At 40.4% G+C, this 115343-nt stretch carries 97 protein-coding genes and 2 tRNA genes (1 of these 99 running past the window's edge); 49 read left to right on the top strand and 50 right to left on the bottom strand.

Features of this window, described 5'->3' with window-relative positions; all coding sequences use genetic code 11:
• Window positions 1-21, top strand: partial view of a hypothetical protein gene (locus tag ACWICE_RS00495; RefSeq protein ID WP_454297400.1) — the end only. 1008 nt of this gene lie to the left of the window's left edge; the window shows 21 of its 1029 coding nt (coding positions 1009-1029); its start codon lies off the left edge, out of view; it ends in the stop codon at window positions 19-21.
• Here ACWICE_RS00495 and ACWICE_RS00490 read toward each other — a convergent pair.
• The 10 genes from ACWICE_RS00490 to nuoH all read right to left on the bottom strand — a co-directional run bounded on the left by ACWICE_RS00490 (window position 18) and on the right by nuoH (window position 10770).
• On the bottom strand, window positions 18-1133 hold the full coding sequence (locus ACWICE_RS00490; RefSeq protein ID WP_454297399.1) for a glycosyltransferase family 4 protein: 1116 nt from the start codon (window positions 1131-1133) through the stop codon (window positions 18-20). The genes ACWICE_RS00495 and ACWICE_RS00490 overlap by 4 nt on opposite strands.
• A 40-nt stretch (window positions 1134-1173) precedes the next feature.
• Window positions 1174-2190, bottom strand: a complete 1017-nt coding sequence (locus ACWICE_RS00485) for a glycosyltransferase family 9 protein (RefSeq protein ID WP_454297398.1) — start codon at window positions 2188-2190, stop codon at window positions 1174-1176.
• A gap of 9 nt (window positions 2191-2199) precedes the next feature.
• A complete protein-coding gene (locus ACWICE_RS00480; RefSeq protein ID WP_185210913.1) occupies window positions 2200-2805 on the bottom strand; it encodes a DUF4254 domain-containing protein in 606 nt (201 codons plus the stop codon).
• A gap of 390 nt (window positions 2806-3195) precedes the next feature.
• A complete protein-coding gene (locus ACWICE_RS00475; protein ID WP_454297397.1) occupies window positions 3196-4683 on the bottom strand; it encodes an NADH-quinone oxidoreductase subunit N in 1488 nt (495 codons plus the stop codon).
• 11 nt (window positions 4684-4694) lie between these two features.
• On the bottom strand, window positions 4695-6299 hold the full coding sequence (locus ACWICE_RS00470) for a complex I subunit 4 family protein (RefSeq protein ID WP_454290799.1): 1605 nt from the start codon (window positions 6297-6299) through the stop codon (window positions 4695-4697).
• Window position 6300: 1 nt separating this feature from the next.
• The gene (nuoL, locus tag ACWICE_RS00465) at window positions 6301-8304 is read right to left on the bottom strand and encodes an NADH-quinone oxidoreductase subunit L (RefSeq protein WP_454297396.1); all 2004 of its coding nucleotides are present in this window, start codon (window positions 8302-8304) and stop codon (window positions 6301-6303) included.
• Window positions 8304-8609 (bottom strand): NADH-quinone oxidoreductase subunit NuoK, encoded by a 306-nt coding sequence (gene nuoK, locus ACWICE_RS00460; RefSeq protein WP_185210909.1) that lies wholly within the window; start codon window positions 8607-8609, stop codon window positions 8304-8306. The genes nuoL and nuoK overlap by 1 nt, the downstream gene beginning before the upstream one ends.
• Window positions 8606-9148, bottom strand: a complete 543-nt coding sequence (locus ACWICE_RS00455) for an NADH-quinone oxidoreductase subunit J family protein (RefSeq protein ID WP_185210908.1) — start codon at window positions 9146-9148, stop codon at window positions 8606-8608. The genes nuoK and ACWICE_RS00455 overlap by 4 nt, the downstream gene beginning before the upstream one ends.
• Window positions 9148-9711 carry a 4Fe-4S binding protein gene (locus ACWICE_RS00450; protein ID WP_214649432.1) on the bottom strand — a complete coding sequence of 188 codons (564 nt, stop codon included), beginning with the start codon at window positions 9709-9711 and terminating at the stop codon, window positions 9148-9150. The genes ACWICE_RS00455 and ACWICE_RS00450 overlap by 1 nt, the downstream gene beginning before the upstream one ends.
• Complete coding sequence (gene nuoH / locus ACWICE_RS00445) at window positions 9712-10770, bottom strand: NADH-quinone oxidoreductase subunit NuoH (protein ID WP_454297395.1); 1059 nt, start codon at window positions 10768-10770, stop codon at window positions 9712-9714.
• 336 nt (window positions 10771-11106) lie between these two features.
• Between nuoH and ACWICE_RS00440 the strand changes: the two genes are divergently transcribed.
• Complete coding sequence (locus ACWICE_RS00440) at window positions 11107-11892, top strand: META domain-containing protein (protein ID WP_185210906.1); 786 nt, start codon at window positions 11107-11109, stop codon at window positions 11890-11892.
• 94 nt (window positions 11893-11986) lie between these two features.
• On the opposite strand, the gene ispG is transcribed toward ACWICE_RS00440, so the two are convergent.
• The gene (gene ispG, locus ACWICE_RS00435; RefSeq protein WP_454297394.1) at window positions 11987-13987 is read right to left on the bottom strand and encodes a (E)-4-hydroxy-3-methylbut-2-enyl-diphosphate synthase; all 2001 of its coding nucleotides are present in this window, start codon (window positions 13985-13987) and stop codon (window positions 11987-11989) included.
• 28 nt (window positions 13988-14015) lie between these two features.
• A complete protein-coding gene (locus tag ACWICE_RS00430) occupies window positions 14016-14933 on the bottom strand; it encodes a LiaI-LiaF-like domain-containing protein (RefSeq protein ID WP_185216044.1) in 918 nt (305 codons plus the stop codon).
• 210 nt (window positions 14934-15143) lie between these two features.
• On the opposite strand from ACWICE_RS00430, the gene ACWICE_RS00425 reads away from it, so the two are divergent.
• The 3 genes from ACWICE_RS00425 to ACWICE_RS00415 all read left to right on the top strand — a co-directional run bounded on the left by ACWICE_RS00425 (window position 15144) and on the right by ACWICE_RS00415 (window position 17654).
• Window positions 15144-15878: an MlaE family ABC transporter permease gene (locus ACWICE_RS00425; protein WP_185210901.1), complete on the top strand. Its 735-nt coding sequence runs from the start codon at window positions 15144-15146 to the stop codon at window positions 15876-15878.
• Window positions 15879-15884: 6 nt separating this feature from the next.
• The gene (locus ACWICE_RS00420) at window positions 15885-16649 is read left to right on the top strand and encodes an ABC transporter ATP-binding protein (RefSeq protein ID WP_185210899.1); all 765 of its coding nucleotides are present in this window, start codon (window positions 15885-15887) and stop codon (window positions 16647-16649) included.
• Window positions 16650-16748: 99 nt separating this feature from the next.
• Window positions 16749-17654: a class I SAM-dependent methyltransferase gene (locus ACWICE_RS00415; protein ID WP_185216128.1), complete on the top strand. Its 906-nt coding sequence runs from the start codon at window positions 16749-16751 to the stop codon at window positions 17652-17654.
• A gap of 191 nt (window positions 17655-17845) precedes the next feature.
• Here the strand turns inward: ACWICE_RS00415 and ACWICE_RS00410 are convergent, their stop codons facing one another.
• From ACWICE_RS00410 to ACWICE_RS00395, 4 genes are all read right to left on the bottom strand, one after another.
• Entirely contained in the window at window positions 17846-19627 is a 1782-nt protein-coding gene (locus ACWICE_RS00410) for a hypothetical protein (RefSeq protein ID WP_454297393.1), read from the bottom strand.
• A 246-nt stretch (window positions 19628-19873) separates the two neighbouring features.
• Complete coding sequence (gene purU, locus ACWICE_RS00405; protein ID WP_185216046.1) at window positions 19874-20716, bottom strand: formyltetrahydrofolate deformylase; 843 nt, start codon at window positions 20714-20716, stop codon at window positions 19874-19876.
• Window positions 20717-20770: 54 nt separating this feature from the next.
• Window positions 20771-22666 (bottom strand): DNA topoisomerase IV subunit B, encoded by a 1896-nt coding sequence (locus tag ACWICE_RS00400; protein WP_454297392.1) that lies wholly within the window; start codon window positions 22664-22666, stop codon window positions 20771-20773.
• 558 nt (window positions 22667-23224) lie between these two features.
• Window positions 23225-23731, bottom strand: a complete 507-nt coding sequence (locus tag ACWICE_RS00395; RefSeq protein WP_185210893.1) for a cupin domain-containing protein — start codon at window positions 23729-23731, stop codon at window positions 23225-23227.
• 109 nt (window positions 23732-23840) lie between these two features.
• On the opposite strand from ACWICE_RS00395, the gene ACWICE_RS00390 reads away from it, so the two are divergent.
• The 11 genes from ACWICE_RS00390 to ACWICE_RS00340 all read left to right on the top strand — a co-directional run bounded on the left by ACWICE_RS00390 (window position 23841) and on the right by ACWICE_RS00340 (window position 34956).
• Complete coding sequence (locus tag ACWICE_RS00390; RefSeq protein WP_454297391.1) at window positions 23841-26045, top strand: helix-turn-helix domain-containing protein; 2205 nt, start codon at window positions 23841-23843, stop codon at window positions 26043-26045.
• A 132-nt stretch (window positions 26046-26177) separates the two neighbouring features.
• Window positions 26178-26792, top strand: coding sequence for a hypothetical protein (locus ACWICE_RS00385; RefSeq protein WP_454297390.1), 615 nt, complete (start codon window positions 26178-26180; stop codon window positions 26790-26792).
• Window positions 26793-27610: 818 nt separating this feature from the next.
• A complete protein-coding gene (locus tag ACWICE_RS00380) occupies window positions 27611-27838 on the top strand; it encodes an AtpZ/AtpI family protein (protein ID WP_454297389.1) in 228 nt (75 codons plus the stop codon).
• The gene (locus ACWICE_RS00375) at window positions 27831-28235 is read left to right on the top strand and encodes a hypothetical protein (RefSeq protein ID WP_185210889.1); all 405 of its coding nucleotides are present in this window, start codon (window positions 27831-27833) and stop codon (window positions 28233-28235) included. Before ACWICE_RS00380 ends, ACWICE_RS00375 begins: the two co-directional genes overlap by 8 nt.
• Before the next feature lie 89 nt (window positions 28236-28324).
• On the top strand, window positions 28325-29410 hold the full coding sequence (gene atpB, locus ACWICE_RS00370; RefSeq protein WP_185210887.1) for a F0F1 ATP synthase subunit A: 1086 nt from the start codon (window positions 28325-28327) through the stop codon (window positions 29408-29410).
• Between the two features lie 38 nt (window positions 29411-29448).
• Window positions 29449-29640: an ATP synthase F0 subunit C gene (gene atpE, locus ACWICE_RS00365; protein WP_093098685.1), complete on the top strand. Its 192-nt coding sequence runs from the start codon at window positions 29449-29451 to the stop codon at window positions 29638-29640.
• Between the two features lie 109 nt (window positions 29641-29749).
• The gene (locus ACWICE_RS00360) at window positions 29750-30250 is read left to right on the top strand and encodes a F0F1 ATP synthase subunit B (protein WP_185210885.1); all 501 of its coding nucleotides are present in this window, start codon (window positions 29750-29752) and stop codon (window positions 30248-30250) included.
• Window positions 30251-30277: 27 nt separating this feature from the next.
• Window positions 30278-30823 (top strand): ATP synthase F1 subunit delta, encoded by a 546-nt coding sequence (atpH, locus tag ACWICE_RS00355; protein WP_185210883.1) that lies wholly within the window; start codon window positions 30278-30280, stop codon window positions 30821-30823.
• A 58-nt stretch (window positions 30824-30881) separates the two neighbouring features.
• The gene (gene atpA, locus ACWICE_RS00350; RefSeq protein ID WP_254526333.1) at window positions 30882-32456 is read left to right on the top strand and encodes a F0F1 ATP synthase subunit alpha; all 1575 of its coding nucleotides are present in this window, start codon (window positions 30882-30884) and stop codon (window positions 32454-32456) included.
• 105 nt (window positions 32457-32561) lie between these two features.
• Window positions 32562-33443, top strand: a complete 882-nt coding sequence (gene atpG, locus ACWICE_RS00345; protein ID WP_185210879.1) for an ATP synthase F1 subunit gamma — start codon at window positions 32562-32564, stop codon at window positions 33441-33443.
• Between the two features lie 823 nt (window positions 33444-34266).
• On the top strand, window positions 34267-34956 hold the full coding sequence (locus ACWICE_RS00340) for a sterol desaturase family protein (protein ID WP_237219437.1): 690 nt from the start codon (window positions 34267-34269) through the stop codon (window positions 34954-34956).
• 59 nt (window positions 34957-35015) lie between these two features.
• Here ACWICE_RS00340 and ACWICE_RS00335 read toward each other — a convergent pair whose 3' ends face one another.
• A complete protein-coding gene (locus ACWICE_RS00335; protein WP_454297388.1) occupies window positions 35016-36065 on the bottom strand; it encodes a 3-oxoacyl-ACP synthase III family protein in 1050 nt (349 codons plus the stop codon).
• A gap of 68 nt (window positions 36066-36133) precedes the next feature.
• Between ACWICE_RS00335 and ACWICE_RS00330 the strand changes: the two genes are divergently transcribed.
• The 4 genes from ACWICE_RS00330 to ACWICE_RS00315 all read left to right on the top strand — a co-directional run bounded on the left by ACWICE_RS00330 (window position 36134) and on the right by ACWICE_RS00315 (window position 40975).
• The gene (locus ACWICE_RS00330; protein ID WP_093098694.1) at window positions 36134-36415 is read left to right on the top strand and encodes an ATP-dependent Clp protease adaptor ClpS; all 282 of its coding nucleotides are present in this window, start codon (window positions 36134-36136) and stop codon (window positions 36413-36415) included.
• Between the two features lie 87 nt (window positions 36416-36502).
• Window positions 36503-38995 (top strand): TonB-dependent receptor domain-containing protein, encoded by a 2493-nt coding sequence (locus ACWICE_RS00325; protein WP_454297387.1) that lies wholly within the window; start codon window positions 36503-36505, stop codon window positions 38993-38995.
• Between the two features lie 58 nt (window positions 38996-39053).
• Window positions 39054-39872: a 3-keto-disaccharide hydrolase gene (locus ACWICE_RS00320; protein ID WP_185210874.1), complete on the top strand. Its 819-nt coding sequence runs from the start codon at window positions 39054-39056 to the stop codon at window positions 39870-39872.
• Complete coding sequence (locus tag ACWICE_RS00315) at window positions 39872-40975, top strand: SGNH/GDSL hydrolase family protein (RefSeq protein WP_454297386.1); 1104 nt, start codon at window positions 39872-39874, stop codon at window positions 40973-40975. The genes ACWICE_RS00320 and ACWICE_RS00315 overlap by 1 nt, the downstream gene beginning before the upstream one ends.
• Before the next feature lie 26 nt (window positions 40976-41001).
• On the opposite strand, the gene ACWICE_RS00310 is transcribed toward ACWICE_RS00315, so the two are convergent.
• The gene (locus ACWICE_RS00310) at window positions 41002-41703 is read right to left on the bottom strand and encodes a YjjG family noncanonical pyrimidine nucleotidase (protein ID WP_185210871.1); all 702 of its coding nucleotides are present in this window, start codon (window positions 41701-41703) and stop codon (window positions 41002-41004) included.
• A gap of 120 nt (window positions 41704-41823) precedes the next feature.
• Between ACWICE_RS00310 and ACWICE_RS00305 the strand changes: the two genes are divergently transcribed.
• From ACWICE_RS00305 to ACWICE_RS00280, 6 genes are all read left to right on the top strand, one after another.
• Window positions 41824-42699, top strand: coding sequence for a sensor histidine kinase (locus ACWICE_RS00305; RefSeq protein WP_185210870.1), 876 nt, complete (start codon window positions 41824-41826; stop codon window positions 42697-42699).
• Window positions 42689-43396, top strand: coding sequence for a response regulator transcription factor (locus ACWICE_RS00300; RefSeq protein WP_185210868.1), 708 nt, complete (start codon window positions 42689-42691; stop codon window positions 43394-43396). The genes ACWICE_RS00305 and ACWICE_RS00300 overlap by 11 nt, the downstream gene beginning before the upstream one ends.
• Before the next feature lie 8 nt (window positions 43397-43404).
• Window positions 43405-43920: a hypothetical protein gene (locus ACWICE_RS00295; protein ID WP_185210867.1), complete on the top strand. Its 516-nt coding sequence runs from the start codon at window positions 43405-43407 to the stop codon at window positions 43918-43920.
• Between the two features lie 11 nt (window positions 43921-43931).
• The gene (gene hemE / locus ACWICE_RS00290; protein ID WP_185210865.1) at window positions 43932-44957 is read left to right on the top strand and encodes a uroporphyrinogen decarboxylase; all 1026 of its coding nucleotides are present in this window, start codon (window positions 43932-43934) and stop codon (window positions 44955-44957) included.
• 129 nt (window positions 44958-45086) lie between these two features.
• Window positions 45087-45638: a protoporphyrinogen oxidase HemJ gene (gene hemJ / locus ACWICE_RS00285; RefSeq protein ID WP_185210864.1), complete on the top strand. Its 552-nt coding sequence runs from the start codon at window positions 45087-45089 to the stop codon at window positions 45636-45638.
• A gap of 10 nt (window positions 45639-45648) precedes the next feature.
• Window positions 45649-46155 carry a hypothetical protein gene (locus ACWICE_RS00280; protein WP_454297385.1) on the top strand — a complete coding sequence of 169 codons (507 nt, stop codon included), beginning with the start codon at window positions 45649-45651 and terminating at the stop codon, window positions 46153-46155.
• A gap of 12 nt (window positions 46156-46167) precedes the next feature.
• On the opposite strand, the gene ACWICE_RS00275 is transcribed toward ACWICE_RS00280, so the two are convergent.
• From ACWICE_RS00275 to ACWICE_RS00265, 3 genes are all read right to left on the bottom strand, one after another.
• Complete coding sequence (locus tag ACWICE_RS00275) at window positions 46168-47601, bottom strand: NAD-dependent succinate-semialdehyde dehydrogenase (RefSeq protein WP_454297384.1); 1434 nt, start codon at window positions 47599-47601, stop codon at window positions 46168-46170.
• Between the two features lie 105 nt (window positions 47602-47706).
• Entirely contained in the window at window positions 47707-48918 is a 1212-nt protein-coding gene (locus ACWICE_RS00270) for a bifunctional 3,4-dihydroxy-2-butanone-4-phosphate synthase/GTP cyclohydrolase II (RefSeq protein ID WP_185210858.1), read from the bottom strand.
• Window positions 48919-49014: 96 nt separating this feature from the next.
• Entirely contained in the window at window positions 49015-50013 is a 999-nt protein-coding gene (locus ACWICE_RS00265; RefSeq protein ID WP_254526324.1) for a helix-turn-helix domain-containing protein, read from the bottom strand.
• Between the two features lie 265 nt (window positions 50014-50278).
• On the opposite strand from ACWICE_RS00265, the gene ACWICE_RS00260 reads away from it, so the two are divergent.
• Window positions 50279-52693 (top strand): outer membrane beta-barrel protein, encoded by a 2415-nt coding sequence (locus ACWICE_RS00260; RefSeq protein ID WP_454297383.1) that lies wholly within the window; start codon window positions 50279-50281, stop codon window positions 52691-52693.
• A gap of 363 nt (window positions 52694-53056) precedes the next feature.
• Window positions 53057-54355, top strand: a complete 1299-nt coding sequence (locus ACWICE_RS00255) for a serine hydrolase domain-containing protein (RefSeq protein WP_254526322.1) — start codon at window positions 53057-53059, stop codon at window positions 54353-54355.
• An 11-nt stretch (window positions 54356-54366) separates the two neighbouring features.
• On the opposite strand, the gene ACWICE_RS00250 is transcribed toward ACWICE_RS00255, so the two are convergent.
• Window positions 54367-54750, bottom strand: coding sequence for a diacylglycerol kinase (locus tag ACWICE_RS00250; RefSeq protein ID WP_454297382.1), 384 nt, complete (start codon window positions 54748-54750; stop codon window positions 54367-54369).
• A gap of 242 nt (window positions 54751-54992) precedes the next feature.
• Here ACWICE_RS00250 and ACWICE_RS00245 point away from each other — a divergent pair, with 242 nt between their 5' ends.
• From ACWICE_RS00245 to ACWICE_RS00235, 3 genes are all read left to right on the top strand, one after another.
• Window positions 54993-57161 (top strand): TonB-dependent siderophore receptor, encoded by a 2169-nt coding sequence (locus tag ACWICE_RS00245; protein ID WP_454297381.1) that lies wholly within the window; start codon window positions 54993-54995, stop codon window positions 57159-57161.
• Window positions 57162-57169: 8 nt separating this feature from the next.
• Entirely contained in the window at window positions 57170-58201 is a 1032-nt protein-coding gene (locus ACWICE_RS00240) for an ABC transporter substrate-binding protein (protein ID WP_454297380.1), read from the top strand.
• Window positions 58202-58363: 162 nt separating this feature from the next.
• Window positions 58364-58768: a hypothetical protein gene (locus tag ACWICE_RS00235; protein WP_254526318.1), complete on the top strand. Its 405-nt coding sequence runs from the start codon at window positions 58364-58366 to the stop codon at window positions 58766-58768.
• 224 nt (window positions 58769-58992) lie between these two features.
• Here ACWICE_RS00235 and ACWICE_RS00230 read toward each other — a convergent pair.
• Window positions 58993-59066: transfer RNA gene (locus ACWICE_RS00230), tRNA-Met, on the bottom strand.
• 326 nt (window positions 59067-59392) lie between these two features.
• Between ACWICE_RS00230 and ACWICE_RS00225 the strand changes: the two genes are divergently transcribed.
• From ACWICE_RS00225 to ACWICE_RS00215, 3 genes are all read left to right on the top strand, one after another.
• Entirely contained in the window at window positions 59393-59770 is a 378-nt protein-coding gene (locus tag ACWICE_RS00225) for an START-like domain-containing protein (protein ID WP_093098723.1), read from the top strand.
• A gap of 207 nt (window positions 59771-59977) precedes the next feature.
• A complete protein-coding gene (locus tag ACWICE_RS00220; protein WP_185210706.1) occupies window positions 59978-61441 on the top strand; it encodes an LptF/LptG family permease in 1464 nt (487 codons plus the stop codon).
• Window positions 61442-61915: 474 nt separating this feature from the next.
• Entirely contained in the window at window positions 61916-65080 is a 3165-nt protein-coding gene (locus tag ACWICE_RS00215) for a TonB-dependent receptor (RefSeq protein ID WP_313260197.1), read from the top strand.
• A 73-nt stretch (window positions 65081-65153) separates the two neighbouring features.
• Here ACWICE_RS00215 and ACWICE_RS00210 read toward each other — a convergent pair whose 3' ends face one another.
• From ACWICE_RS00210 to rplM, 11 genes are all read right to left on the bottom strand, one after another.
• On the bottom strand, window positions 65154-65678 hold the full coding sequence (locus tag ACWICE_RS00210) for a hypothetical protein (protein WP_185210702.1): 525 nt from the start codon (window positions 65676-65678) through the stop codon (window positions 65154-65156).
• Window positions 65679-65898: 220 nt separating this feature from the next.
• Window positions 65899-66438 carry a dihydrofolate reductase family protein gene (locus tag ACWICE_RS00205; protein ID WP_454297379.1) on the bottom strand — a complete coding sequence of 180 codons (540 nt, stop codon included), beginning with the start codon at window positions 66436-66438 and terminating at the stop codon, window positions 65899-65901.
• Between the two features lie 16 nt (window positions 66439-66454).
• Window positions 66455-68044 carry an ABC-F family ATP-binding cassette domain-containing protein gene (locus tag ACWICE_RS00200; RefSeq protein ID WP_454297378.1) on the bottom strand — a complete coding sequence of 530 codons (1590 nt, stop codon included), beginning with the start codon at window positions 68042-68044 and terminating at the stop codon, window positions 66455-66457.
• A gap of 152 nt (window positions 68045-68196) precedes the next feature.
• Complete coding sequence (locus ACWICE_RS00195; protein ID WP_454297377.1) at window positions 68197-68799, bottom strand: alpha-ketoglutarate-dependent dioxygenase AlkB family protein; 603 nt, start codon at window positions 68797-68799, stop codon at window positions 68197-68199.
• A complete protein-coding gene (locus tag ACWICE_RS00190) occupies window positions 68786-69652 on the bottom strand; it encodes a bifunctional transcriptional activator/DNA repair enzyme AdaA (RefSeq protein ID WP_454290819.1) in 867 nt (288 codons plus the stop codon). The genes ACWICE_RS00195 and ACWICE_RS00190 overlap by 14 nt, the downstream gene beginning before the upstream one ends.
• 234 nt (window positions 69653-69886) lie before the next feature.
• Complete coding sequence (locus ACWICE_RS00185; RefSeq protein ID WP_185210696.1) at window positions 69887-70630, bottom strand: SDR family NAD(P)-dependent oxidoreductase; 744 nt, start codon at window positions 70628-70630, stop codon at window positions 69887-69889.
• A gap of 170 nt (window positions 70631-70800) precedes the next feature.
• Window positions 70801-71865 (bottom strand): AI-2E family transporter, encoded by a 1065-nt coding sequence (locus ACWICE_RS00180; RefSeq protein ID WP_185210694.1) that lies wholly within the window; start codon window positions 71863-71865, stop codon window positions 70801-70803.
• A gap of 316 nt (window positions 71866-72181) precedes the next feature.
• Window positions 72182-73018, bottom strand: coding sequence for a translation elongation factor Ts (gene tsf, locus ACWICE_RS00175; protein WP_093098737.1), 837 nt, complete (start codon window positions 73016-73018; stop codon window positions 72182-72184).
• 191 nt (window positions 73019-73209) lie between these two features.
• The gene (rpsB, locus tag ACWICE_RS00170; RefSeq protein ID WP_093098738.1) at window positions 73210-74016 is read right to left on the bottom strand and encodes a 30S ribosomal protein S2; all 807 of its coding nucleotides are present in this window, start codon (window positions 74014-74016) and stop codon (window positions 73210-73212) included.
• Window positions 74017-74034: 18 nt separating this feature from the next.
• Window positions 74035-74421, bottom strand: a complete 387-nt coding sequence (gene rpsI, locus ACWICE_RS00165) for a 30S ribosomal protein S9 (RefSeq protein WP_094255221.1) — start codon at window positions 74419-74421, stop codon at window positions 74035-74037.
• A gap of 11 nt (window positions 74422-74432) precedes the next feature.
• Complete coding sequence (gene rplM / locus ACWICE_RS00160) at window positions 74433-74876, bottom strand: 50S ribosomal protein L13 (protein WP_094255220.1); 444 nt, start codon at window positions 74874-74876, stop codon at window positions 74433-74435.
• A 911-nt stretch (window positions 74877-75787) separates the two neighbouring features.
• Here rplM and ACWICE_RS00155 point away from each other — a divergent pair.
• The 5 genes from ACWICE_RS00155 to ACWICE_RS00135 all read left to right on the top strand — a co-directional run bounded on the left by ACWICE_RS00155 (window position 75788) and on the right by ACWICE_RS00135 (window position 81535).
• On the top strand, window positions 75788-77494 hold the full coding sequence (locus ACWICE_RS00155; RefSeq protein WP_454297376.1) for a tetratricopeptide repeat protein: 1707 nt from the start codon (window positions 75788-75790) through the stop codon (window positions 77492-77494).
• Complete coding sequence (locus tag ACWICE_RS00150) at window positions 77472-78254, top strand: DUF4292 domain-containing protein (protein ID WP_454297375.1); 783 nt, start codon at window positions 77472-77474, stop codon at window positions 78252-78254. Before ACWICE_RS00155 ends, ACWICE_RS00150 begins: the two co-directional genes overlap by 23 nt.
• Window positions 78255-78363: 109 nt before the next feature.
• Window positions 78364-79641 (top strand): murein hydrolase activator EnvC family protein, encoded by a 1278-nt coding sequence (locus ACWICE_RS00145; protein ID WP_185216081.1) that lies wholly within the window; start codon window positions 78364-78366, stop codon window positions 79639-79641.
• 75 nt (window positions 79642-79716) lie between these two features.
• Window positions 79717-79932 (top strand): Sec-independent protein translocase subunit TatA/TatB, encoded by a 216-nt coding sequence (locus tag ACWICE_RS00140; protein WP_093098747.1) that lies wholly within the window; start codon window positions 79717-79719, stop codon window positions 79930-79932.
• Between the two features lie 151 nt (window positions 79933-80083).
• Window positions 80084-81535, top strand: coding sequence for a lytic transglycosylase domain-containing protein (locus ACWICE_RS00135; RefSeq protein WP_185216082.1), 1452 nt, complete (start codon window positions 80084-80086; stop codon window positions 81533-81535).
• A 45-nt stretch (window positions 81536-81580) separates the two neighbouring features.
• Here the strand turns inward: ACWICE_RS00135 and ACWICE_RS00130 are convergent, their stop codons facing one another.
• Both ACWICE_RS00130 and ACWICE_RS00125 read right to left on the bottom strand, forming a co-directional pair.
• The gene (locus ACWICE_RS00130; protein WP_185210686.1) at window positions 81581-82096 is read right to left on the bottom strand and encodes a phosphoribosyltransferase family protein; all 516 of its coding nucleotides are present in this window, start codon (window positions 82094-82096) and stop codon (window positions 81581-81583) included.
• Window positions 82097-82199: 103 nt separating this feature from the next.
• Complete coding sequence (locus tag ACWICE_RS00125; protein WP_185210684.1) at window positions 82200-82775, bottom strand: C40 family peptidase; 576 nt, start codon at window positions 82773-82775, stop codon at window positions 82200-82202.
• A gap of 481 nt (window positions 82776-83256) precedes the next feature.
• Between ACWICE_RS00125 and thrA the strand changes: the two genes are divergently transcribed.
• From thrA to thrC, 3 genes are read left to right on the top strand one after another with little or no spacing between them, the layout of a single operon-like run.
• A complete protein-coding gene (gene thrA, locus ACWICE_RS00120) occupies window positions 83257-85704 on the top strand; it encodes a bifunctional aspartate kinase/homoserine dehydrogenase I (RefSeq protein ID WP_454297374.1) in 2448 nt (815 codons plus the stop codon).
• Between the two features lie 19 nt (window positions 85705-85723).
• Entirely contained in the window at window positions 85724-86716 is a 993-nt protein-coding gene (locus tag ACWICE_RS00115) for a homoserine kinase (RefSeq protein WP_454297373.1), read from the top strand.
• Window positions 86717-86732: 16 nt separating this feature from the next.
• Window positions 86733-88040 (top strand): threonine synthase, encoded by a 1308-nt coding sequence (gene thrC, locus ACWICE_RS00110; protein WP_454297372.1) that lies wholly within the window; start codon window positions 86733-86735, stop codon window positions 88038-88040.
• Between the two features lie 74 nt (window positions 88041-88114).
• Here the strand turns inward: thrC and ACWICE_RS00105 are convergent, their stop codons facing one another.
• A complete protein-coding gene (locus ACWICE_RS00105; RefSeq protein WP_454297371.1) occupies window positions 88115-89260 on the bottom strand; it encodes a TlpA family protein disulfide reductase in 1146 nt (381 codons plus the stop codon).
• 172 nt (window positions 89261-89432) lie between these two features.
• On the opposite strand from ACWICE_RS00105, the gene ACWICE_RS00100 reads away from it, so the two are divergent.
• Window positions 89433-90617, top strand: a complete 1185-nt coding sequence (locus ACWICE_RS00100; RefSeq protein WP_185216088.1) for a class I SAM-dependent rRNA methyltransferase — start codon at window positions 89433-89435, stop codon at window positions 90615-90617.
• 172 nt (window positions 90618-90789) lie between these two features.
• On the opposite strand, the gene ACWICE_RS00095 is transcribed toward ACWICE_RS00100, so the two are convergent.
• The 10 genes from ACWICE_RS00095 to ACWICE_RS00050 form a co-directional block, all read right to left on the bottom strand.
• Window positions 90790-91545 (bottom strand): SGNH/GDSL hydrolase family protein, encoded by a 756-nt coding sequence (locus ACWICE_RS00095; RefSeq protein ID WP_254529689.1) that lies wholly within the window; start codon window positions 91543-91545, stop codon window positions 90790-90792.
• A gap of 45 nt (window positions 91546-91590) precedes the next feature.
• Entirely contained in the window at window positions 91591-92778 is a 1188-nt protein-coding gene (locus ACWICE_RS00090; RefSeq protein ID WP_313260174.1) for an aspartate aminotransferase family protein, read from the bottom strand.
• A gap of 118 nt (window positions 92779-92896) precedes the next feature.
• Entirely contained in the window at window positions 92897-93328 is a 432-nt protein-coding gene (locus ACWICE_RS00085) for a hypothetical protein (protein ID WP_214648388.1), read from the bottom strand.
• Complete coding sequence (locus ACWICE_RS00080) at window positions 93328-94263, bottom strand: hypothetical protein (protein ID WP_454297370.1); 936 nt, start codon at window positions 94261-94263, stop codon at window positions 93328-93330. Before ACWICE_RS00080 ends, ACWICE_RS00085 begins: the two co-directional genes overlap by 1 nt.
• Before the next feature lie 34 nt (window positions 94264-94297).
• Window positions 94298-94843, bottom strand: a complete 546-nt coding sequence (locus tag ACWICE_RS00075) for an RNA polymerase sigma factor (protein ID WP_185210669.1) — start codon at window positions 94841-94843, stop codon at window positions 94298-94300.
• A gap of 6 nt (window positions 94844-94849) precedes the next feature.
• Window positions 94850-95803 (bottom strand): transketolase family protein, encoded by a 954-nt coding sequence (locus ACWICE_RS00070; protein ID WP_185210668.1) that lies wholly within the window; start codon window positions 95801-95803, stop codon window positions 94850-94852.
• A gap of 24 nt (window positions 95804-95827) precedes the next feature.
• Complete coding sequence (locus tag ACWICE_RS00065; protein WP_185210666.1) at window positions 95828-96676, bottom strand: transketolase; 849 nt, start codon at window positions 96674-96676, stop codon at window positions 95828-95830.
• 491 nt (window positions 96677-97167) lie between these two features.
• Window positions 97168-97722, bottom strand: coding sequence for a NifU family protein (locus ACWICE_RS00060; RefSeq protein ID WP_093098771.1), 555 nt, complete (start codon window positions 97720-97722; stop codon window positions 97168-97170).
• Window positions 97723-97796: 74 nt separating this feature from the next.
• The gene (gene purB, locus ACWICE_RS00055; RefSeq protein WP_454297369.1) at window positions 97797-99146 is read right to left on the bottom strand and encodes an adenylosuccinate lyase; all 1350 of its coding nucleotides are present in this window, start codon (window positions 99144-99146) and stop codon (window positions 97797-97799) included.
• Window positions 99147-99360: 214 nt separating this feature from the next.
• On the bottom strand, window positions 99361-99579 hold the full coding sequence (locus ACWICE_RS00050; RefSeq protein ID WP_185210662.1) for a hypothetical protein: 219 nt from the start codon (window positions 99577-99579) through the stop codon (window positions 99361-99363).
• 236 nt (window positions 99580-99815) lie between these two features.
• Here ACWICE_RS00050 and ACWICE_RS00045 point away from each other — a divergent pair, with 236 nt between their 5' ends.
• Window positions 99816-101165: an acyl-CoA dehydrogenase family protein gene (locus ACWICE_RS00045; protein WP_185210660.1), complete on the top strand. Its 1350-nt coding sequence runs from the start codon at window positions 99816-99818 to the stop codon at window positions 101163-101165.
• 222 nt (window positions 101166-101387) lie between these two features.
• Here the strand turns inward: ACWICE_RS00045 and yidC are convergent, their stop codons facing one another.
• On the bottom strand, window positions 101388-103223 hold the full coding sequence (yidC, locus tag ACWICE_RS00040) for a membrane protein insertase YidC (protein WP_185210658.1): 1836 nt from the start codon (window positions 103221-103223) through the stop codon (window positions 101388-101390).
• A 38-nt stretch (window positions 103224-103261) separates the two neighbouring features.
• A complete protein-coding gene (locus tag ACWICE_RS00035; protein ID WP_185210656.1) occupies window positions 103262-104872 on the bottom strand; it encodes a CTP synthase in 1611 nt (536 codons plus the stop codon).
• 240 nt (window positions 104873-105112) lie between these two features.
• Here ACWICE_RS00035 and ACWICE_RS00030 point away from each other — a divergent pair, with 240 nt between their 5' ends.
• Complete coding sequence (locus ACWICE_RS00030) at window positions 105113-106102, top strand: potassium channel beta subunit family protein (protein WP_185210654.1); 990 nt, start codon at window positions 105113-105115, stop codon at window positions 106100-106102.
• 78 nt (window positions 106103-106180) lie between these two features.
• Here the strand turns inward: ACWICE_RS00030 and rplS are convergent, their stop codons facing one another.
• A complete protein-coding gene (rplS, locus tag ACWICE_RS00025; protein WP_093098782.1) occupies window positions 106181-106525 on the bottom strand; it encodes a 50S ribosomal protein L19 in 345 nt (114 codons plus the stop codon).
• A gap of 387 nt (window positions 106526-106912) precedes the next feature.
• Between rplS and ACWICE_RS00020 the strand changes: the two genes are divergently transcribed.
• The 4 genes from ACWICE_RS00020 to ACWICE_RS00005 all read left to right on the top strand — a co-directional run bounded on the left by ACWICE_RS00020 (window position 106913) and on the right by ACWICE_RS00005 (window position 115114).
• The gene (locus ACWICE_RS00020; protein ID WP_454297368.1) at window positions 106913-110152 is read left to right on the top strand and encodes a SusC/RagA family TonB-linked outer membrane protein; all 3240 of its coding nucleotides are present in this window, start codon (window positions 106913-106915) and stop codon (window positions 110150-110152) included.
• A 13-nt stretch (window positions 110153-110165) separates the two neighbouring features.
• Window positions 110166-111650 (top strand): SusD/RagB family nutrient-binding outer membrane lipoprotein, encoded by a 1485-nt coding sequence (locus ACWICE_RS00015; protein WP_237219441.1) that lies wholly within the window; start codon window positions 110166-110168, stop codon window positions 111648-111650.
• 209 nt (window positions 111651-111859) lie between these two features.
• Window positions 111860-114898 carry a beta-L-arabinofuranosidase domain-containing protein gene (locus ACWICE_RS00010; protein ID WP_454297367.1) on the top strand — a complete coding sequence of 1013 codons (3039 nt, stop codon included), beginning with the start codon at window positions 111860-111862 and terminating at the stop codon, window positions 114896-114898.
• A gap of 142 nt (window positions 114899-115040) precedes the next feature.
• Window positions 115041-115114: transfer RNA gene (locus ACWICE_RS00005), tRNA-Pro, on the top strand.
• Window positions 115115-115343: the final 229 nt, after the last annotated feature.

Here is a 115343-nt window from a genome sequence, read left to right as displayed (position 1 = left end):
ATCGATCTTCCGAAAAGCTAAACTAATTGATGATACAGCCCCATGATTTGCTGGGCAATGATTTCATCATTAAACCGCTGGGCATATTCTCGCCCTTTTACGGCCATGTTGTTTGCTAATTCGGGATCAGATAGGATCAATTGAATGCTTTTTCGTATTTCTGCAACATTTTCAGGATCAATATAGTTCGAGAAAGGTCCTGCTGCTTCTGGAAATACGCCTGAATTGGTCGTTATAACTGGAGTGCCTGAGTAGAGCGCCTCAATGATTGGAATGCCGAATCCTTCAAATTTGGAAGGATAGATGAAAATATTAGCCATGGTGTAAATCGTGGCCAATTCATCCATACTCAAGCCTTTCATAAAAACAACTTGCTTCTCCATCCCTTTTGAAGCGATATACTCCTTTATGCGCTGCGTGTAAGGGGTTTCTTTCCCAATTATTACCAATGGAATATCCAATCCTTCAATGGCCTTTACAATTTGAAATGCATTTTTTCTGGGTTCAATAGAACCAACATTCAATACAAAATCTCTTGGGAGGTTATATTTTAATCGAATTCTTTCTTTTTCCTCTTCAGTCTTTTCAGTTTTAAATGCAGGATGGCTCACCTGGTAGATCACCGATATTTTATCTTCGGGAACCTGGTAGTATGACATCAGGTCCTGTTTAGTCTGTTCACTGATGGCTATGATTCGGTCAGCATTTTCAACGGCATATTTCGCCTTTTTATCATAAATCCATCTATCCACTGCGCGGTATAATTCCGGAAATCGTAAAAAGATTAAATCATGAATGGTAACGACTGATTTAATTCCTGCCTTTTGCAGTCCAATGGGGATTTCACCAGATAATCCATGGTAGATTTCAACCTTATCCCGCTTTAGATCAGAAATAATGCTCCAATTTCTCCATACCATGGGAAGCATTTTCGAAATCTTGGAAGTAGGTAATTGAATTTTTTTATCAGCCAATTGGTTGGACGTTAGGTTATCCCCAAGTTTTGGCGTGTATTTAATATAATTATTCTCAGGATAGTGTTTTTCAAGTATCCTGATTAAATCCCTGCTGTAATTACCAAGGCCAGTATAGTTTAGGAAATATCTTTTGGCGTCAAATCCTATTGTCAACATTCAGAATTTCTTTTTCAGGTAATTAATTTCGTGAATTTAATTAAAATAAGTGTTTTTTTATCCTCTCGACAAGCATTTCGCTACTTACTAAATCAATTGCCTCTACGCCATCACAAAGACAGGATTTATTGCCATAAACAGAATTCGGTCTATTGGGATGTTCCACCTGAACACAATCTTCCATCGACTGACCATATCCCAAAAATCCAGCATAAGGATGAGTTGCTCCCCAAACTGATACACAAGGAATACCCATTAGGGAAGCCATGTGCATGCCTGAGCTGTCCATGCTGACCATCAGATCAAGATGGGCAATGATATCCAACTCCTGACTTAAATTATATTTTCCTACAACAGAATGCACATTGGGGAACTGTTTTTCCCAGTTCTCCGTAATCTCTTTCTCTTTTGCTCCACCTCCAAAAAGCACAACCTGAACCCCTAGATCTGATAAGTTATGGATTACCTCCGTCATTTTTTCTGTTGGAAGAACTTTATAGGGATGTTGAGCAAAAGCCGATATGCCAACTTTTTTTGCATTTGAAGCCAGAATTGGCATCATTCCCTGAGGAATCAGTCGATGTTGCTTTTCCAATTGATGGTTCAATTGTTGGCTATATCCCAATTTCCTGAAAACATCGGCGTATCGCTCTGTAGTCAGTTTCAAAGGCTTAAAAACCTTGTCCTTGGTACGTGTTAAAGCTTTCTTTTCTGGCCTGCCTTTATCTAGGATTTGAACCTGATGCCCTGCAGTCCGAAAAAGGACGTCCAAAAACCTTGACCTGATGTTATTATGCAGGTCAGCAACCTGTTTGGCCTTGTACTTTTTCAGTTCCTTGAATAGCTTTATTAAACCAGATATGCCATTATGTTTTTCCTTGGGTTCGATAGGGTGAAAGATCAAGCGCGGTATTCCATCGAAAAAAGCAGAAAAAAACGGACGTGAAACCATAATGATTTCAGTGTCCGTATGTTGTTCTTGGAATTCCCTTAAAACCGAAGCAACCATGGCGACATCACCCATTGCAGAAAATCTAGTGACCAAGATTCGCTTCATCTCAGGAAATTATTTTTGAGCCCCGTAAAGTACAGGATTTAAGTTCGGGTCGTTGTACATCTTCATTTGCTTGTACACCTTCATGAATTTTTTTCCAGCTTCAATGTCTGCAAGCAATTCATCAATACTCTGGGAAAGATCCTTGCGTTGCTCCAACAGCACAGTTAACTTTTGCTGACAAGCATCTTGATGTGCCTTTGAAACATCGGTACGTAAGGTTTCCTGTTCCATATGGTAGATCTTCAGTGCTAAGATCGATAATCTGTCAATTGCCCATGCTGGACTTTCCGAATTGATCTTCGCATCAGCTAGCGCAACCACATCCGCAAATTTCTGAAGATAATAACTATCGATAAATTCAACGGTATCCGTGCGCTCCTGATTTTGCCTGTCGATTCTTCTCTTCCAATACAGACCTTCACGCGGATCAATATTAGGATTACGGATTACATCCTCCATATGCCATTGCGCCGTATCAATCCAACATTTCAAATACAATAAATGCTCTAAAGTCTCGCGACCATAGGGATTCTCGATCGGCTGATCAATCTTATCATAAACATGGTAATCTTCAATTACCTTCTGAAAAATTTTGTTTGCTGCTGAAGATATCATGTACAAATATAGTAGTTAGTATTTAGTATTTAGTATTTAGAACCGGTTTATCGACCTTTAATTTGTAGTAGTTAGTATTTAGTATTTAGTATTTAGAACCGGTTTATCGACCTTTAATTTGTAGTAGTTAGTAATTAGTAATTAGTAATTAGTATTTAGAACTGGTATAACGGACTTTAATTCGTAGTATTTAGTAATTAGTATTTTGTGGACCCCCTAAATAGGATTTACCGTTTTTATACTTATCACATTTTCATCAAATGTCTATTACTTGAGCCGAAAAGCTAATATAATAGGAAAGGAAATTTCCCTTTTTGAAAAAAACAACTTCAGCATTTCAAGACCATTAAGGTCTAAATACTAAATACTAAATACTAAATACTAAATACTCTATCTCAAGATTACCCCTGGGAACAGCCCAAATATCACTACAAGGATGGTCAAAACAACCCCAATAACCAACATAACGGAGATGTTGTTGTCTTTAGCTGTGATTACTTCCTCTTTATTGGTTTTAAGGAAGGAATACAAAGGGATTTTGAAGTAATAAAACAGGGAGATTACGGAAGTCAGGGCGCCGATAATCAAGAGCCACAAGAAGATAAGGTCACCCCCAGATTGGTAGATTTCAAAAATACTGGTGAAGACCAATAGTTTTCCAACAAAGCCTGCCGTTGGAGGTATTCCGATCAACGATATACCTACTATGGAGAAACAGGTAAATATTAATGGTAGTTTCTTTCCTTGACCGATATAAGCCTGTAGATTGCTGCTGCCCAGCTTCTGTTCCAGGACGTCGATGAATGCAAAACTTGCCAAATTCATCAGCACATATATGAAAATATAGAAGAAAAGAATATCCTGTTGGCCATTTACATAGCCGATAATGGCCATCAAAAGGAAACCGGTATGCCCGATGGAGGAATAAGCCATCAATCGTTTCATATCGGTCTGCCTTAAGGCGATCAAGTTACCAAAGAGCATCGTGATGATTGCCACAATGGAAACAAACATAAAGGTCAGTTCACTAAAATAAAATGGGGTACTGATCCAGGCCGCTGCCAATCTGCTCATCAAGACAATGGCTGCGATCTTGGGTACTGTAGACAGAAATGCCGTTACTGGGGTAGGAGCGCCCTCATAAACATCCGGTGCCCATAAGTGAAAAGGAACAAAACTCAATTTGAAACCAATCCCTGTAAATACAAAGAGGATGGCAATGCTACTCATCACCTCAGGCGCAGCAATCAAACCTTGAATATGCCTAGGACTGGCAAAATTCAAATCCCCTGTAAAGCCATAAATCAATGAAAGCCCATATAACATCACTGCAGAACAAGCCGATCCAAATAAAGCATATTTCATTGCAGCCTCAGATTGTTTCTTGTTTTCCGAGAAATATCCAACCATGATATAGGAACTGATGGATACCATCTCAATGGCAATAAAAGCCATCAACCAATGGGTCGTCATGGAAAACAGGTTCATGCCTATCCCTGCCGCCAAAAGAATGCTGTAGATATCGCCCTTTCTTTTTTTGAATTCCTTATGTGCAAAATGCTGTTGAAGGAAAACGGCTGAGACCAATAAACCTAAGGCAATAAATGCCCTGGCATAAAAAGAAGTCTTATCGAGGGTCAACATACCATAGAACCCAAAATTCGCATAATCATATTGGGTCAAAAGAATGGCAAAAGAGGAAATGATCGTTAAGATGCTGATAAAAAACGAAGACTGCTTCCAGTATTTATCAAATACTAGCGTACAGGCTATACTGAGCAGAAATCCAATGGACATACTCAGTTCTACTTTGAACAAAGGTATCGATCGAATGATCTGATCTATATGGTCTGAAACCTGCAATGCAAACTCGTTCATCTATCTTAACCCTACAAATAAGCTGTTACCAAATCCAATAAACTCAATACAGAGTTGTTCAATACTCCAAATACTAGGGAAGGCATGACTCCCAAGATTAAAGCCAATGCCAAGGTTGGGAATAGAATGATCTGCTCCCTGTTGTTTAAATCTTTTAATTCTGCTGCCCATTCTTCACCGCCTTTCAAACGGGTCTGTCCGAAAAACATGCGCTGCAAGGTCCATAAAAAATAGACCGCACTCATGAGGATACCTAAGGACCCAAATATCGCCATCCAACGTGGAATACCTGTTTGCATGCTTTCCGCGTTGAATGTTCCGATGATCACAAAAGCCTCTCCAATAAATGCGGAAAACCCGGGAAGGCCTAATGAAGCAAAGAAAGCAATGGCAACATAGGCCGTATATTTTGGCATGATGCTCGCCAATCCTCTAAAATTATAGATATATCGATCGTGAACCCGGTCATATAGAACACCAACCAAAAAGAATAATGCTGCTGACAAGAAACCGTGGCTCAACATCTGGAACATTGCCCCTGAAACACCTTCTGCTGTCAAGGATGAAATACCCAATAGTACAAAACCCATGTGGGATACTGAAGAATAAGCAATCAATCGCTTTAGATCGGTTTGAGCCAAAGCATTCAATGCACCATAAATAATGGACACCACAGCTATCAACCCTAACCACCAGTTCGCATCGGCCATCGCATCAGGGAAGATTCCCATACAGATACGGATGATCCCATAGCCACCAATCTTTAGTAGGATACCCGCTAGAATAATAGAAACAGGGGTAGGGGCCTCTACGTGCGCATCTGGTAGCCAGGTATGTAATGGAACAATTGGAATCTTGATCGCAAATGCAATGAAAAGTACGATAAACCCTATCATTCTGGCCGGAATACCTAATATCTCATTGGCATTTCCTAAAAAGTCAAAGAATGAGCCTGGAATATAATTCTCCGGGTTCATCATATACAACATATTGAAAGTATGTGCTCCGGTTTGTGGATTTTGAACTGAAAAATAAAGTCCAACAATCACCAAAAGCATAAATACCGACCCAAATAGGGTGTATATAAAGAATTTAATAGCAGCATATTCCCTTCGTGCTCCTCCCCAAATACCGATCAAAAAGTATAAGGGTAGCAACATGACTTCATAAAATACATAGAACAGGAAGAAATCCAAAGCACAGAATATGCCCATTACTGCTGTATTCAATAGCATTAACAGCGCAAAATAACCCTTTTTACTCTTTTCCATATTCCAAGAGGCACCTACCGCCATTAACATGACAAAGGCACTCAAAAGCAATAATGGTAAGGAGAAGCCATCGACTCCAAGAAAATAATCGATCTCTAATTTACCTATGGAGCCCAGGTCCAACCTGATCCAAGGAAGCTGCTCCACATATTGATAGGAAGCAACATCATTAAATCCACCTGTCGAACCTTGAAAGTTAGCATATAAATATCCTGCCAATCCAAATTGGATCAATGTAACCACTAAGGATAGATATTTGTAGCTCTGTCCCATCCGGTTTGGAAGTAACAGAATGCCTACAACAGCAATCAAAGGCAGAAATATAAGTAAGGATAATGCACCCATCTTATTTTATTATCAAATAAATTATTCCAATTAAAAATACCGTAAAGGCAAAACCCAAATAGTTTTGAAGCCTCCCGTTTTGCACCCATCTCAATAGATGGCCAATATAATAGGTCGTTCCCCCAATGCTATTCACCAGACCATCGACCAGATATTTGTCTAACCAGGCACTGAAATTTGCCAATCCTCTTGTAACTGTGGCAAGGCTATTCACCAAACCATCCACAATATACTTGTCAAACCAATATAATCCGTTGCTCAAACGCAGGGTGCTGTTTACAAAAAGCTTTTGGTAAACCTCATTGAGATAGCCTTGGTTTAAGGAGAATGCAATCCAAGGATTGCCTGCTTGCAAAGGATATTTATTCTTTACATACCAATTCCAACCTATTGCCCAAGAAATTGCAGAACCAAGGGTCAGGACAATGGGTAATATCAAATGCAAGGAATGTATTTCAGTAAATGGATATTGCACATTAAACCCGCCTAAAATAAAGGAATGGTGATAGGCGAGCGGATTCCATGAAAAAACCACAAACAAGGAACAGATTCCTAAAAAGATCATCGGTCCGAGCATGCTATTGCTGGCTTCATGAATGTGAGTATGCTCAAGTTTGATCCTGAATTCGCCAAAGAAGACCTTAAAGATCAATCTTCCAATATAAAAAGCCGTTAAGATACTGACCAAGGTCAAACTTATGGGTATCAATAAATATAAAGCGCCATGATGGATTGCCCATTCATAGGTGGAGATCAGGATGGCATCCTTAGATAAAAATCCAGATGTCAATGGAAAGCCTGCTAATGCCAACGAGGCAATGCTCATCAGGATAAATGTTTTCGGCATCCATTTCCTCAATCCGCCCATGTTATTTATGTCCTGAGGGTCAATATCAAGATTGTTCTTTTCTTTTAGATGCGCCATTTCATGGATTACGGCTCCAGCGGAAAGGAATAGTAAACATTTGAAAAAGGCATGGGTCGCTAAATGGAACATGGCTGCATCCCATGCGCCAACTCCAACCGCCACCATCATAAAACCTAATTGAGAGATCGTGGAGAATGCCAAAATCCTCTTGATATCGCGCTGGCCTAGGGCAAAGATAGCGGCAATAAATGCCGTAATAGAGCCAATAATGGCGATAAACAGTAAGGCTGTTTCATTGAATAATGGAAATACGGTACAGATCAGGAATACCCCAGCAGCTACCATGGTCGCAGCATGGATCAGCGAAGATACTGCTGTTGGTCCTTCCATCGCATCCGGCAGCCATATATGCAAAGGGAATTGTGCAGATTTAGCCATCGCCCCTACAAAGAAACAGATCCCTGTAAAGGTCATCCAGCCTTCCGAAGCTTGTGCCGTTTCATAGAATAGCCCTTCTTTTCCAAAAAGCTCTACCAAGTTCAGGCTTCCATACATACTATAAACGGATGCTATCCCTAATAAAAAGCCCAAATCTCCAATCCGGTTGATGATAAATGCCTTTTTGTTGGCTTGAACCGCGGACTCCTTGGTAAACCAAAATCCAATCAAGAGATAGGACGCAAATCCAACCAGCTCCCAGAAGATATACATCATAAACAGGTTGTTGGAAATGCTCAAGCCTAACATCGCAAAGCAGAAAAGGCTTAGGTACATCCAATACCGATGGATTCCCGGATCGCCTTTCATATAGGCTCTCGAATAGATATGAACAGGTAATGCAATCACACAAACGATCAATTGCATCAAAACACTGAGGTTATTTAGCAATACCCCAATTTGGAAGCTGTTCTTACCGATGGTAAACCAAGCGTAATTAGCGGCTATAGGTTCGCTATTCCAGACTTCAGAAAACACGAACATTAAGCTCAAAAGGGTACTTAATATGATAGCGACCAAAGAGATGTTGCCAGATTGGTCTCTTTTGCCAAGTATTGCTTGGATCAAGAATGCAACAAAGGGGAGAAGTACAACCAGTATACTTCCTAAGACAGGTGATATGTTCAGTAAATCGCCCATCAGTCTCTTAAATCAGTTATGTTATCAGGGTTAATGCTCTTATAATTCCTATACAGGTTTAAGATAATGGCTAGTCCAACCGCCACCGCTGCTGCGGCCAGTACAATAGCAAACAGCGCAAAGATCTGCCCGCCATAGTTCACCTTATCATATCGGCCAAATGCCACCAGATTTAAGATGGCGGCGTTTATGATAAATTCAATCCCCACAAGGATCATGATGGCATTTCTCTTTGCGACAACGGCATAAAGACCTATGCAGAAAAGGCAGGCAGATACGACCAAAAAATGGGTTAATGTAATCATTTCGTATCCTCCTTTCTGGAAAGGTGTGCTGCACCGATCAAGGCTGCCAATAAGAATATGGAAATGACCTCAAATGGTAAAAGATATTGGGTCATAAATTTTAATCCCAATTGATTGATATTATTGTCGGTGGATTTGATAACATTCCCACTTCTAATGTTTTCGGTTATCCATTTCGGTGTGTTTTCTTGCCATTCTATGATCCCATAGATCATTACAGCAAGAAATCCAAGGCTTAACAGCAGGGTTTGCCAGTTCGGAAGGGAAAGGAATTTACTGGAGGTATTCTGTAAATCAGCCAATAGCTCTTTATTGGAAAGCATAAAGGCAAAGATCATCAGGATCAGGACACCACCTACATAGACCATGATTTGGGTAATGGCTACAAAGTCTGCCAATGCGAAAATAAATAATCCCGCCATCCCGAATAGCACTACAAAGAACAGGAACAATGCTCGTGCAGTATTTTTTAAACTGACTACCAACAAGGCTGAACCAATGGTCAATGCGGCAAATGCATAAAATATGGCTAACTCCATTATTTATTCTTCGCTGCCTCCTTCTCAGCTTGAAACTTGGTCCATTCCTCTTTACGTTTCTTGATTTCCTCATCCGTCATGTCCGCAAAGGAATAAGTCAAATCCGCAAGATTGGTCGTTACTCGATCGTAATTATCGGTCATGGTAATACATTCCGTCGGGCAGACTACTGTACAGAGTCCACAGTACATGCATTTTGCCATGTCAATATCAAACTCGGCAGCATAAAGCCTCTTTACAGAACCATCAGAGGTTTTCCCTATGGCTTCAGGTGATTTAATGGCTTCAATCGTAATGCAATCTACTGGGCATGCTTTTGCGCAAAGATCGCAGACGATACAATCGTCAATAACAACATCCAATTGGTACCTGGCTACTTCAGGAATAGGCATTTTTACCTTTGGATATTGAACGGTCGTTACACCGGACTGCTCTTCAAAGTAATTATCCTGTTTGATATCTAGGGAACGACGTGATTTCCGGGCACTGAACAGGTGTCTCACCGTTAGGGTAAGTCCTTTGATTGCTGTTGCCAGCCCTTGTATGGTCGTTTTTAAGATCAACTATAGCATGATTAATATTCTCCAAAGCCCTGAAATGGCCATGCATACAAAAGCTAGGGGAATAAGAATTTTCCAACATAAAGTCATCAACTGGTCAGCACGGAAACGAGGTAAGGTCCAACGGATCCAAATCTGAACAGCCACAATAAATAGCGATTTGGCTAATGTCCAAAACACACCCCAAACTGGGCCTGTAGTCCAATCAGCCAATCTGGCCGCACCAATATTCGGTAGGGGACTGTTCCAGCCTCCTAAGAATATCACAACACCCAACATGGCTACCAAAAACATCATGGCGTATTCCGCCAAGAATAAAAAAGCAAACCTGATACCACCGTATTCGGTATGGAATCCACCAATCAACTCACTCTCAGCTTCGGGAATATCAAATGGCGCCCGGTTACATTCTGCCAAGGATGCGATAAAGAATATGGCATAACTGACTATGAGATGGGGAGCCTGAAAAATATTCCAGGACAAGATTCCACCAATATCATTCACCTTCCAAAATCCAAGAAAATAAATGTCTTGATCTGCCCAGACTCCTTGATTAAGTGCGATTTCATTTAAATTTAAGGTCTGCGTAATCATCACCGCAGAGATTAAGGAAAGACCAACCGGTAATTCGTACGAAATCATCTGCGCAATCGCTCGGATAGAACCTAATAAAGAGTATTTGTTATTAGATCCCCAACCAGCCATCAAGATGCCAATGGCATCAATGGATACGACAGCCATAATAAAGAATAAACCTGTATGGGTATTGGATGGTAATAGGTCAGGTCCCCAAGGGACAACACTATAACCAATGAAAACCGCAACAAAAATAATGATCGGTGCTACAGCAAACAAAATCTTATCAGAGGCACTCGGGGAGATAAATTCCTTTTGAAGTAATTTTAGGATATCTGCAATGGTCTGCAATAAACCAAATTTACCCGTTTCCATCGGACCTAATCGATCCTGAACAAATCCTGCAATCTTACGCTCCGCATAAACTGCAAAAAGCGTAAATAAAGCAATAAACAAAAATATTGCAACAGGTGTTAGGATATTCAAGATTAAGCTGTCCAATCTTCTTTTTAGATTAATTCTTAATTAGCTACAAACATAAGGAAATAGGAGCAAATAAGCCATAACTAAAATCATTTAGAACAGCGATTTGCCTTATTTTGTAAGCTATTTTTTAAAGTTTTGACAATATTAAAAATCTTGCATGGTATTTGCCTTATGCTTTTGGAATTTGTTGTGGTACTAAATCTGTTTCCCTGATCTATCCATTTTAAAAAATGGCCAAAAAACAGAATATGATATGGAAAACAGGTAATTTTAAAAAATATTTTAAACCTTTGACAAATTTTGCGTATTTATATTAGAGTTTAAACAATGATATCTATGAAAAAATCAATTTTTAGTGTGTTAGCTGTAGTAACAATTTTATTTTCAAGTTGTGCTGGCGCTAAGAAAACGACTGAAAACCAATCCCCAGACTTTGCTGAAATCACTGGCAACAAATGGCGCTTGATCGAATTAAATGGAAAAGAAGTGCCTGAAAAACTGAATGGCAAAGAGCCTTTCTTAGTTTTTATGAGTGAAGAGTCTCGTTATTCGGCCTCAGGTGGCTGTAATACCATGTCTGGTGAATATGTATTTGCTGGAACCAATAGGATATCTTTCAAACCTGGTATTTCTACCATGATGGCATGTGAAGATATGGAAACAGATAAATTGTTGGCTGAAGTATTCAAAACGACCAATAACTATACATTAGCTGATGGTATCTTATCCTTAAATGTAGGCCGCAGGATGCCATTAGCAAAATTTGCTAAGGTTGATGCAGAAAATAGCTTGGTAGGTACTTGGGAATTGGACTATATCGCAAATTCTTCAAAACCTTTCAATGAATTGTATCCGGATAAAAAACCGACTCTTGTTTTTGATTCCTCATCAAACAAAGTGTCTGGTAATGCTGGCTGTAACACATTCAACAGTTCTGTAACAATTAATGGTAAGAACATTAAGTTCGGTCCGATGGCGACAACTAGAATGGCCTGTCCAGGCGAAGGTGAACCTCTGTTCCTTCAATCAATTGAAAAGGTAAATGTTCAAAGTGTCAATGGAGACCAACTTACCTTAATCGTTGGTGATATTGCAACCATGAGATTCAAGAAAATCAAATAAGATCATTCAATTATCTAGATAAAAAGGGAGATGTTTATAGCAAACATCTCCCTTTTGTATTTTAAAGCAAGTTCTTATTCTTATTCGTTCAGGATTATCCCTCTTCCACCCATAGCCCATCTGACTTGATAATGTCTATCAATTCATCCAAAGCTTTTGCAGAAGACACATTACGTTTTACAACTTCTTTCCCACGGTACAGGGTAATCTTATCTGGTCCTGCACCGACATAACCATAGTCAGCATCGGCCATTTCACCCGGACCATTCACAATACATCCCATGATACCGATTTTCAAACCTTTTAAATGATTGGTTCTACTGCGGATCATTTGGGTAGTTTCTTGAAGGTCAAATAGGGTTCTTCCGCAGCTAGGGCAGGAGATATATTCAGTTTTGGATATTCTGGAGCGCGTAGCCTGAAGGATACCAAATGAGATGGAGGCTATTTTATCTGTTGCGGTAGCTTCTGAGTCCAACCAGATCCCAGAACCTAAACCATCTATCAATAAGGCGCCAAAATCAGTTGCCGCATAGAGTTGGATTTTTGAAATTGGCTCTTCAGGATTCATGATGTCTCCAATGGGGCCCGAAAATTCAGCAGCAGCATAGCTTCTTTTGATGATGACCGGACAATCAATCCCGATTTCCTGCAGGTTTGCAAAGAATTGCCTTTGATCTGCCATCCCATGCAAGTGGTCTGTTTCCAGGATAAAGACAATTGTCTTGTCCATCTGCAGATTGGCAAAGGCTTCTGTTTCCAAAAGATCATTGCTGACATAGATTAAATTCATGGCAGGATCTTTCAATTCCGCTCGGTTGAATTCCTCTAAGGTATAAATGGGATGAATATTCGTTTTATTCTTAAGCTCTTTCCAAGTTTTGTAATTGTAGAGTTGCTTTAGGTTTCCCGGCATCGTAAATGATGGTAAGGAATCCCCAAAATATACAAAATCGACCGACTGATCACCCATGTGGTATTTATCCAGCAAGGCATCATACTTGTACCCTACATCAGATAGAATAAATGGATCTTTTAGGTTCTTTTGAGAAAGATCCACGACAATCCTTGGTACTAATGATCCGCCAATAAAAGCATTGATTTCCTGTGAAATATAAGGCTTAGTTTCTTGCACAGGAGTGATTTGGATGATCTCTCGCTCTTGAGTTTCAGCAAGGTCCGTTACGCGTTTACTATATCTATTTACTAGAGCAATGGCCACTGGAGCTTCCTTTTCTGGTTCCTCTGTCAAGGATACACGGACGGTATCTCCCAAGCCATCTTCCAATAAAGTACCGATGCCTACTGCCGACTTGATACGACCATCTTCTCCGTCACCTGCTTCAGTCACACCCAAATGCAATGGATAGTTCATGTTTTCGGCTACCATCTTTTCAACCAATAAACGGTAGGCCTGGACCATCACCATAGGATTGGATGATTTCATCGAAACACAAAGGTTATAGTAATTAAGATCCTCACAGATTCGGATGAATTCCAATGCTGACTCCACCATTCCTTCCGGCGTATCGCCATATCGGCTCATGATGCGGTCAGAAAGTGAACCATGGTTGGTGCCGATACGCATGGCGGTACCATATTCCTTACAGATCTTTACTAAAGGCGAAAATTTCTTATGGATTCGATCTAATTCTGCCTGATAGGCAGCATCGGTATAATCGATCTGGTCAAACTTCTTTTTGTCAGCGTAATTTCCTGGATTTACCCTTACTTTTTCTACGATCCTTGCAGCAACTTCAGCCGCATTGGGCGTAAAATGGATATCGGCAACCAAGGGAACATGGTACCCTCTTGCCCGTAATTCCTTCTTGATGTTTGCTAGGTTTTCTGCCTCTTTGATACTCGGTGCAGTAATACGAACATACTCACAACCCGCATCCACCATCTTAATGGTCTGTTCTACTGAGCCCATCGTGTCCATCGTATCGACCGTCGTCATACTTTGTATCCGAATTGGGTTATAGCCTCCCATTGGGATATCGCCAATCTGCACCTCTCGGGTATAGAATCTTGAATAGGCTGTTTTGCTGTTGCAATAACCGCCGGCTAGCGTTGTCAAAGGCTTACTTTCCATATCAAGGCAAAGTTAGCTAATTTCGGGTTTAATAGCGTAAGATAGATAATGAATTTGCAGCACCCGCAATCTTGATGTCGTACTTGTTGGATTCTTGGTCATAGTTTTTGCTCTTGCGAACATCATCCAAAACCACATCCACATCTTCGTATTTGTTGTTGGAGAATAAAGCATCCGTTTCAACACGACAGGCAGCTCCTTTTGGTAGATACAAGATCACTTTGGAAGCAGCGGTATTGATCTCAATATCACAAGTACCAGAAGCTGGTTTTGGTAAGTATAAGTTCAGTGAACTTGCACCAGAATTTACTTCCAATTTGCCAAGTTTCATTTGTTTGAAATCTCCTGTGATTGCAGCTGCTCCCACATTGAATTCCAAATCCCATACAGGCTTACTGCTAAGGCCAACCTCAATCAAGCTATTGTTGTACTTGTTGTTCTTCATTTTGCTGGTCAACTCCATTTTCACCTCTTTATCGCCCTTGGTCTGCAAGTTCAATGAGGCAGTTGGTTGTGCCGTCTTCGCACTGAGGACTAGACTTGAGTCTGTTCCCGGAGCGAAATTATACTTTGCTGCACCGCCATTGATGGTCAGTTTAGCAGATTCTGTTTCTGAGCCGATAGGATGGGAGACAACTTGGGTAAATGGTCCCTTCACGTCATCGCCAGTGGAAACATCAATATTGCCGATATGGTCATACATGCTTTCCTTGCTGGTTACCCCTTTGAAGAAAATAAAACCACATAATAGGATGTTGGTTGCAATAACGATGTATTTTCCATAAGTCCTTCCCTGCAAGAGCAAACTGACACCAATAGACACAAGGATCAATGGCCATAAACTGATTATGGAGAAGAAATTAAAATCTATTACTTTCAAGTTGTGTAGCAAGAATACCAATCCTGCGAATACCAACCATATACCTGTTGCAATTTTATTGTTCATTGTTTCTTAGCTTTGTTGACCAAAACTACTACGATATTACAAATTTAATAACGGAAAATAGGCTTGACGCTTCATTTTTTCGGTAAATCAATTAGTTTTGTCGGTGAAAAGATTCATCGAGAATTTGTATCTTGAACTTATCCAAAACATTTTTGCCGAGGATTCGTTAGAATTAGTGATTTAAAACAAAATATATAATAAAACCAACGTATGATATTTTATTATTTTGGTGAATATCTCTTGTTACTGAAGAAGGTTTTTCGAAAACCTGAGAAAATGAAGATTTACCTAAAGGAGGTCTTCCATGAAATGACAGAGATAGGAGTGGGGTCGTTGGGCTTAATTGTGATCATTTCTACCTTTATTGGTGCGGTAATGACGATGCAGATCGCCTTCCAGTTGGTTTCTGACTTGATTCCAACCTCGGTAATCGGACAGATCAACCGTGACTCCAATATCCTGGAACTTGGACCTACCATTTCTGCCCTCGTATTGATGGGTAAAGTAGGGTCTTCCATCTCTTCCCAAATTGGTTCTATGCGTGTGACCGAACAGATTGATGCCCTGGAGATCATGGGTATCAATGCCGCAGGCTATCTGATCCTCCCGAAGATTATTGCCGGAGTGATCATGGTACCGGCTCTAGTTATTGTCGCTATCGCTTGTGCCTTGGTCGGCGGTCTTCTAGGTGGTGCCCTTTCTGGTGCTGTAACGCCCGATGATTATATCGAAGGTATCCGCGGGGGATTCAATGGCTTTACCATGGTTGTCGCGATGGTGAAGGCCACAGTGTTTGGATTTATAATTACCTCTGTACCGGCCTATAAAGGTTTTTATGTGCGTGGTGGTGCTCTAGAAGTTGGACAGGCTGGAACAAGGGCCGTAGTGATTGGTTGTATTTCCATCTTGGCATGTGACTATTTGATCACTGCATTAATGTTGTAATTCTCTATGATTGAAATAACAAATATTCATAAGTCTTTTGGGGATAATGTGGTATTGGATGGAATCGATGCCATCTTCGAACCTGGAAAAGTAAGCCAGATTATCGGTGGCTCTGGATCAGGAAAAAGTACCCTGTTAAAATGTATTGTCGGATTGCACCAACCTAATCAAGGAAAGGTATTCTTTGACAAACAGGAATTTACCAAAATGGATTTCGAAGAAAAAGTACCCATCCGTAAGGAAATTGGAATGCTATTTCAGAATTCCGCCCTATTTGACTCCATGACCGTGGAACAGAATATCGTCTTCACTTTGGATATGTTTACCGAAATGAGCAAATCTGAAAAGATTGATAAGGCCAACTTCTGTCTGGAACGTGTAAATCTAGCTGGAAAAAACGGCCTATACCCATCGGAACTTTCCGGTGGTATGAAAAAAAGGGTCGGTATTGCCCGTGCAATCAGCATGAATCCCAAATATCTTTTCTGTGATGAACCGAATTCCGGACTTGACCCTGCTACATCCATCCTAATCGATGAATTGGTGCAGGACCTGACCGAAGAATATCAATGTACTACCGTCGTGGTGACACATGATATGAACTCGGTAATGGGGATTGGTGATTACATCCTGTTCCTCTATAAAGGGAAGAAATATTGGGAAGGTTCCAACCAGGATATGTTGAAATCTGACAACAAGGAATTGAATGACTTTGTGTTCGCCAGCCCTTTGATGAAAGCTGCTCGCAATACTTTGAAAAAGGAACAGTAATTCTTTTCCTTCGATTTTTCTATCTTTGCAGAAAAAACCTGCATAAAACAATGCTAACATCTTGTTTTATGATGGCTTTTATGGTCCTTTAAATATTGCATCTTGAACAACGATACCCAAATTCAACTCCTTACACCGCAACACTGGAAAGATTATGAACTGATCGACTGTGGTGATTTTGAAAAACTTGAACGTTTTGGTGAACTGATCCTCATTCGTCCTGAACCACAGGCAGTATGGCCTAAAGCATTGGGCGATGCAGAATGGAATAAACGTTATCATATCAAATTCAAAGGCCGTTCGGCAACCTCTGGAGACTGGATGAAAAAGAACCCGAAGACTCCAGACCGTTGGCATATACAATATAAAAATGAAGATGTAGCCATAAAGTTCAGACTTGGTCTTACTTCATTTAAGCATGTCGGGATATTCCCTGAACAAGCTGTCAATTGGGATTATATCTCCGATTCTGTGAAATCCTTCAAGACTCCTAAACCCAAAGTATTAAACCTTTTTGCTTATACAGGTGGAGCATCTTTGATCGCCAAAGCTGCCGGTGCTGATACCACTCACGTGGATTCCATTAAGCAGGTCGTGACTTGGGCCAATGAAAATCAGGAACTTTCTGGAATCAGCGATATCCGTTGGGTTGTTGAAGACGCTTTGAAATTCGTAAAACGTGAACTGAAACGCGGGAATACCTATAATGGAATTATCCTTGATCCACCAGCCTATGGACACGGTCCTAAAGGTGAAAAATGGAAATTGGAAGACCATATCATGGAAATGATGCGCGATGTCGTTCAACTATTGGACCCTAAAGAGCACTTCCTGATCCTCAATACATATTCCCTAGGTTTCTCTTCCGTAATCGTCGAAAACCTTATCAAAACTTCCTTCCCGAAAGTCCAAAACCTAGAGATTGGAGAGCTATACCTACAAGCAACTGCAGGTCCAAAATTACCATTAGGTGTTTTTGGGAAGTTCAGGAAAATAGCTGATTAGACAGTAGAAATAAGAGGGGTATTTGAACCAGGATGGAATGGATTCGAGGATAGACCAAGATCCTAATTCCTGTAAATACAGATAAAATTCGTAGGGGGGTGTATCGCATGCGCCCGCTCCATACAAACATTAAAAAAGAGGTTGCCATGATCGGCAACCTCTTTCGTTTTTCATAGGTAGGTTTCTTATTATTACACATTTAAGGGGCTAAGTTGGGACTCAAGTCTGTTCAACTGTTCATAAAATGCAGTTTTGGATTCTCCAAAGGCTGAGTTTACTTTCGATTGAAGGGAACGGTAATAGCTAATACCATCCAAGAGCTGAGTGTGGAATTTCTGGATGTACTTTTTCTTCTTCACATCCAGGTTTGACAGGTTTTCATTGATATATCCTGCCAAGTGTTTAACATATAGATCGAGTTCGTTTATAAAAAAAGATGGTCTATTCACGCCATTTAAGACATTGACGCGTCCATAAATATGGTCAACCATTTCCTTTAGACTATAAACTTTATTGAAATATGCGGTGTTCGGCCCAGGGCAGATGGCAACAGCATCCCTTTCCCTAGGTTTGAGGATACCATATTTCAAATATGCCGGCGTTGCCAAGCCTTCACATAGGCATTGTTTTTCAACGATCTTATTGTAAGCCAATTGATAACTCGCTTCATCGAGTTCCTGTTGCTTTAACTCATTGATCTTGTTCAATTGATATACCCGGGAAGCGGTACAAACTGGCTCGGTACTATTGCTCGTATCTGAAACCAAGTATTTCTTGGTGCAGGGGAATCCGGGTTTGCCCTGTTCAATCCTTTTCAGACGGCTCTGCTCTGCAGTGCTCTTCCTGAAGTTGTTGAATGGAACCCCTAATGGAGAAGCTTGGGAAATGTAGAAATCATCCGCTGTAGCTGTTGCTAGGTTATTGAGGGTTTCCTCATCTACCGTCGTAGCTTCCGGAACCAGCAGGAAGGGTGACCCCCAACCTACGGCATCCATGTTATAATAATCCAATAAGAAAGAATGCTCCTGCGAAGTTCCCACACCTCCTTGGACGGAAAACTTGATTGCAGGAGCGTTTTCACTATTTAGACCTAATTCTTGAAGGGCACTTTGGTAGAGCGGGAATATTTCCGCAATCAGTGCTTCCTTATTGTTCTTAAATTCTTCGAGAATCGGGCCTAAAAGAAATCCGTCGGTGGCAAACGCATGACCGCCACAGTTTAAGCCCGATTCAATCCGGTATTCGGAAATCCAAATACCTCTTTTTGCCAAATACTTGGCTTGGATAAGTGCCGACCTATAGTCTGACACCTTCAGAGTAATCTTCTTCTTGAAATTTCCATCGGCATCTGGAAAGAAGGTACCCAACTCTGATAGGTACGCATATAACCTTGGATTCATCCCTGCGGAAAGTACCAATGAGGACTGCAATTTGCTCATCGCAAAACCTCGTACCGCTGCTGATGCATCCGAAAATACCTCCGGCAGCTCATTGCCATCGGCATCTCTATTGATCTTGTCCACTTTAGACATGATGTTCACGTCGATTTCCCCTGGAACCATGGCCTCGCGGATATCATTGGCAACCAAATGCTTTTCATAGCCATGCTTCAATGATTTCCAGAGCGTATATTTTTCCTTGCTCGGATGTGCCTCCGGAAGCAGCTCAAAATAACGCTGAGCATCCTTATCCTCTTTCCAGTCCACACGTTTCAAGCGCTCCACCTGTTCAGAAACCAAATCCTGAACTAAATCCAAATATTTACAGATACGTGTTGCACGGTAATCAGCATGTTTCTTGCTGATCGCCTCGTAAGCTAGCTCATACTTCTTCGAATAATACTCGCGCATCCGCTCAATCAACTCATCATCCACGATCGAAATAACCGAAGAAATACCAAATTGAGCAACTTTAATCGGCGTATCTATCGAAAATGCAAGGCCTAAAACAGGAATATGAAATGAATGCGTCATGTATATCTTTTACTGTCCGCAAATAACAAAACAATCCCCATACAAAAAGTAACAGCTGATAAAAGGAAAATGTGATGTTGGTCACTATAAAGACATTAGACAATAGACTATTGTCCGTCCCTGATATAGGTTGACCATTCTTTACTCTTATATAGCTAACTACGCATAGTCTATTCAAATGATCTTCTTGTATAGTATATCCTTGATTTAGAAAGGTCTTGTGTCTTATGTCTTGTGTCTAATGTCTTACTTAAACACAATCGTCCTATTTCCGTGCAGCATTACGCGGTCTTCGGAGAGGAGCTGGATGGCGCGGCTCAGGACGGCTTTTTCGATTTCGGACCCTGCGGTGCGCATACCGCTGACGTCGTAGCTGTGGTCAACGGATTTGGTGTTCTGGACGATGATCGGTCCTTCGTCGAGGTCGTCGGTAACGAAGTGGGCCGTAGCGCCAATGATCTTCACGCCGCGATCATGCGCCTGCTTATAGGGATTCGCTCCGATAAAGGCTGGCAAGAAGGAATGGTGAATGTTGATGAGTTTGCCCTTAAACTTGGCAACAAAACTAGGGGAAAGGATACGCATGAATTTCGCCAAGACAATATAGTCCGCTTGATAGCTTGAAACTACCTCGGCCAGTTCATCTTCAAACTGTTCCTTGCTCTTGTTCTCATGGCTGATATAATGGAAAGGGAGGTCAAACTTCTCCGTGAATTTCTGCAGGTTGTCATAGTTCCCAACCACGGCAAGGACTTCAGCTTGGAAAGTGCCGAAATAATTGCGAACCAAGATGTCTGCCAAACAGTGATGCTCCTTGGTGACCAGGATCACCAAACGCTTCCTTTGGTCAGGATTGATCATGACCTGGCTGTTGGAAGGTAGTCTATTTGTTAAAGCTTGCTGTAGGACTTCCTTGTGGTATAGTTCGCCGGCGCATACTACCCGAACAAAGAACTTCTTGTTGGCTTCATCAACAAACTCGCGCATGCTCACGATGTTAAGCTCCTGTTCAGCCAAAACATTGGAAATGATGGCGACAAGGCCAACTGCATCCGTACACTGGATGAGAATTAAGGTTTGCGTATTCATGTTGGTTAGGTTGAAAAAGGGGGAGAAGTAAGACCTCTCCCCACAAATATTTTATTAAACGGCTTCCTGAACAGACTCTATTGCAGCCTCTTCAACGCCATCCTTTGCGGTCACCAAGTCGTCCTCAGTATCCAACTCAACGCGTAAGTTGTTGACGATATGAACTTGACGGTCCGGGGTATTTTTACCCATATAATATTCCAGCAACTGTGGAAGCTTATTGTCCTTTGATAAGATTACCGGCTCTAAACGAATGTTTTCTCCGATAAACATGCCAAATTCCGAAGGTGAGATCTCTCCCAAACCTTTGAATCGGGTGATCTCCGGTTTTGAACCCAATTTTTTGATGGCATTCACCCGCTCTTCGTCGGAGTAGCAGTAGATCGTTTCCTTTTTATTACGGACCCTAAATAATGGGGTTTGAAGGATGGATACATGTCCTGCTTTTACCAATTCAGGGAAGAACTGCAGGAAGAAGGTCATCAATAGAAGGCGGATGTGCATACCATCCACATCGGCATCCGTTGCGATCACGATATTGTTATAGCGAAGGCCTTCGATCCCATCCTCAATGTTCAGGGCATGTTGCAATAAGTTGAATTCTTCGTTTTCATAAACGATCTTTTTGGTCAGGCCATAAGAGTTTAACGGCTTTCCTTTAAGACTGAATACCGCTTGTGTATATACATCCCTGGATTTGGTGATCGATCCAGATGCAGAATCTCCCTCCGTAATAAATAAGGTAGTTTCAAGGTTGCGCTCATGCTTGTCACTAAAGTGAACTTTGCAGTCCCTCAATTTTCTGTTGTGCAGGGAAGCTTTTTTCGCGCGTTCATTGGCCAATTTCTTGATTCCAGCAATATCCTTACGCTCGCGCTCCGATTGCATGATACGCTTTTGCAGAGCATCTGCAGTTGCCGGATTCTTATGCAGATAATCATCTAATGCCTTCTTGACAAAGTCATTGATGAAGGTACGCACGGTCGGACCTTCAGGACCAACGCTTTGGGAACCTAGCTTGGTTTTGGTCTGCGATTCGAATACAGGTTCTTGTACCTTGATGGCAATCGCTCCAATGATGGATGCACGTACATCAGAAGCATCGAATTCCTTTTTGTAGAACTCGCGGATCGTCTTCACGACCGCCTCACGATAGGCTGCTTGATGCGTACCGCCCTGTGTGGTATGTTGTCCGTTGACAAAAGAATAATATTCTTCCCCATATTGCTGACCGTGGGTCATGGCGATCTCTATATCATCCCCTTTAAGGTGAATGATCGGATATCGCATCCCTTCGGTATCTACATTGCGCTCCAATAAGTCTTTTAGTCCATTTTCAGAGATGAAACGCTGCCCATTGAAGTTAATGGTCAGTCCAGAATTTAAGAAAACATAATTCCAGATCATGTTCTCCACAAATTCCAATCTATATTTATAGTTCCGGAAAATGCTGTCATCAGGATAGAAGGTCACTGATGTACCGTTGCGCTGGGTGGTATCCTTTTGCTCATCAGAAATCAATTCCCCTTTGCTGAATTGCGCAATACGCGTAACGTTCTGTCTATATGATTGTACGGAAAACTGATTGGAAAGGGCATTCACCGCTTTGGTACCTACTCCGTTCAAACCTACCGATTTTTGAAAGGCTTTACTGTCGTACTTACCGCCCGTATTGATTTTGGAAACAACATCTACTACGGAACCAATTGGAATACCACGGCCATAATCACGTACCGTCACTCTGTTCTCATTTACGGTGATATCGATGATCTTACCAGCACCCATGACAAACTCGTCGATGGAGTTGTCAACCACCTCTTTCAATAATACATAAATACCATCATCATAGGCCGATCCATCCCCCAGCTTACCAATATACATCCCAGGTCTCAGTCGGATATGTTCCTTCCAATCTAGGGACCGTATGCTATCTTCGTTATATGTACTCATAATGTTTTTCGATATTCTTGAACCATCGCAAAAATATAAAAAAGTTAATCGACTTTTGCACAACACTTTTGCACATTTAATTCGTCAATAGAATTGCACATCACAAAACAAGGAATATTCTTGTCAATTGATAGGCCTGAAATGGAATTTTGATTGCTTTGTCAATTGGAGTTATCCACATCTAATGGCCAAATAATTGTTATTTCACGTGAAAAAGTGGTTTTAAGTTCTTGATTCGTAGGTTATTGTAGTGATAAAACTGTCCTGTTTAGATTTTTATCAGCATCATCTTGCTGTCTTCTGGATGTTATATTTCCTAGGTTTGCCCTAGTTTTTTTTAGAAAAGAAAGGAGGTCTTATTCGAGACATATTCGAGAATGATTCGGACTTAGACTTAATGCTGTTGCACACACGTTGCAAAAATTCGGAATGTGTCTCGAATGAGGTCAGTAAGAAACTCAAGTAAGAATAGAGGACAGATTAATATCCTCATGAATGCTTTCAAACGAAAAGGGAGATTTTCATGAAAATCTCCCTTTTGTATATGTTATGGATTCCTTAGACCCCTCTTCCGAAGTCATCTTGAACTCTTACGATATCATCTTCATCAGATGGATTGGCAGAGTCGGTATGTTGCCAGATTTCAGCAACGACTCCGTAGGAACCCAATCCTACAAGACGATGTCTTTCACCTTGGGAAAGGCGGATGGAATCCCCTTCTTTTAAGATCTTTAGTTCATGTTCCTCATCAGTAGGGCTGGTTACTACACCAACTTCTCCACGGATGACACGCCAAATTTCAGCTCTACGGTGGTGATATTGCCATGATAAACGTTTGTTAGGACCTACAATCAAAACTTTTGGGCTTAATTTGCCAGATATTCTCAGGTCTTGAACGTTTAGGCCTTCAAAATAAGCGTCGGCAAATTCCTGTGCCTGATCTTCGTTGATCACAAAAAATCCACCCCAAGGTCTATTCTGATCTTCGCTTTCAATCTTGAATCCCTTATTGGTCAATTTACTTGAAATCTCTTGAAATAATTCGCTTTTATCTATATATGTCATGGTTACGATGTTTACTTATGTGAAGATAATATAACTTTTGTATTAATACAAGCCATAAATCAGTCTATCGATTGATTTACCTTATATTTGCAAAATAAGAAATTTCCTCATGTCACAAGCATTCGATACACAAAATGATATTTTTTCCAAGGCCGTCGCGTTCGTTAACCAGACTCAGCAACCCATATTTCTAACAGGGAAAGCAGGGACTGGAAAGACTACTTTTTTGAAGTTTATCCGAGAGAACAGCTACAAGAAAATGGCCATCACTGCGCCGACAGGTGTGGCTGCGATGAATGCCGGCGGGACAACACTTCATGCCCTGTTCTGGCTGCCATTCGGTGTGTTTATCGAAGATTATCCCTTGCAATGGGGAGATTCAGACCAATTTATTTACAACAAGCACAGGTTGTTTAGTACGATTAAATTAACCAAGAACCGTCGCGCCATCCTGCAAGAATTGGAACTGTTGGTAATTGATGAAGTTTCCATGGTCCGTGCGGATACCTTGGATGCTATTGATGTCATCCTGAAAAGTGTACGTCGAGATATGCGCCCATTTGGAGGCGTTCAGGTTCTTTTTATTGGGGATCTGTACCAATTGCCGCCCGTGGTCCAAGATCGCGAATGGCAGGTCCTTCGGGATTATTATTCCAGTGTGTTTTTCTTTGATGCCAAAGTTTTCAAGCAGCAGCCACCGGTACTGATTGAACTTCAGAAAATCTATAGGCAACAGGATGATGCTTTCATCAATATCTTGAATAAAATCAGGAATAATGAGACTACAAATGACGATCTCGATGACTTGAATACCCATTACAAACCGGATTTTATCGCCCCAGAAGGGGAACAATATATTACCTTGACCTCACATAATAGACTTGCGGACCAGATCAACCAAGAGAAGCTGGAAAGCTTGGACAGCAAGCTGCATCATATTAAGTCCATTATCAAGGATGAATTTCAGAATGGACTGTTTCCAGCAGAGGAGACCTTGAGCCTGAGGGTCGGTGCACAGGTGATGTTTATCAAGAATGATGTAGGTGAGGAACGCCGTTATTTCAATGGAAAGATCGGTACGGTGAAGGATATTCAAGTTGAAAAGCATAAGATCATAGTTTCCTTTCCGAATGGGGAAGAGGATGTGGAAGTCAAACGAGAAACTTGGGAGAATATCCGCTATTCCTATAACAAAGGAGATGACAAGATCGAAGAGGAGGTATTGGGTACATTCTCTCAATTTCCTTTGCGATTGGCATGGGCCATTACCATCCATAAGAGCCAAGGTTTGACCTTTGAAAAGGCAATCATTGATGCAGGGACTTCCTTTGCAGCTGGACAGGTCTATGTAGCCCTGAGCAGGTTGACTGGCTTGGAAGGTTTGGTGTTGCGTTCCAGGGTTCCTTCCTATGCCATCCGTACGGATTATCAGGTGGTCAGCTTTATGAAACAGATGGAGGCCATCACCGATTTAGAACCGATCCTACAGGAGTCCCAAAAACGATATCTCGGTCAGATCTTATTGCAGAGTTTCCGCTGGAACAGTATGTGTGAAGAAATGGAATCCCTGATCGTGGAGCAAGAAGGTAAGAAAATTGAGGGTAAAGATGAGGCCGTTGAATTCCTGAAGGACATGCTGTCAAAATTAAAGGCACAGGAAGTGGTGGCCAACAAATTTATCACCCAACTGTACAAAATGCTGGGTCAGGTAGACCTTGACTATGAAAAGATTTGCGAGCGATCTAAAGCGGCGGTCAGCTGGTTTATTCCCACATTTGATAAGGAATGTTTAGCGCCAATGGAGAAGCATATTGAGCAATGGCAGGTTAAGAAAAGGACCAAGAAATATATTTCTACACTAAAGAGTATTTTGTTGGATTTCAAGAGAAAGCATGAGCAGCTCAAACATAGCCTAACTATTGCGGAAGCCCTAAATAAGTCCTCGGATGAACTGACAGAGGAGTTGCTGCAATGGAACAAGCCTAAGGAGGATCTGGCGAAGGAAGTAGAAGAAAAGGAGAAGGATACCAAACAGATTTCCCTGGATATGTTTATGGATGGGATGGATATTGAAGAGATTGCTACGAAACGCGATATGGTGGTAGGAACCATCTATGGTCATCTGATCAATTTTATAGGTTCCGATATTGAAGCATCAGATTTGATTCCGGATGCCGAGCTGCAAAACATTGTCAAGGTCATCAAGTCACATCCAGATGCTTCAGCGACCGAGCTAAGAACCTTGATGGACATGAAAGTAGATTACCCACAGATCAGGATTGCCCAAAAGTATATGGAAGTAGCTGAGAAGTAAGATCGAAGCAGTTGGTTAAACTAAATTTGTTAAGAATTCTTAAAGTTTAAGCTGATTTCGTTTTGTTTATTGCTAATTGATTAAATTCAATAATAATTAGCTTTACTGGAAACGATTGTTAATCTAAATGAAATGAATATGAGAGTTTTTACGGGTTTGTTTTTCCTTTTGCTATTCCTGACTTCCTGTAGAGCCATGGTTTACAAAGCGGCTGGAATAAAGGATATAAAGGAGTTTGATCAACAGGAATATGAAAAGTTTGCTGCTGAATTGACAGGACCATACCAAGGAACGAAATATTCCTTTGCAGTGCCTGATTCCGGTATGCAGAACTATGTGCTACTGTACACGGATACTTTTAAGAACAATGCTGCCCAGCCGATTCAATTACTCTATTTTAAGGATCAAAAACTAGTTTCATTTCATGCCAATTGTTATGCTCCTGGTAAAAATATAAGGACGCTGAATTGGCGTTATGATGGTCGGTTTGATAAATATATCCCGAAGACGGCTGTTGATATATCAAGCGAGAATATTTCCTTAGCCGCTTTATTGAAGAATTTCAACCTTGATGAAAAGTTGGTTGATGAACCAGAGATTATTGTTGTTTTATGGTCCAGGATGTTGGATAAGCGAGTAACCGATCTTAATGAAGTAGTCATTGAAAACCTTTTGGCCCATAATAAGGGAGAATTTCCTCCTATAATTTATCTGAATACCGACCAGTATTTTATTTCCCAGAACTAGTGTTTATGATTTGAAATCCGGTGTCACGCAGAGGGTTAAAAAATTGGATAAAATTTTTCGGAAACTGATAGCAGGATGTTGACAATATCATTTTGTTAATAGTTTTTGTGTCATTCTGACGGAGGAAGAATCTCGGAGAAATGCAAACATCCTAAATTAAAAAAATCATTTTTTGCAGGGCTGTACAGGTGCTTAACCGAAGGTTAAGGATGACAATATCTTCAGTAGAAGATCCGTACAGATTCCTCACTTATCGTTCAGAATCAAAATGCACTAAAAAGGGATTCAGAAGCGAAGCGAAGGATCTATTTTATTTTATTTTTCGATCTGGTTGTCGTTGTGAATCGTAAGATGAACAAACTGTTTTTTATCTTTTTTAACCCATAAAGAGGAATTATTGAAAAATATTTCACCCACGCTGTGGGTTCGCCATTTCAAACATCCAAGATTCTACAAATATTTCACCCCTCAAGGGGTTTGGGTTCTGGAAATTGTACGGACGAGAATATGAAAATCATGGAGTTTCTTTATTCAGAAAATGATAATAATTTAGGTTTATATGGGGCGGGCGTATTCGATACGCCTCTACAGTATCGGGGAATTTCCTGCGACATATGATCATAATCTTGGTCCATCCTCCCATCCTTTTAATCCTGGTTCAAACCAAGACATCCTTGACAATTACCTGCAAATAGCTTCATATGCCCGTTAATCGATCATTTTGAAGTCAAATAACAGCTTTTTTACAAAAAATCGACACAAAAGGTTTAGCCTAATGAGATTTAATTATCTTTGTTAGCTAACCCATCTACTAGAGTTTGAAGGAAAGCAAGTCAAATAAGAAGGTCAACAAATGGTTGGTATTTACCTCCATGCCCTTTCAAATGGGGATGACCATCTATGTGTTCTACTGGTTAGGGACTTGGCTGGACGAAAAATATGCGGTAGAAGGGGAGTGGTGGATGAAGGGATTGACGATGTTTGGCGTCGGACTTTCCCTATATCAATTTATTAAACAAGTAAATTATATCAATAGAAATGAATAGATACCTGCTCTTATTATTAGTTCTGCTTGGCGTCACAGGTGTATGTTTTGGGATACATTATGCCGTTTTGAAGATGAACCATCATGATCATTGGTGGATAGGATCGGGCTATAGTTTAGAGGGGATGTATACCTTCGGGGCGATTGCTTCCGTTGTCATGGTCATTATTTTGTTGCTCATCGATTATACGATGCCGGTGCAGGTCGGCTTTGCGTTTTTGGTCGGCATGACCCTGAAAGCGGTGGGCAGTTATGTGTTCATTCATGAGGGGATCAATCTACTCGAGAATGATTTTATTGAGCTTAATTTTCTAGTGGTGTTTTTTGTTTATTTGATGTATGATGCCTTTGCGGCCTATTATATTGTAAATCAACAAGAAACGGTTAATAAAAACTAATTTTTTAAAAAGTTTAAACAATTCTGAATTTATGCCAAATAAAATTGTAATTTTGCGCAAAATTTGTCATAATTCAACATTATTTTAAAATGGTGAGTCTTAAGAAAGTACTTTTATTATTTGCAGTAATTTTGTTTACTGTTAATCCATTCCGCTCAGTTGCTGAAGAAGGGCATACACATGGTGAAACTTCTAGTTCTGAGGAAATTAACGCTCATATTCAACACCACTTAAAGGATGATTACTATTTCAATTTCTTTACTGATTCTAAAACAGGAAAGAATTATGGCTTCCCTTTACCAGTTATCTTGATTGATGGTGGTCTGAAGGTTTTTTCTTCCGGTGAGTTCGAGCATGGCGATAAAGTAGTAGAAAAAGACGGTCAATTTTACAAATTGTACCATGGCAAAATCTACAAGACAGATGCTGCAGGTACGATTACATACGATGACAAACATCACCCAACAAATGCAAAACCTTGGGACTTCTCGATTACCAAGAATGTTTTAGGTTTGATGTTGGCTGCTTTGTTGTTGTTCATTGGATTTACAAGTTTAGCTAAAACATATAAAAACGGTTCAAACGTGGTTCCTAAAGGAATTGGACGTGCATTGGAGCCATTGGTTCTATACGTGAGAGATGAGATGGCGATCCCTAACATCGGGCATCGTTACAAAGAATTCATGCCATATTTGTTGTCTGTATTCTTCTTGATCTTTTTATTGAACTTATTAGGGCTAACTCCACTAGGAGTAAACGTAACTGGAAATATCTCTGTTACATTGTGTTTAGCCCTGTTTACATTTTTCATTACGAATTTTAAAGCAAACAAAGATTACTGGAAACATATTTTCTGGATGCCAGGAGTACCGGTTCCTTTCAAATTTGTTCTAGCGCCAATCGAAGTATTAGGTTTGTTTACTAAGCCTTTCTCCTTGATGGTTCGTTTGTTTGCAAACATTACAGCTGGTCACACCGTTGTAATGGGTCTGATTGCTGTTGTGTATTTGTTGCAACATCAGTTGACTGTTGTAGGTTCAGTGAGTGTTTCCTTAATTCTAACGTTGTTATTATTCTTCTTGGAATTATTGGTAGCATTCTTACAAGCGTTTATCTTTACGATGTTGTCATCCTTATTTATCGGTATGGCAGTGGAAGAGCATTCGCATCATTAATTCGAATTTTTTGTTAAATTTTTAAATATAAAATTGTTATGATTCCAAATTTAGTAGGAGCAGGTTTGATCGTTATCGGAGCTGGTTTAGGTTTAGGTAAAATCGGTGGTTCAGCAATGGAAGCTATCGCTCGTCAACCAGAAGCAGCATCTAAAATTCAAACAGCGATGATCATCATCGGTGCCTTATTGGAAGGTTTAGCATTCGGTGCTCTTCTATTAGGTAAATAAGCTAAGCTTATTACAAAAGACAATGGACACATCTTGCAACGGTTGGTTGCAAGTTGTGTTTATCAAAAAGACAAAAAATTTAAATTCAAAAATATAATAACGTAAATAAATGGACGCTTTAATTCATGATTTTTCATTCGGGTTATTTTTCTGGCAATTGATCATCCTTTTGATCGTCATCTTTTTGTTAGGGAAATATGCTTGGAAACCGATTGTAAATGCTTTAGAGGAACGCGAAAAAGGCATTACCGATGCTTTAGCTTCCGCAGAAAAGGCGAAATTGGAAATGGCACGTTTGACCAATGAGAACGAGAATTTGTTAAAAAAGGCTCGTGAAGAGCGTGATGTTATCTTGAAAGAAGCAAAAGTATTGAAGGATAAGATCGTGGCAGAGGCAAAAGATGCAGCTCAAGTTGAAGGTGGTAAATTGATCGAGCAAGCTAAACGCGAGATTGAAGACCAAAAATTAAAAGCTTTAGCTGAGGTTAAGAACCAAGTTTCTACCTTATCTTTAGAGATTGCGCGCAAAGTATTAACGAAAGAATTCGAGGACCAAGGAAAGCAAGAAGCTTTAGTAGCTGACTTGATGAAAGATGTTAAATTAAACTAATTGGTTAACGAATTTAAAAATTAGCGTATGTCAGTTTTCAAAGTAGCTTCAAGATATGCCAAGTCATTAATCGACTTGTCGGTAGAGCAGGAGAGTCTGGATGCGGTTAAGGCGGATATCGAAGGAGTTATTGCCATAATCAAATCTAACACGGAATTGCAAGCAGTTTTAAACAATCCGATCATTAAGACGGATAAGAAACTTGCGATCTTGAAGGCTTTATTTCAAGGTAAAATCAGACCGGAGATATTGGAGTTCTTCAATATCATGGTTAGAAAAGGCCGTGCAGAATTAGTTTATGCGACAGCCTTAGAGTTTGTTCGTGAATACAACGAGGTTAAAGGTATCGTTCATGCAGAAGTTGTTTCGGCCAGTCCTTTATCGGAGGCCAACCTACAGGCATTAAAAGAGCAGATTGCTGCTCAGATCAACGCCGAGGTCATCTTAGCTAACAAAGTAGACAAATCATTGATCGGTGGCTTTGTAGTGAAGGTTGGAGACAAGCAGATTGATGCAAGTATTCAAGGCAAGCTAAATAAATTAGAGAGACATTTCGAGAACCAAGGAGTTTAATCCGGCGTTCGAGAACAAGATATAATAGAATCAAAAACCCCTTATACGAATTACAACAATGATAGAGGTAAGACCAGATGAAGTTTCGGCAATTCTAAGAGAGCAATTGTCAGGCTTTAAGTCAGCAGCCGATTTAGAAGAAGTGGGTACCGTATTGCAAGTAGGTGACGGTATTGCGCGTATTTACGGCTTAACAAAAGTTCAATCAGGAGAGTTGGTTGAGTTTGCGAATGGACTACAAGGTATTGTGATGAACTTAGAAGAAGACAACGTAGGTGTTGTACTTTTAGGTCCATCGGATGAAATTAAAGAAGGTGATACTATCAAACGTACTAACCGTATCGCATCTATTAAAGTAGGTGAAGGTATGTTAGGCCGTGTGGTAAATACATTAGGTCAGCCTATCGATGGTAAAGGCCCAATTACTGGAGAGACTTTCGAAATGCCAATCGAGCGTAAAGCTCCTGGGGTTATTTACCGTCAACCAGTAACTGAACCATTACAGACTGGTCTTAAAGCGATCGATGCCATGATCCCAATCGGACGTGGACAGCGTGAGCTTGTGATTGGTGACCGTCAAACTGGTAAGACTGCCGTTTGTATCGACACCATTTTGAATCAAAAAGAATTTTACGAAGCTGGTCAACCAGTATTCTGTATATATGTTGCGGTAGGACAAAAGAACTCTACAGTAGCGAACATCGTTCGTACATTAGAGGAAAAAGGTGCTATGCCATACACAGTGATCGTATCTGCATCAGCTGCGGATCCTGCTCCAATGCAGTTCTACGCACCAATGGCGGGTGCTGCTATCGGTGAATACTTCCGTGATACAGGTCGTCCGGCATTGATCGTTTATGATGACTTGTCTAAACAAGCGGTTGCTTACCGTGAAGTGTCATTATTATTGAAACGTCCTCCAGGCCGTGAGGCATATCCAGGAGACGTATTCTACCTTCACTCTCGTCTATTAGAGCGTGCTGCGAAGATCAATAGTTCTGATGAGATCGCTCGTAACATGAACGACCTTCCTGCATCATTGAAAGACAAAGTGAAAGGTGGTGGTTCATTAACAGCACTTCCGATCATTGAAACTCAAGCGGGTGACGTATCTGCATATATCCCTACCAACGTAATTTCCATCACAGATGGTCAGATCTTCTTGGAGTCGAACTTGTTCAACGCAGGTATCCGCCCAGCGATCAACGTAGGTATCTCGGTATCACGTGTAGGTGGTAATGCGCAGATCAAATCAATGAAGAAAGTTGCTGGTACCTTGAAATTAGATCAAGCGCAGTACCGTGAATTGGAAGCTTTCGCGAAATTTGGTTCTGACTTAGATGCGGCTACAAAAGCGGTATTGGACAAAGGTATCCGTAACGTGGAAATCTTGAAACAAGGTCAGTATTCACCAGTTTCAGTAGAGAAACAAGTTGCTATTATCTACGCAGGTACAAAAGGTTTACTACGTAACGTTCCTGTAAACAAAGTGAGAGAATTCGAAGAAGAATTCTTGACTCAACTAGAGCAACGTCATCCAGAAGTATTGTCAGCACTTAAAGCTGGTAAGTTCTCTGATGAATTAACTGATGTATTAGAAAAAGTAGCTAAGGAATTAGCTTCAAAATATTAATTAGACATTAGATGTTAGACATTAGACAATAGACCTTGATGGCGCCTCAAAACGCATGAAAGATCTTATGTCTTGTGTCTAATGTCTCTTATCTATAATGAAATTATGGCAAACTTAAAAGAAGTTAGAAATCGTATTACCTCCGTATCTTCTACGCAACAGATTACCAAAGCGATGAAAATGGTATCTGCAGCGAAGTTGAAACGTGCAACCAATGCTATCATCCAATTGCGTCCATATGCGACAAAATTGAGGGAGATCTTGGCTCAGGTTTCAGCCTCCGTAGAAGGTAATAATTCGCCATTCACGCAAGATCGTATCCCTACGAAGGTATTGATCATCGTGGTGACCTCAAACAGAGGTTTAGCGGGAGCTTTCAATGCTAATGCCATTAAAACTGCCAATAATTTGATTGCAACGAAATATGCAGATCAATTCGCAAGAGGAGATGTCAGTATTATCGCAATCGGAAAAAGAGGTCAGGATTTCTTCAGCAAACGTGATTTCAAGGTAATCGGTAATAACAACGAATTGTTCAACAATTTGGATTTCGAAAATGTTTCGAAAATTACGGAGTACGTGATGGAACAGTTTAAAGAAGGAAACATCGACCGCGTAGAGGTGGTATATAACCAGTTCCGTAATGCAGCCGTTCAAATCTTGACATCAGAGCAGATTTTACCTCTTTTGCCTGAGAATAAAGAAGAGGACAATGTTGCTGAATTGGATTATATCATCGAGCCTTCAAAAGAAAAAATCATTGAAGAGCTTATTCCTAAAGCAATCAAGATTCAGTTATACAAAGCAGTACTGGATTCACATGCGTCTGAGCATGGTGCCCGTATGACTGCGATGGATAAAGCAACAGAAAACGCAGGAGACTTGTTACGCCAATTGAAACTGTCGTACAACCAAGCGCGTCAAGCAGCAATTACAACAGAGTTGACAGAGATCGTTTCTGGTGCTGCAGCCCTTTCAAATGGCTAATAAATAAAAATATTAATTTGTATAAGGAAAGCCGTTATCGTGAGATAACGGCTTTTTTGTTGGCTATGGTTGAATTGTTTGAAAAATATTTCAGTCCTGCTGGGTAATGTCATTAAGTTAAGGAAAAACAAAATTTAGATTCTTCGTTACTTTTGAAGCGCAAAAGTAACCAAACCGACGAAGGAGCTCACGGATACCAAAAACAACTCGAATCCGTAAACGCTTCGGCCCATTTAAGGTGGCTTTTCGCACGGGCTCCCGCACATGGATAGAATGCCTTGTTGTCGGGAATATCTTTCAATAGATCATCCCTTTTAAGGGGATGATCTTCTGAAAGCATTCCAAGGCCAATCCCATCGCACAGGTCAACGGCATTCTTTCCATCTCTCCGCCACTGGAAATGAGCCAGAGGCTAAAGGACTTCCTGAGGAAGGATAAATGTTTGTTAATTTTCCAAACATCCAGCAGGGGTGGAATATTTATCAATTAGCATATTATCTTGGTCCATCCTCGAATCCTTAATCCTGGTTCAAAACCCACTCAAATCTCCTATCTCCCATCTCATATCGATCCCAAGCAAACCATTCCATTTCCACGATGTTCTATTTATTAACAGCAGAAAGATTAATATTATGACAACATTACCTTAATATTACGCATTTGACTTCTGTATTTCTGACTATTATCGTAATTTTGTCAAAATTTTAGTTTTCAATTTGCTCTGAAGAGCAATTTTATAAATTTGTGTAGGGTTTTTATAACTCAGTGAGCTTTGATAGAGTTAATTCGATTAACCTTGGGTGTAAATGAAATTATTTAGGGTATGGCAAAGAAATTATATGTTTCCAATTCGACAGAGTCTTCGAGAATGTTCAAGAATGATTTTCTTGAATCGTTGACCAAGGTACATTATTCTGTTCCATTGATATTTTGGATTCCTGTTAAGATCTTTTTTATTTGGAGGGCATTGGTCCCTGGGGGATTGTCAGTTGGTACTGTCGTGATGTACTATATCTTTGGTCTGTTGTTTTGGACTTTGGCGGAATATGTATTGCATAGATGGGTTTTCCATTATGAACCGAGTTCAAAATTCGGTAAAAGAGTGCATTTTATTTTCCATGGGGTACACCATGACTATCCTAAGGATCGCTTGCGATTGGTTATGCCACTTTCTGCAAGTATCCCAATGGCAGCAATCATCTATTTTATCTTTAGCTTTTTCTTTTCGCCCTATACCTTAGCGGCATTCTTCTCGGGGTTCTTATTGGGTTACCTGATCTATGATGAATGCCATTATGCGATGCATCATGCTAATTTTAAATCAGGCTTGTTTAAAAGGATTAAGGATCACCACATGTTGCACCATTACTCGGAACCTGAAAAAGGTTTTGGGGTTAGTTCAGCTATCTGGGATGTAATATTCGGTTCTGGATTTAGCAAAAAGAAAGCTGCCCAAACAGATAAGAAAAAAGCTAATGAACTCAAGGAAGTCCAGCAACAACAATTAAATTAAATATATAAAGAAGGGGTTCAGATTTTCTGAACCCCTTCTTTTTTATGGCTGATTTTGTATTACCAGCGAATCAAAGCTGATCCCCAGGTGAATCCGGCGCCAAAAGCAGCCAGACATACCAAATCACCATCTTTTATTTTACCTTCCTCCCAAGCTTCGCAAAGTGCAATGGGCACCGAAGCAGCAGTGGTATTGCCATATTTCTGGATGTTATTGAAAACCTGGTCGTCTGACAAGCCCAAAGTCTTTTGGACGAACTGAGAAATACGAAGGTTTGCCTGATGAGGAATCAACATGTCAATATCCGCAGTTTTCAGGTTGTTTTTTGCTAAAGCTTCCCCAATTACTTCAGGGAATTTTACGACAGCTTTTTTGAATACGGCTTGGCCATCCATATATGGGAATGCTGAACCGTCTTCCAGCATTTCTTTGGTCATTAACATACCGCCCAATTCTACGTCTGGCCATTGTGGCATCTGTTCGCCCAAATAATAACCAGCAGAAGCACCAGGGTAGTACATCGCCAGTTTCTCTGCTTCGGCACCATCAGAATGAAGGTGTGTGCTCAAAATGCCTTTCCCTTCTTCTTTGGTTGGTTGCAATACCACAGCACCTGCACCATCGCCAAAAATTACGGAAACTGCGCGACCACGGGTTGAGAAATCCAATGCGAAGGAGTGTTTTTCAGAACCGACTACCAGGATGTTTTTGTACATACCTGTTTTGATGAACTGGTCGGCAATGGACAAGGCGTAGATAAACCCCGAACATTGGTTTCTAACATCTAATGCACCCACTTCCTTCATGCCCATTTCGCGCTGTAATAAAACGCCACAGCCCGGGAAATAGTAGTCAGGGGAAAGGGTAGCAAAAATAACAAAGTCGATTTCTTCTGCAGTGGTATTTGCTCTTTCAATGGCAATTTTGGAAGCTTCTACCGCCATACTGGTTGTTGTTTCACACACTCTATCGGCGAAACGACGTTCTTTAATCCCCGTACGCTCTTGAATCCATTCATCACTCGTGTCCATAAAACGGGTCAGGTCATTATTGGTATATACGTTCTTTGGGACATAGTATCCCAAGCCGGCTATTCTTGATTGAAACATAGGTCTAACTTTAATAAACAATTCAGCTAAATTACTGATTTATTTGAAAAATAAGCTATTTTTGCAGTATGAGCACTGAAGTTGAACAAGAAACATTTACCCTTGAAGAAATCCTTGCAGTTACCAAAGATTCCAACAAGTTGATTTTGTGGAATGATGATTTCAATACCTTTGACCATGTCATTCACTGTCTCATGCATTACCTCCAATATTCCGAAGCTGAAGCATCACGTATCGCCTGGACCGTACATACCAAAGGAAAGTGTACTATCCTGGAAGGTACCTATACCGAAGTCGAGGTCTACCGAAAGATCCTAAAAACTGAAGGATTAACCGTTTCGGTGGAATAAATACCCTCGTAATAATACAGTTACGAGCATTTAACTTTCTTAATTATTGCGCAACTTTGTGGCTGAAAACACTAAGAAAGATCCAAAATGCTATTGAAAAGATGCCTAAGCAGTTTATTTTTATTATTCCCTATTATTTTATTTGCCCAGAAAGTCGATATTCAAGGTCGAATTTTAGAACAAGATAGTATCAGGCCGGCAATCGGAGCCAGTGTAAGCTTGCTGTCGAATGTGAACAATGCCTATATCCGTGGCCAACAAACTAGCGCCAATGGTTCTTTTTCTATCCCAGATGTTGACCCTGGAACCTATAACCTTCAAGTGACCTATATTGGTTTTGCTACCTATACTCGTAATAATTTTGTTGTTACAGCGGGTAAAGATATAGACTTGGGTGCTATTGTATTGGCTGAAGAAGGGGAGAAGATCTCTGAAGTGGTTGTTCAAGGTAGGGTTCCTGACCTTCAGATTGGCATTGACAAGAAGGTTTTTGATGTTTCCCAAAGTATGGTCAGTGTTGGCGGATCTGCGCAGGACCTGTTGGGCAATGTCCCTACGCTGCAGGTAGAGTCTGATGGGAGCATCAGTCTTCGTGGATCGAGTAGTGTACGATTCTTGGTCGATGGAAAAGAATCGGCTATGGCAGGATCGGATATCAATGCTTTTCTACAATCCTTGCCAGCAGATGCTATTGCCAAGGTTGAAATCATTACCAACCCCTCTGCAAAATATGATGCAGAAGGACAATCAGGTATCATCAATATTATCCTTAAGAAAAATGCCCGCTTAGGCCTGAATGGATCGGTAACAGCTTCGGGTGGTTCCTATGAAAATGCAAATGCTGGAGTGACCCTTAATTATAGAGATGGCAAGGTGAATTATTTTGGAAACTATAATTTCAGTCGCCGTAATAATTTAGGGAGTGGCTTTTCAGATAACATCGATTATATCAATGGGGGAATAACCAATGAAAGCCCTAGGACCCAAAGTATCGAAGAAAGCAATCGACTAGGGTACAACCATACGATCCGATTCGGTACAGATTATTATATGAACGATAAGACAACATTGAGCTTGACCACCAACTTGAGCTTAAGGGATAATGAACGTGGGAATGATATCAACTATAATTATTGGAATGTTCCAGGATTGGGGACGACCAGTTTCCGTAATTCCTTGCAGAATGAAGATGATTTGGGAATTGATGCCCAAGTAGATTTTAAGCGTACATTAAAGCGTGAAGGGGAAGAGTTGACGGCCAATGTTTCCTTTGGTTATGATACAGAGGATGGTGTAAATGATTTCCATCAAACATTTGCAAACGGGAATGCGGATCTGAAGCGTGTGAACAATACCTCAGAGTCCGGTAAGAACTGGAACATGCAATTGGATTATGTTCTGCCATTAGGTGAGAACCATAAATTCGAGGCTGGATATCGCAGTATCTTAAGGTATTCCGATGAAAGTCAATATTCAGAAGAGCTTGATTCATTAACCCAGCAATTTCTTCCTGATTATCGGATTACGAACGATTTTGACATGACGAGCACCGTTCATGCGCTATATGCCAATTACCAAAAACAGATTACAGAGAAATTAGGAGCACAAGTTGGCTTAAGAGCTGAGCAAGCAAACCTGAATACCAATATCTATTCGCATGATTTAGATAACCCAAGCATTATTAAAAGTGACCAAGGTAAATTGGATTATTTCCGCCTATATCCAAGTGTTTTCTTAAGTTATGCTGTAGGAAAAGGACAGGGAGACAAAGTGCAGTTAAGTTATTCACGCCGTGTGCAGCGCCCAAGGGGATGGCAAGTGAACCCATTTATCGATGTTTCAGATGTTCAGAATTACCGTCAGGGTAATCCTAACTTGCTACCAGAAGATATTCATTCCACTGAATTGAGCTTTTCAAAGTTTTATGAGAAATGGAACTTTATTTCATCGGTGTTTTATCGTCGTGTGAACGATCAAACCCAGCCGGTGATCTATGATGAAAGCTTGATTGCTGATATTGTAGGAGATAGGACGAATGTAACCTATATGAAATGGGAAAATGCATCGGATCTGGATGCTTTTGGATTTGAGTGGATATCCAAGGTTAATTTAACCAAGTGGTGGGATGTTACAGCAAATGCCAATCTTTCACAAATTACTTTCCATCCAAAAGCCGGTCTGGGACTTGAAGGCAGAGAGTCGTTCAACTGGAACGGAAACCTGACGACAAACATAAAATTCACACCTACTTTTTCTGCTCAGGTCAGAGGAGATTATAGAAGTGGAATGAAGACTATGCAAGGTGAAATGAAGCCTATGCGTGGAGTTGATGTGGCCTTGAAAAAGGATGTGTTGAAGAACAAGGGTAGTTTAATGCTGAATGTACGAGATGCATTCAATACGCGCAAATTCCAAATGCACAATTACTTGCCGAACCGTGAGATGCAGTTTTCGCATAGATGGATGAAGAGGATGATTACCTTGTCATTTACCTACCGATTTGGTCTTCAAAATTTTGGAAGAAAAGACCGTGAGCAACAAGGTCCTGACATGGACGATATGGGCGGTCAACAATTTTAATACTTGATTTTACGATAAGATTATTTAAATTAGATTTTCACTTAATCAACTTTATACTATGAAAAGAAACTTTATGTATGTATTAGTAGGCGCAATCGGATTGACAGTTGCCTCATGTGCAACCAAGAACGCTTCCACGCAAAAAGGAGCAGATGTTCCTGCCTATGAAGTACTGGACCTGCCTAAAGTATCCCTTAAAGATTTTAAAAAGAACTCCGCTGGAGCATACGTTCTATTTGATGGAACATCATTGAATGGATGGAGAGGCTACGGCAAAGACCATGTGCCAAGTAAATGGGGCATTGATAACGGAACCTTGAAGTTTTCAAAAGCACCTGCTGGTGTGCAAAATCCTGAAGGTGGAGATTTGATCTTCGCTCATGATTTCAAAAACTTTGAACTGGAATTTGAGTGGAAGATTTCAAAAGGAGGAAACTCTGGAACCTTCTTCTTGGCTAAAGAAATCAAAGGACAGCCAATTTACATTTCAAGTCCTGAGTTCCAGTTATTGGATAATGAAAACCACCCTGATGCAAAACAAGGTGTTGATGGAAACCGTAAATCATCTTCATTGTATGATATGATCCCTGCGAAACCTCAAAATGCATTCCCTGCAGGCGAGTGGAACAGAGCTAAGATTGTTGTAAGCAAAGGAAAAGTAACGCATTACCAGAACGACGAGAAAGTTGTTGAATATGAATTGTGGACTCCTGAGTGGACTCAATTATTGGAAGCTAGTAAATTCAGCAAGGAAAAATGGCCTTTGGCATTTGAGTTATTGAATAACGTAGGTGGTAAATCGAAATCAGGTGTGATCGGATTCCAAGATCACGGTGATGATGTATGGTTGAGAAATATCACTGTAAAAGAATTATAATGTTTAAATTATTAAAACATTGGAAAGAGAGCTTTTTGAGCTCTCTTTTTTGTATGCTGCTATTGATAGCTTCCGCACAAGAGATCAAATGGCATGATGTGCTGAAAGAAAGTGCGTTGAAGGGCAGGGTTAAGGCTATAGGAGCTCATGACGGCTACGCCAGATTACCAGTGGCATTGAAAGGGGAGGTTCGGGATGCAGTCTGGAATTTGGGTCAGGATGCAGCAGGTGTTTATGTTGAGTTCAAGACTTCAGCAGCTTCCTTTTCCATTCGCTATCAAGTTGCGGGAGGGCTGAATATGCCGCATATGCCAACTACGGGGGTAAGTGGTTTGGACCTTTATACCAAAGCACCTAACGAGAAAGAATGGAATTGGATACATGGGAAATATAGTTTCAAAGATACCATTGGCTATACCTATGAAGATTTTGGATCCCTTTCGGGAAATATATTTAGGTTATACCTCCCGCTATATAATTCCGTAAAATGGATGGAAATTGGGGTAGCTGGTGATCTGAACTTTATCCATCAGAAGAGCAAGCCTATCATTGTATATGGAACTTCCATTGCTCAAGGTGCCTGTGCATCTAGGCCAGGTTTAGGCTGGACCAATTGGATGGGTAGGAACTTTGACCACGATGTTGTTAATTTGGCATTCAGTGGAAATGGCAGGTTGGAGCAACCTATTTTAGACTTGATCAAGCAGGAAGATGCTGCTGTATTTATTCTGGATTGTATCCCCAACCTATCGGTAGCGGGAGAGGATGGGAAAGATAAATTGACTAGCTTGATCAACAATGCTGTCAAGACCATCAGGGTAAAGCATCCTAAGACGCCAATCGTCATTGCTGCACACAGTTCTAGTGAGGTTCCAGGGGTTTTCAACATGAAGACCAATGCAGACTACCAAAGTCGTTCAAGAGTTGCTGAAAAGGCCGTGAAAGCTTTGCAAGGACAGGGAGATAAAAATCTTTATTGGCTATCAGAAAAGGAAATCGGATTGGATAGGAATTCAACGGTGGACTATGCCCATCCAAATGACTATGGAATGGAGAAAATCGCTGCCGCCTATACCAAATTATTGAGGAGCATCTTGAAATAAAATATGGGTTACAACAGCTATCAGGATTAAAATAGCTGTTGTAACTCTTTTAAATCCTTGATCATGTGATTGACATCTTCAGGTTTCTCAACCTCGAGCGGATTGAAGAAAATGGCTTCCAAGCCTGCATTCTGTGCTCCACGAACATCAGCATCTAAGTTATCCCCAATCATGACCGCTTCGGTTTTATTCGCGCCACCATTATTTAAGGCATGTTCAAAGATTCGGATATCGGGTTTATTGATACCGATGATCTCTGAAATGACAATGGTTTCGAAGTAGGGAGCAAGGTTGCTATGCTGTAATTTTTTCTCACAGGCCTCTTTAAAGCCATTTGAAATCAAGTGCAGGGTATATCTGTCCTTTAAGTAAGCCAAGGTCTCATGTGCATTAGGAAACAGATTGGTCTTGGTCGGACAGATTTCTAGGTATTCTTCTTCAAAAGCCAATGGGAACAATTCTGGATTGACCCCTAATTGGGTGAAAGTATCGGCAAACCTCAATTTTCTCAAGGTTGGTTTATCTATCTTACCATGGTGATACAGGTTCCATAGACGATGATTGTTTTCAGTATAGGTGGCAATGAACCTTTCCGAAGTGGGTAAATTGAAGATATCGTTGAAGGAATATCTGAAATAAAGTTCATGCAGGGTTTCTTCGGCATTTCTATCAAAATCCCAAATGGTATGGTCTAAATCGAAAAATAAGTGTTTTTTATCGTTGAACATGTGCAAATATAAGGTCAATAGCTGGCTGAATCAACCAGGAATCTAAGTTTACTGTCATAAAGTATGGCTTGCTTCCTAATGAAGCCGTATTTGAGTACATTTGCGCAGGAAACATCAAGTATGAGAAAAGCTTTATTTCTATTTTATTTTCTTGTCTTTTATGCGATTACCCAATTATTGTGGTGGGGATTTATCTTAGTAAAGTTTGAACCCGACCGCAAGGGAATGATCATAGGAGAAGGTCTGATTTTCTTGTTGATCTTTATATGGGGAGCTTTGAAGCTGAAGAAACATGTAAAAAGAGAACATGAGATCAGCCAGCAACAGCAGAACTTCCTATTGGCCATCACTCATGAGCTTAAATCCCCCTTAGCATCTGTAAAACTCTATATTCAAACGATATTGAAACGTGATCTGGATAGAGAGCAGCAGAAGGTCTTTTTAGGGAATTCCCTAAAGGATATCGAACGCTTGGATGATCTGGTTGAAAACATCCTGTTGACGACTAAATTAGAGAATAGAGCCTATCAACTGCCGAAAGAGGCTTTTAATGTCACTGAATTGGTGGAGCAGATCGTGGATAGATTGCAGAAGAATGCCTGTAAATCCCAAGTCATCAAGCCTGATTTGGACGGAGATATTGAGTTGAAGGCAGATAAATTTGCGATCAGCAATGTGATTACAAACTTGATTGAAAACGCTGTAAAATATTCACCTCCTTGTGCAACTGTTTATGTCAAGTTGAAGAAACAAGGCAATAACCTGTTATTTTCGGTTACAGATCATGGCGAAGGAATACCTGATGATGAAAAAAAACTTATATTTAATAAGTTTTATAGAGTAGGTAGTGAAGCGACCCGAAAAACCAAAGGCACTGGTTTAGGGTTATATATTGTTAAGACAGTATTACAAAAACACAATGCAACCATTAGGGTAAAGGATAATACCCCTACTGGGAGTATCTTTGAAGTAATTTTTGAAAATTATGCAAACTAAACAACGTATACTATTAGTTGAAGATGAGGAACATCTGTTAGAAGCGATCAAGTTGAATCTAGAGCTTGAAGGCTACCGTGTGACGACGGCAACAGATGGTAAAAAAGCATTAAAAATATTTAAGGAAGAACGTTTTAACCTGATTATCCTGGATGTAATGATTCCGGAAATCGATGGCTTCCAAGTTGCAGAAACCATAAGGCTTCAGAATTCGGAAGTTCCTATTATGTTCTTGACGGCCAAAAACAGTTCAGAAGACCGTATTACAGGCCTTAAAAAGGGAGCTGACGATTATTTAGTGAAACCATTTAACTTGGAAGAGCTGATTTTGCGCGTGAGCAATTTGATCCGCCGTGGTATGAAAGGAGATGACCTGAAAGAGTTGAATTCATACAGTATTGGTGACAAGACCATCTATTTCAATTCCTTTGAGCTACACCATGCTGATGGTAGCATTACTTCTTTGACAAAGAAAGAAACGATGTTGCTTAAATTATTGATAGAGCGCAGAAATGAGGCAGTTTCCCGTGAGCAGATCTTGGAGACAGTTTGGAATTATGATGTGTACCCATCAACACGTACGATCGATAATTTTATCTTGACCTTTAGGAAGTATTTTGAACCTGATCAAAAGCATCCGATTTATTTCCATTCCATCCGTGGAGTCGGTTATAAGTTTACAGACAACTCGAACTAAACGAATAGATGACTAATCAAGCTCGAAAAATAGTAATCGCAATTGCGATTGCTTTTCTATTGTATGCCATTTATGCCAAGCATTATAATATTGCGGTCTATATCTTTGGAGGTATTACCTATTTGGTATGGAGCTACCTGAAAGAGGGCACCGTTTACTTGGCGACCCAAGCTTTTCATAAGCAAGATTACGAGAAAACAAAGAGATTGCTGGCTGAGATCAAGAATCCGGATAAACTACGTAAAGGAAGAAGAAACTTTTATGAGTTTATGATGGGCAATATAGCCTTGAAGGAGGATAGGATCGAGGAGGCCGAATATCATTTTCAGCTAGCCTCAAGGTTGCCTTGGCGTAAGGACAATGAAAAGGGAATGGTCCTGATCAATCTAGCGAACATCAACTTGAGGAAGCATGATTATGAAAGAGTGCAGGCCTATTTGGATGTGGCGAGTAAATTGAGGCTGACGGCCAGACAACAGTCAATTATTGAGAAAATACAAAACGAAGTAAATAAGAATAAGTAGTGGACAAAAATTTGAAAAACGATCTATTGATTCGCGCTGCGTTGTCGCAGCCTACGGAACGACCTCCAGTATGGATGATGCGTCAAGCAGGAAGGTTTATGAAAGAATATTGGGAAATCAAGAACAAGTATTCTTTCTTGGAAATGTGCAAAACCCCTGAGATTGCCGCAGATGTTACCATGCTGCCAATAGACCTATTAGGTGTTGATGCAGCTATTTTATTTTCGGATATCTTGGTTACGGCCGAGGCAATGGGGGGAGACCTATCCTTTGAACAAGGTGTAGGCCCGAGATTCTCCAATCCGATTAGGACAGTGCAAGATGCCGAGAATCTATCGGTAGATTGTTTGGATAAACTACAGTATGTTGCTGATGCCATCAAAGTAATCCAAGGCCGATTAGACGGTAAAGTGCCTTTGATCGGTTTTGCAGGTGCGCCATTTACCATTTTGAGCTATTTGGTTGAAGGTGGTTCTTCCAAGGATTTCAAATTGACTAAAACCTTGTTGAACAATCAACCTGAATTGGCACATTCCATTTTGCAGAAGATTGCCGATGTAACGATCAATTACATGAATATGCAAATCGATGCAGGTGTTAATGCGTTGCAGTTATTCGATAGCTGGGCATTGGCATTATCATGGAATGATTACCATGAGTTTTCGCATAAATACAATAAATACATTATTTCTAAATTGAACAGAAAAGACGTACCGGTTATTTCTTTCTGTAAGGGAAGTTCTGTATTTGCACCGATTATGGCAGAAGCACAACCAGATGTGGTTTCTGTAGATTGGAATGCTGATTTATTGAACATCAAAAAATCCTTGCCTAACAATATGGCTGTTCAGGGTAACCTGGATCCATTTGTGCTTTATGCAGATAAGCCAGTGATCAAGAAAAAGATCTTAGATCTATTTGAACGTATGCGTGGAGAGGATGGATTTATCTTTAACCTTGGACACGGTATCATGCCTGATATTCCTTTTGACAACGTGAAATACGCTGTAGAAACCATTAAGGAATTCAGATACTAAGAAAATATCAAATTCAGATATGGGAGCTGTCACGATGTGGCAGCTCCTTTCTTTTTAGCTATTAATTCATTACCCTATCATGTCAATATTTGCTGATTTAATTTATATTTTTGAGGATTAATACAAATTATGGTCTATCTATACGCGAAAGCAATCCATATTATTTTTGTTATCTGCTGGATGGCTGGGCTTTTTTATATGCCGAGGTTGTTTGTCTATCATACGGAAGCCAAACAGAAATCTGAAATCGAATATCAAGTTCTGCATAAGCAGTTTGTTATTATGGAGAATAGGCTGTGGTGGGTGATCACAACGCCTTCAATGTATTTAGTCATTATTTCTGCCTTGGTCATGCTCTATATCAATCCAGCGCTGTTGTCTACAGGATGGATGCAGATCAAGTTGGGTTTTGTTGCTGCCTTGATAGCCTATCACTTTATTTCCCAAAAGATCATGTACAGGTTAAGGGATGAAAAGTCCAATTGGACCTCAACGCATCTACGGATGTGGAATGAGGTTTCTACGATTATCTTGTTTGCTATTGTCTTCCTGGTGATCCTTAAATCTGCAATAGGATGGGTATTTGGTGTTCTGGGAATCTTTGGGTTGGGAATTTTACTGATGATACTTGTTAAGCTTTATAAGAAATACCGAAAGAGTAAAGGGGAGCAGGTTGACTAATTTATATGCTATGAAGAAATTACTTTGGATATTATGTGCTTTTATTTTTCCTATTTCCCTACATGCGCAGGAACATAATTGGGCCTTTGGGATTTACAGTGATCTAAAATTAGACGATGCAGCTTATGATGCCAGTTTCGGGGTTCAGGGTAAGTATGATTTTACGAATCGATCTGCGGTCCAAGCCCAGATTCATGGAAGAGGAGATCTACTGGCTGTTGGTGCCGACTATCTTGTGAGTATTTTTAATAAGGAGAAATCCAATTTCAATATCTTCTTGGGTGCAGGTTTGGGACAAGAGTTCTTTACCTATGAAAATGCAGTTGGCGCTGAAGGGGATGAGCCCATGCCTAGAAAGGAAAACTTTACCAAAGCTAATGGGCAAGTAGGGATCAGTTATTATTTCCCTAGTGTAGATTTATCTCTTTATACAGGGTATAAAGTGAAATATCAATTTAAAGATGAAGTTACTGAGCCCAATTATGTGATGTTGGGACTGAGATATCATATTTGGTAATTGTTTTGGAGGTTAATTGCCTCCAAAACAGATATATTTTACCTCGATATACTCATCGAGACCATATTTTGACCCCTCTCTACCTAAACCGGATTGTTTAACGCCTCCAAAAGGTGCTGAAGCATTCGAAATCAATCCTGTATTTACTCCGACCATGCCCGCTTCCAATTGCTCCGCAACGCGGAAACATTGATGTACATCTTGGCTAAAGAAATAGGATGCTAGGCCAAATGGAGTGTCGTTGGCCAATTTGATTGCCTCTTCTTCAGTCTTGAATTTGAATAAAGCACATATAGGGCCGAAGGTCTCTTCCGTTGCAATGATACTATGGGCAGGCATATTGGAAAGGACCGTTGGTTCATAGAATAAACCTTTCATTGCTTTTCCACCGGTCTCAATTTTTGCTCCTTTGTCAATAGCATCTTGCACATGTTCTTCAACTTTTTTAAGTCCTTCTTCATTGATTAATGGACCTACCTGAGATGTTTTCTTTAATCCATCCCCAACTTCCAATGCTTTTACTGCTTTGCTTAGTTTTTTGGTGAATTCATCGTAAATATCCTCCTGAACATAGAATCTATTGATGGAAACACAGGTTTGTCCGGTATTCCTAAACTTACCTGCCACTGCACCTTCAACAGCTTTGTCAATATCTGCATTGTTGAATACCAGGAATGGGGCATTTCCACCAAGTTCAAGGGAGATCCTTTTGATCGTTGAAGCTGCCTGTTCCATAAGGGTCCGACCAACCGAGGTAGATCCTGTAAAGGAAATCTTCCTGATTTTCTCATTAGTGGCTAATTCTTTTCCTATTCCTTTGCTGTCTTTGGAGGTAATGACATTCAATACTCCCTTCGGAACTCCGGCTTCATCGGCTAATTTTGCCAATGCAATAGCGGAGAAGGGTGTTTGGGAGGCGGGTTTCAGTACGACGGTACAACCGGCTGCCAAGGCAGGGCCAACTTTACGTGTGATCATCGCCAAAGGGAAATTCCAAGGGGTAATCGCCGCAACGACACCAACACCTTGTTTGATGGTTTGCATCCTAGCGTTTCCAGCAAGTGAGGGGATGGTTTCCCCATAAGCACGTTTTCCTTCTTCCGCAAACCAGTCAATAAATGAATTGGCATAATCGACCTCAGTTAGGGATTCCTTAATAGGTTTGCCACTCTCTAGGGTCATGATCTCTGCGAGTTCCTGTTTATGCTCATTGATCAGGTTGTAAAGATTCCTTAAGATTTTAGATCTTTCGCCTACAGGTGTATTCTTCCAAGGGTCCCAAGATTTGTAGGCGGTGTCAACAAATTTCTGACAATCTTTTACCGTTAAGTTTGGTAAAGATCCTACAGGTTTTAAAGTAGAGGGATTGATGACTTCAAATGTGTCTTTGGAACTGATAAAAGATCCATTCAAATATGCTTTTTCTATTAATAGGGAATTCTTCATAGTCAATTTTTTATTCGAACAAATGGGAATGGTAAATGTTTAAGCCAAGAATAAAGACCTTAGATAAAAACAAAATGGAGGTTTTTAGGCCTCCATTGTTATTTTTTAAAGATTACTTAGGGTGTGACCCATTTTGTCTCTTTTAGTTTTCAAATATGCTTCGTTGTATTTGTTGGGAATGATTTCGATTGGTACATTATCGACCACTTCAAGACCATAACCGATCAATCCTGCACGTTTAGTTGGATTGTTGGACATGAGGCGCATTTTGGTGACACCCATGTATCTCAAGATCTGAGCACCAACACCATAATCACGTAAATCTGGTTTGAAACCTAATTCTAGGTTCGCGTCAACCGTGTCAACGCCAGTTTCCTGAAGTTTATAGGCATGTAATTTATTGACAAGGCCGATTCCTCTACCTTCTTGGTTCATATAAACGATAATACCTTTTCCTTCTTTCTGGATCATCTCCATAGCTTTATGGAGCTGAGGACCACAATCGCAACGGCATGAGCCGAAGATATCGCCAGTCACGCATGAGCTGTGCACACGTACCAAGATAGGTTCATCTTCTTTCCATTCACCTTTGTATAGGGCCAAATGCTGTTCGCCTGTATTCTTTTGGGTAAATGCTTTCATTTTGAAATCACCCCATTCTGTTGGCATTTCAACACTTACTTCCTCTTGGATCAGCGTATCATGCTTCAAGCGATATTCAATAAGGTCTTCAATAGAGATGATCTTAAGGTCGAATTTCTCTGCAACCTTTATTAAATCTGGAAGGCGAGCCATTTCACCATCATCCTTCAAGATCTCTACTAGCACACCTGCAGGTTCAAAGCCCGCAAGACGAGCTAAATCTACTGAAGCTTCTGTATGACCGGTCCTGCGCAATACCCCACCATCTTTTGCGATCAATGGGAAAATGTGACCAGGACGACCTAATTCCTCAGGCTTTATATTGGGATCAATTAATGCTTTGATTGTTTTTGAACGGTCAGAAGCTGAAATACCAGTGGTACAGCCATACCCTTGAAGGTCTACAGATACAGTGAAGTTAGTTTCATATACAGCTGTATTGTTGTTGACCATTAAACCTAAGTTTAATTCCTTACAACGTTCTTCGGTCAATGGAGCACATACCAAGCCTCTACCATGTGTGGCCATAAAATTAATGACCTCTGGAGTGGCATTTCTAGCTGCGGTTACAAAGTCTCCTTCATTCTCACGGTCTTCATCGTCTACAACAATGATAACCTTTCCAGCTTTAATGTCTTCGATTGCTTCTTCAATCGTATTTAATTGAATTTTCATTTGTTTTAAATATTAATGCAAAGGTAGGGGTATTTAGCCATTATTTTATAAGTAAGTTGTCATAAAAACGCTATTGGGTAAGCAAACCAACTGAATCTAATCGACCTCAACGGGCATATGCTTGTTTCTGTACTCGCTTGGCCGAATCTGATAATGGTCAAAGTACACTTTAGAGAAGTGATGTGCATATTTAAAACCAGTTAAATATGCGATTTCCTTGATCTCTAATTCTGGGTTTCTTAAGAGTTCCTGTGCTTTTTTCATCTTTTGCCTCCGGATGTACACAAAGACGGTGTCGCCAAAGAGTTCTTTAAAGCAGTTTTTAAGTTTAAATTCATTGATTCCAAATTGCCTACATAAAGTCTTGATACGTAGGTCCTGATGATAGTTTTGGTCTAAAAACTCCTTCAATGACATCATGTTATCGATATCAGATTGATTCCATTTAACTTGGTTGATCTGGTTGTTTGCTCCAGCAAAGACCGTTATCATTAATTCTATGGCTTTGATTCGAATGAATTGTTTTGCGAAGTCGGATTGGTATTGGTGATGAAGCAAATCCTGGATCAGCTGTTGTTGTTGGGCAGTTATCAGTGTCGCTTTTCTACAGAAAGTGTAATTTTTTAAAAGGAAATGCGCTTTTAACTGTTGCTCTGAATAGCCTTGGGTCCCTAACAACTGGAATAGAAATTCCTGATCCATATAGATGTCCAATACCTTTCGAGAGCTATTGTAAGCAATGTGTCCTTGGGGATTGGGAATATTTATGAATTGATAGTGGTTGCTTGGAATTATGATGCAATAATGGTTTTTACTTTCGAAATGGCAATTTCCTTCAATTTCAAATTGGACTTTTATCAGATGCGAATCATGCTGGATGCTTAATTTAAAAGGCTTAAAAAGATTCCATTCTTGATATTTGATGGATATGGACTCATCATTAAACTCTAACAACCTTCCTTCCATGTATTCATTGGACAGAAACCTGCTCGAAAAACCATTGTCTATTTGTAAGTTTTCAGCATTTGTCAATTGATCATTCAGTTGCTCCCTAGCATAGAATTCCTTAAATGTAATTGACGGTAATTTATCCATTATTTGTTGTTGAATATCCCTTTTTTGTTATCAAGGGGTATTCAAAAGTAATACTTTTGCAGCATTATTTATAATTATTCTAAATAGGTTTCTTGGACAGTTTGGGGAACTGTCTGTCTTCAACGCAGTAAGAAATAAGGATTCTAGTTCTTTAGCCTGTTTCCGGGTCAGAATGAAAAGAAAGATAAAATGATGGAAACCGTCCGATAAAACGCAGACTACTTATGAAAACAACAAATAAAACAGTGAATTTTAATTATTTATTATGCTATTACAAATCAAACTATGCACCATTCTATTGTTGTTTTCCCTTACAGTTCAAGCTCAGTCCGTTATTAAAGGATTGGTGCACAATGAAAATAATGAACCTCTAGGTCAAGTGACCGTTTTAATTAAATCGACTTCCAATAACACCAAACAAGTGATTTCAACTGACCAGAAAGGCTATTTTACTCTCGAACTGGAATATGGAAACTATGATCTACAAATATCATATCTTGGTTATTCTAATTATATTAAAAAAGATCTTCACTTAGCTTCCAAACATGTTGATCTGGGAAGCATAAACCTATTTCCTTCCTCTCAATCCTTAGAAGAAATAGAAATTAAGGGTGAAAGAAAGTTAATTGAAAGACTCTCAGACCGAATGGTAATCAATATTGAAAACAGTATCCTTGCCGACGGTATGACAGCTCTAGAAATCCTTCAACGAGCTCCGGCTGTTAAAGTGGATGACGATGGTAATATCAGCATGCGCGGAAAGTCTGATGTCGCAGTAATGATCAATGGTAAATTGTCCTATTTATCCCCTCGGGATCTTGCAACTTTGCTAAAAGGGACATCCTCATCATCCATCAAAAGTGTCGAATTGATTACGAATCCCTCCGCTAAATACGATGCCCAGGGAATGGGTGGTATGATCAATATTGTTATGAAGAATGATAAAAAGGCAGGGTTCAATCTATCGGTCAATAGTTATGGGGGAGCTGGAAGGAAAGAAAGATATGGCGCCGGTTTTAACCTGAATAGTCAAAAGAACAAGTGGAACTTTATCTTAGGTTTTGACAAAGGCTTTAGAGGTGAAGAAGAATATCGAACCTTTAGCCGTTTCTTTGAAAAGAATCCAACAGAATCCCTAAGCAGAAAGTCCATTCAATATTCCCATACCAACGAACCCCTACAGACTAATAATGCAAAGGCGGGTATTGATTTTCAGGCAACTGAAAAACTCAGTTTGGGAATTGGCTGGTCAGGAAGTTTTGGAACCTATAAGAACTTTAACCAAGGTTACAACAATATCCTTTTCAGTAATGAAGAGCTTATTTCCAATTCATTGACCGATAACAGCAATATCAGTAAATGGAATACCCATACCTTAATGGCCAATTTGCAGCAGAAAATAGGTTCGAAGGAGAATTTACTGTCTGCAGACTTTGAATACCTAAATGCCGATTATAAAGCGGATCAAAAATTGACCTCTGATTTTCAAAAGACCATCCATCAGCCTGCCTTTCTTTCCAAAAGAAAGAACCAAACCCCCTCAATTACCAAATTATATGTAGGCAAGCTTGACTATTTACAACATATCAATGAGCATCAGCGATTGGAACTAGGTTGGAAAAGCAGTTTTATGAATGCCGATAATAATGCGATCAATGATACCTTAAAGGCAGGTAACTGGGTCAATGATGGAAGCACCAGCAATCATTTCCTTTACGAGGAGCATATACATGCTGGATATGCTAATTATCATTTAGAATCGAACGACTGGAATTTCACGGCTGGGCTACGGGTTGAAAAGACCTATTCATTAGGGAATCAACTGACCAGTAAACTTCAAAATGAGCGAAATTATACCAACTGGTTTCCAGGTACCTCCATCAGTAAAAAAATTGGAGAAAAACATAATGTACAGTTTTCATATAGTAAAAGAGTCAATAGACCTGACTATGAAGATCTGAATCCCTTTCGCTATTATATCGATGCATTTGTTTTCTACGAAGGAAACCCTCTTTTGCAACCCGAATTAGCCAATGTGTTTGAATTGAATTATAGCTTTGGAAAGAACCTGCATGCATCCTTCTATTATACCGATGTGAAGGATGTGATGACAAGTGTATTGACGCAAATCCCAGCTCAAAACGTAACTATTCGCTCCATTGCCAATATTGAAGGCTTTCGGAACAAGGGAGTGAATGTCAACCATTCCTATGTTCCCCTGAATTTTTGGACAACCATTAATAACGCCAATATTTTTGAAAACCACTATTTCGGCGAGTTCAACAAGGAAGAAATTGATAACCGTGAATGGTCCTATACAATCCAATCCAATAATATCTTTAAACTGCCTAAAAAATGGTCCTTAGAGTTAAATGGACAATACAATTCTCCACAAACAGATGGGGTATTACGTCAAAGGGGATTTGGTTTTATGTCTGCAGGAATAATGAAAAATATATGGAGTGATAAGGTCGCCCTAAAACTGGCGGTCAATGATATCTTCAAATCTATGACCTATCAAACCGAATCTTATGCCGGTGGAGTAAGGATGAAACAGAACTTTAATCTTGATAGTAGGACTTTCATTTTTTCAGCAACCATAAAAGTTGGAAAGGACCTCAATGGAAGACATAGGAAAAAGGAAAGTGATGAACAGAATCGGGTAAGGGGAGGAAGTTAACCCAATCGATAATGAAAAATCCACCTTCCCCAAGGTGGATTTAAACCAAATTAAAAACTATATTGACTAACTAACTCTTTATTAAGAATGATTTGTTAAATGTGAGGAAATAGATTAAGCCATTTAAAATAGGTTTAGGTTAATTATTCCCCACATATCAAATCTTTTTACAAATTCTTACATGTTTTTGAATAATCGAAAATAATATAATTAGCCTTAAAGAACTTTGCCTTAATTAACAAATATCTACACTATATTAACAGGTAGTTGACGAGATTCGATATTCTATCGCGTACTATTGATTCATTCCAAACAATTTTTTGGCTCCAGCTATTAATTCAGATACACTACCTTTGAAATACTATGAAAAAACTATTAATCTGTTTAATCAATTTATCAATCTGTACTACCTTGAGCGCACAAAACAATTTAACGGCAGAACAATCAAATCCCAAAGAAATGGGGTGGATGAAAGGCTTTCCACCTGCTAAAGACAGCACCCTGTCCCTGTTTGATGGCAGTTTTTTTCAATTTCCAGGCTTACGCTATAGTGTCTGTCATATGCGTGAATTTATGCCGACCAAAGTGGTTCAGGCAAATCAAAATGATAGATATAGCTTTGAAAGCAAAATAGACAGTGAATTGGATAAGGTGACTTTTATTCCATTGGGAGAAAAATCTCCAATAAACTTTAAAGAATCATTGGATAAGACTTATGCCGATGGCATTATCATTCTGCATAAAGGGAAAATTATTTATGAAAAATATTTTGCAGAGCTGGATCAGGAGGGTACCCATGCAGTAATGTCTGTAAGCAAAACTTTTACAGGAACTTTAGGGGCCAGCTTGGTTGCTGAGGGCATTTTGGATGAAAATAAATTAGTCCAGGATTATGTCCCAGAACTCAAGAACTCGGCCTTCGGAGATGCTACTGTCAGACAGGTCTTGGATATGACCACTTCGCTGGATTATTCGGAGGATTATGCTGATCCGAATGCAGACATTTGGGTGTTTTCGGCAGCAGGAAATCCAGTTCCGGTTCCTAAAGATTACAAAGGGCCGACCAATTATTATGAGTTTCTTGAAACTGTAAAAAAAGCAGGGAAGCATGGCGAAGCTTTTGGTTATAAAACCATTAACACCGATGCAATGGGCTGGGTAATCAGTAGGGCAACTGGTAAAAGCATCCCTGAATTGCTTTCAGAAAAGATTTGGAAACCCATCGGAGCTCATCACGATGGATATTATCAAATTGACCGCTCTGGAATTGCGTTTGCAGGCGGTGGCTTTAATGCCAACCTGAGGGATTTGGCCATGTTTGGGGAGATGATCCGAAACAATGGTCAGTTCAATGGCAAACAGGTATTAAAGAAGGAGGTTATTGATGATATCCGTAAAGGAGGGAAGCAATCGGATTTTGCCAAAGCAGGCTACAGCAATTTAAAGGATTGGAGCTACCGCAATATGTGGTGGATATCCAACAATAAGCATGGTGCATTCTGCGCAAGGGGCGTGCATGGACAGACGATTTACATAGATCCAACGGCCGAAATGGTCTTGGTTAGATTGGCTTCCCACCCGGTGGCAAGCAACACCGCCAACGACCCGTACTCTCTGCCCGCTTATGATGCCGTAGCAAACTATCTGTTGAACAAGAAATAACCAGAAGGCTCTCAGACAAGACTGAGAATTTTAGGTAAAAATATAATCAAAGCAACTACAACAGCGGTCACTGCGCTGATTAAAACAGCTCCAGATGCTAAATCTTTGATGATCTTAATATGAGGATGAATATCTGTGGTCAAATGGTCACAGATATTTTCTATTGAAGTATTTAAGGTCTCCGTAGTAAAAACAAAACCAATGCAAATCACGATTGCAACCCACTCCATACTACTTATTTCAAGTAACCAACCGGCAACCACGACCATGATTGCAGCAGTGACATGGATCCTAGCATTATGTTCAAGCTTCAAAAGATGAGCTAAACCAGCAAAGGAATATTCAAAACTCTTGATTCTTTTTTTAAGGCTGAATGGCTCTTTTTCTTTGGACATTTCTCTTTATGATAATTATTGCCGAACTGGATTTTCTCAAAGGTATCAATTCCTGTTTATTTGAAAAAGTTAGGGACAATTAATGAGAATTTGATGGAATAAAATATTTTGTCATAAAATATTAAGATTTCACCCAAAAATCGAGATATTTTAATTTCTAATTTCATTCTAATATCACACTTATACCCCTCTAATAGCATTTTATTTCCTTTGAGTATGAGAGAAAATCAAACTCATTTTCTATGCTAACTAACAAAAATCTCTTTTTAGGAATATGTTTTATTGTGCCAATTATTTTAAAGGCTCAAAATCAAGATCAGACAGCTCCCGATACCTTAAAGGTTTATCAGGTCGAGGAGGTAGAAGTCAATTCAAAATATTACAAACGCTATAATATCAAGGAGATGTCGGAGGGATTAAGGCTTCGAACTTCCTTGTTAAACACATCCCAAAATATTCAGATCTTAGATGGCGAGGTTTTCCGTGATCAAGCTGTAACCAACTTAAACGAAAGCCTGACCAGAAATGTCAGTGGTACCATGCGTGAAGAACTGCATAATGGTATATCACCTGATATCTATTCCAGGGCTGGCTATATTTCAGCTCAAAGAAATGGAGTGGACCTTAGACCTTTGGGAAAAGGCCCAATTGGAGATGATGTTGCGGTAATCGATCGGGTAGAATTCCTGAAGGGTCCAGCCGGTTTTATGCATGCCATGAGCGATCCAGCAGGATCCTACAATGTAGTCACTAAAAAACCAACAGGCGAGACCCGGAGAAGTATCGATGTGCTGATGGGGAGTTTTAACCAAATGCGGGCAGCAATTGACTTGGATGGGAAGTTTGATGGTGCAGAAAAGCTTCAATATCGCTTGAACCTGATGGGCATGAAAGCCAATGGCTTTATGGAACATGATCGAAACAACAGGATTCTTTTTGCGCCATCCCTAAAGTACCAAATCAACGAAAAATCCTCCATAACGGCAGAATATATCTATCAGCAGTTGAACTATTTGTTGTTGAGTGAGGCTCAGATGTCTCCTTACGGATATGGTACCCTGCCTGTAGATTTTACCATAACCGACCCAAGCGTCCGTCCTTTTTCGGGCAGTGATCACAATATGTTCCTGACCTATCAGAATAGCTTTAAAAATAATTGGGAATTCACTGCAAAAGCCAGCTATATCAAGATGGGCTATGATGGGTCCATTTTTTGGGTAAATGGTGCTAATAAGCAAAATCCAGATATCCTTGATCGTAATCTGGTCTATGATTCCAATAAGTACAATGTCTTCTCTACCCAATTCTATCTGAACGGGAACTTCAATACCGGAAGTCTAAAACACAATTTCATTACAGGAGTCGATATCAATAATAAATCGTCCAACAGCCGGGATACCTGGGGAACTGCTACAGCGGTCTATCCACTTTCCATATCCAATCCGGTCTATTCAACGACCATCATGAATAATGGCATAGGTGGTGACTTTGCCTCTGAGAATGATTTCTATTCTGAGGGTAATATTGTTGAAAGACGACTGTTCTATGCATCCGTGTATGCCATGGATGAATTGAGCATGCTAAACGATAAATTAAGGATTACCCTTGGATTGCGATTGACAGCATCAAAAGGAAACTCTACAGACTATGGTGCAAAAACAGAAACCGATGACTTGGTGTTGACTCCAAGAGTAGGCATAAACTATGCCTTGACTAAAGATGCTTCCCTATATTTCTTGCATGACCGCACTTATTTACCACAATCGGGTATCTCGGTAGATGGGAATGCATTGGAACCTATCCGAGGTATCAATTATGAACTAGGTTTCAAACGCGATTGGTCCGAAGGAAGATGGAACACAACATTGGCCGTTTACCATATCGAACGTAATCAACTTGTTTCTGTCGATCCTACTTCTAACTTGATCTATCAAACAGGTGTGAGCCAATCCAAAGGTTTCGAATTTGATATGAAAGGGCAGCTTGCCAAAGGATTGAATGCCATTGTCAACTATGCTTATACGGATTCAGAAATCACGGAGGATGAATATAACCCAGAGCTTATTGGAAGAGCAACCCCCAATTTGGTGAAGCATATCCAGAATACTTGGCTGAACTATTATTTACCTATCCCAAAGCTTAGCGGCTTTTCTCTATCTGCCGGTTACCAGTTACTCATGGGAAGGACAGAAAGGTTCCCTAATGCCAGTTCGCAACCCCTGGAAGATAATTTCCGATTGGATGTAGGTGCTGGCTGGAATAACGAAAAATATAAAATAAACCTTATCGTAAATAATGTATTGAACCGGAAAATGTATTCTACAGCATGGAGAAATGGGGCAAATGATATGTACTATTGGGTACAGATGGCGCCAATCCATGCAAGACTTTCCCTACGTGTTAACTTATAATCAACAACATGAAAAATTCAATTAAGATCATATCAAACCTGTTAGGAATAATGTTGGTTTTCCTAGTGGTATCTTGTAATACTTCACAAAACAACCAAAAGGAAGAAGCTAAATCAGCTATCATGGTAGAAGATGCCTTGGGGGCCACAATTAATCTTGACAAACCTGTGAAACGAATCGTGTGTCTGGATGAACCAGGTTTGGATGCTTTATTTGTTTTGGGTGCTGAAAAGTCTTTGGTAGGTATTTTCAATGATGTCTACATGAGCCAAGAACTGTATCCTTATTATTCAAAGATGAGTGCAGAGATTGCAGAGAGAAAAATACCTGCACCGGGCTTGAACAACCAAGGAAATATTGAAAATATCATTGAGCTCTCACCGGATTTGGTCATTGCCGCTTCAACCCAAAAAGATTTGATCGAAACCCTTCGTAATGCAGGTGTACAAGTATACGCCTTGAATGCAATCTCTGAGGAGGAGGTCTATAAAACCGTTGAAGATATTGGCATTCTGACAGGTAATGAGGATAGGGCCAAAGAGATTGTTTCCTATACAAAATCGGAAGTGAACAGAATGCAGAATGAAGTTGCAGGATTAAATGAAAAGAGACGGGTATATTTTACGGGTGCTTACGGAAGGATCCTTTCTACTACCGGAATAAATGGGATGATGCATTCTTGCCTGACCATGGCAGGTGTTGAAAATGTCTGTCCATATGAAGTCGGATTCCCTACCATTAATCCTGAAACATTGATAGAATGGAACCCTGATATGATCGTCATGTGGAATGATAGCCCAAACCTTTTTTATGACCGTAAGGAGTTTGCAGGAATTACCGCAATTAAAAACAAACAGATCTTTAACCTCGATCCGATGTTCTTTTACAATCCACATACCCTAAAGGCTTTGTGTACAGCAGCACTGATCAATGAATGGGCTTACCAAGGTGATAGTGCCCAGACCACGCAAAGGATTACTGAGGTCTTACAGAAACTATATGGAAACGAGAAGTCTGAAAGATTGGTGGAATTGCTTTAAAGAAATTGGAAAAACAACATATAGTCCATTACGGCCTATATTCTACATATAGAAAAAAGCTCGATGTATATCGAGCTTTCTATTTTTACAAGGACTTGATTTTCCAAGTGTGCAAACCTTTTAAAATTTAAATCCTTTATATTCCTAAAGATTGATGATAAGATGAATATTGAAGATAAAATCCTTGAATCCGCCCTCAGGAATGAAAAACCCATCATTACCGATGAAATCGTAGCATACTATCGAAAAAATCCAGCAGAACTGGATTCCATGGTCAATCAATCCATCTTCCAAGCCAAATTCTTAAAATATTTCTTTGTTCTAGGCCTTGGCCTAACCATCGCCGTGAGACTCCTTCGCTATTTCTTTGATGATGATGCCTTTGGTGAATTTGTCGATAGAATTATTTTAGATGTCCTATCCGAGATAGGGATCGCGATTTTTGGAGGAGCTTTGACCGTATACTTATTGGAATTCTTGAGGAAGAAACACTTTCAAGAAAGTATCCTATTTAGAAAAGAGGTGAAAAGAAGAATCAAAGAATTGGAGAAGGAACAGAAAGATTAAGAATCAATACCCAAACCATTCTGGGTAAAAAATCCTCACCAACCTCAATTAAAAGATCGAAGAAGGTCTTCTTCGGCTAGCGGCAGAATTGCAAGCGGTTGAGTTAGTGGAAGATGTAAGATCTTTCCCTAAATCAAATATAGCAAAGCTCTATTTCCACCCTACGTTTAAATACTTTCTACTAAATACCAAAAAAGCTCATCGTAAGATGAGCTTTTTTCCAGTAGCGGGGAGCAGGATCGAACTGCCGACCTCAGGGTTATGAATCCTGCGCTCTAACCATCTGAGCTACCCCGCCGTTTTTCGGTATGCAAAGATAGCAATAAGGAATAATTATCAAAGAAAATTTTATACAATTTTAGACTTCAAATCCTCAATTTTCAGCAGAATCGCTACAATCAATTTATATTCAAAAAGATAGCCTCAAGGGAAATTAACCTAAATTTCCGCAGTCATCTTGATCTGGAGCAATTCTGCACTGTTAATAATGCTGTTTTTGTGAATAAAAGATTTTTGTAGTTTTTTTTGAATAACGGATTTATTCATTATACTTACAAAAAGTAGCATGTAAAACATGCACATCGAGTACTAACAAAAATATTAAGATCTACTTATACATATCAAATGGCAGAAAAGATTAAATTAAACTTAGAATATGTATTAAATTCTTCACCTAGAATCCTCTTTCCTTACCTTCAGGAGCCAAATGAGCTTGCTCAATGGTTTGCAGATGATGTGAATTATCACGATGGTATTTATGAATTTATTTGGGACAATGAATCCCACCGCGCTAAGTTGATTGCAACTAAAGAAAACAAAAGCGTAAAGTTCAAATGGTTGGATGATGAACCGTATTTCTTCGAAATTGAAATCATTCAAGATGAATTGACCAATGATGTAGCATTGAGTGTTACAGATTATGTGAAAGAAGATAATTTGGACGATAGAAAACTAATTTGGAATAACTCTATCGGTTACCTGCAAAGGGTAATCGGAGCATAGAAATACTTAATAAACGGAGGCCTCTAAATATTCTTTGGGGGCCTCTTTATATCCTGACCATACTTGTATTTTGGAAAGGATTGCACACAACCACTTTTACGGCCACATTAACTTTTTTCTAACATTTTTGAGTTCACAAAAAGTGTATCTTTGCAGCAAGACCATCTCTTTCCAAAGAGTTTTGTCAAATGGTCCTATTGAAATTACATGAAAAAAGTAAACTTACTCATATTACAAGCATTTATTAAGCCCTTTTTGGTGACTTTCTTTATTGTCATGTTTGTACTGTTGATGCTGTTTTTGTTCAAGTACATCGATGACCTTATCGGAAAGGGGTTTCAATGGTATGTAATTTTAGAGCTTTTGGCTTACCAATGTGCCGTACAGCTTTCTATGGCACTTCCACTTTCCATGCTTCTTTCGTCCATCATGACCTTTGGTAACTTAGGGGAGAGTTATGAACTCGTGGCCATTAAGGCTGCCGGTGTTTCTCTTCGTAAAGCCATGACCCCATTGTTTATTGTGGTAGGACTATTCAGTGCAGGATCTTTTTTCTTCTCAGATTATATCCTTCCGGTGGTAAACCTGAAAATGGGCTCCCTGTTATATGATGTCCGTAAGAAAAAAGCGGATTTCTTTATCAAACCTGGGGTTTTTAACAATACCATTCCGGGATATAGTATCCGTGCAAAGGGAAAAAGTGAAGATGGGACCACCTTGAAAGATCTGATGATCTATGAGCACCCCTCTGGAGGAACGGCGAGCAATGTGACATTTGCCAAAGAAGGCTTTATCCAAAATTCAGCTGATAATAATTACATGGTCCTTGAATTAAAGGATGGTGTGCGATATGAGGATGCGCGGGTTGAAAACGCCAAACGTTATGACCCTAGGCAACAATTTACACGATTCAGGTTTAAAGAAACAACCACTAAGTTTGACATGGGTAGTTTTCAGATGAATAGGACTGACCAGGATCTATTCAAATCCCACCATCAAATGTTGAACCTCAAGCAATTGCGGCTCTATTCTGATTCCAATCGAGTCTATATCGATAGTTTAGAGTTGGTCAATGCTGGCGAAGCCAAACGCTATGTCAATTATTATTCTCCATATTTTAGGGAAAACAGTCCTGGAAGGACTGCAGCGAAGGTTTCTTTACCTGATCTAGATAAGAACGGGCAGTTGAGGATGGCCATTAACAATGGTCTGAGCCAAGCCAGGCAAATCAAGGATATGGCTGTCAATCGAGATGCTGAGTTTACCCCGTATGCTGAAAAGGATATCCGCTACGATATAGAATGGCACAGGAAATTCACCTTGGCCGTTTCTTGTCTCTTACTCTTTGGAATCGGAGCGCCATTAGGAGCAATTATCCGAAAGGGTGGTCTGGGACTTCCCGTCGTTATGGCCATTATATTTTTCCTGATCTACCATGTTATTGCGACCTTAGCAGAGAAAGCAGCGAAGGATGCAAGCCTGACGCCGATGTGGGGTATGTGGATGGCCATAATAGTATTGACGCCATTAGCCATCTTTTTGACCTATAAATCGACCTCAGACTCCGCCTTGTTCGATGCTGATCAGTATAAGATGAAAGCCCAGGCTATTTGGAATAAGATATCAGGGTTTTTCCAAAAAAAGAAAGAAACAAAAAGTACTACTTCTTAATAATAATTACGAGTAAATCAGAAGGAGTTGTCTACCCAGACAACTCCTTTTTCTTTTTATTTCCAAGGGGGTATATTCGATACGACTAATCAGAATTGGGGACTTTCCAGCGACCAATTGAAAAGATGTTCTTGGTCCATCCTCCCATCCTGTGCTCTGAACCCTTCCGAATGGCATCCAGGTTCAAACACCGTTACAATCAATCATCCTCGATACAAGAATAATCCCACAAGAAAACATTCTAAAAGCAGCAGGTTAAGTATTTATTAACTATCTAAAGCGCTTTAAATTAAGGGATTTTGAAACTATTTTTTCGAAATAACGACACTAAATGAATGAAAAATAAGGAGAATTAAATATTTCTTAATCAAGCCTTAATCAAATGAAAACATCCTCTCAATATTTTCGTGACCAATTTAATTGTCCAGTTAACAAGTATGAAGTTAACAATCAAACTAAACGTAAAAAATTATTATGCTTAAGAACATTTTTGGGCCCTGGCTCTTTTTACTCCTCATCTTTTCAGTTCCCTATCATGCTTTCTCGCAAAGTACCGAAGCGACCATTGTAGGAAAGATTACCGATGGTGCAGAACCTTTAAGCGGCACTACAATCACTATTCGGAACGAATCCACCGGTTTTACTCAAAAAACGGTAACCAATCAAAACGGTAACTATTCTTTTCAACAATTGCCCTTGGGTGCTCCTTACACTGTAACAGCAAACCATCTAGGTTTTCAGGAACAGAAACAAACTGATTTCCGATTAAACTATGGCGATGAATTAAATGTAAACTTTCAGCTGACAAATGAATCCAATACCATTGATGAGATTGTAGTTCAGGGTCAAGGTCTACAAAACAAGATCAGATCTTTAGGAGCTTCTACGGCAATCACTGCAAACGAACTTAAAAAGATGCCGGTAAATGGCCGTAACTTCTCTTCATTGATTGATCTTTCTCCAATGAGTACAGGAACCAACCTGGCCGGACAACGTGCATCCTCAACCAATTTTACCGTTGATGGGATGAACTCCAGAAGTACCGTTGCAGGTGGTAACAGTGGTGGAGCTTATTCAATTTCCATGGAAGCCATCCGTGAGTTTAAGGTGGTAACCAATGATTATGATGTGACTTATGGAAGAAGCGGGGGAGGTAGTGTAACTACGGTTACCAAATCAGGTACCAATACCTTGACCGGGAGTGCATTTACATTTGCAAGAACGGGTTGGTTATCCAGTAAGTATAACCTGAACGGAACCCCAAGGACCCAAGAGTTCTCCACTTATCAATATGGTTTTTCATTAGGTGGACCGATCATTAAAGATAAAGCACATTTCTTTGTGGCTTGGGATCATCAAACGGATTCAAGACCTCTATATATCGCGGATATACAGAACGCAGCGGATATCGGCCGTTATAAAGTAACCCAAGAAACCCTGGATGCCTTCAGTCAGATCGCTCAAAACCAATATGGTGCCGATGCAAACAGATTATTCGGTGCCTTCGATAAAAAGAAGAAAACTGATGCTGCCTTCGCAAGGATTGACTGGCAGATCAATGATAAAAACTTGTTGACGATCCGTAATAACTTTGTTTACGACCAAGACAATAATCAAGAAGGGGATAATTCAGGTATCAACGCTTACGAATCGTACATGAATCGTAAATACATTAACAATAGCTTAATGGCTTCCTTGAGAACATCGATCAGTCCTCGACTGACTAATGATTTCAAGGTGCAACATTTCTACGAAAGCTCTGATGTTTTCCATAATGTCAACGGCATAGGCCAAGATCAAAGTATCCCGCGTGCTATTGTTGAAAATGTGCAATCTAAAGATGGCGAGAAAGAATATTTCAACAGCATTCAGATCGGAGGACAACGTTTTTCTCCTGAATGGTTCCATGGAAACATGATCCAAGCTGTAAATAATCTTTATTTCAACACGGAAAAGATCAAATACACCTTTGGTGCCGATATCATGTATACCAATATGGATTTTCGCTACGGTAGTGAAATGAATGGTAGATTCTACTTCACCGGAATGGATAACTTTAAAAACCTAACTCCTTATCGTTATGCCCGTGATGTATATATTACAGATGAGGAAACCACCAAGGTCAATAATTTAGCTGTCGGTATCTATGGACAGATGGAAGCAAAGATCGCTAGAGGCCTAGATGTGGTTGCCGGCCTTCGTTTGGATAATACCCAATATCTAAGAAAAGCAAACTTCAATCAGGTGGTTTATGATGAATTAGGAATTTCAACGGACAATGGAATCAATACTTTCCAAATCCAACCACGGGTGCAGTTTACATGGGATGTCAATGAAGAAAGAAAGAATATCATCCGTTTTGGTGGAGGTGTATTCGGGTCGGCCTTAAACCCTTATTCCATGCTGAACAATATGTTGTTTGATGGAACACGCATTGCCGGGGTTGATATCACAGACCCGAGATTGATGCCAAGACCTAATTTTGAAGACTACAGGAAAGATCCAAATTCAGCTCCTGGAAAAGATCTATTAAATCAACCGGGCGTAGAAAAATTGGTAACCATCAACACCAACAGTAAGGATGTTAAAGTGCCAACGATATATAAGGCCAATATCTCCCTGAACCACTTTTTCACTCCTTCTTTAAGAGTGGGTGTGTCAGCTTTTGGTACCTGGGGAAGAAATAATTACATGTATGTTGACCGCAATATGGTTGATGAGCCGATGTTCCGTCTGAAAAATGAAGGTGACAGAGGGGTATATGTTCCGGCAAGTAGCATTAATCCTAAGAACGGTGCAGCAAACTGGGTTAACAGCAGAAAAACAACGGAAGTGGGCCGTGTGTTGGAAATGAACAGCGAGGGTAAAAACAATACCTATACCGTGGTTGTGGATGGTACTTACCGCTATTTTAAAGATGGACAAGTGACTATGTCATATACTTGGAATGATTCAAAAGATAATACCTCTTACAATGGTAATGTGGCCAATTCAGCGACCCTATCGTTAATGGTAAAAGATGATCCCCGTGATTTGAGTACCATGACTTATTCCGATAACCAATACCGCCATAAAGTAGTGTTTTATGGAACATTGCCATCCATGTGGGGTGTTTCCATGGGATTGCGCTATAGTGGTATCGCAGGAACGAGATATTCCATGGCCGTCCAAGGAAATGTCAATGGGGATTTCGTGAATTCCAATGATCTAGCCTATGTTTTCGATCCGAATAGCAATAATACTCCTGATAATATCCGTACTGGAATCAATGCTATCTTAAACAACCCGGATGCTGAACAAAGTATCAAAGATTATATCCAAAACAATGTAGGTAAAGTAGCAGAGCGAAATGGCGGTATCAATGGTTTCTACGGTGTATTCGACCTTCATTTGGCTAAAGAATTCAAATTCTACAAAACTCATGGTATTGAAGCATCCATCGATATTTTCAACGTTGCTAACCTTCTGAACAAAGAATGGGGAGTTGGAAACAACCTGGGTAAACAAAACCTGTATAGTATCAAAAGTTTTGATGCTACAAAACAAGAGTATGTGTACAACATGTCTTCTAATGTAGGGGTGTCTAACTTGAATGGAAGCCCATATCAAATCCAATTAGGATTGCGATATGCATTCTAATTGAAAGCATTAAACAACAATAAAAAAGGAGCTAGCGACTGATCACTAGCTCCTTTTGCTATTTAGATACCGATCACTTTATCGGTTTATATGTCATTACTGGATTATAACCGTGCATGACCGAATCATTCGTCAATTTCAGGGTCAGCTCATCTTCGGATAGATTGATGATTTTATAGGTATTATAAATAATCAACGAATCACTGGAAAGATTTAATCTGTTGAACAGCTTTTCATTGACGCGATATGAAAAGACCAGGGTTGAATCTTGTCCGTTGAAGGTATAATCTCCCCAATATTCTGAAATCCTGCTAGCTGTCCTTTCATGATCCATCTTACCCCTGAACAGGGACGACTCCTTGACGGAGTCCTGAACGGTATGGCTGTATTGCGTAGCGGTAAAGCTTAAAGTGGTTACTCTGTTGTAATGTTCCGGACTACTGTTGTCCGTAAAAACCTCATCGATCAGGATATCATTTTTCCAAATGTACTTTTCCAATAGGGTTTTGTCAAACTCACCTTCAAGAGGGGACATATCTTCCTCTTTACATCCTACAAGGATGCCAATAATAATAAAGAGTAGAAATCTTCCTTTCATGTTAATATCCCAAATTTGGTTATTGTTACTGGTAAGCTGGTTAATGTATATTTGATTAAATCAAATTTAAGCTAAAGTGTTTTACAATCAAACACTTATGTCTTATTTTTTGTTTGACTTATTATATTTTAAATTCCCAAAATAAGTTAACCATGCTCGGCACAAAAATGTATATTTTCTTTTAAGAAATAAAATATTTCGGAAATTAAATTTCGCATTTTTAATAATCGATGGAATAAAGTAGTATTTTCATTCCATGCTCATATTTTTCATCGCCCAAAAGGTTTAATCCGTAATTCTTTTTAATACCTTCGAATAACTTTGTTCCTGATCCAACTATTACTGGATTGAGCTTGATCTTTACTTCATCCAATAATTCATTACTGAGCAACCAGCCCGCCAATTGCCCACCTCCACACAAATAGATATCGGTATCTGCTTCTTGTTTCAGACGCTTTACCTGTTCAACATCCAAGGGAAGAACCCTGACCTGTCCATGTTTATTTTCAAATTCCAGGTTATTGGAAAGGATATACTGGGTCATGTGTGCATAGGTAGGAGAGGGATCACCTGGTTTTACTCCGAATTGATAGCCAAATTCGTAGGTCTTCCTGCCCATCATTACATGATTGAATGCTTTTAGATCTTCCAAATACCTTTTTACAGCCTCTCCTTCATAGGAAAATCCACTTACATCATCGTTTTCTCCGGAAATAAATCCATCTATGGACGAAGCCACATAATAAATAATTTTTTTCATGTTTTTCCTTTCTGCTTTAGTCTAGCGTAATGTTCTTCTGTATGCCTACTTCCTCCAAAAAATACTGATCGTGTGAGACAACGATTAAGGTTCCTTGGTAGGAGCGTATAGCTGCGGTTAATATCTCCATATTCTGTATATCGATATTGTTTGTTGGCTCATCTAGAATAATGATATCTGGTGCTTTGCTGCTGATGTTTAGGCAACATAATAACAGGCGCATTCGCTCTCCTCCACTGAGGACCAAACAGCTCTTTTCCCAACTTTCCTTATGGAAAAGGAAACGGTTCAATCTGATCTTTACCTCATGTTCCAATAAACCGGATTGATTAAAGGACTGGGCCATATCATAAATGGAATTTGTAGACCTGACCATAGAATAGGTCTGGTCAACATATACAAAGCTGAAGTCCGCTTTTTTCAATTCGCCCGAATAGCTTGGCATCTCCCCAAGAATTAACCGTATCAAACTGGTTTTCCCGGAACCATTATTGCCTTTTATGACAACTCTATCTCCATATTGGAGCTGAAAATTTACGTTCAGTTTCCAGAGTTCTTTGCCATTGATTAGTAAATTGACATTTTTCAGCTCCACTAGGTTTTTTCCAATGGGTAGGCCTGATTCTTCAAATCCAAATTTCATTTGATCGATGTCCTGTAAATTTGCCCGGAGGCTGCTCAGATTTTGCTGGATTCCGGAAATCTTTTCCTGATGTACTCCTTTCAGTTTTGCACTGCTTCCTTCGGCCTTATTTTTTAAACCGCCCATCAGTATTTTAGGGATACCTGCCTTTTCCTGTTTTTTCTTACCGCGGGCATTCAGTTTGTTCTGCCTTTCTGAGGCTTCTCGCTCTTTTTCTTTGGCCTTTCGCAATTCTTTTTCCTTGGATTTGACATCCTGATCCAAAGCGTTGATGGCAATTTCCTTTTGCTCTGCGAAAAAATCGTAATTCCCTCCAAATCGTGAAATTCCGGTCTTGCTCATTTCGGCCATTTCTGGAATTAACCGCAGTAAAGCACGATCATGACTCACGATGAAAAGCGTCTTATTGCAGTTTTCAATAAACTGGTATAGCTGTTCTCGTGATTCCAAGTCAAGATGGTTGCTGGGTTCATCCATCAGGATCAATTCTGGTTCATGGATGTCGATGCCTGCAAGAAAGACTTTGGTCTTTTGACCGCCACTTAAGTTGTTGAACGGCTCATCTAAATGCAATCCTGCAAGATTCCATCGGCTTAAGGCTTGCTGTACCCGCTCTTCCAAAGACCAATCGTCATTTAGGATTTCGAAATTGTTCTCGTCCAGCTGACCATCGAGTATAGCCTGTAATGCTTTTAATTTACCATCGATGGCCAAAGCTTGGCCTATGCTCATGCCATCGTACCTATCCAGTAATTGTGGAATGTAATAGGGGATGCTTTCACAAAAGATCGATCCAGAAGTAAGCTTTAGCTCAGCAGCGATGGCTTTGAGTAAAGTAGATTTGCCTACACCGTTATTGCCTATCAAAGCAATTTTTTCATGCTTATTGATTGCCAGATGGAGGCCTTGAAATAAAATGTCTTTATTGGGATGAATATATGTTGCGTTCTGTATAATGACCATAATTCCTTTCGCTTTGAAGATAAAACCATACATAAGCATGCAAATGCTTTGTTAATTGTTTTCGGAAAGAAATTGGGTATTACATATATCCTGTTTTGATTATTGGTACTGCAAATATAGGATTTTTATTTTTAATGCATAGTTTTCATGACCTATGCATTCTCTATCGTCCTAAAGGTGAGGTTTATTCGCGCCCCATGTACCGTTTTGGTAGGAGGCAGCCGATGTAACCAATGGTCTTGGGTCTGGTCTTTCATGATCAACAGACTTCCATCTTCCAAGTAAAGGTCAATCTTCTCCTTGGAGGTTTTATGTTTGAAAGAAAACTTACGTTCAGCACCAAAAGTCAGGGAAGCGATGGCTCCATGCTTTTTCAGGTCCTTCTCGCCGTCACTGTGCCATGCCATCCCTTCTGAGCCATCATGGTATAGATTGAGCAGGCAGGAATTGAAAGTCTCTCCAGACTCTCTTTCTACCATTTCCTTGAGTTCAAGTAGCTCCGCTGTCCATGGTTCAGCAATTTTCTGTATGTTGGAATAGCTGTATCCAAATCGTTTATCACCATACCATGCTACCTTGCGCTTGGTTTCTATATGCCTGCCAAAGATGACCGCCTGGTCATTTTTCCAGCTAATGCCATGCAATAACTTTTCGTAATAGCCCTTATCGGGATCACAGATTCTTCCATAGTAATATACAGTCCCGTCATAGGGCAACAGGTTTTTACTTGGATTGGCCGTGTTAAATAGTTTCATGTTGATTTTCTTTATCGGTTTTTGCAAATTCCCAACCTAGCATCAGTGTTTTTCGCAGTGGATTCCATCGATATCCCCCAGTTTGTCCTGAAGTCTGGATTACACGGTGGCATGGTATCAAGTAAGCGATCGGATTGCTTCCTATTGCTGTTCCCACAGCTCTTGATGCGGTAGGTTGGCCAACTTTTTCCGCAATTTCCTTGTAGGAGTTCAATTTCCCTAAAGGAATTGACAGTAAGGCCTGCCAGACCTTCAGTTGAAAGGACGTGCCCTTTAAATGCAGTTTGATGCGTTTTAAGGAAGAATCTTCCAGATTGAATATCAATAGGGCTTCCCGATGGATGGCTTGCTCCTCAGCGATAAAAGTTGCGTTCTCAAAGGAATGTTTTAACTCTTCCAATCCTGCAGAATCATTATCGACAAAAGCGAGGTAACAGATTCCTTTCTCTGTGGAAGCAATCAGGCATTTTCCAAAAGGACTACCCTGAAAACTATAGGCAATGGACAGACCCTCTGCACCTTGTTTGAATTCTGCTGGAGTCATCCCTTCGATCTGAACAAACATATCGTGCAATCTACTGGTACTGCCAACACCAGTCAAGATATGGGTGTCAAAAAGGGTCCGTTTTTCTTCCTTCAACAATTTCTTGGCGTAGTTGACCTGTGTATATTGCAGGAATTTCTTTGGGCTGGTCCCGACCCAATCCGAAAACAATCGTTGAAAATGAAAAGGGCTTAAATGAACATGCTCCGCTATCTCTTCTAGGCTAGGTTTCTCCTGAAAGTGATCCTGGATAAACTGTATCGCCTTGGCGATACGGTCATAGTTTAACTCTTGTTGCGTCTTTTCCATATTCAAATTTCCGTACTGATCGGGACAATAAAAATCCGAATCTTGCTAATTTACAAAGAAGCTAGAACAATATTAGGTTTGGAGCTGCATGTTCGGGATGGGAGCTTGGACTAGATCATTATTTCGCGGGGAAGCTGTCCATATTTTTAGGGGCGAATTGAATTCGCCTGCTTTCTTCATTCCCCATTCATTAAAAAAACGGAAGGCAATTTTTTTCAATTGCCTTCCGTTTTTTTATTTCGCTAAATAACCGCCATCCACTGGGTAATAGGATGCCGTTACGAATGAAGCTTTATCCGAAGCTAGCCATAAAGCCAGCTCTGCTACTTCTTCTGGCTTACCCAATCTTTGGAAAGCATGTTGTGTTTCTAGATATTTCAGGGAGTCTGCATCCAGGTTGGCTTCAACCAATGGAGTTGCAATAAATCCAGGACCGATTGCATTGATGCGAACGCCTTTGGTCGCATATTCCCATCCTGCAGCCTGGGTCAGTCCGACAACGCCATGTTTTGCTGCAACGTATGCCGATGATTTCGCAAATCCTACTGCCCCAAGGATAGATGCCATATTAATGATGCTTCCGCCCACTTTCTCAATCTCTGGTAACTGATAGTGCATTCCATAGAATACTCCATTGAGGTTGATGTCAATGACTTTCTTCCAGCCTTCGATAGATAGGTCCCCAACGTTGTTGGATTCGCCACCTATTCCTGCATTGTTCACTGCAATATGTAGTGCGCCGAAATTCTCAATGGCAGCCTCCACAATTTTTTTATTGTCTTCGGCAGAAGAGGCATCTGCTTTAATAAAGATAACATTCCCCTCACCAAGATTGTTGATCAATTCTTCTCCTAACTTTTCGTTCAGATCCGCTATAACAACTTTAGCACCTTCTTTTACAAAAAGTTCAACGATTGCCTTACCGATACCGGAAACTCCTCCGGTCACAATAGCCACTTTGTCATTTAGTTGTTTCATATTGTTCGCTTATTATTTTGACAATAAGATACAAAGAATACAAGAGCAGTTATGTGACTTTTGTCATCCAAAAAGCTGATTATGACTTTAATAGGAAAGTGCAAGTCAAAGCTTACAATCTTTTGATAATCGCCATTTTTGGTATTACCTAATATGAATATTATTTTACCTTATTCGGTTTTCTCAGGGTTATCTGTACTCAGGATAATTGAATCTCCCTTGCCATATTCATTGGAATAGACCTTGATCAAAACTCCTACAGAAGATAGGATCAACGGACCGAAGATCAATCCCAACATGCCGAATAATTTTAGACCCAGCAATACCCCAAACACCGTGATCAGAGGTGGGACATTTCCCAATGTTTTTAAAATGGTAAAGCGTAAGATATTATCGATACTACCGATCAATAGGAATCCATAGAGGAGGATACCGATTCCATTGGCAGTTTCACCTCCGGCTAAGGTAATGATACCCAGTGGAACATAGATGGTCATGGTCCCTAATACCGGAACAATGGAAGCAATACCGGTCAGCATGCCCATCAGAATAAAATTATCTACCCCAAAGATCCAATAGCCCAACATGGCTACTAAACCTTGGAAAAATCCCAAGATAGGGATACCGATAGCATTGGAACGGACCATGGAATCAAACTCTTTCCATAGTTCTTGTTTGCTTTTTGGTGAGAAGGGTACACCACTGGAGATATAACTTTCCATTTGCCTACCATACACCAACATAAAATAAAGCACAAACAAAGCCACTATAATATTGATCATGACCTCGGCCACGGAGTTCAATATGCTTGGTACATATTTGGTAAATCGCTGCAGCATATTGAGCAAAGCTTCATCCGACATGTCAATATCCTTCAGGAATGGCTTGTCGGCCATATATTCCTTCAAGAGATTGAACTGGGAGACGATCTTATCCGTATTGTTCAAGAAACTGGTGATCTGTGGAACCAGATAATCAACCAAGGCCCAAATAGGCAATACAATAAAGACAATGGATATGAGAATAAACAGGAGACTGGTCAGGATCTTGTTCCATCTTTTTCGTTCTGTCAATTTAAAGTAGCTATTACGGAATAGCACATATAAAGTAATGGCACCTAGGAAGCCCGGCAAATAATAGTAAAGGTTCTTGAAAATTAGGATACATACCAAGATAATGATGATAATCAACATGATCTGGTTGATGGAATTGTTGTTAATCTGCTTCGTTCTCATATTCAGTAGCAATTTAGGTAAATATAGTGTTTTAGACAACAGACAATAGACATAAGACATAAGACCACTGTATAACCCTAAATAGAGCTTACTGCTTTAATATTAACTTAATTTTTCCAACAATGTTTTTGACGTTTTCACAGAGCCTATCGCATAAAAACCAAACAGCTTTGCTTGAAAAACAATTCAGCCATCTGTGCTTGTCAAAACTTGCTTGGCAAGGATAGGTCTAATGTCTGATGTCTAATGTCTCTTAGTCTATAAAATAAGAAAAGCCCATCCTTTTTGGGGATGGGCTTTTCTTATTTTATAATGCTTACGCGCCTAATTGTACACGTTTGAAAGCAGTAACAGTCAATCCTTTAGCAACTGAATCCAAGAACTGAGCGATAGATTTAGAAGAATCTTTAACGAACTCTTGGTTCAATAAAGTGTTTTCTTTGTAGAATTTGTTCAATTTACCTTGAGCGATTTTTTCTACCATTTCTTCTGGTTTACCTTCAGCGCGGATTTGTTCTTTAGCGATTTCAAGTTCGCGTTCGATAGTTTTCGTATCAACACCATCTTTATCGATAGCCACTGGGTTCATCGCAGCGATTTGCATAGCTACGTCTTTACCAGCTTCTTCAACACCAGCAGCATCAGCAGAAAGACCTACCAATACACCTAGACGGTAGTTACCGTGGATATAAGCAACAACTTTATCAGCAGCAACAGTTTCGAATTTAGAAACGTCGATTTTCTCACCGATCTTACCAGTTTGTTCGATCAATAAGTCAGCGATTTTAGTTCCACCGATTTCCAATGCTTTTAGGTCTTCTAGAGTAGCAGGGCTGTTCGCTAATGCAGCGTCAGCTACTGATTCAGCAAATGCAACGAAATCAGCGTTCTTCGCTACGAAGTCAGTCTCACAGTTTACCTCAACTACGATACCTGATTTGCCATCAGCCGCAGCTTTAGCAATAATTACTCCTTCGTTTGAGTCGCGGTCTTGACGGCTAGCAGCAACTTTAGCACCTTTTTTACGAAGGTAGTCAACAGCAGCTTCGAAATCACCATTAGCTTCCACTAATGCTTTTTTACAGTCCATCATACCAGCGCCAGTTTGTTGACGCAATTTGTTTACATCTGATGCAGAAATTTGTACTGACATAGTATATTTTTTGTTAAAATTACAATTGATGTGTTAAGCATTCCTTGAATTAAAATCAACAGAATGTTAACTTTTAATGTTCAATAGGTTCTTGCCTTTCAGCAAAAAAACCGGAAAGACAGGGGCGGTAAAAGGAAGCAGATCTTCCAGAAACCAACACTTGTCTATCCGGCTTATATTATAGAATAAGATTATTCTACGTCTTTCGCTTTACGAGTGCGTTTTCCTGGAGTCGCTTCAGTAGCTTCACCATTGTCAACTGCAGCTTTAGCAGCAGCAGCTTCTTTTTCCGCGTCCTCTTCTTTATCGCGCTTGCGCTCTTCCAATCCTTCAATGATAGCTTTACCAATTACGCTTGCAATTAAGCTGATTGATTTAGTCGCGTCATCGTTCGCTGGAATAGGGAAGTCGATGTTTGTAGGGTCAGAGTTTGTATCAACCATTGCAAAAGTAGGGATGTTTAATTTCATCGCTTCTGCAACCGCAATATGCTCTTTCTTAACGTCGATAATGAATAATGCAGCAGGTAAACGGTTCAAGTCTGCGATACCTCCTAAAAGGTTCTCTAACTTGATACGCTCACGTTGGATCATCAATTTTTCTTTCTTAGACAATACATCGTAAGTGCCATCTTTCTGCATTTTATCGATGTTTGACATTTTCTTGATTGATTTGCGAACTGTTGCAAAGTTAGTAAGCATACCACCTAACCAACGTTCTGTCACGAAAGGCATGTTTACTGCTTTCGCTTGTTCTGCCACGATTTCTTTCGCTTGTTTCTTTGTAGCTACGAATAAAACTTTACGACCTGATTTTACGATCTGTTTGATCGCTGATGCTGCCTCTTCTAATTTTGTAAGAGTCTTGTTCAAGTCGATGATGTGGATACCATTGCGTTCCATGAAAATGTACTTAGCCATTTTCGGATCCCACTTACGAGTAAGGTGACCAAAGTGAACACCTGCATCCAATAATTCTTGATATGTTGTTCTTGCCATTTTTTGATCCTCCTTATATTAACGTTTACTGAATTGGAATCTTCTACGTGCCTTACGACGTCCTGGTTTCTTACGCTCAACCATACGGTCATCACGTGTCATCAAACCTTTAGAACGTAAAGCAGGTTTTACTTCTGGGTTAAGCTCTACCAAAGCTTTTGCAATCGCTAAACGAACTGCTTCTGCTTGGCCTTTTACCCCACCACCTTGAACGTTAACATTGATGTCAAAATTTGCAAGAGAATCTGCTACCAATAACGATTGAGTAACGATGTATTGCAAAGGTAATGTAGGAAAATATTCCTTGTAATCTTTACCGTTTACGGTAATGTTTCCATTGCCAGCTGTTAAGTAGATGCGGGCAACAGCAGTTTTTCTTCTTCCTGAAGTGTTAGTTGTTGACATAATCGTTCTCCTTAAAATTTAACTGGTTTTGGATTCTGAGCCTCATGCTTGTGCTCTGTTCCAGCATAAACATATAGGTTCTTAAATAACTGACGTCCTAAACGGTTCTTAGGCAACATCCCGCGAACAGCTTTCTCAATGATGCGCTCTGGGTGCTTTGCCATTAACTCTTTTGGAGAAACGAAACGCTGACCACCTGGGTAGCCTGTGTAGCGAACATATACCTTGTCGCCCAACTTGTTTCCAGTCAATCTAATCTTGTCTGCATTGATAACAATCACGTTATCTCCACAGTCTACGTGTGGGGTGAATGAAGGCTTGTGCTTTCCACGGATCACTTTCGCAATCTCGCTTGCCAAGCGCCCCAAAATCTCGCCTTCAGCGTCAACAACGATCCATTCTTTGTTAACGGTGTTCTTGTTAGCAGAGACAGTTTTGTAACTTAACGTATTCACTTGCTTTTATTTAATTAATTAATAATGTTTTAAATCCTATTGTAATCACTACAATTAGGTCTGCAAAGGTACAATAATTATATTTAATTCTCAAAGCCAATTTTACTTTTTGTTTCCAGCTGTTTTTCATGGCTTTAGCTACATGGCAGAAAAGCCACAACATGCCCTATTTTGTTTGAAACCATTCATCTAAAATAATGCAGCCCCCCATGTGGCTAGGTATCGCAAAATAAGTTTTTTTTGTGTCACGCTGAAGGTTCTCCGAAGTGTCTCGGAACAATTCAATCATAATTGTATTGGTGAACAGGTCCTACACCGCAGGTGTAGGAAGATAGCAGGTTATGAGATATTTACGTACAGATTCTTCACACATCGTTCAGAATTGGATATTCCTGAGAGGGATTCAGGGCACAGCGAAGAATCTATTTTTTGTTTTTTTTTGAATTTGGGGTCATTCCGAAATCGTAAGATGAGGAAACTATTTTTTATTGTTTTATGCCGGTAAAGGGGATGTATAGAAAAACATTTTACCCACGCTTTGAGTTCTCCATGAGGAATTCCTTGAGTCTACAAAGATTTCACCCCTTCTTGGGGTTTCCCAATTTATAAAAACATTTATCCCTCCGAAGGAAGCCCTTGCAGGAAAAGCTGCAGAAGCCTTCAGTGAATTAGTTCCAGTTATCTAATCCAAATTACCTAACCAATGACCTTTTAGAAATAAACGGCTTTCAAGGAATAATCCCTCCTGTTAAGGCATATTTATAGGTGATTTTATCGTGATTTAACATTTCTTAAAGATATTCATTTAAACTTTTCTGCATTTTTGTACTCTTTAAAATTAATTTATTACCTTGAATTGCCTTAGACTGTGCGGTAAGCAAGATAAAAGGTGAATAATTAAAGAGATTTAGATGAGAAGATTACATTGGTGCAAACCCCTGGTTCTGGGAGTAATGTTGATGGCGGGACAAGTGTTGTTTGCGCAAGAATTGAAGGATGATAAGGGTTATAAGGAGCAATTGGCATCTATTGAGTCCAAGCTGAAAAGTGGGGATTTAGCAAATGCACTGCAAAGTATTGAAGAGACCCTGGAGAAATACCCGAATGGAGCAGAGGTCTACTATGCGAAATCCTTGTTATATGCTCAAGCTAGAAACTTTGATGTTGCCTTGCCTGCTGCTGAAGAGGCTGTGAAGATTGCTCCTGAGAATATCATATACAACAACCATCTTCTGGAACTGTACAAGAGCAAAGGTGATTTCACCTCTGCTGTCGAGTTATTGGATGAGTTCATCAAGAAGCAACCCAACAATCCGCAGGTATATCGCGAAAAGATCATGATGCAGCATGCCGGTAAAAAATCGGAAGATGCATTGAAGACATATGAAGAAACGAAAGCTAAGTTAGGTGAAACGGATACCCTAGATGTCCTGAAGGCTGAAATTCTGATGGATATGGATCGCCCACGAGAAGCCAATGAAGTTCTTCAACAGTGGAGAAAGAAAAAATCTCCGATTCGCCAGGTGTACAGTAGCCTGAGCTATATCTTGCTGGACGAAAAGAAACCGAAGGAAGCCCTGACCGTTTTGGATGAAGGGCTGGCCACGACAAAAGATGATCTGCTGTACCTGGATATGGCAGATGCCAATATGGCGCTGAAAAAAGGCTCGCAGGCTTTTGAGAATATCAAAAAGGCCTTTCAATCAGACGCGGTAACCTTTATCGACAAGCATCGGGTCATGATGAACCTGGTGAACAACAATAAGGATTTTACGAAAGACCAATTGCAGGACTTGGCGAACACCTTGGTGTTAAAGCACCCAAGGATGCCCGATAGTCATATGTTTAAAGGAGATATCCTTTGGATGCGTGGTGACCTTGACCAGGCCAAGTCACTTTACTTGACAACGGTGAGCATGAACCCGCAGCATGTGGATGCATGGCGTAAGTTGATCAATGTGGAATTGGCGCAGAACAAATTAGATGAAGCCATCGTGGATGGAAAAGAGGCATTGAGCCATAATCCCAATAATGTGATCATCACTTATTTTGTTGGGGTTGCCTATATGATGAAAAAAGACACCGACAACGCCAGGTTGTTCCTTGAGCGTGCCCTAGATCAGAGCGGCAATGAGAATGACTTCGTGAAGTCTATGATTTACGGTGGTTTGGGTGACCTTTACCATGAGATCAAGATGGAGTCGGCATCTGAAGTGGCGTACGAGGAAGCAATCAAATTGGATAGCAACAATGTAACGGTGATGAACAATGCAGCCTATTATCTTTCGCTACAGAAGAAAGATCTGGATAAAGCTGCTGCATACGCCAAGAAGGCAAATGAGTTGGAGCCAAATTCTGGAACCTTCCAAGATACCTATGCCTGGGTGCTATTCCAACAAGGGAAATATCAGGAAGCCTTGGTATGGATCGAGAAAGCGATCAAAAATTCGGAACCATCGGGCGTATTATATGATCATTATGGTGATATCCTGATCAAATTAGGAAAGACCAAGGAAGCATTGAAGCAATGGGAGAAGGCGATGACCTATTCGGAAGGAAGTGCCTTGGATAAGGAAAAGTTAAAACAGAAAATCAGTGAGAAGAAATATATTGAATAAAATCAGTTTGGTCTTGGCGTTATTGATGCTTGCATCAGCCTGTGCCAGTAAAAAGGCAACCGTTAAGAAGGAGGATGCCGCTGCTACAGCAAAGGGTAAGGACCTTTTGAGCACCTATGAATTGAACAATTTGAACTTTATCACCTTCTCAGGTCGGGCAAAGGCAAGGGTGCAGTTTGGTGAAGAGACCCAGAACGTAACCTTGAATGTGCGTATGGAACGGGATAAGGCCATTTGGATTTCGGTTACTGCACTCTTGGGGATTGAAGCTGCCCGGGTCTTGATTACTCCAGACAGTGTAAAGATCATCAATAGATTGCAGAGCGAGTATATCGCTAAACCATTTTCCTATATATATAGGTATACCAATCCTGGTATTTCCTTTAGGATGTTGCAGGATATCTTGGTAGGCAATATATCAACAGAGATGTTGCGTACCGATCAATTGCAGATCGCGACCAGTGAAGACGATGTGCAGGTTATCGGGGTGAAGGATGGATTGACCTTTCATTACGGTGTGAACAAAAGTAACAGACCGACCCTGTTCAACTTGATGGAGCTGGGCAAATCCAATAAATTGGAAGCTCAGTACAGTGAGTTTGCTGTAATTGACGGACATAATTTTCCACAGAGATTCACGTTAAACATTGAAGGTAGTGGTGCGAAAGTGTCTTCAGACATGCTTTACAACAAGTCGGAATTCAATAAAGGCGTGGAACTTAACTTCAGTATTCCGTCCAGATATAAGGCAATCAATTAATTGCTAGGCTGATTGAATGTAAAGAAATTGTGTTTTTATTATTTTCGTATTAAGTATATCCTTATTTTTGGAAGTTCTGTAAAATAGAGACGAAAGAATTTAACATTTCATGGATTTTAAAAAGATTGTACTCAGTATATTTTCCTTATTGCTATTTGTTGGCTTGAGCTATGGACAAAGTAGTTTGGAATTAAAGAAACAAAGGGAAAGAATAGATAGAGAAATTGCTGAGCTCCAAAAAATATTAAGTGCCAAGACCCAGGAGAAGATCCTATCCCAACAGGAAGTTGCTGCGCTGAGCAAGCAGTTGGATCTGAGGGAGAATAAAATCAGTACCATCAATTCGGAGTTGCGCATTATCAACAAAAACATTTCATCAAATAATGCGATCGTAGATAAGCTTAAGGCGGAGTTGGAAAAAATGAGACAGGATTATGAAAAGATGATCCTATTTGCATTTAGGAACAAGAACTCCTACAATAAGATGATGTTTATCTTCGCTTCAAAGGACTTTAACCAAGCCTTTAAAAGGGTGAAATACCTGCAGCAATTTACCGATGCCCGAAAGGTCAAGGTTGCCGAGATCGAGGGAACCAAGAAACAGATCGAGCTGAAGATTGCGCAATTGGAAAGAGATAAAAAGACGCAACAGTCCCTGTTGAAAGAACAGGAAGCTGAGCGTAATACCATAGCCAAGGATAAAGCGGCCCACTCTCAGGAGTTGAACCAATTGGCTCGTGAGGAGCGTACGTTCCGCGGTCAGTTGACGAAAAAACAACAAGAAAAGAAACGCCTGGATGCAGCGATCAAGACTGCCATTGCCCGTGAGGTAGAAGCAGCACGTAGAGCTGAGGAAGAACGCAGAAGAAGATTGGCGGAAGCTGAGGCTAAGAAAACAGGTACCACTGTTACAGAAGCCGAGAAGAAAATTGAAAAGAAAACAGGTTCAGCTGTACTGAACAACTCACCGGAAGCAACCAAGTTGTCGGCTGGTTTCTCATCCAACAGAGGACGTTTGCCATGGCCGGTTGGACAGGGTAATATTGTACGTAACTACGGTAGTGTTACGGTAGAGCGTGGAGTTCGTGACTTCTATGATTATATCCGTATCCGTACATCGGATGGGGCACCTGTAAAAACGGTATTTGAAGGTACGGTATTGCAGGTTATCAATATCGGATCGTATGCCGTGGTGGTTCAACATGGTGAGTATCTGACGGCTTATTCAAACCTGAAATCGGTAAATGTAAGCAAGGGTCAGAAGATCTCTACAGGGACCGTAATCGGGGCTGCAGACTCCGATCCAGAGGTAGGTTATTCCTATATAGACTTGAGCGTTTATCGCGGTACAACTTCGATGAATCCATCAATATGGATAGCAAGATAGTTACAGGGATTTAAATTATTTATCTATATATTTGTTAGATACACTAAAAGAAAAGAATCAGTAAATTAGTAGAATATGTATACATCAGGATTATTATTTATCGGTACCAATGAGATTATCATTATCGTGGTATTGGCTTTATTGTTATTTGGGGGAAAGAAAATTCCTGAATTGATGCGTGGGTTAGGACGTGGCGTGAAAGAATTCAAAGAAGGCCAAAAAGATGATCCAAATGCTGAAGGCAACACAAATACAACAGCTAATAATGATACAGTTAACAAACAAGGTTAATTATTTTCATTAAAAGATTTTATAAAGTTTCACTGGATACGTCATGTGTCTGGTGAAACTTTTTTTTTATAGCTAACCAAAAAGAATTGGCACAAATTGCCAACGATAAGCGAAGAACTAACACAGATAGTTTTTACAGTAGCAATTACTTATGAACAAAAAAATTAGTTTCCTAGTTACAATAGGCTTGTGTGTCCTGAAGTTTGGATACGCACAGGAACAGCAGGTGGACCCAACTGTCTTTGGGGAAACCTTTCAGGCCAATATTATTGACCAATTAGAGAAAGATAAGGAAAAGACTTTCCTGATGTTGGATTCTGTCAAGCAAGTGGCAGGTGGCGGCGTTGTCTTCAGTGAAGAGGACGTCAATATCGCCCAGCGGATCCAAAGGATCCAGAAAACGGTCCCTTTGGAATATAATGTCCGCGTCAAGGCTTATCTGGATAAATATATTTCCAGGAATTACAAGCCTTATATGGAAAAACTGCTAGGCTTGAGCGAATATTATTTCCCGATCTATGACCAGATCTTTGCCGAACAAGGCGTGCCCGATGAGGTAAAGTATCTGTCCGTTATTGAATCTTCCCTAAACCCGCATACCGTTTCCACTTCTGGAGCCGTTGGCCCATGGCAGTTTATCTATGGCACCGCTAAGGTCTATAACCTGACCATGGATTCTAATTTTGACGAGCGAAAGGATGTATACTCGACAACCTATGCGGTCTCCAGTTATTTAAAGGAGGCTTATGATGAATTCAATGATTGGTTGTTGGCCCTGGCTTCGTATAACTGCGGTAGAGGCTGTGTGCGTCGCGCCATTATCCGTTCTGGATTGAACAGCCCGAACTACTGGGAACTGTCGCCATTCCTTCCTAAAGAAACCCAAAACTATATACCGAAATTCATTGCGATGACCTATGTGCTGAACCATGCAGAGCTGTATGGCTTGGATTCGGAGGTGAATGATCTGCAGACAGACCATAAGGTCCTAATGCTGGATAAATCGGTCAATATCAAGCAACTTGCATCTGCCTTGACCTGTTCTCCTGAACTGTTGAAGCAATTGAATCCAGGTTATAAGCGCGAAGTGGTGGTTGCAAGTCCTGAGAAACAAAGACGTTTGGTGATTCCCATTAATGAATCGATGAGCGATTCGTTGATCTATGCTGCACTGCATAATCCGCAGGACGAGGCTATTCAAAAAGCCATCGCAGCAGTGGATGTAAAAGAGGACAAGGACCATAAGGTAACAAAAGGGGAGACCTTGCAGACTATTTCTAGAAAATATGGCGTCAGCGTCCAAAACTTAATGGCTTGGAATAACCTGACTTCAAGAAGTTCGATTACAGGAAGGACCTTGGTGGTTTCAAGAGCCATTGATGAGGAACTGTCCAAGAATGTGCTGGCAGCAACCCGTGCAAAGACCGCCGTGAAAAGTAACCCTACTTATGTAACCTATGTGGTGCGTAAAGGGGATACCTTGTCAGAGATCGCTGGAAAGCACCGTGGGGCTACCGTAAACAAGATAAAATCAGATAATAACCTTCGTGGGTCTAACCTACGCATTGGTCAGAAGCTGAAGATTTATAAGGGTAAGAGTTAATAGAGGGAATACCTAAACAAATAGAATTTTAAAAGGAAGATGCGGCTATGATAAATATGCCGCATCTTCTTTTTTATCGAATTCCTCCAGGACCACCTCAACGTGTTCTTTGAGGATGGTTGAAAGCTTTAATCCATAATAATCACTGAACACCGGGAACTGATGGTGGCTACGGTCGATTAGAACGGCTGTACGCATGCGTTTTAATGGAACGTTAAGAAACACACCCAGGCCATAAGCCAAGGTCCTACCGCTGTTTAAAACGTCGTCTATCAAGATGATTACTTTATCCTTTGCTGTTTCAATCGGAACATCTGTTGTCGCTTCCAGTTTACGCTTGGTTTTTTGCACAGTTACCTTGATCAATTCAAAGGTTTTGTCAGGTGCTATTTCCATAAGTATCTTCTGTAAGCGTTCGGCAAATACATAACCGCGGTCAGCTAGACCAACAAGAACAATTGTAGACTCGTCAAAGTTATCTTCTACGATTTGATAGGCAATACGTTTGGACTTTTGAAGGATCTGCTCTTTATTGAGGATAAGTGTTTTCTTAGATGACATTGTTGCTTTTTTGATAGGGGTAAATTTAGCAAAAATTTAAAAAATAAAGTCCGAAAGCATGACTTTCGGACTTTATTTTAATATTTTATAACTCTAGTTTGATCTAGTGAAGATTGCTTTTCTGATTTGGGTTGGCATCAGCAGTCATGATACGCTCGCCATCTTCCAATTTAGGACGGCCACCGTTATAATAGTATCGCTTCCAGTAAGCTTCATTTAGGTTACTTACCATGACACCTTTACTAGATGATGCATGTGCAAATTTATCATCTCCTAAATAAACACCTACGTGGGTAATGCTTCTGCTTCTGATCTTAAAGAACACCAAGTCTCCAGGTTGTAAATCATTCTTACGAATAGGGGTTACATTGGAATATTGATTGCGGCTATTATAACCGATCGTGGTGTTGAACACATTCTCATAAACTGCCAACGAGAATTTAGAACAGTCGATCCCTCTTTTAGAATCACCTCCAAGGCGATAAGGAGTTCCTAACCATTCGTAAACAAACTGATAAAGTTTTGTGTTGGTAGTAGCGTTTGATGCAACGCCCATGATTTGAGAGAAGTATTCTTTTGCTAGGTTATCAGGGTCTGAGGATTTTTGGCTGGTTTGAGCCTGCGAGAATAGACATAAGCCTATGAATAGCATCACTGCCACTAGTTTCTTTGTTTTCATTAAATCGCTAATTTATACAACCATAAGCTCCCTGAAAACCTTCATTTTTTTGTAATTTTTCAAACGAGCTGAAGCAAATCTAATACATACTGTATAGAATTCAAAACATTCTTAAAGAAATTTAACAAAGTTTTAACACTTTTAACATTTGGATTTTTTACCTGTTTAACCTTTCATTTGTCGATTTACATTTAAATATTGGCTTAATCTGATATAGGGCTACTTTTTATAATTTTTTTTAATTTTTTTAATAAAACTACATTGTTATATAAAATTTAATAATATATTTGGACATTCAAAAACAAAATTAATGTTAAACGCATCTATTATTATTACAATTATCATTACCACCGGGGGCAATACCAGGAGGAAGTGATTCTATTGTATAGTAATTAGTACAGATATTAGAAGCCTTCCTCTTTTGAGGAAGGCTTTTTTTATTTCCGATAAAACAAACAGTAAATAAACAGAGCAAGAAAGCATGAAAATTCTAAAATTTGGCGGGACATCCGTAGGTTCCGTAGAAAGTATCAAAGCAGTATTAGCCATCGTAAAGGAATCTTACGAAGCTGGAGAAAAGCCATTGGTCGTGTTGTCAGCGATGTCAGGAATCACCAACCTGTTGACAAAAATGGCTGAAGATGCAGCGGAAGGTAAGCCTTTTGCCGAGGATCTGAAACTCTTGGAAGAGAAACACTTTGAAGTGGTCAAAAAATTAATATCCGTGAAGTTTCAAAATCCCGTGTTAACAAGATTGAAACTCTTGGTCAATGAATTGGAAGACCTGCTGCAAGGGGTTACCGCTTTAAAGGAACTTAGTAATCAGAGCAAAGATCTGATCATCTCTTATGGCGAACGCTGCAGTAATTATTTGGTCGCCAAGATCATGGAACAGGAAGTCCCCGAAGCAGAATACATCAACGCATCCCACTATATTAAAACAGATTCCAATTTTGGAAATGCCCACCTCAACGAACCGCTTACTGCACAATTAATCCAAGCACTTTCTCAAACACATGCCGATAAACTCCTATTTGTAACTGGATTCATCGGTTCTAATGATAAAGGCAGGATTACAACTTTAGGGCGTGGTGGTTCAGATTATACCGCTGCCATCTTCGGTTCGGTGCTGAATGCTTCAGCAATTGAGATCTGGACAGATGTGAACGGGATGTTGACCGCAGACCCTAGAATTGTTAAGAAAGCTTTTTCGTTGCCTGTCCTTTCCTATACTGAAGCTATGGAGCTTTCTTATTTTGGAGCGAAAGTCATCTATCCTCCAACGATGGTTCCGGCTTTTATGAAAAAGATTCCGATTGTAATCCGCAACACCTTTCAACCTAAATTCCCTGGAACGGTAATCCAGTTTGAGACTGGAAAGTCAGGTTTTCCGATCAAAGGTATCTCTTCGATTTCCGATGTGTCGGTAATTAACCTTACGGGTAGTGGAATGGTTGGTAAGTCCGGATTCAGTGGTCGTCTGTTTACCTTATTGGCTAGGGAGCAGATTAACGTCATCTTGATTACGCAATCTTCTTCCGAGCACAGTATCACTTTTGCTGTAAATCCAAGTGATTCGCAAAAGGCCGTTGAGCTTATCCAGAATGAATTCGAACTAGAGCTTTTGGCCAATAAGTTATCCCTGCCAGTTGTGGAAAGTGACCTATCCATCTTGGCAATCGTAGGGGAGAACATGAAACGTACGCCTGGCATGTCGGGTAAGTTATTCCATGCGCTTGGACGTAATGGTATCAATGTGCGTGCAATTGCTCAAGGCTCTTCAGAATTCAATATTTCAGTCATCATCAATAAGGAAGACCTTTCTAAGGCGCTGAACGCAGTACATGATGCCTTTTTCGCCGAGTTAAAGAAAACGCTTCATGTGTTCAATATTGGAACAGGCAATATTGGTTCTACTTTGTTCAGCCAATTACATAAACAGCACGCTTTCTTGGAAGAGCAAAATGATATAGAAGTCAAAGTAGTAGGTATTTCTAATTCCAGAAGGATGTATTTCAATGCCGATGGAATAGACCTTGGCAATTGGAAAGAAGAAATGGATGCTAACGGTGAAGTGGCGGATTTAGCAACCTTTATCGCAAAGATGCAGGAGATGAACCTACCAAACTGTGTGTTTATCGACAATACGGCGAGTAAATTGCCCGCAACCTATTATGAAAATATCTTTAAGGCGAATATCTCAATTGTTACCTGTAATAAGATCGCAAACTCTGGAGATTATGCTCAATATAAACTATTGCATGAGACGGCTAGAAAGCATGGTGTAGATTTCTTCTATGAAACCAATGTTGGTGCTGGCCTGCCGATTGTTAGGGTTCTTAAGGACTTGATGATGAGTGGCGACCGCTTGTTGAAGATAGAGGCTATTCTATCTGGAACCATCTCCTATATCTTTAATAATTTCAAGGGAGATGCTTCATTCTACGATGTAGTTAAGAAAGCGCAGGAGTTAGGATTTACAGAACCTGATCCCCGTGATGATTTAGGAGGGATCGATTTTATGCGTAAGATGTTGATCTTGGGTAGGGATGCTGGATATCCGATTGAGTCTACAGATGTTCAATTGGGTAATATTCTTCCAGAAAGCTGTTTGAAGGCCGATTCGGTGGATGAATTCTACGCAGAGCTGTTAAAAGCTGATGATTACTTCAATAATTTGAAAGAAGAAGCAGAAAAGCAAGGTAAGGTAATTCGATATATCGGTACATTAGAGAATGGTAAAGTTGCAATCAGTTTGCAAATGGTCGATGAGAGCCATCCATTCTATGCCTTATCAGGAAGCGATAATATTATTTCATTTACGACGGAAAGATATAAAGAACGTCCATTGGTGGTAAAAGGTCCTGGTGCTGGGGCAGAAGTTACCGCTGGAGGGGTGTTCGCAGATTTAGTAAACGTCGGAGCTTAATTCTAAAACAATAGAAATCATGTCAAATCCTGAACAATTAGTAAATAAGGAAAATATATTGAATCCAGATAAATGGTTAAAAGAAGTACGGGTGTTTGCTCCAGCAACAGTAGCAAATATGATCTGTGGCTTTGATATATTGGGTTTTGCCGTAGATAAACCTGGAGATGAGGTTTATATGCAACGGGTGGAAGAGTCTGGAGTTCGGATTCGCTCCATCCAAGGAGACGATGGCCGTTTGCCATTAGACCCTGATAAGAATACCGTGAGCGCCTGTGTCAGGATGTTGTTGAGCCATTTAGGGCTTGAAGATGAAGTCGGCGTAGAAATCGACCTGATCAAGCACATGCCTATTGGAAGTGGACTAGGTTCTAGTTCGGCGAGTACGGTGGCAGGTTTGTTTGCCATAAATGCCCTTTTGGGGAATCCTTTGACCAAGAATGAGCTGATGCCTTTCTGTGTAGAGGGTGAACGATTGGCCTGTGGTCATGGCCATGCCGATAATGTTGCTCCTGCTCTGATGGGTGGTATTACCTTGATCAGAGGTTATGAACCCCTAGATATCATCAATCTGCCTGTACCAGAAGATTTAGTAGCTGGTATTGTGTTTCCACAAGTGGATGTTCCGACAAGGGACGCAAGGCAATTGATCAAGGAAAAAGTATCCTTAAAAGATGCGGTTAATCAATGGGGCAATATAGCAGGTCTTGTGGCAGGATTATACCGTAGTGATTATGACTTGATCGGCAGAAGTATGCATGATGTATTGATCGAACCTACGCGGGCGATCTTGATACCTGAATTCTATGAAATGAAACGCATAGCGATGGAAGCTGGCGTGCTAAGCTTTGGGATCTCGGGTTCCGGACCTTCCGTGGTTGCTATCAGCAAGGGTGCTGAGGCTGCTCAATTGGCGGTAGACCGCATTCAAGAGCATTTGACAGCTAATGGTATCGATAGCTTACAGTTTGTCTCTGCAGTCAATGCGGAAGGACCCAAAATTCTTTCTTAAACCTAAACTTTTTACAATGCAATTCTATAGTACTAACAATAAAGATCTACGCGTATCCTTTCAAGAGGCAGTTTTTAATTCCCTTCCTCAAGATAAGGGACTTTATATGCCGGAGAATATCCCAAGCCTAGATCCTTTTTTCATTAAAAATATACAGCAATACTCCTTTCAGGAGATTGCCTTTCAGATAGCCAATGCGATTATCGGGAATGATATTCCTGAGAAAGACTTGAAGGCTATCATCAATGACGCTATCAATTTTGATGCACCATTACGGTTTTTAAGTCCTGATACTGCGGTGTTGGAGCTTTTCCATGGACCATCTTATGCTTTTAAGGACTTTGGTGCTCGTTTTATGAGCCGTGTTATGGGATACTTCTCAAAACAAGGCGAACAACTGTTAGACGTATTGGTAGCCACCTCTGGTGATACCGGTGGGGCTGTGGCTTTAGGCTTCCTTGGCGTCGAAGGTACCCGAGTGACCATACTATACCCAAAGGGCAAGGTCTCTAAGGTTCAGGAAGAACAATTGACTACCAATGGCCAAAACATCCGGGCATTGGAAGTGGAAGGCACCTTTGATGATTGCCAAGCCTTGGTTAAGCAGGCTTTCAATGATCCTGAGCTGAACCAAAAACTAAGGCTTACTTCCGCGAATTCTATCAATATTGCCAGATTGATTCCGCAGACCTTCTATTATTTCTGGGCCTATGCGCAGTTGAAAGCTCAGGGTATGCAAGAAGTGGTCTTCACCGTACCTAGTGGAAACTTTGGGAATATTGGAGCGGGCTTATTGGCCTATAAGATGGGATTACCGGTTTCGCATTTCGTGGCAGGTACGAATGTCAATGATACGGTGCCACGTTTCTTGAAATCAGGTCAGTACGAGCCAAAAGCCTCCGTTCAGACCTTGGCAAATGCCATGGATGTTGGAAACCCAAGTAATTGGGTCCGTATCCAAGACCTATTCCATAATAATCTTTCGGAATTGCAGGGAATAATCAGTTCATACACCTACAATGACGAAGAAACCACAAAAGGAATGGATGAGCTGTATGAGAAGTTCAAATATGTGGCCTGTCCGCATACAGCGATTGCTTACCTAGCGTCCGAAGCCTACAGGAAAGATCATCCTGGCGAATATGCTTCGGTGTTCCTATCCACGGCACATCCTTGTAAATTCCCAGAAGCGATTTCAGAGGAGGTCTATAAAGAAGTTAAACTACCAGAGGGTGCTGAGAAGCTGCAAGGCAAACCAAAGCTGGCAGTAGAGTTGAAAGTAGATTACGACGCCTTCAAGGCTTACTTGATAGAGAACAATTAATATCTTCTATACATGCAAAAAAGGATCAATTCAAGAATATCGCATTGATCCTTTTTTTATTCTAATAAAGCAAGTTATTCCAGAGTTGCCAATAGTTCTTCCAGCTTATCTAAAGGGAACCTGATTTTCGCCAATTTCCCAGTCTTTGTATTGATGATCATATAGGTAGGGTAGCTTTGTACGGACAAAGAATCTTCCAAAACCTTTACTTCTGACTTATCTAACCAAAAATTATCATATTTCTTTGGTTCTTTGGCTAGGTGGTTTTTCCAAACATCTTCTTTTTGATCAATGGAGAGCCCAATAAATTTGATGTTCTTTTTACTTGTACCTGCAATCCTTTCATATTCAGGATGCTGTTGAAGGCAAGGAACGCACCATGTTGCCCAAACATCAATAACGATATAGTCTGCTTCCTTGTATAAATCTTTGATATTGAGTTTTTCATTCTTGAGGTTACTTAACTTTAGTAAAGGAAAATCTATATTAGTCATCAATTTATTCTTATGGTCTACCATATCATATTGATTCTGCAGCTCATTGATTTTGTTCTGAGAGAGGTCTTGCTCCTTAACTTTGGCTATCAGTTCCTCGATTTGCTCCAAATGCTTCGGCGATAATTCTGGAAAGCCTGTAGACATAAACGGATTCGTTAAGAAATTCCCTAAGTATTCAACCGTCAATAAGGAATTTGGGTATTTATTTAGTGCATTGATCTTTTCATTAAATCCCCATTCTGTAATCTCTTCTAATGAGGCCTCCTTTTCCTTATATTTCTCCCTTTGTTGTTCTCGGAGAGCATTCATTTCAGCTAGTTGCTTATTCAATTCACTATCCTCTACAGATGCTTTTTTCTCTTTTGCATCTAAGGTTATTATCATGTTATTATTATCCACGATTATAGGCAATGCATCTCTTTCATAGGTAATTTCCTTTCTATTTAACAATTCATCATGTAACTCATCGAATGTTGGATATTCATTTTTGCTCAGTACAAAGAAAGAATGGTTTACCTGTTCCTTAGGCAATTCACCAGGGATCTTAAATTCAAAAGTATTGTTACTCAATTTATGCACTTGAAAACCATTAAAACTGGATAGGTGAACATACTTTATGCTGTCGCCAAAGTTGCTGATCGTGCCTTTGATGGTTACCTCTTGTGCAGAAAGGGATTGAAAGAAAATCGAAATAAATAGGAAGATAGTGATGAAAAGTCTCATAAGATGTTTATTAGTGGTTGTTATGAATATAATGAAAATAAATGTTGAAAGAGAATAAAGGTTCCAACGGTAAGAAAAGAAGAGGATAAAAATCATGAAAGGGAGTCTGTTATTCAAAGTTTTTTATTCCATGATGAATTAATTTCTTTCAATTCTATTTATTTTTGCATTCATGAATAAAATAATCCTGAATAAAGGAAAGGATAAAGCCGCTTGGCAATTACATCCATGGGTCTTTTCCGGTGCAATCTCAGCTGCCCTGGGCAAACCGCAAAATGGAGATATCGTTTCTGTCTACAACATAGAAGATGAATTTATTGCCTACGGTATATACAATGGTAACTCGAGGGTTGCGGTCCGCTTATTGGAATGGGACCCTAGTCAGGAGATCACTGAACAATGGTGGCGCAATCGGGTAAGCAAAGCGGTCAATAACCGTTTGAGCTTATTGCACGATAGCAACAATACCGTTCGATTGATCTTCGCAGAGGCCGACTTCCTACCAGGATTGATAGCCGATAAATATGCCGACTTTATTTCCGTACAGGTTCATTCCGCAGGAATTGAAAAAGTAAAGGATATTATCGTCGATCAGCTCGTTCAGTTATTACAACCCAAAGGGATCTATGAGCGCAGTGACCTGAAATCTAGAGAATATGAAGGGCTCCCTGATACCAATGGTCTTCTTTTTGGAACCGTACCTCCTGAATTCGTTGATGTCATTGAAAATGGAATACATTATCAAGTCAATATCGTAGAAGGGCAGAAGTCTGGCTTTTATTGCGATCAACGCGAAAATAGAGCCATTACGGCGAGTTATGCAAAGGATAAGAAGATGTTAGATTGCTTTAGTTACTCTGGAGGGTTTACCCTGAATGCCTTTCGCGAAGGTGCGAGCTCCATTACTTCTGTTGACAGCTCAGGACTGGCTATCGAAACCTTAAAGAACAATATCAAGCTCAATGGATTTGATAGCAGCAAACATACCGCTGTACAGTCTGATGTCAATAAATACCTGAGGGAATTGGGGGAGCAGGGAGAGAAGTTTGATGTCATCGTTTTAGATCCACCAAAATATGCACCAACAAGGTCTGCATTAGAAAAAGCTTCCCGAGCGTACAAAGACCTGAATAGACGCGGGCTTATGCTTCTTAATAGCGGAGGCCTTCTGGCTACGTTTTCCTGCTCAGGAGCCATGGACATCGATACCTTCAAACAGGTCATCGCTTGGGCCGCTCTAGACGCCGGTAAAGAAATCCAATTTATCTATCAATATTGCCAACCCGAAGACCATCCTGTCCGTGCTTCCTTCCCAGAAAGTGAGTATCTGAAAGGTTTGTTGGTTAGGGTGCTATAGAGAGACATTAGACAGGAGACACCAGACTTTAGATCAGTATAGCGAAATTTGGCTCTATTTATAATTGAGGGAAGTATAGATTAGACAATAGAAAAGGTCTTATGTCTTTTGTCCATTGTCTTATGTCTAAAATAAAAAAAACTCGCCTCAGTTTATCTGAGGCGAGTTTTTTTTATTTTATCAATTTAAGCCAAGATTCGGCCATCAGGTTGGCACCGGCCATCGTGGTATGTACACCGTCGGTGGTCCAGTAGCCGCCGTTGCTGTTTCTTTTCAGGCCTTGGTCAAAGATGCTTTGGTAGGGCAAAAAGATAGCGCCATATTCTTGAGCGATTTCTTTGGCTGCGTTCAGGTATTTTGGAAACTCAGGAAACCAAGCATCCGTAACATGCTTTACGTTCTTGACACCAAAAGGTTCGATGATAATCAATTTTACATCAGGAAGGGCTGCTTTGGTTTTGTCCAGCAACTCTTTATACTGTGCTTTATATTGCTCAGGCGAATTTTTTGCGCCACTATCCATGGTTCTCCAGAAGTCGTTTACACCGATCATAATGCTCAGGATATTGGGTTTTAGGTCCAATGCATCCTTTTGCCAGCGATTGATTAGGTCAGGAACACGGTTTCCACTGATTCCGCGATTATAGACCTTGATATCTTTGTCGGCATATTTATTAAGAAGGGTACTTGCTGCCATAAAAGCATAGCCGTTTCCAAAAGCATTGCCATCGTTAGGGTTCAGGTTTTCCTTATTTCTGCCTGCATCGGTAATCGAGTCACCTTGAAAGAGGATGACATCCCCTTGGTTGATGCTCAGTTTAGCCTTAGCACCCGTAGAAAAATCTATGGCGTTTGCGAATGATGTTCCTAAGCCGGCTGCTCCCAATGTCAACAAGCTTTTCTTTAAAAAGTCTCTTCTGTTCTCCATTTTTATGATTAAATAGGTTGATATTGTTACAGCAATTTAGCTATTCTAACAGAATTTTTCAATCCCTTCCTTAATTATTTTGCAGGATTGGATGATTTCTTCCTCACTGATCGTCAATGGAGGGGCAATGCGCAATGCCGTTTCACAATGTAGGTACCAGTCAATGATCAAGCCTTTGGATGCACAATAATTGCTCACTTGGTAGACTTGGTCAAAGTTGTCCAGTTGCAGGCACATCATCAGTCCCAAGCCACGGATTTCCTTGATTTGCGGAATTTTGAGCTCCGCCCTAAACAGATTGGCCTTGCGCTCTACCGATTCAACAAGCTTTTCCTCTTGTATCACCTTCAGGGATGCCCTTGCTGCAGCACAGCTCACCGGATGGCCGCCAAAGGTGGTGATATGACCAAGCATCGGGTTTGATTTAATCACGTCCATCATTTCCTTTGGGGCTACAAAAGCACCCAAAGGCATTCCGCCACCAATACCTTTAGCCAACATCAGGATATCCGGTACGATACCAAAATGTTCAAAGGCAAATAATTTCCCTGTCCTACCGAATCCAGTCTGTATTTCATCGAATATCAGGAGCGCTCCAGATTCCGTGCATTTCTTGCGCAGGGCTTGCATATATTCTTTGCTAGGCACCCGAACACCGGCTTCCCCTTGAATGGCTTCCACGATGACCGCTGCTGTCTTATCGCTGATCTTATCCAGGTCAGGCAGGTTATTGTATTCAATAAAGGAAATCTCAGGAAGGAGTGGGGCATAGGCTACGCGATATTCATCATTGCCGATAAGGCTCAAGGCGCCTTGCGTACTGCCATGGTAGGCCTGTTTGGCAGCGATGATTTCCCTGCGACCGGTGAATTTCTTGGCCACTTTCATCGAACCTTCTACAGCCTCCGCTCCCGAATTGGTAAAGTAAACCGATTGGAAGGAGTCAGGCAAGACTTCTAATAGTTCCGTAGCTAACAGCACCTGTGGGGCTTGGACAAACTCACCATAAACCGTCACGTGCATAAAACGGTCCAGCTGTTCCTGGATTGCTTTTAAAACTTGGGGATGTCGATGGCCAATATTGCTGACATTGAAACCAGACACCAGGTCCATATATTTCTCTCCGTTTGGCCCATATAGATATATACCTTCAGCACGGTCGATTTCTAGCAATCTTGGTGAATCTGAGGTTTGGGCAGTGTTCTTTAGGAAGAGTTCTCTATTACTTATCATGATGTGGCAAAGATAGGCATAAACAAAAACTTTCATGAACCTTTAAGAAGGGAAGGACCGTGAATTTACAGCCTTATTATAATAGCGCATAAAAAAAGAAGCCCTAGGGCTTCTTTCTTTAATGTCTTCTGCTGTTCAGTTCTTTGTACAGCAACTCTATAAATTCTTGTTCTACGGCAAAGAACTGAGATGCTCGGGATTGCCCGAGGACATCGGCGAACTTGGACCGGTATTTTTTCTTGATATCCACTTCCTGCGCATCGTATTCTATTACATCATTGCCGGGTCTGAAGGAATTGCCGCGATTGCCACTGTTGCTGTGACCTTGCGATTTCTTTGACTTGACACCTCTGATTTCTTTCGAGTACTGATTGTACAGTGGAAAGAATTGCTGTGCTTCGGTTGGAGTTAATCTCAGTTGTTTGGTAATATAAGCCGCCTTCTGCTTCTCAATTGCTTCAAATCTTTCTTGGCGTGACTGTCCATTCGCAACAAAACAAGCTATCCAAATCAAACAGAGCGTTGAAATAATATGTTTTAAACGAATCATTATAAATTATAATTTAAGTAATCTTCTAAAACTTCCTTATCGATTCCCTCCCCCACATTTAGTGCTTCCTCTGGCTGATAGATGTACTCTGCATAGTACTCTAGGTCAGAAGCATCACTGTAATTGGAAAGGTAGTTGATAATTTCATCTTCTGGAATTTCATTCAACGACACCTTTTCCGCTTGCATGGGTTGGTTGTATTCTGCATTGTAAACAGATACCCCGATCACTGCGGCTACACAGGCTGCAGCGGCCGAGCTCAACCAAGCATACACTTTTCTTTTCTTCCCAGAAACTGAAGTTTCAGACTCATTACGTGAAGGCAATTGAATGACCTTCTTGTCCTGAACTTTGTCAAGGATAGCGGTTGACAGCTGATCGAAATAACCCGCAGGTACTTCAAACCCATCTGCCTGAACTTTAGATTTCAATTCTTCGGTATAGATTGAAGCCATGATTTGATCATCAGCTTCTTCAAAATAACCCTCAGGAACGGTAAATCCTGGTTCAGCTATCTCTAGCGTTAACTCTTCTTCTTCAATTCTGTCTAGAATACGAGCAGTCAAGTTATCAAAGTAACCAGCAAGAACTTCTGTTTCTTCCATTTCTCTGACCCCGTCTATGTGGACTTGGCCAAGGATCTGCTCACTCAATTGATCAAAATACTGCTCAGGCACACTGAAGTTTTCAGCATCTCTGTACTGGTCGATCTTGATCTGACCTAACAGTTGGGACTCTTGTTGTTCAAAGAATCCATTTGGAGTGCTCAATCCTACTTTTCCTGTGTCTGAAATTTGATCAAGTTTAGCGAAGAACAGACTTCTTTCGGTTAGCTTTTCAAAGTAATTTTCAGGTACAATGAAAGGGTTGACACGCAACGAGTTAGGTAGTTGGTTGCCTCCTAAGTTTTCGTAATATGTGTTATTTTCTTTCATAGTACCATAATAGATAGTTTTTGCGGCAAAAGGTTTAATCGTTTGAGGCAAAAAAGTTCTCTATTTTTTTAACTGCTAAGTGGTACGAAGCTTTTAAGGCTCCGACACTGGTTCCTAACACCTCGGATATCTCTTCGTACTTCATGTCCTCGAAATATTTCATGTTAAAGACCAGCCTTTGTTTGTCCGGCAAGATCAAAAGAGCTTGCTGTAATTTCATTTGTGCCTTGTCACCATTGAAATAGGCACCGTCTGCCAAGGAGTCTGCAAGATAAGCAGAGCTATCATCATCCAATGAAACACTCTGCTTTTGCTTTTTCTTGTTCAAAAAGGTGATACACTCATTGGTAGCAATGCGGTATAACCAAGTATACAATTGCGAATCTTCCCTGAATTTCTCAAGATTGCGCCATACTTTGATAAAGATATCTTGTACAACATCATCGGCATCGTCGTGGTCAATGACCATACGTCTGACATGCCAATAAATCTTTTGCTGATATTTTTTAAGCAATAAGCGGAATGCCTCTTCACGAGTTTTTTCATCCGCAAACTTTGCTATTATCAGGGAATCTTCCATAGATTGTTATTTTCTTGTAATGACTTTACGTACTGCATTAACAATATTTGCAGCATTTAAACCGTATTTTTCCATCAATTGAGCTGGAGTTCCCGACTCGCCGAAGCTATCGTTCACTGCAACATACTCCTGTGGAGTAGGTAATTTCTGTGCCAATAATTGCGCCACGCTATCGCCAAGACCGCCAAGACGGTTGTGCTCTTCAGCGGTAACCACACAGCCTGTTTTGGTCACTGATTTTAGGATCGCTTCTTCATCCAATGGTTTAATGGTGTGGATATTGATGATTTCAGCATTGATGCCTAATTTCTCCAATTCTTCACCCGCTTGGATCGCTTCCCAAACCAAATGACCTGTTGCTACGATCGTAACATCGGTACCTTCATTTAACATTACCGCTTTGCCGATCTCAAATTTTTGGTCAGCAGGAGTGAAGTTAGGAACTACTGGACGTCCGAAACGAAGGTAAACAGGACCTTCATGGTCTACTAACGCAACAGTAGCCGCTTTTGTTTGGTTGTAGTCACATGGATTGATCACCGTCATACCAGGCAACATTTTCATCAGACCGATATCTTCCAAGATCTGGTGAGTAGCACCATCTTCTCCTAAAGTCAAACCAGCGTGTGAAGCACAGATCTTAACGTTCTTGCCTGAGTACGCAATTGATTGACGAATTTGGTCATAAACACGACCAGTTGAGAAGTTGGCAAAAGTTCCAGTAAAAGGAATCTTACCTCCAATGGTAAGACCAGCAGCGATACCCATCATGTTCGCTTCCGCAATACCAATTTGGAAGAAACGCTCTGGATAAGCTTTTATAAAGTCGTTCATTTTCAATGAACCGATCAAGTCAGCACATAAGGCTACTACGTTCTCATTTTTCTGGCCAGCTTCCAATAAACCAGCACCGAAACCTGAACGTGTATCTTTTGATTCTGTGTATGTATATTTTTTCATTACAAATACTATCGTAAACAGTGATTAATAATCGCCTATGGTTCTAGGGATTTGGTTTAAAGCAGATTCTAATTGCTCGTCGTTTGGAGCAACTCCATGCCATTTGTGTGAGCCCATCATGAAATCAACACCTGAACCCATTTCAGTGTGCAATAAGATGATCACTGGTTTGCCTTTTCCAGTACGAGATTTAGCCTCGTCCAATCCAGCAATTACAGATGCCATGTCATTACCTTTGTTCACTTCCAATACGTCCCATCCAAAAGCTTCCCATTTAGCACGTAGGTTTCCTAATGACAATACATCATCAGTTGAACCATCGATCTGCGCACGGTTGTAATCCACTGCTGCGATCAAATTGTCTACTTTATTGTGAGGCGCGTACATAGCAGCTTCCCAAACCTGACCTTCTTGCAATTCACCGTCGCCCATCAATACATAAACCAAATTGTTGTCTTTGTTCAACTTTTTAGCTTGTGCTGCACCGATAGCCACTGAAAGACCTTGGCCTAAAGAACCTGAAGCGATACGGATTCCTGGAAGGTGCTCATGTGTAGTCGGATGACCTTGAAGACGAGAGTTGATTTTTCTGAAAGTAGCTAATTCGCTCACTGGAAAATAACCAGCTCTAGCCAATGTACTGTAGAAAACTGGAGAGATGTGACCGTTAGACAAGAAGAAAATATCTTCACCAATGCCATCCATGTTGAAAGATGGGTCATTTTTCATCGCGTGAAAGTACAAGGCCACAAAGTAGTCAGTACAACCCAATGATCCCCCTGGGTGTCCTGATTGGCATGCATGCACCATACGAACAATGTCTCTTCTTACTTGCGAAGCGATCTGTTCTAATTTGTTTATATCTGCACTCATTTTAAAGTATAAAGTTTCGATTATTTTGCCGATAAAGTTAGTGATTTTTAATGGAGTGCCCTTGAAAAAGCTGAATTATTTAGACCGTAACCAACGGTTCCAAAGGAATTTTGTCCACAATTCACATTTATCTGAAAATTTAAAGTCTAGGCTGTCAATTGACCTGCTCTGAATATACACATATTTTTGGAATGGTTTAGAATAACTAAAACCTAAAATTCCGATTGTCATCTACCAAAGCATCCGAGCCTTAATTTGCTCTTATTCGAGACATGTTTTGAATTTTCCGAATATGTCTCGAATATGGGTAAAAGTATTCCCGAAGCCCATGCCACATTTTTTGTCCATTTTGGAACCAAATGCCACAAAAAAAGAGTCGCCCTTTCAGGCAACTCTTCCCTATAATTTTTGATTCAGTTTATTAATACTTAAAATCTAAATCCCTTCAAACAAGGTCTAAATACTAACTACTAAATACTTTCTGTTCTATATTACATTGCATTTGCTACCACTTCCTCCACTTCAGGGACCATGCGCTTCAATAAACCTTCGATTCCGGCTTTTAAGGTAATGGTTGAAGATGGGCAACCTGAACACGATCCGCGGAGTTCCACGGTAACTGTTCCATTGTCAAAGGATTTGTAGGCAATAGCACCACCGTCCTGTTCTACCGCTGGGCGAACATAGTCGTGCAATACCTGTTGGATTTTTATTTCTACATCATTTCCTTCAAAGACTACGTCTTCTGAATGTTCAACAGGTTTCACTGCCAATTCAGATTCTACAGCGCCCTTAACGAATTCTTTCAATAAGGCTTCGATATCATCCCATTCTGCATCTTCAGTCTTGGTAATGGTAACGAAATTGCTGGCGAAGAAAACGCCATTTACAAAGTTGAACTTGAACAGTTCCTTTGCAAAAGCAGATTCCTGCGCTTTTTCTCTATCTGGATAATCCAAGCTTCCGTTGATCAACAGTTTGTTGACCAAGAACTTCATTGTTGCTGGATTTGGGGTGCTTTCTGTATATACGTTAATCGTTGCCATGAATTCTAATTGTAAAATAAAAACACAAATATACTGTTAATACCTATTGCTAAGCGTCATTACTTCGTAAAAGCTTACAGCTTTACGCCCGTGTAATTGCTTGGAGAGATGGCTTTGATCTCTTCTTTCACCTCTTCTGTAACATTCAACTGATCCACAAATGCCGCAATCGTGTCCTTGGTCACGTGGGTATTGGTACGGGTCAGGTCCTTCAATGCCTCGTAAGGTTTTGGATAGCCTTCGCGTCTCAATATGGTTTGGATCGCTTCTGCTACCACGGCCCAGTTGTTTTCAAGGTCGGCTTGGAAGGCTGCTTCGTTCAAGATCAATTTCCTCAATCCTCTCAAAGTAGATTTGATTGCGATCAAGGTATAGGAGAATGGAACGCCGATGTTTCTGAGAACAGTGGAGTCGGTCAGGTCTCTCTGTAATCTGGAGATTGGAAGTTTTGCTGCTAGGTGTTCCAATACCGCATTTGCCAAGCCTAGGTTTCCTTCAGCATTTTCAAAATCGATAGGGTTTACCTTATGTGGCATCGCTGAGGAACCAATCTGTCCTGCAGTAATCTTTTGTTTGAAGTAATCCATGGAGATATAGGTCCATATATCACGACAAAGGTCGATAATGATATTGTTGATTCGCTTTAAGCCATCGCAGCTGGCAGCGAAGTTATCATAGTGTTCAATTTGGGTAGTGGTTTGCGATCGATCAAGGCCCAATGTTTCGTTAACGAATTTATTGCCGAAGGCAACCCAATCATGATTCGGGTAGGCAACATGGTGCGCGTTTAAGTTCCCAGTTGCTCCGCCGAACTTAGCTGAGAATGGAACTTGGTTCAACAGGTGCAACTGTTTTTCGATACGTTCTACAAATACTTTGATTTCTTTTCCTAAACGGGTAGGAGAGGCAGGTTGTCCATGTGTACGGGCCAACATGGAAACATTCTCCCATTCTGCACTCAGTTTTTTCAATTCCTCCAGCAATTCGCTGATGGCAGGTTGGTAAACCTCTTTCAGGGCATCCTTCCAGGAATGCGGGATTGCGGTATTATTGATGTCCTGGGATGTCAAGCCAAAGTGGATGAATTCAAGGGAGTCATGCAGACCTAATTTCTCAAATTCATTTTTCAGGAAGTACTCCACGGCTTTCACATCATGGTTCGTTACCTTTTCTGTATCCTTAATCCATTGCGCATCTTCCAAACTGAAGTTTTTGTAGATATCACGTAACTTATCATTTAAGCTACCATCAAAATGGCTCAATTGCGGAATACCTGATTCACTGAGCGCGATAAAGTATTCTACTTCAACTAAGACACGGTATTTTATTAATGCGAACTCTGAGAAGTAATTCGATAGATCTTTGGTGGTATTGTAATATCTGCCATCAATGGGTGTGATTGCAGTCAATGGGGATAAAGTCATTTTATTTTCTTTAGTACGGATGCAAAAATAAGAAATATTAGACATAAGACACAAGACAGTAGACAAAAGACAGGGTACTGTTTTGATTTAGCTTTTAATAGACGGAGAGTTTTCTGTTGTCTGATGTCTCATGTCTGATGTCTAAAAAAGCCCTAAAACAACAAAAGCTCGTTTCTTAAACGAGCTCTTGATGTATTTTTAAAATCTGTTCGGATTATTGAACGTTTTTCAAAGAATCAGCGATAGAATCACCAGTTGCACGAACTGAATCAGCAACATTTTCTAATGAATCAGCTACGTTTTCAGTAGTTGAATCTACAACGTTTGACAAAGAGTCAGCAGTAGCTTCAGTTTTAGTTTCTGCGTTGTTACAAGAAGCAACACCGATAGTTAATGCTAAACCTAAGAATCCGAATTTGAATAAATTTTTCATTTTTAATTTTCTATTTAGTTGAAACAAATTTGTTTATTTAATTCTTAATACCCAATACCTAAAAAGGTAACCCAAGAAAAGATATTTTTTTAAAATTTTTATTGAACCTTTTGATTTTCAGTCGTTTGATTTTAAATATTTTCCTTAAGGCAGCGCAAATATACTACTGTTTTGCTGATTTGCAACAAGAAAAAACAAAAATTGTTATATTTCTGTTAAATTTTTAAAAGAATACTATGCTAGAAAGACTACAGAACATCCTAAAACTCATGAAATCAGTAGATTTGGAGCAATTGGAGAAGATATCGAAGAAAGTGGATTTGGCGGAAGTTTTGGGTGCAGTTTCGAAAATGGACGAAAATCAGCTCAAAATGGCCATGAAAATGTTGACTGGAAGTAAAAAGAAAAAAGATCCACCTCCAATCAATGCTGACTTTTATGATATATCGGCAAAACTTTCGGAAGAGGATAGAGCCCTGCAGATGAAAGTCAGGACCTTCCTGGAAACTGAAATACAGCCCATCGTCAATAAATATTGGTTACATGATGAATTTCCTTTCGAGATCATTCCCAAGTTGAGGGAACTCAATGTCTGTGGTTATGTTTATGATGGTTATGGCTGTGCAGGTGGTACTTCCCTTATGGATGGTATTATTGCCGCTGAATTCGGCCGCGTCGATCCTTCCATTGCTACCTTCCTGGGTGTACAGAGCGGTTTGGCCATGGGGTCTATCTATATGTGCGGTTCGGATGAGCAGAAAAATGAATGGTTGCCGGCCATGCAACAGCTGAACAAGATTGGTGCTTTCGGCTTGACGGAACCTTTGGTAGGTTCTGCGACAGCTGGTGGTTTGACCACGACCTGTAAACGTGATGGAGATAATTGGATATTGAACGGTCAAAAGAAATGGATAGGTAACTCTACCTTTTCGGATATCACCATAATCTGGGCAAGGGACCTGGATGACCAACAGGTGAAAGGTTTTATTGTCCGCAAGGAGAATCCTGGCTTTGCCGTAGAGAAGATCAAGGATAAGATGGCCTTGCGCATTGTGCAGAATGGCCTGATCACCTTGACAGATTGTGTTGTTCCGGAATCAGATCGTATGCCTTATGCCAATTCCTTCAAGGATACGGCCAAGGTGCTTCAGATGACGAGGGCTGGAGTGGCATGGATGGCTGTTGGATGTGCTCGTGGAGCCTATGAAAATGCATTGGACTATACCATCAAGCGAGAACAATTTGGTAAACCCATCGCTTCCTTCCAGTTGATCCAAAACCACCTGGTTGAAATGTTGTCCAATCTGACCGCCATGCAAACGCTGGTGTTCCGTCTTTCGGAATTACAGGACGACGAAAAACTTAGAGATGAACATGCTTCCTTGGCCAAGGTCTTCTGTACCCTTCGCATGCGCGATATCGTATCCAAGGCCCGCGAGGTAATGGGCGGAAACGGTATCCTATTGGAATATAACGTAGCTCGCTTCCTTGCAGACGCCGAAGCTATCTACTCTTACGAAGGAACCAAAGAAATCAATTCCTTGATCGTTGGAAGAAGTATTACGGGATTTAGTGCTTTTGTGTAAAGGGAGATGTGAGATATGAGATTTGAGATTTGAGATAGAAAGGGTACATTTTATCGATTCTAAAATCCATAAAATTTATCAAGATTGATATCTCATATCTCAATACTCACATCTCAATACTAATAAAATAGCTATTACGGTTGATATCTCATATCTCAATACTCACATCTCAATACTAATAAAACAACAATCCCCGGTTTTTTCTGACCGGGGATTGTTGTTTTATTTTTTGTCCTTATTCTGTTGAGCGGCTTGTTGAGCTCTCATCATTTCTTCCATTTTCTTTTGGAAGGAGGATTGTTTCTTTTCAGATGCTGGTTTCTTTTTGTTTGCTTCGATACCTGCAAGGATCTTGTCGTCGTTTACGAATTGACGGATGATCACTTGGGTTAAGAAGGTAAGAACCGCAGACAGGAAGTAGTAATAGTTCAGACCTGCTGGGAAGCTATTCAGTACAAAGAAGAATACCAATGGCATGATGTACCCGATGTATTTCATTTGGTTGTTTACAGCTCCTGATGTGGAGTTGTTGTACCAAGTGGTCAACAAAGTTGTCAAGGTCATCAAGATACACATGAACGAGATGTGGTCTACACCTAATAAAGGAAGAGGTGCAAAGGTGATCGGTGCATCGTATGTTGATAAGTCTTTGATCCACATGAAGCTTTCTCCACGTAATTCGAACAAGTTCGGGAAGAAGAAGAAGAATGCTAAGGTGAAAGGCATCTGAAGCAATAGAGGAAGACATCCGCCAAGTGGGTTTACTCCAGCTTGTTTGTAAAGCTTCATCTGTTCCTGTTGCAATAACATTGGATTGTCATCACCAACTTTTGCTTTGATCTCGTCCAGCTGAGGTTTTAACACACGCATTTTACCCATAGATTGGTAAGACTTGTAGGTTAATGGGAACATCAGGAGTTTAAGGAACAAGGTAAGGATCAAGATTACGATACCATAGTTCATGTTGAAACCATCTAAGAAATCGAAGATAGGAACGGTGATGAATTTATTGATCCAGCCCATTGGTCCCCAGCCCATATTAATGATTTTGTCGAAACCATTCCCTTCAGCCTTTAACGTTTTGTATTGGTTAGGACCGAAGAAGAAGCTGAAGCCATGAAGGCTTTCATTTTGTTTGTTTAATGCCAGTTCAGTGGAAGCACGGTAATGTTTTACCACACTGTCTTGAGTGATCAAGGTTGATTTAAGGTCTGCATTTACGAAACCTTCTTTGCTGGTCAGGATGCTAGAGAAGAAGTGTTGTTTGAAAGCAATCCAAGATACTTTCTTTTCTAATTTCTCTTCATCATCGCTAGTTTCTGAAAGATGGTCTACAGAACCGTCTACTTCTTTATAGAAGATTCCCGACTTCTCACGTTCAGACTTTACGTTACGCTCTTTTTGCATTAAAGTGGTTTCCCAGTTCAATAACATTTTATTCGAGCTTACATCCACCAAGCTTCCGATTCCAACGGTTTTGATGTCAAACTGAACGTTGTAATCATTGCCTTTTAAGGTATAGATATAATCAATGTATTTGTCTGCAGCGTATGAAAGGCGCATGGTCAATGATTTGGCGTCCTGTCCAGCGACCGAGAAGCTAGCTCCTTGGGCTTGGAAGAACAGGTCATTCGTTTTTACAGCCTTTCCAGGGATATTGAATTCAAGGCCAAAACGGTTGTCATCGCCTTCGAATAAGATAAGTTTAGATCCGTCAAAATTGGTCTCACCCTTAAGTTCAACTGATTTTACACGACCACCTTTGGTGCTTACGTTTACTTTAAGGAGTTCGTTTTCCAACGTAACGATCTGTTCCGAACCTACGGAAGCAGAACCAAAAGGTTGGCTCAACAGCACAGAATCTGCAACGGCAGGAGTGGTAGTGGTAGCAGCTTTTAAGGAGTCGCTGATCGGAGCCAAACCTTCTTTTGCTCTTTTGATTGAATCTTGATGTTGTTGTTCCTTTTTGATCTCGGCATCGGATGGCTTCAGGAAGTAGAAGGATCCAGCCAAAATGGCAAAGATGAAGATGAAACCTAGAATGTTATTTCTATCCATTGTTTATTAATTACTATTAATATATAGAGGTCTAAACTCTACTTTGATTTTTTATGTGTTAATGCAGCGGCTACAAAGCTAACAAAAAGTGGGTGAGGATTTACCACTGTTGACTTTAATTCTGGATGAAATTGTCCAGCAACAAAGAAAGGATGGTCCCTTAGTTCCACGATTTCCACTAAACCAGTGCTTGGATTGATACCTGAGGCAATCATTCCGGCCTTTTCGTAATCTTTTAGATACGCATTGTTAAATTCGTAACGATGGCGGTGTCTTTCAGTAATTTTTGACTTGCCATAAACGCCATATGCCTTTGTTCCTTTTTTGATTTCACAATCATAAGCACCCAAACGCATGGTTCCACCCATGTTTTTGATGTTCTTTTGTTCTTCCATCAAGTTGATTACTGGATGTGGCGTATTTTCATCCATTTCGAAGCTGTTGGCACCTTTTAGGCCCAATACGTTTCTTCCAAATTCAATAACCGAACATTGCATGCCTAAACAGATTCCGAAGAAAGGAATTTTGTTTTCACGAACGTAACGGATCGTTTCTAGCTTTCCGTCAAGTCCGCGCTCTCCAAATCCTGGAGCTACCAATACACCGTCCAAACCTTTCAGTTTTTCAGCAACGTTTTCTTGGTTGACACTTTCTGCGGCGATATATTTTACTTTTACGCGGGTTTCATTGGTAGCACCTGCATGGATAAAGGCTTCCGCGATAGATTTGTAGGCATCTGGAAGCTCCACATATTTTCCTACAAGACCGATGTTCACCTCGTCTGTTGGGTTCTTCAATTTGCCTAGGAATGATTTCCAGTTTTCTAGATCTGGTTCATTCTTGGTTGAAAGTTTCAATTTCGCCAAAACAGTTTTGTCCAATTGCTCTTTCAACATATTCAATGGCACATCATAGATCGTAGGAGCATCGATAGATTCCACTACGGCATTGATGTTTACATTGCAGAACAAAGCTAACTTTTTACGGATGTCATTGTTCAGTTTGTGTTCAGTCCTACATACTAAGATGTCTGGTTGAACACCATATTCCAATAATGTTTTTACGGAGTGTTGAGTAGGTTTGGTCTTTAGCTCACCAGCAGCAGCGAGGTAAGGGACCAAGGTCAAGTGAATTACCAAAGAGTCGTTATTGCCCAACTCCCAACGTAATTGACGTACTGCCTCAATGAAAGGTAGGGATTCGATATCACCAACGGTACCACCCAATTCAGTGATGACGATATCATATTCACCAGATTGACCCAATAGCAACATGCGGCGTTTGATCTCATCCGTAATGTGAGGAACGACCTGAACGGTTTTGCCAAGGTAGGCACCAGCGCGTTCTTGTTCAATCACATGGCTGTAGATACGGCCTGTTGTAACGTTGTTTGCTTGGGAAGTAGGGACATTCAGGAAACGTTCGTAGTGACCTAGGTCAAGGTCCGTTTCTGCACCGTCCTCTGTAACATAACATTCGCCATGTTCATAAGGGTTCAATGTTCCTGGATCAATATTGATGTACGGGTCAAATTTCTGGATGGTTACTTTTAAACCACGTGCTTGGAGAAGCTTGGCAAGGGAAGCTGCAATAATTCCTTTCCCTAACGACGAAGTTACGCCGCCCGTAACAAAGATATATTTAGTCATAACAATAATGGATTTCTAACTTAGATGCCTAGATAAAAAGCATCGTTCATCTGCTCTATGTACGGGATACAAAGGTACGAATTTTTATTAAATAAGGCCTAAAAAAAATCGTTCGAAACCAATTGTGAGGTTAACGAAACGAAAGTCAATCAGTTGGAACGGTATTTAGTCGTTTTTTTACTTTCCACAGATGGTTGTGGAATTGGAATTCTGCTAACTTTAGGATAAAAATCAAATAATATGGAATACAGAAGAATGGGAAAGAGTGGCCTTCAGCTGAGTGCGCTGTCATTTGGCTCATGGGTCACTTTCGCCAGACAAACTGATGATAACACCAATGAGCGCCTGATGGCACAGGCTTATGAGGCCGGCGTAAATTTCTTTGACAATGCTGAAGTGTATTCTGCTGGGCTTTCTGAGGAAATGATGGGCAGGGTTTTGAAAAAGCTGAACTGGGATAGGTCGTCCTATGTCCTGTCTAGTAAAGCTTACTTTGGCTGGAAAGGCGTAGACAAGAAGCCGAACCAACATGGATTGAGCAGAAAGCATTTGATGGAAGCCTGTCATGAAGCCTTGGAAAGGATGCAGGTTGAATATCTGGACCTTTATTATTGTCACCGGCCTGATCAAAATGTCCCCATTGAGGAGGTAGTCAGAACGATGAACACTTTGATCCAACAAGGAAAGATATTCTATTGGGGGACCTCGGAATGGTCTGCGGCTGAAATCATGGAGGCACATATGATTGCCAGGGATCTAGGATTGGAAGGTCCATCAGTTGAACAGCCTGAATATAACCTGTTCAACAGAAGAAAGATTGAAGTAGATTATGATCCAATCTTTAGAAATGTTGGCATGGGCACTACCATCTGGAGTCCTTTGGCTTCTGGGCTTTTGACTGGTAAATATAATGATGGCATTCCAGAAGGTTCAAGAATGTCCCTGGAAGGCTATGAATGGTTGCGGGATAAGGCTGTCGTTAATGATAAATTGAATCGGGTGAAGGCGCTAGGAGTTTTCGCCAATGAGCTTGGAGTTTCACTGCCAACTTTATGCATAGCATGGTGCATCAGCAATCCGAATGTAACAACGGCAATCTTGGGAGCGACCAAAGAAAGTCAGTTGACCGAAAACCTAAAAGCATTGGATGTACTTCCCCTGATTACAGCAGAAGTGAAAGAAAAGATTGATGAGATTATGGGAACCAAGCCTGTAGTCATACAGAATTAAGCGCGCTTGGTTTTAGGACAAATAAATAAGGGCTTTGCAAATGCGAAGCCCTTAAATATAATTTTTAAAGTCTCTCGATTATCTTTTTGATTTGATACGAGCAGCTTTTCCGGTAAGACCACGTAAATAAAATAATTTAGCGCGACGTACTTTACCAATGCTGTTAACTTCTATTTTCTCAATGTTAGGAGAGTTTACAGGAAAAATACGCTCTACACCAATACCGTTAGAGATTTTACGAACGGTAAAAGTAGCATTAGCTCCTTCGCTGTTTAATTGAATTACCACACCTTGGTACACCTGTACACGCTCTTTATTTCCTTCGCGAATTTTATAATGAACGCTGATGGTATCTCCGGCTTTGAAAGCGGGATTTTCATTTTTTACTACCGCTTGTTCTTCTACAAATTTTACTAAATCCATGATTCTGAGTAATTAATAACGATATTTAACCTGTAAAAATCGGAATGCAATATTACAGCTTTATTTTGATATTTGAAAATTCTTTTTTAAAAATATTCCACATTTCGTCGAATGCCTGCAAAAGTAAAAAAAATATAAACCAATTCCATATTTATTCCTGAATATCCACCTGTTTTTTAAATTATTATTTTTTGTTCTGGATAAAGCGCAATAAATGAGCTTTTTAGGTACTGTTTTTCTTGATTACGCTAATGTTTACTGAAAGGTTAAAATCTAAATGTTAAGGTTAAAATACGGTTGTAATAGGGTATAATACGGTCACTATGCTGTCTTAAATCTTTGGAAATTAGGAGGTCAGAAATTGAATAACCAATAAACACTAACTAGATGAACAAAAGATTTATTACCTCTTTGGCAGCTAGTCTATTCTTCTCGACCGTTTTGTTTGCTCAAACACAACTTAAAGGCCGAGTAGTCGACGAAAGCGGAGCACCAATCCCAGGAGTTACACTAGCATTGAAAAATGGTACTGCGACTCAAACCGGTGCCAATGGTGAATTTACTCTCTCTTATGATCAAGCTGGACAGTTGAATGTCTCCGCCTTGGGATACAGCAGAAAAGTTATCAACTTATCAAATCAGACCACTCTAGAAATCATACTGGATCCCAGTACCGAAGGGCTAGATGAAGTCGTAGTAACAGCATTAGGTATTTCCAGGGAAAAGAAATCCTTGGGATATACGGTGCAGGAAGTAGGGGCGAAAGAGCTGACCCAAGCTGGTCAGTTGAATGTGACCAGTGCACTATCTGGAAAGGTAGCAGGGGTCCAGGTCAATCAATTTGGAGGAACAGTAGGAGCGTCATCCCGGATCAGTTTAAGGGGGAACTCCTCTGTAAAGGCTGATCAGCAACCCCTGATCGTAGTCGATGGGGTGCCTATTTCCAATGATACTCAGCGTTCCGGAGATAATACCTATTCTGGTGTCGATTACGGATCAGGAATAAACGATATCAATCCTGAAGATATCGAAACAATAACCGTCCTTAAAGGAGGTTCAGCTGCCTTATATGGTATGCGTGCGGGTAATGGTGTAATCTTGATTACAACCAAATCAGGTAAGCGAGGTGACAAAGGCATACAGTTATCCTATGATGGTAACTTCTCTGTGGACCAAGCGGCCTACTTGCCAAAAGTCCAAAACCTATACGGTCAAGGATATAATGGTGATGAAAAACACTATAATGACTTTCAGGCAACGAATGGCAAAATCTCTTATCAAGATTATGCGCAGACTAAAGGTTTCGCCTATGTGGATGGAACAGGGCAAACAGGGGTATGGGATGGATTCGATGAATCATGGGGACCACGTTTGGATGTTGGGCTGAAACTGCCGCAATTTGATAGTCCGGTGAATAATGGGGTTCGGACTCCTACGCCGTGGGTTTCTCAAAAAGATAATATCCGAGACTTTTTCCAACCTGGATTCTCGATGAACCATAACCTTTCCATTTTAGCCCAAAGTGATAAATCGAGCACTCGTGCTTCCCTGTCATTTAGGGATCAAAATGGTACAGTTCCGAATACCGACCAAAAAAGGTACAGTCTGCAGTTGAACAACAATACCAGCATCTCAGAAAAAGTTTCATTTGATGTGAGCACCAATTATACCCGTACAGAGAGCGATAATATCTTGAACCAAGGTTATGATGGCAACAACCCGATGAACGGATTTATCTGGTCAGGTAGACAGATCAATATGCAAAGCCTAAAAGACAATTGGGATCAAAGGGATGAACAAGGAAACTATACCTATTACAACTGGAATACCAATTATCATGTGAACCCTTATTTCAATATCTATGAGAATACGAACTCCTACAAAAGGGATCGTTTTTTCGGAAAGAGTTCCTTGTATTACCAACCTTTTGAATTCTTGAAATTCGAAGGACGTGCCGGTCTGGATTATTACAATTTAAAGGCCTTTGAGCAAAATTATTATAATAGTGCCTTTCCTTATGGTGGATTCCGCGACCGCAAGACAGACAATACAGAATTAAACCTCGATTTCATTGCAACCTTCAACAAGCAATTCGGCGATTTCAACGTTTTGGCATCTGCTGGAGCGAATTACAGGAACCTGATGTGGGAAACCAATGTAATGGGAGCGGATGCTTTGACGGTTCTGGGAGTATATACCATTGCCAATAGGGTCGGTGATGCGGTTACCACAATGGACCATAGCCATGTCCGTTCGAATTCTGTTTTTGCGACTGCCAACCTAGGCTGGAAAGACCAGATCTATATGGACTTGAGTGCCAGAAATGATTGGAGTTCCACTATCAAGGATGATTTCTTTTATCCTTCCATCAGTATGAGCTGGTTGCCTACGAGTAGTTTCCCGAGTCTGAAAAATAGTGTGTTGAACTTTTGGAAAATCCGAGGTGGCTGGGCAGAGATTGGTGCGGGTACTACAGCATACCAGAATAGAGCATATTACTACCCACAGAACAACGCATTTGGCGGGGTAGCACAGATGTTTCGCTCGATGGTGTTCCCGAATGAAAACCTAAGACCAGAGCAAATCAGGACTTGGGAGATCGGTACCGAGATCGGTTTCTTGGATGATAGAATCCATGCCGATGTCGTATACTACTATAAATCAACAAAAGATCAGATCTTGGCGGTAACGACTTCCAATGTGGTTGGATTTAGTTCCATGCTGCTAAACGCTGGAGAAATTGAGAATAAAGGTATTGAGGTGCAATTAAGAGGAGATGTGATTAGAAAAGAAGAGGGCTTTAATTGGACGACCTATATCAATTATGCCAAAGATAACAGTAAGGTTATCGAACTCTATCCAGAGCTGGACTTAAATGTTTATCAGATTGGATGGACTTGGGGTATTGCCAATGTTGCCCGTAAAGGCGAACGTTGGGGCTCGTTGATTGGCGGGGGATATGACCGCGTTGAAGACGGACCGATGAAAGGTGCGATCAAGGTGAATAACCGAGGTTTGGTAGTGAATAAGAATGCACAGATTATTGGAAATACTACGCCTAAGTTTTTAGCCAGTTGGCGAAATGATTTCAGGTACAAGGACTTCTCCATGGGCTTTATGTTTGACCTACGTGTTGGAGGTGATATCTGGTCACAAACCATGAGCCACTCTTATACAGCTGGGGTTGCATCCATCACTGCAGAGAATGGAATTCGTGAAAAGGCGATCGTGGCAGGTAGAGATGTGATGACCGATGAAAAATTCGTTATGCAGGATGCAAACGGAAACTGGGTTGAAAATACAATCGAAACTGACGCACAGACTTGGTTTGAAAGCGGTGGTATTGCTCAGACCTATGTTTTTGATGGGTCATTCCTGAAACTAAGGGAAGCATATCTTTCATACAATGTTCCTACTAGATATCTACAGAATATGCGTGGTATCAAACGAGTAAATCTGTCCTTGATTGGTTCCAATCTAGCACTGCTTTGGACACATAAATCCAATACAATGCGGATAGATCCTGAAACAGGAGGTGTATCGAGTGATAGCCGTGGGGTAGGTTTTGAACAAGCTTCAGTGCCTTCATCTCGCAGTATCGGTCTTAAGTTGGGGGTTACATTTTAAGAAAACAGAAATCATGAGAATTAAATTTAATAGATATACAATTGCTTGCTTTTTGATGATAGGGCTGGCAACATCTAGTTGTACCAAATCTTTTGAAGAAGTCAACACTGATCCTGATGCGCTGACCGAGGTGCCGCCAACCAATATCTTGGCCAATGTATTGCGCAATACCGGTGAATCTTTTGGGGGTGATGTGGATGGCTACGGTACTTTTGCAGGTTATATCGTGAAGATCCAGTATATGGACTATATGGGGGGATTGGTCCCTACCAATAATACCTTCGGGAATAGATGGGCGGCATGTTATTATAACAACACGCAGTTGCAGGAACTGATGAAATTAACCGATGCAAGTCCGGATGGTTTTAAAAACATCCGTTTTGTGTCCCGTATTTGGCAAAATTATATGTGGTCCTATTTGACCGATGGATGGCGTAATGTTCCATATTCAGAGGCCTTGAAAGGGGCGGAAGATAAGGGCAATATCCTAAAGGCTGCCTATGATAAGCAAGAGGATATTTATCCTAAGATTTTGCAGGACTTAAAAACCATTGCTGATGAAATGGCGGCAGGATTAGGGACAGATGAGCTGGGTGCCGGCGATTTCATCTATGAAGGTGATATGGAAAAATGGCAGAAGTTCTGTAATTCCCTTCGTCTTCGCCTTGCCATGCGTATTTCGGGGGTGGCTCCAGCATTAGCCAAATCGACCATTGAAGAGATTGCAGGCAATTCAACCAAATACCCCGTTTTGGAAACCAATGCCGAGAACTGTTACCTTAAATATCCTGGAGCAGCTCCATATTACGAACCTTGGTATAACAACGGTATCGTAGGCAAGCGTATAGACAATTTTGGGATGGCTGATATTTTTATCGATCATTTATTGGAAACAGAAGATCCAAGGATTGCCAAAGTAGCAAACAAAACCTCCGATGGAGTTTATCGTGGCTATCAAAATGGAGCGAAAAGCGGACCTACTCCCTTAACTTCCATTTCATTCATTGGTGATAAATACATGAATGATCCTGTTGGATTTACGCCATTCTATAAATCTTCTGAGACTTTTTATATCCTAGCTGAAGCTGCGATGCTTGGTTATAATGTTAAAATGACCGCTCAACAGGCTTATGAAAAAGCAGTCAGGATTTCTATGGAAGACAACCAGATTGCAGAAGCTGATATCGTGAAATATTTGGCTGGCAAAGGAAAATGGAATAATACGAAAGACCGTATCTATTGGGATATGTGGGTAGCCTTGTTCAAGAATAATTTCGAAGCATGGACCCTGTACCGTCGTACCGGTATTCCGTCTACCAATTACCCTTCATTGAACTCTATTTATGGCAAAGCGCATAACGATCAGCCATTCCGATTACCATATCCAAACAATGAATACCTTTATAATGCAGCCAATGTAAATAAAGAAGCAGAAAAACTGAAAGATTTTGTTTGGGGTGAACAGATGTGGTGGGATAAAAGAACTGGAAAATTTTAATTATTGTTAAACAAAAACCTAAACCTAGAAAGAGCCATCAACGGATGGCTCTTTTGTTTTTTACGGAAGTTAAAATCCTGCAAATACTGGCTAAAAAGGGATTGAAGATGTAGGAAGTTTTTTTTCAACTTTATAATCTGAGAAATCTAGATCAGGAAAAAGATTATTTATTTAAGTATTCAAGAATTTTTATGGGTCTTACAAATAGCATGGCAAAGATATTTGGGTTGTTGATCGTTTGGATTGGCGGAGTTAACCTGTTGGTTGCTCAAGAGTCGGGGGATCAGATATTGGATGGAATTGGTGAAACGGGCATGATCGCACGGTATGTGTTTGATGGTAATCTCAAGGATTGGTCAAGGAATGGCTTGCATGCCAATTCGAAAAACAACCAGCCCAAATTCATTAAAGATGAAAAGTTCGGCAATGTGCTTTCACTTTCTGGAGGAAAGGATGATTATCTGACCTTGCCTGTTGGGACCTTAAACGGCTTGGAGTCCTTAAGTATTTCGGTTTGGCTTTCCTTGAAATCGGACGGAACAGGACAGTATATCTTTGACTTTGGAAAGGATAATAACCAACATTTCTTTGCTGCACCTTTTGGTACTTCCTCTCAAAAGGGTTTTCAGGCATTGATCACCGAGCAAGTAGAAAATAAAGGCGGAGCCATTGCAGCAGTGCCTGCATTGAATAAATGGCTACATGTTGCAGTTGTTGTCGATGTATTTTCGAAAAACATCATTACTTATGTAGATGGAAAACAGGTCGCTGAAGGCAATGAAATCCCTAAAGAAATTGCCAAGTTGTTTGAACCCTCTGGAAAGTTCAATATCGGGAAATCCTTGTCAGCTGATGGGTCTACTTTAAATGCGTTAGTTCATGATTTCCGAATCTATAGAGTTGCCCTGACCAAAAAACAGGTTTCGGGAATCTATTTTAACGGTCAGAATACCGTTCGTGAGGACAAGAAAACAATGGGAAAGGCAGAAGATGATCTTCCGACCTATGAATTGACAAAAGCACAGCTTTATAACCAGTATTTGCTTAAAGTTTCGGACGTTAAGGTGGAGACTGCATTGGGTGAGCTTCCTCGATTGCCTTCTTTCGTGGAGGGTGAGTATAAAGAAGGTTTTCAAGGACCGAAGGTTCGTGTTCTATGGCCAGCAGATATTGATAACGATGCGGTATTGAAAGCCGGAGAATATGTGGTAACTGGGCGGATTCCAGGAACAGACTTACAACCCAAAGCTTTTGTAACGGTGAAGGGCTTTGCTGACAGCAGGACCCCATCCGAGAAACTATTGCCTTTTGAACTGAGCCAGGTTTCCTTGAATGCGGATAGCCATAATGAAGAAACTAAATTTATCGAAAACCGTGATAAGTTCGTCCATACTTTAGCCAAGACCGACCCAAACTCTTTCTTGTACATGTTTCGCCATGCCTTTGGCCAGAAACAGCCTGCTGGAGCCATTCCTTTAGGGGTGTGGGACAGTCAGGATACCAAACTCCGCGGACATGCCACAGGACACTATTTGACTGCTATTGCTCAGGCCTATGCGAGTACCGCCTATGATAAGACTCTACAGGATAACTTTGCCCAAAAAATGGACTACATGGTGAATACTTTGTATGATTTAGCACAGTTGTCTGGAAAAGCTAAAAGTAATGGAGGTGAACATGTTTCAGACCCCACTGCCATACCTGTTGGTCCTGGCAAAACCGCTTTTGATTCTGATTTAACAGAAGCTGGTATCCGTACCGATTATTGGAACTGGGGCGAAGGATTTATCAGTGCCTATCCACCGGATCAATTCATTATGCTGGAGAATGGAGCTACTTATGGCACCAAGGTTACCCAGGTTTGGGCACCCTATTATACCCTGCACAAGATATTGGCTGGACTTATTGATATCCATCAGGTTTCTGGAAATAAAAAAGCGCTTCAGGTAGCCGAAGGAATGGGCGAGTGGGTTTATAAACGCTTGAATAAAATCCCGAAGGATAACCTGATCAAAATGTGGAACACCTATATCGCAGGTGAGTTTGGAGGGATGAATGAATCCATGGCGAGGTTGTATGAGATCACGAAGAACCCTCATTTCCTTGCTACGGCCCAGTTATTCGATAATATCAAAATGTTCTATGGTGATCCTGAACATTCACATGGCCTAGCAAAGAACGTAGATACCTTCCGTGGATTACATGCCAACCAGCATATTCCTCAGATTGTAGGAAGTATTGAAATGTACAAAGCTTCCAATGATCCGAATTATTTCAAGATTGCGGATAACTTTTGGTACAAGGCAGTCAATGACTATATGTACAGCATTGGTGGTGTGGCAGGAGCACGAAACCCTGCAAATGCAGAGTGCTTTATCAGCCAGCCAGCTACACTATATGAGAACGGTTTTTCAGCTGGTGGGCAGAATGAAACCTGTGCTACCTACAACATGTTGAAATTAACCAGTGATCTGTTCCGCTTCGATCAGCGCGCAGAACTCATGGATTATTATGAAAGAGGGCTCTATAACCATATCTTGGCTTCAGTAGCTGAAAACAGCCCTGCAAATACCTACCACGTATCCTTGAGACCGGGAGCAAACAAGCAATTTGGTAACCCCGACATGAAAGGATTTACCTGTTGTAATGGTACCGCAATCGAAAGCAGTACAAAATTGCAGAATACGATCTATTTTAGAAGTAAGGACAATAATGCACTTTATGTGAATCTGTTTATTCCCTCTACCCTGAACTGGGAGGAGAAAGGGATCACTTTAACGCAGACTACCAGCTATCCTAAACAAAATAGCACCCGCTTGGACATCAAGGGAAATGGCAGGTTTGCAGTAAATGTTCGTGTACCTAATTGGGCAACAAAAGGATTCTTTGTGAAGATTAACGGTCAAGATCAAAAAGTGGAAGCTAAGCCCGGTACTTATCTTGCAATTGAAAGGGACTGGAAAAATGGCGATAACATAGAATTGACCATGCCATTTGACTTCCATTTGGATCCGGTCATGGATCAACCCAATATTGCGAGTTTATTCTATGGTCCAATTCTATTGGCGGCACAAGAAACCGAACCTCAAAAGGAGTGGAGGAAGGTAACCTTAGACGCAAAGGATTTAGGAAAATCCATCAGTGGCAATCCTGAGAAGTTGGAATTCCAGATTGACGGCGTGGTTTATAAACCGTTCTATGATACGTATGGCCGTCATTCAGTGTATTTGGATGTGACCTTAAAATAGTCTTTTTATCTGCTTTTTACGATGGATTTTAAAAATATCCATCAAATAGTCAATGGGTTACACAGAAAAATTATTTAAGGTATTGGATTTAAAAAATATCCCCTTATATTTGTGCCACACAAAATCAAAGGTGATACCTTTTCGGGGTGTAGCGTAGCCCGGTATCGCGCCACATTTGGGATGTGGAGGTCGTAGGTTCGAATCCTGCCACCCCGACAAAAGCCACTGATAATCAGTGGCTTTTTCTTTTTTCGGGCACATTTCGGACAAATTATATCTGAATATTGATTATTCAATAACCTAAGCAAAGTTAAGCTAGAAGAATAACCCTTCTTAAAGAATGATTGGAACATAATGCTTGTTTCTATAGAGCGTGAAAAGTTCATCTTATTCTTATAAAAAATCAAGAGGGCTAGGAGTCTTTTGCTTGTCTATGTCAGTGATA

It is taken from the genome of Sphingobacterium sp. NPDC055346 (genome assembly GCF_053645235.1).
The sequence above is the reverse complement of the archived record's forward strand: the minus strand, read 5'-3'. Positions and strand labels throughout refer to the sequence as shown.

Bases quoted from the DNA above. Each gene is read 5' to 3' on its own strand.
- ACWICE_RS00490 (WP_454297399.1), bottom strand. From the start codon at position 1,133: ATGTTGACAATAGGATTTGACGCCAAAAGATATTTCCTAAACTATACT.
- ACWICE_RS00485 (WP_454297398.1), bottom strand. From the start codon at position 2,190: ATGAAGCGAATCTTGGTCACTAGATTTTCTGCAATGGGTGATGTCGCC.
- ACWICE_RS00480 (WP_185210913.1), bottom strand. From the start codon at position 2,805: ATGATATCTTCAGCAGCAAACAAAATTTTTCAGAAGGTAATTGAAGAT.
- ACWICE_RS00475 (WP_454297397.1), bottom strand. From the start codon at position 4,683: ATGAACGAGTTTGCATTGCAGGTTTCAGACCATATAGATCAGATCATT.
- ACWICE_RS00470 (WP_454290799.1), bottom strand. From the start codon at position 6,299: ATGGGTGCATTATCCTTACTTATATTTCTGCCTTTGATTGCTGTTGTA.
- nuoL (WP_454297396.1), bottom strand. From the start codon at position 8,304: ATGGGCGATTTACTGAACATATCACCTGTCTTAGGAAGTATACTGGTT.
- nuoK (WP_185210909.1), bottom strand. From the start codon at position 8,609: ATGATTACATTAACCCATTTTTTGGTCGTATCTGCCTGCCTTTTCTGC.
- ACWICE_RS00455 (WP_185210908.1), bottom strand. From the start codon at position 9,148: ATGGAGTTAGCCATATTTTATGCATTTGCCGCATTGACCATTGGTTCA.
- ACWICE_RS00440 (WP_185210906.1), top strand. From the start codon at position 11,107: ATGAAAAAATCAATTTTTAGTGTGTTAGCTGTAGTAACAATTTTATTT.
- ispG (WP_454297394.1), bottom strand. From the start codon at position 13,987: ATGGAAAGTAAGCCTTTGACAACGCTAGCCGGCGGTTATTGCAACAGC.
- ACWICE_RS00430 (WP_185216044.1), bottom strand. From the start codon at position 14,933: ATGAACAATAAAATTGCAACAGGTATATGGTTGGTATTCGCAGGATTG.
- ACWICE_RS00425 (WP_185210901.1), top strand. From the start codon at position 15,144: ATGATATTTTATTATTTTGGTGAATATCTCTTGTTACTGAAGAAGGTT.
- ACWICE_RS00420 (WP_185210899.1), top strand. From the start codon at position 15,885: ATGATTGAAATAACAAATATTCATAAGTCTTTTGGGGATAATGTGGTA.
- ACWICE_RS00410 (WP_454297393.1), bottom strand. From the start codon at position 19,627: ATGACGCATTCATTTCATATTCCTGTTTTAGGCCTTGCATTTTCGATA.
- purU (WP_185216046.1), bottom strand. From the start codon at position 20,716: ATGAATACGCAAACCTTAATTCTCATCCAGTGTACGGATGCAGTTGGC.
- ACWICE_RS00400 (WP_454297392.1), bottom strand. From the start codon at position 22,666: ATGAGTACATATAACGAAGATAGCATACGGTCCCTAGATTGGAAGGAA.
- ACWICE_RS00395 (WP_185210893.1), bottom strand. From the start codon at position 23,731: ATGACATATATAGATAAAAGCGAATTATTTCAAGAGATTTCAAGTAAA.
- ACWICE_RS00390 (WP_454297391.1), top strand. From the start codon at position 23,841: ATGTCACAAGCATTCGATACACAAAATGATATTTTTTCCAAGGCCGTC.
- ACWICE_RS00385 (WP_454297390.1), top strand. From the start codon at position 26,178: ATGAATATGAGAGTTTTTACGGGTTTGTTTTTCCTTTTGCTATTCCTG.
- ACWICE_RS00375 (WP_185210889.1), top strand. From the start codon at position 27,831: ATGAATAGATACCTGCTCTTATTATTAGTTCTGCTTGGCGTCACAGGT.
- atpB (WP_185210887.1), top strand. From the start codon at position 28,325: ATGGTGAGTCTTAAGAAAGTACTTTTATTATTTGCAGTAATTTTGTTT.
- atpE (WP_093098685.1), top strand. From the start codon at position 29,449: ATGATTCCAAATTTAGTAGGAGCAGGTTTGATCGTTATCGGAGCTGGT.
- ACWICE_RS00360 (WP_185210885.1), top strand. From the start codon at position 29,750: ATGGACGCTTTAATTCATGATTTTTCATTCGGGTTATTTTTCTGGCAA.
- atpH (WP_185210883.1), top strand. From the start codon at position 30,278: ATGTCAGTTTTCAAAGTAGCTTCAAGATATGCCAAGTCATTAATCGAC.
- atpA (WP_254526333.1), top strand. From the start codon at position 30,882: ATGATAGAGGTAAGACCAGATGAAGTTTCGGCAATTCTAAGAGAGCAA.
- atpG (WP_185210879.1), top strand. From the start codon at position 32,562: ATGGCAAACTTAAAAGAAGTTAGAAATCGTATTACCTCCGTATCTTCT.
- ACWICE_RS00340 (WP_237219437.1), top strand. From the start codon at position 34,267: ATGGCAAAGAAATTATATGTTTCCAATTCGACAGAGTCTTCGAGAATG.
- ACWICE_RS00335 (WP_454297388.1), bottom strand. From the start codon at position 36,065: ATGTTTCAATCAAGAATAGCCGGCTTGGGATACTATGTCCCAAAGAAC.
- ACWICE_RS00330 (WP_093098694.1), top strand. From the start codon at position 36,134: ATGAGCACTGAAGTTGAACAAGAAACATTTACCCTTGAAGAAATCCTT.
- ACWICE_RS00325 (WP_454297387.1), top strand. From the start codon at position 36,503: ATGCTATTGAAAAGATGCCTAAGCAGTTTATTTTTATTATTCCCTATT.
- ACWICE_RS00320 (WP_185210874.1), top strand. From the start codon at position 39,054: ATGAAAAGAAACTTTATGTATGTATTAGTAGGCGCAATCGGATTGACA.
- ACWICE_RS00315 (WP_454297386.1), top strand. From the start codon at position 39,872: ATGTTTAAATTATTAAAACATTGGAAAGAGAGCTTTTTGAGCTCTCTT.
- ACWICE_RS00310 (WP_185210871.1), bottom strand. From the start codon at position 41,703: ATGTTCAACGATAAAAAACACTTATTTTTCGATTTAGACCATACCATT.
- ACWICE_RS00305 (WP_185210870.1), top strand. From the start codon at position 41,824: ATGAGAAAAGCTTTATTTCTATTTTATTTTCTTGTCTTTTATGCGATT.
- ACWICE_RS00300 (WP_185210868.1), top strand. From the start codon at position 42,689: ATGCAAACTAAACAACGTATACTATTAGTTGAAGATGAGGAACATCTG.
- ACWICE_RS00295 (WP_185210867.1), top strand. From the start codon at position 43,405: ATGACTAATCAAGCTCGAAAAATAGTAATCGCAATTGCGATTGCTTTT.
- hemJ (WP_185210864.1), top strand. From the start codon at position 45,087: ATGGTCTATCTATACGCGAAAGCAATCCATATTATTTTTGTTATCTGC.
- ACWICE_RS00280 (WP_454297385.1), top strand. From the start codon at position 45,649: ATGAAGAAATTACTTTGGATATTATGTGCTTTTATTTTTCCTATTTCC.
- ACWICE_RS00275 (WP_454297384.1), bottom strand. From the start codon at position 47,601: ATGAAGAATTCCCTATTAATAGAAAAAGCATATTTGAATGGATCTTTT.
- ACWICE_RS00270 (WP_185210858.1), bottom strand. From the start codon at position 48,918: ATGAAAATTCAATTAAATACGATTGAAGAAGCAATCGAAGACATTAAA.
- ACWICE_RS00265 (WP_254526324.1), bottom strand. From the start codon at position 50,013: ATGGATAAATTACCGTCAATTACATTTAAGGAATTCTATGCTAGGGAG.
- ACWICE_RS00260 (WP_454297383.1), top strand. From the start codon at position 50,279: ATGCTATTACAAATCAAACTATGCACCATTCTATTGTTGTTTTCCCTT.
- ACWICE_RS00255 (WP_254526322.1), top strand. From the start codon at position 53,057: ATGAAAAAACTATTAATCTGTTTAATCAATTTATCAATCTGTACTACC.
- ACWICE_RS00250 (WP_454297382.1), bottom strand. From the start codon at position 54,750: ATGTCCAAAGAAAAAGAGCCATTCAGCCTTAAAAAAAGAATCAAGAGT.
- ACWICE_RS00245 (WP_454297381.1), top strand. From the start codon at position 54,993: ATGCTAACTAACAAAAATCTCTTTTTAGGAATATGTTTTATTGTGCCA.
- ACWICE_RS00240 (WP_454297380.1), top strand. From the start codon at position 57,170: ATGAAAAATTCAATTAAGATCATATCAAACCTGTTAGGAATAATGTTG.
- ACWICE_RS00235 (WP_254526318.1), top strand. From the start codon at position 58,364: ATGAATATTGAAGATAAAATCCTTGAATCCGCCCTCAGGAATGAAAAA.
- ACWICE_RS00225 (WP_093098723.1), top strand. From the start codon at position 59,393: ATGGCAGAAAAGATTAAATTAAACTTAGAATATGTATTAAATTCTTCA.
- ACWICE_RS00220 (WP_185210706.1), top strand. From the start codon at position 59,978: ATGAAAAAAGTAAACTTACTCATATTACAAGCATTTATTAAGCCCTTT.
- ACWICE_RS00215 (WP_313260197.1), top strand. From the start codon at position 61,916: ATGCTTAAGAACATTTTTGGGCCCTGGCTCTTTTTACTCCTCATCTTT.
- ACWICE_RS00210 (WP_185210702.1), bottom strand. From the start codon at position 65,678: ATGAAAGGAAGATTTCTACTCTTTATTATTATTGGCATCCTTGTAGGA.
- ACWICE_RS00205 (WP_454297379.1), bottom strand. From the start codon at position 66,438: ATGAAAAAAATTATTTATTATGTGGCTTCGTCCATAGATGGATTTATT.
- ACWICE_RS00200 (WP_454297378.1), bottom strand. From the start codon at position 68,044: ATGGTCATTATACAGAACGCAACATATATTCATCCCAATAAAGACATT.
- ACWICE_RS00195 (WP_454297377.1), bottom strand. From the start codon at position 68,799: ATGAAACTATTTAACACGGCCAATCCAAGTAAAAACCTGTTGCCCTAT.
- ACWICE_RS00190 (WP_454290819.1), bottom strand. From the start codon at position 69,652: ATGGAAAAGACGCAACAAGAGTTAAACTATGACCGTATCGCCAAGGCG.
- ACWICE_RS00185 (WP_185210696.1), bottom strand. From the start codon at position 70,630: ATGAAACAACTAAATGACAAAGTGGCTATTGTGACCGGAGGAGTTTCC.
- ACWICE_RS00180 (WP_185210694.1), bottom strand. From the start codon at position 71,865: ATGAGAACGAAGCAGATTAACAACAATTCCATCAACCAGATCATGTTG.
- tsf (WP_093098737.1), bottom strand. From the start codon at position 73,018: ATGTCAGTACAAATTTCTGCATCAGATGTAAACAAATTGCGTCAACAA.
- rpsB (WP_093098738.1), bottom strand. From the start codon at position 74,016: ATGGCAAGAACAACATATCAAGAATTATTGGATGCAGGTGTTCACTTT.
- rpsI (WP_094255221.1), bottom strand. From the start codon at position 74,421: ATGTCAACAACTAACACTTCAGGAAGAAGAAAAACTGCTGTTGCCCGC.
- ACWICE_RS00155 (WP_454297376.1), top strand. From the start codon at position 75,788: ATGAGAAGATTACATTGGTGCAAACCCCTGGTTCTGGGAGTAATGTTG.
- ACWICE_RS00145 (WP_185216081.1), top strand. From the start codon at position 78,364: ATGGATTTTAAAAAGATTGTACTCAGTATATTTTCCTTATTGCTATTT.
- ACWICE_RS00140 (WP_093098747.1), top strand. From the start codon at position 79,717: ATGTATACATCAGGATTATTATTTATCGGTACCAATGAGATTATCATT.
- ACWICE_RS00135 (WP_185216082.1), top strand. From the start codon at position 80,084: ATGAACAAAAAAATTAGTTTCCTAGTTACAATAGGCTTGTGTGTCCTG.
- ACWICE_RS00130 (WP_185210686.1), bottom strand. From the start codon at position 82,096: ATGTCATCTAAGAAAACACTTATCCTCAATAAAGAGCAGATCCTTCAA.
- ACWICE_RS00125 (WP_185210684.1), bottom strand. From the start codon at position 82,775: ATGAAAACAAAGAAACTAGTGGCAGTGATGCTATTCATAGGCTTATGT.
- thrA (WP_454297374.1), top strand. From the start codon at position 83,257: ATGAAAATTCTAAAATTTGGCGGGACATCCGTAGGTTCCGTAGAAAGT.
- ACWICE_RS00115 (WP_454297373.1), top strand. From the start codon at position 85,724: ATGTCAAATCCTGAACAATTAGTAAATAAGGAAAATATATTGAATCCA.
- thrC (WP_454297372.1), top strand. From the start codon at position 86,733: ATGCAATTCTATAGTACTAACAATAAAGATCTACGCGTATCCTTTCAA.
- ACWICE_RS00105 (WP_454297371.1), bottom strand. From the start codon at position 89,260: ATGAGACTTTTCATCACTATCTTCCTATTTATTTCGATTTTCTTTCAA.
- ACWICE_RS00100 (WP_185216088.1), top strand. From the start codon at position 89,433: ATGAATAAAATAATCCTGAATAAAGGAAAGGATAAAGCCGCTTGGCAA.
- ACWICE_RS00095 (WP_254529689.1), bottom strand. From the start codon at position 91,545: ATGGAGAACAGAAGAGACTTTTTAAAGAAAAGCTTGTTGACATTGGGA.
- ACWICE_RS00090 (WP_313260174.1), bottom strand. From the start codon at position 92,778: ATGATAAGTAATAGAGAACTCTTCCTAAAGAACACTGCCCAAACCTCA.
- ACWICE_RS00085 (WP_214648388.1), bottom strand. From the start codon at position 93,328: ATGATTCGTTTAAAACATATTATTTCAACGCTCTGTTTGATTTGGATA.
- ACWICE_RS00080 (WP_454297370.1), bottom strand. From the start codon at position 94,263: ATGAAAGAAAATAACACATATTACGAAAACTTAGGAGGCAACCAACTA.
- ACWICE_RS00075 (WP_185210669.1), bottom strand. From the start codon at position 94,843: ATGGAAGATTCCCTGATAATAGCAAAGTTTGCGGATGAAAAAACTCGT.
- ACWICE_RS00070 (WP_185210668.1), bottom strand. From the start codon at position 95,803: ATGAAAAAATATACATACACAGAATCAAAAGATACACGTTCAGGTTTC.
- ACWICE_RS00065 (WP_185210666.1), bottom strand. From the start codon at position 96,676: ATGAGTGCAGATATAAACAAATTAGAACAGATCGCTTCGCAAGTAAGA.
- ACWICE_RS00060 (WP_093098771.1), bottom strand. From the start codon at position 97,722: ATGGCAACGATTAACGTATATACAGAAAGCACCCCAAATCCAGCAACA.
- purB (WP_454297369.1), bottom strand. From the start codon at position 99,146: ATGACTTTATCCCCATTGACTGCAATCACACCCATTGATGGCAGATAT.
- ACWICE_RS00050 (WP_185210662.1), bottom strand. From the start codon at position 99,579: ATGAAAAATTTATTCAAATTCGGATTCTTAGGTTTAGCATTAACTATC.
- ACWICE_RS00045 (WP_185210660.1), top strand. From the start codon at position 99,816: ATGCTAGAAAGACTACAGAACATCCTAAAACTCATGAAATCAGTAGAT.
- yidC (WP_185210658.1), bottom strand. From the start codon at position 103,223: ATGGATAGAAATAACATTCTAGGTTTCATCTTCATCTTTGCCATTTTG.
- ACWICE_RS00035 (WP_185210656.1), bottom strand. From the start codon at position 104,872: ATGACTAAATATATCTTTGTTACGGGCGGCGTAACTTCGTCGTTAGGG.
- ACWICE_RS00030 (WP_185210654.1), top strand. From the start codon at position 105,113: ATGGAATACAGAAGAATGGGAAAGAGTGGCCTTCAGCTGAGTGCGCTG.
- rplS (WP_093098782.1), bottom strand. From the start codon at position 106,525: ATGGATTTAGTAAAATTTGTAGAAGAACAAGCGGTAGTAAAAAATGAA.
- ACWICE_RS00020 (WP_454297368.1), top strand. From the start codon at position 106,913: ATGAACAAAAGATTTATTACCTCTTTGGCAGCTAGTCTATTCTTCTCG.
- ACWICE_RS00015 (WP_237219441.1), top strand. From the start codon at position 110,166: ATGAGAATTAAATTTAATAGATATACAATTGCTTGCTTTTTGATGATA.
- ACWICE_RS00010 (WP_454297367.1), top strand. From the start codon at position 111,860: ATGGCAAAGATATTTGGGTTGTTGATCGTTTGGATTGGCGGAGTTAAC.